We start from the raw sequence: 114,536 nt of genomic DNA, 5'->3' as shown, positions 1-114,536 counted from the left end.
CGCCGCCAGGTGGTCAACGACGTCGTGGAACTGCCGCACGCGGAGCTGTACGTCTGGTACGAGAACGACGCTCACAGCATTGAACCGGTGAACGGCGTCTTCCACGGGACCATGGATCTCTCGGCGGTCGACCTGCCGGACAACGCGATCTACTACCTCTGCGGTCCGCTGCCTTTCATGCGCGCTCTGCGAGCGGAGCTCCTGGCGCGGGATTTCGCACCCGGCGACATCCACTACGAGGTCTTCGGCCCTGACCTCTGGCAGACCGACCTGGATTAGCCCCGTTACACAGATGAGTGATCGTCGCGTTTGTCATTATGCGGCGAGCTCGAAATGCGGGCCTCCGCGTCACTCGACTCTAGTTAGAACGATGGTCCAATCCGGGCTGCCGGGATTTTCGACACGGTCAAGCTTCCACGTCTGATCTCTCACAGGGAAGGTGTCGCCGGGGTGGAGGTTGTACCGATGCTCCTCGTCGTCGACTACCCCAAGTCGGACCACGAGGGGATGACCTTCGCGTGCATCAACGTTGATTATGGCGAAACTGCCGATACTGACGTTAGCTTGAAGGCCATTGCGAAGAGTAATGCTGTCTGAACTCATAATTACTCCAAAGTGCTGTAGCTGGGCCGGATGTTTTCTCTAAATTCCTTGATGGTGAGCGGTTCTGGCTGGAAGTTGTTCCAAGGGTTTCGTAGATGAACTCGATTGCTATCGTCGATTTTGGTGACCTCGTAGGCATGCCCGTCTTTGAGGTCCTTAATTAGCTCGCCCTCGTTTCTGTGCTTGCTTCTGGTGCCTACGAGGATCGGTTTGTTGTCGGCAAGTATATTTCGGAATTCTTCCAGTATTTGTCGGCCGGGGCTGCGGCCGTTGCGGTCATATTCGGTGGGAAATTCCCAAGTCTTTGCGGGCGTCCCGGTGAGCTGGGTGAGTAGTTCTGCTCGTTCGCTCGCGTTACTGCCTTGATGAAGTCGCACGTAGCCGCTGGGGGCACCGTCCCGACCGCTCTGCACCCTCCAACGTTGTTCCCACTTGTCACGACGCTCATCGCTCCAAGTGCGATCGCTGCCAGCGATCGCTTTTTCGAGCACAGGGCACCAAGCGGCCTCGGTGTCGCCCGAATCAGCGAAGGCGGGCTTGGTCGGCTCATCGTTGAAAACGGGCAGGTCGGGAGTAACGGTCAGTGTGATCGTTCGCCCTGTCGGCTCGTATCGTAGGCGAGAAGCCGAAAACTTCGCTTCATGGAGCTGGACTTCATAGTTGCCGTCGCTGGTTTCACTTACACAGTTGCGGATCGCCTCTGGTCGGTGACCGGCGACAGCGCCGAGAACTGAAATGATGCCACAATCCTGAAGCCGGCCCTGCTTAGTCTGTTCACGGCTTGGATCACCGTCGAACAGTGGCCTTCGAGTACCGTCCGAACGATCCAGTGGCTGACCGTAGCGATCCGGTACCGTATCGGGATGCTCTCCGGGATCCTGAAAGTCGGGTCGGTCAACGATGCCAGATATCTCTTGAGGGCTGTCGCTCCTGTCGAGCTTCGCAGCCGCCTGTTTAAGGCGGTCAAGTAGACTTCTTTCGACCGCAGGATCTGTCAGATCAGCCGCACAAGCAGTGTCATCGGACACTCCCTCGCCGGAGATAGCGGTGAAGCCCCCGTCTTCGATCCGTCTCTCGGCACGAGACTCGGCTAGTGCTGGCGAATCGGTTTCAGTCTCTCCGGTGCTGGGCGAATCCACCTCGGTTGCTGCCCCATCAGCTTCCGACTGTGCTTCTCCCGCGTCGTCGTGCTTGTCTGCGGGGTCGGAAGGCTCGATAGTGTCGCCCGCAGAGGCGGAATCTGCCTCGTCCCTAATAGGAGCTTGGTCGGAGTTCTGTGTAACGTCTTTGTTGGCTGCCGCAGCGGCGGCCCTGCTTTCCGCTCGTGACGGATAGCCTTCAGCGCCTGGTCGATCGGGTGGCGGACGCCGATCCTCACCGCGCTGCTCTATGTCCGTCTCGACGGAATCATCTGTGGAATCGCCGATGCGATCAACAGGCATAGCTCACCGGCTTCTCATAACACGACCAGTGGTTTCTCGCCGCCTCGTTTGCGCGTAGATCACCGTGGCGGCGGCGTTTCACCGCGAACCCCGTGCAGCTCGATGTCCCCGAGCGCGCGAGGGTCAGCCGGTTTAGAAGGATCCATCGCCACCGTCCGTTGCCCCGAGTGCAGAGATGCCCGTTCAGGCTATTGTGTCGCGTACGGCTACGAGGTTGTCACCGTTCAAATCCGGCCGCGAAGCCGCTCGACACAGCCCACGATGCGCGTTGAGGCTCAGTTCTCGGCGGAGGCACGCTCGACGAGACGCTGGCGTTCAGCGGCCACGACCTGGCGGACGAGCTCGGCCTCGGACAGGTCCACCGCTTCGGGCGTGGAGTCGGCCATGTCGCTGACCCGGGCGAAGTCGTCGAACAGCCGCTTCTTCCCGGCCAGCAACTCGACGATCCGCTGGTCGACGCCGTCTTCGGACAACAGCCGGTGGACCTGCACCGACTGCACCTGTCCCATCCGGTGTGCGCGGGCGACGGCTTGGGCCTCGGCGGTGGGCTTGAGCTGAGGCTCACAGATGACGACGACCGATGCGGACTGGATGTTGAGCCCGACGCCGCCGGCCATGATCTGGGAGACCAGAACGGCTCCGTGTTCGGCCGACGAGAACTCGTCCACCATCTGCTGCCGTTGGTTCGCCGGCACCGATCCCGTCAGAGGCCCGAACACCGGCCCCGGCAGCGACCGGGCGACCAGGTCCAGTACCTCCCTGAAATAGGAGAACACGATGACCCGCCGCGCGTTAGCCTCAGCCTCGCGGACGATCTCAATGAGCCGTCGCATCTTCTCGGACCGGAGTCCTCGGAGCATGGCCGCCTGTCGCATCTCCATGAAGTTCGAACGCTCGACGGCGGCACGGTAGTGAGAAGCGTCCGCCGCGGACATGGGCAGCCATTCCTCGACCTCGATGAGCTCGGGCAGCTCGGTCAGCACGTCCTCCTGGTTCCTGCGAAGGTACGCGGGCGCGATCTGCCGCCGGAACGTCCTCGGCGACAGATCCGTGGCGTCGACGACGAGGTCGGGACGGACGTACGACGCCAGGTTGCGGAACTCGTCGACTCTGTTCTCCAGCGGCGTGCCGGTGAGGAGAATCGCGCGGTCGCAGTGCGCGATGACGTTGTTGGTCCTGATCGTCCGCTGGGCCTCCGGATTCTTGATGTAGTGCGCCTCGTCGACCACGACGCATGCCAGATCGCGGACCTTCGGCAGGGCCGACTCCCACCACGCCAAGGTCTCGTACGTCGTGACGGCGACCCCGCCATCGCGTACCCAGGCCCGAGCCGCGCGGTCACGCTCCGGCCCGTGGACCCGGTGCCCCCGAAGCTTCGACTTGTCGCCCACCTCGCGGATCCAGTTGGTCACCACCGCGGCCGGGCAGACGACGAGGAAGTGCGTCTCACCTCGGCTGCGCAGATGGGCGAGTACGGCCAGGGCCTCCACGGACTTACCCAAGCCCATCTCGTCCCCGATGATCACCTTGCGCTGGACGAGGGCGAAGCGTGCCGCGAAGCTCTGGTACCCGCGCAGTGAGGCGGTCAGGTGCTCCCCGCTGAGCGCCTGGTCGCGTACGGCCTTGATGATCTCCTCTGGGAGATCGCCGTGGACCGCGTCCTCGTCCTCGGCGATGAAACCGAGCTCGGAGAGCATGGCGAAGTAGTCGGCGGGCCGGGCGAGGAAGTCCTCCCACGGATCCACGGAGACGCTCTTGCCGCGGCGGGATACGGAGGAGGCGCCGAGCAGTTCGGCGCGCCGCTCGACGATCTGGATGCTCTCGCGCAGGCCTGCGGCCGCGAGCGTTCTCGTCGGGATCACCAGGAGATGACTCGTCTTGCGGCCGATCGCCGTACGCAACGGCGCGAGCTCGGCCGCACGCTCAAGGTCGGCCGCCGCACCACGTGTCTGCCGGCACGCGTCCCATTCGGTGAGGCGGCGCAGCAGCTCGGTCGTCTCCGGATGCCGGTTGTCGACGTCGATGCGGACGGGCATCTCGTCGTACGTCGTCCGCCAGAGCGTCTGCGCGGCTCCGAGCATGCGCCGTGCCGAGGTCTCCCCGATACCCGGGAGCGTCTGCAGGGAGGCATCCCAGATCAGCACCTCCTGCACCGTACGGATGCCCACCTCGGTGAGCGCGCCCAGCCGGAGGCGTTCGCGGGTGACGGCCTTCAACGCCTCGACCGGCATCTCCGTCAGGATCCGCTGGACCTCGGCGACTCGGACCTGCTGGGCCGCATCGCGCGAGGCCGAGCGGTACGAGGCTTCACCCGCGACGACGCGGTCGATGGTGTCCAGTGCCTCGGCCAGGCCGTCGACGGCGGACCGGTCGAGGAGCTCGGGCGCCGGAGCACTCGGCCTCGGGAGGAGGTCGAAGCGAAGGGCCGGATCGAGCAGTGCGCCGAATCCGGGTTCCGCCCCGTCGACGGGCGCGATGAAGACACCGAGCTGCTCCAGACGCCGCGGTCCGTCGTTCCCGATGACCATCGGATGCCGACGGCGCAGGAACTCAGCCGCCTCCTCGGCCGTGCCTTTCTTCGCCGACCCGGTGAAGAAGCGACGTACGCCGAGCGCGGGGGCCACGTCGGCGAGGGCGTGGGATACCTCGTTGGTGAGCAGCCGCAGCAGGGCCTGGTCACCGGCTGTCGTCACCGGCAGGTGCGCGCGCTCCCGAAGGCGCCGGACGACCCCGAGGTCCTCCTTGCCGAGGGGCACCACCCGCCAGGCGGACTCGCCCGCCCGATCGATCAGGAGGCTGCGTGCGTGCAGATTCTGCTCGTCGCTGTCGGCGGCGTTCCGGACGGCGTGGTGCCAGGCCCGTACGTCCGAGGCTCGCTTACTCCATCGCTGGAAATCCGCTACGAGGTGACGAATCTGTTCGCGCTCTGTTTTGTTCATGCCTCGCCACGGAGAAGGTCGACGGGTCATCGTGAATGATGGTAAAGCAGAAACCAACGACGGGGAATGCGACCTTCAAGGCTACGACCAGCGCCGATACCGTACTTTCCAGAAATGTCGTGCTCGGGAGGTAGCGGGTGAGGATCGAGGATCTCCTGTCCAGTGTACGGGTGTGGCCGGGGTCGTACCCGGCGAGACGGTCTCGGTGATCGCGGCGCAGTGGCAAGGTTCCGACGCTCTGGAGCTGACCTACAAGACCATCGATGGAGGCCTGGCCTGGGAGAGGTCGGGGTCGCACCGCCACGCTAATGGAGAGGCCGCACTCTGCGGCTCAGCTTAGAATGCATGGCCGGAGCGGCACGAACATGTAGGTCACCAGCCACCGGCGTACCCCGACGCCAGTGGGGCCCGGCCCGGATCACCGCCTTGTCGCGGCTGAACCCCGCCACCGTGCACCGGGTCCTGGTCCGCTACCGCCTCAACCGGCTGAGCTGGATGGACCGCGCGACCGGACGGGTGATCCGACGGCATGAACGCGCCGTACCCGGTGAGCTGGTGCACATGAACATCAAGAAGCTCGGCAACATCCCCGACGGCAGCGGACACAAGACCCTGGGCCGTCCGAAGGGACGCAAGACCCGTTGGGGGCCGGCTACAGCTACATCCACACCGTCGTCAATGACCACTCCCGCCTGGCCTACAGCGAGATCCTCCCCGACGAACGCAAACACACCGTCGCCGCCTTCTGGATCCGCACCCAAGACTTCTTCACCTTAGCCGGCATCACCGTCACCCGTGTACTCACTGATAACGGCGCCTGCTGCAAATTCCACCCCTGGCGCGACGCCCTGGCCGCGACCGGCATCACCCAGAAACGTGCCCGCCCCTGCCTGCAACAAACCAACGGCAAGGTCGAGCGCTTCAACCGAACCCTGCTCGAAGAATGGGCCTACACCCGCCCCTGCCGATCAGAGACCGAACGACGCCAAGCCTTCCCCATTGGCTGCATACCTACAATCACCACCGCGCACACACCGCGCTAGGAGGCCGACCACCCGCCAGCCGCGTCCCCAACCTGACGGGACAGAACACCTAGGGCGTGGTAGGCACGCCCGACCGCGCTTTCCCATATCGGCCAGAATCAGTCACACCGGTGACCGAACTCAGCCGACCGCGACCATCCGGATGCGGTCGGGAAGACCTTCGATCAGGCCGCGTCCGGCCAGGCCGGTGAGGTCGTCGGTGAATGCCGCCCTGATGTCGCCGCCCATGCGTCGCCAGCCGAACACCCGGGCCACCTCCTTGCGCAGCTGTTCTTCGGTGATTCCGGGAGACTCCTCGATGGTACGGAGCAGCGCCGTCTCCCGTTCGATTACGGGGACATCGCTGATACGCCGGGAAACGTCCTCGGTGTTGAATCGGGGGACGATCTTACGGCCCCGAAGAGTGATCACATGGCCGGCCGGCTTCTGGGCGATCTGGTCGACATCGGCGTTCTGCCGAAGGAAGGTCTTCAGCGCGGTGAGCATCAAACCCCTGATCTGTGTCCCGACCCGACCGATGCCCCATGCGTCGGCGACGCGGCGGAAAAGGAGATCCTGCGTGATCGGAGCCTCGACCTCGATCACCCTGCGGAACATCTGCATCAACATTGGCCTCGCCTGCGGGTGGTGGATGGAGAACCCGCCCGCCACGATGTCGAGGTGAGCTCGCCGATAAGGGACGGCCCACGGTGCGTCGGTGTCGCTGTCCACCGCTACCATCCGCACCCGCGATGCCGGAGGGGCCAAGCGTTCGTCGACGCCGGCAAGTGCGTCAGACGGGAGGGGCGTCGACTCGACGACTCCACTCGGTGAAGTCGATGAGGTCGTCTCCGCTCGCATGCGGTCGATCGCCTCGTCGATGGCGGTACGCAGCCGCCGCTCGGCCTGGGGGCGCTCGCGGTACCAGTCGGTGCCCCAAATGCGGTGCAGTGTCCACCCGAGGCCGCGCAGGACTTCTTCGCGGAGCCGGTCGCGGTCACGGGCGGCGCGCGAGGAGTGGTACATGGCGCCATCGCACTCGATGCCTATCGCATACCGGCCTGGCTGGTCCGGGTGCCGTACGGCGAGATCGATCCGGTAGCCGGCGACTCCCACCTGCGGCTGGACGTCGTATCCCCACTCTTCGAGCGTGTCGAGGACCGACTCCTCGAAGGGGCTCTCCGGGCCAGTCTCCGCAGAGGTGGGGGCCGTGGCCAGGACGGCAGGGCCGCGTTCGGCGTAGTCCAGGTAACGCCTGAAATGGTTACGGCTCGCGTTATCGCTCTCCGGGATGGCGCCCCCGGAAATGGAGGAGATGACCTCCATGCGTTGCCGGGCGCGGGTGACGGCGACGTTGAGTCGGCGCCAGCCGTCCTGGCGGTTGAGGGGGCCGAACGTCATCGCCGTCCTGCCCGTCTGATCGGGACCGTAGCCGACCGACAGCAGGATGACGTCGCGTTCGTCACCCTGCACTGTCTCGAGGTTCTTCACGAAGAAACCGTTAAGCCGGTCCTGGTCGTCGGGGAAGAGGCGGTCGAGATCGGGACGGTCACGCCGGGCTTGGTCGACGGCCTCCTCGATCGCGCGTGCCTGCGCCTCGGACATCGCGATCACGCCGAGGCTGAGTTGCGGCCGGGTGGCGTAGTGGTGCAGCACGCGTTCGGCGACGACCGTCGCCTCGGTCGCGTTGGTGCGGCTACCGCCACGGTCGTAGACACCGTCGACCTTCGTGAAGGTGACGCCGAAATCGTCACCGGTGTCCCACGCGCTGGGGAAGGACACCAACTTGTCGTCGTAAAACTCGCTGTTGCTGAAGGCGATCAGCGACTCGTGTCTGCTGCGGTAATGCCAGCGCAGCGAGAGAGAGAGGGCAGGACGCCGACGCCTTTGCACATGTCCAGCAGCGACTCGAAGGAGTCCGGAGCCTCTTCCTCGTACTCGTCGTCCTCCTCCTCAGTATGGGCGAAGAAGTTGGTGGGCGGCAGCTGTTTCTCGTCGCCGGCGACGATGAGGGAGCCGGCCCGGTAGACGCAGTTGATCGCGTCTTGGGGCAGCACCTGCGACGCCTCGTCGAAGATGACGACGTCGAAATGGAACGACGGCGGCAGGAACTGGCTGACCGTCAGCGGGCTCATCATGAAGCAGGGTTTGATCCGCTGTACGACGTCCGAGGTGCGTTCCAGCAGCGCACGCACTGACAAGTGCCGACTTTTCTTTTTCGCCTCGTTCGTGAGGATCGTCGCCTGGCCGACGTTGGGACGGGGACGGCGGGCATTGCAGGCCGCGATGACGTCCGCATGGGCGTTGGAGACCAGTGTCCTGTCGAGGTCACGGAACTCCTGGACGAGGCGGTCTCTTCCCACGGCCCGGATCGAGCCGAACCGGGTGTCCTGCGCCAAATGGTGTTCGAGCCAGGCGTCCAGCACCGAGCGCCGCACCACATCGGGGAAGTGCCCGGCGTCCAGGCCGAGCGCGGACGCCCGGTCGACCAGTTCCTCCAGACCGTACGCGCGTAGCGCCTCCCGTGCCTTGCGGACCGCTTGCCACTCTTCCGGCCCCGAGCCGTCCGCGCGCACTGCGCTGATCGCCGTGCGTACGTCCGGGAACGCTCCGGTCATCGTGCGCCGGAGATCCGGTCGTGCCTCGAAGAGATCGCAGAAGCCGTCGAGCGCTTCCCGCCACGAGGCATGGAGCCGGGTTAGGGTCTGGTCGGGCTGGGAGTCGAGGAAGACGCGGGCCGTATCCGACGACATCGGCCGGTCCTCCCGGCGGACGGACGCGGTCCAATCGATGGCACGCCGCAGGCCGTCCAGATCCGTCGTCCGGCCGGTGTATAGGTCGCCGAGCACCATCCGGTCGTCGGCGGCGGACTGCTCGAACTCGGTGACCCTCGCACGGTGGGCCTGGATCCGCGCGATCACCTCACGCGCCCGGGAGACCGTCGGCTCGGTCTCGTGGTCGCAGATCCCCTGCACCAGGGAGGCCGTCCGCGCGGCGGCACTGAACACCTTGACGTGCGCGGCGTACCAGCGCGCGGCGTCCACGAGGCTGCCCTGCGCAAGCCGGGGCCTGCCGCCGGGGCGAGGTGCGGGCACGAGCCGGGCGTACCACTCCGCGAGCTCGCTCCGGACCGCATCGGCGGCCTCGGCGGTCTCCCGCTTCAGGCGTCCTCCAGCCGTGACCTGGCTCGCCAGCATCGTACGGTCGATGGCGTTAGGCGTCAGCTCGACGACGCGGGCGGCGGCGCTGAGCGCCTGCCTGATCGCCGCGAAGTCCGTCTGGCGACCGGCCCAGTAGCTCCCGAGCACGGTGCTGTGCGTCGCGACGGACCGGCGGAGGCGGGCGGTGGCCTCCTGCCATGCGACCGCCTGCGGAAGGCGGGAGATCACCGTCTTGTCGCATTCGCCGGAGACGGTCAGCTCAGCGACGAGACGCTTGTCGGCGCGATACGCGGCCGTGAGCCGGTGGACGCCGCGGTGGTCGTCGGCGAATCGCCGCGCCAGATCGGGTAGGCCGGCGGCGGTCGGCACCTTGTCGGTGAATACGTCGGAGGCTGCGGCCTCGGCTGCCGCAAGGGCGGTCAGGTCGCGTTCGAGCTCGTCGGCGGCATGCTGCCCGGCCGCCCGGCCGTCAGGCCGCAGCCACCACTCCTCGGGGCGGGCGGCGCGGGCAATGGTTGTCAGCTCGTGCAGCGCGAACGCCTCCGACAGTGTCGTCGGCGCAGGCATCCCGAAGTCCGCGGCGATGTCGGCGAGCGTCCCGACGTGGTGGGTGAGCCTGCGTGCCGTCGCCTCGAACTCGTCGGCCAACTGTCGCAGCCGCGACGCGGTGAACGGCTCCGGATCGATGCCTTCGGGTGCCAGCGTGGCCAGCGCGCTCTCCGCCGACGGCACGCCCGGCTCGAGGTCTCGCGGCAGCAGATCCCACCGGTCGCCGAGGTCGGCGGCCAGTGCTGCCTCGTCGGTCCGGACGGCGCCGAGGCGTTGCGTGAAGTCGCTGACGGCCGTACGAAATGGATCGAGCGCCTGGGCGGTCAGCCAGGAGACGGGTATCGACCGCCGATCCTCGGTCGCGGCCAGCAGGTCGATCAGCTCGGTCGTGTCGACGAGCCTCTCGATCCGCAGATACTCGATCAGCCCGCGGTACGCCTCCAGCCGGCGGCCGAGCGCGTCGGTGCTTTCGGCGAGAAGGTCCAACGCGGACCGCGGTGAGCCAGCTTCGCGAAGGCCTCGCCAGGCGAAGCGCTCGCCCTCTGCGACGGGCCGCCAGGATTCGGCAATGCTCTCCGCCGCCGCCACGATCGCGTACAGCGACTCGCCGTTCAGCGCCTCCGGCAGCCGTACGGGCATGGAGGGCACGTTCCGCAGTACGTCGATCATGCCGATGACGTCGTGCACCGACCGGTTGAGCGGCTGCCGCACTTCGTTCATGGCCGCGGCGTACGCCGACAGTTGCTCCCGCACTCCGCGCAGGCGGCTTCTGCCGCTGTCCTCCATCCGGCCGACCGCGACAGGCCGCTCGCGCGCGAAGTCGCCCAGCGCGGTCGCGACCTGTTTGCGAGTCGCTTTGTGACTGTGCAGCGGCAGGATAAACGACCCGAATCCGACATCTTCGAGCCGGTTCTGTACGACGTCCAGGGCGGCGGCCTTCTCGCTTACGAACAGGACGCTGCGCCCCGCGTGCATCAGCACCGCGATGATGTTGGCGATCGTCTGACTCTTTCCGGTGCCCGGTGGTCCGTCCATGACGAACGAACGTCCGTCGAGCGCGGCGGCGACGCACTGGCGCTGTGAGGTGTCCGCGTCGAGGACCAGCGGAATACGCTCCGGCGGCTGCACTTCGTCGATCCGCTCGGGGTCCACCGGATCGAAGTCGAGCGCGTCGCCAGGGGTCTCCGCCCTCGGTCCAAGGGCGATCACCTGGACCATCGGGTGGTCCAGCACCTGGTCCTCGTGATCGAGGAGGTCGCGGTACATCGCCTCCTTGTGTGACTGGAAGGTCGCCAGGACGACGCGGTCGGACGTCTCCCAGCCGTCGCGGCTGCCAACCGCGGCTCGTACGGCGTTCAGCGTCCCCGGCAGGTCCTTCATCTCGTCGGGATCGGGCCACGCGAAACCGAGTTGGCCCATCTTCACGGCCAGCGCCGGGTTCGGGACCGGATCCTCGTCCTCCGCCGCCCGGAGCAGATAGTCGCCATCGTCGTCACGTTCCAGAGCGACCGGATAGAGGAGTAGTGGTGCCCTGTTCACCACGTCGGACCCCGGCTCGCGCCAGTCGAGGAAGCCGGCGCCCAGCTGGAGGACCCACAGTCCCGTGTCGTTGAACGCCTGCGTGGCGGTGCTCCTCAACCGGTGCAACGCCGAGCGCAGGGACCGATCGGTCGTCTTCTGGGTGACGATGCCGAAGTCGATGAGGTCCAGATCGAAGTCCTCCTCGTCTTCGGGAAGCGCCGCGAATTTCCAGCCTGTCCCCAGCCGGTCCAGAAGAGTCGCCGCATCGGGTCGCTTAATCTCGAGAGTGGCGGTCCGTGTGTGACGAAAGCTGAGCAATCGATTGCGTCCGCTGATATCGATCAGACTGTCACGCCAGGCCTTCAGAGTCCTCTGCAGCTGAATACGCTGAGACTCGTTCGCCATTCACTACCCCAAGATCAATTATTCGGCTGTCCGCCTGAGCTCGAGCGATCTCCCGTGCGTCCGACCTGTCGGAGAAAGCAAGCGCCGACAGCAGCCATCTTGACATAAGGGCATGGCGGGAACGAGGGGAAGATGCCGGATCGTGACGTCCTAGCCGTGTTGTGCTTGACCGATGTCCCGATTGAACTTACGCCGCGGTCCCTTCCGGCCGTCGCTTCCGTTACTTCAATATCGCTTTGTAGACCTGGTATTCCGGATCGTTGGGCTGGTAGCTCCAGATCGCGGTGCCGGATCCTTTCAGAACCGTCACCATCATTTCCCGATTGTTCGCGTATAGAACACACCATGCTTGATATAAAAGGGGTGCCCTTGCTGGGGCGTATATCGGTCCTCCGCGTTGGGGGCGGCGTTCGGTGCGGCCGGCGGTCACAGATCATCGATGATGCTTGCACGGAGAAGACGCCTGTCCCAAGCGCTCGGTTGTCCGGCGTCTCATGTCGCGGACGAGATCCACCGGTCGTGTAGATCGCGTGCCGTCTGCGCCAGCACCGGGATGAGCCGCTGGCGACTCCGCCCGTACGTCTTCACCCGGTGGCAGTTCGGGCACAGAGCGATCATCTGGAAGGGCTGATCTCGGCCACCGTCGCTCAGCTGGTCGATGTGGTCGATTTCGAGTAGGGGCTCGCCGCGGTCGTTCACGTCGGGGGCCGGCTGGGCGCACTGGGGGTTCTCGCAGCGGCCTTCGCTGCGGACAAGAACCGCGCGGCGGGCGAGGCTGAGGCGGATCGGGTCCTTGGCGATCCGGGTGCGGCGCCGGCCGTACGTGGCGGCCTCGCGGCGGGCGATCGTGTCGCACCAACGGGCGTAGTCGGCTTTGGGATCGATGGGTTCGTGTCCAACGATGCCCTCATCCGTGGCGACGTCTTGGTCGTACAAGCCGACGGCGGTGAGGAGTCCGCTCACCTCGAAATCGTCGAAGAACCGTGCCGCGATGGCCTCGACCATCTGGACTCGTGCGTGTCCGGACTCCCGGGCGAGAACGTAGACCGACTGCGGCAGACCCCCATCGGGCGCATGCTCGGCGAACCAAGCCTTCACCCCGGTGTCCCCGTGGGCACGCGGGACGTCTGTCCGACCAGGTAGGTCCCAGAGTCCCGCGCGGTGGAGGGCGGCGATCGGGTAGTCGGGCCGGCCATGGCGGCGTTCGCCGTCTCGGCGATGTGTCTCCAGCAATGGGGCCAGGGCGGTGACGGTGTCGGCCCAACCGAGAAGGCGGTCCTCTCCGGCGCGGGCGCGGCCGATCGCCCACAGGAGGACGACGGCCTGCTTCAGCATCGGCTTGCCGTCGACCAAGGCGGGACGCAGGTCGCCAATGACCGAGGCGATCTCGTTTGCGGTCCGATGACCGATCGGGGCAGGGCCGGGTTCGCTGATCACTTCGAAGCCGAGGCGCCGCAGGACGGTCACCGCGTGGCCGATACCGCCGGAGAAGTCCTTTGCTGCCAGGGGAGACCTGTCAGGCAGGTGGCCATGTGCGGCTCCCGCGATGGCCTTGGAGTCGTAGCGCCCTCCGTCGTACCGGAGCCAGTACCACCGGGATGAGTCGAACCCGTACTTCTTCAGGAAGGCGTCCCGGCCCAGGCGGTCGAATTCGGCGATTGCGGCCAGGACCGCTTCGCCTGTGATGTCGGTAAGCGACATGATCGCACCGTACGCCCGCTACATGACGGATGTGATGTCGACGGGAGCTCATGAAGCGGGCCGCGTGCATCTCCTTCCCACCCTGCGGCTGATGGAGGCCCGGAGGTGGGCCGACGACTGAACGTTTAGCCTCCGGTACGGCACTTGTCGGACGGCTGGCTTGCCGCGGTCTCGCTTGCGGACTCCGGTGCAGGTGTATTGATGTCCGTCCATCGGCTGTGATGGGCCATGCCCCGGGTGCGGACTGAGAAGCACTCCGCCGGTACGCCGCCGATCGTCCACCCCGCGAGGCGTGCATGCTTCTCGCGCGTCCGGATCCGGCCACCGTCGTACCGGGCACGGACCGACGGGTGGTGTTCCCCTGCACGCCGACCAGGCTCCCGCCGTACGGGCGCAGGCTAACGCTGTACAGGCGTTCGTCTATACAGGCTGGGATGGCGATACCGGCGTTGTCGTCGCCGAGGTCGAGGCGGGCCGGCCGTGAGCTACAGGCGGCGGCCCCGGACCTCATTCCGTGCCGCGCCTACGGGAAGGGCACGTGCGCTTTCGCGTGTACGGTTGCCGGCGGCCAGCGAAGCCGTCCGGCCGTACGACGCCGCATGTACGCTGGGCGGGGTCGGATGCGGGACCTCGCCCGGTCAGTACAAGTCTGCGGCTGGGCAGCGGCCGCCCATCATGCCGAGTCGGCCCTCATATCGGCGGTGATCCCTAGTCGGTCTCTGCCTTCTTCACCTGGTTGGCGAACCAGTCGAGGGCCGCTATCACGACATCCCAAACGGCTTCGTTGGCGAGCAGCGTGACAGGGAAGCTCGGATACAGCTCCAGCTTCGAGGCCGGCAAGTCGACACCGGGCGCCGTGTTGAGGCGCCGTCGCAGCTCTTCCCGGAGGGCGGGATCGTCGAATGGGGGGCGGCCTTTGAGGAACGCGAACGGCACCTCGGCGACGTCGGCGTAGATGTTGAGCATCTTGATGACGCCACGTCCCCGGCGGAGGATCGGGCTGCATCGTGCGTTGGTGGCGGTGCCGTACTGGAATTCGCCGCCTGTCGCATGCCAGTGATCCAAGAGGCGCGCGACGCCTCCGGCGGCCTTGGGGCCGCTCCGCTCTCCAATCTGGCGCTGGAAGCGCTGCTCCTTGTCACTCAAATCCTGGCTGGTGTCCTCCGACAGCTCCGCCTCGCCCAGGTCTTCCGCTCCCGGTAGGCCGAGCAGCTCTGCCAGCTCTCGGGCGGTGACCCGCTGGCCAGGGTCGGCCCGGCCGGACTCGTCGAACTTGATGCCTTCCGTAGCGAGGACCTCACGGACGTCACGGTCATCGTCCTCGTCAGGCCAACGGAAGCTGTCTGAAGGCCGCCGATCCGCCGTGAGGACTCGATGCGCGTTGAGCGCCCGCGCGTTGGCCAGGTGCACTCCTACCGGGACCGCGTGGGAGCCGATCACCTCCGCGAGGTCACCGTACGTTGTCCAGGTGGCCGGCGGCAGCACGGCGAGCGCGTTGTGCAGGAGCGTCCAGTCTCGGCCCGGAGCGGTGTCGCGGTCCGACTCGTCGGGGCCGGGCCAGATTCTGATCGCGCGGTCGGCCAGGTCGTCCGCGCGGGCATGGATCTCGGGTTTGCCCCACCGCTCCTTGTCGGCGATGGCCTGGTTCATGGCGATGCTGGTGCGCCGTAGTTGTTCCCTTTTGCTGGCGAACGGCAGGTCACCGAGGGACGGGTTGTACCCGGTCAGCGTGAGGTTCCCGAGAGTGTGCACTAGCTCTCGATGCAGCATCGCCGGCTCTTCGCTGTCACGGGACAGCTCCCTGCGCCACTCGTCGGTCAAGTGCTGCGGGAGGATGTGCTCAATGGTGATGTTCGTGTGTGCGAGATCCACCATTTCCGGGCTGCGGTACGTATCGGCCAACCGGCGCAGAACGAGCTTCTTCTGAGGCCCGCGCCCTTGCCAGTAGAACTGCTTGGTCCGGATGGCCTCGCGGAGTTCGCGGTCGGTGGGCCAGTAGAGCCGAGCGGGGGAGAGCTTGGATCGTACGGTCTCGGCGATCGGATCATCTCTATTGAGCTGGCTGGGCAGGCGCTGGAAGACGCGGTTGAGATTGTTCGTAGGTACGCCGGTGATGAGTCGGCGTACCAGGAAGCTCTCGATATAGCGCAGGGACTCAGTGAGATCGTCGTCGGTGGCGTCCCCGCCATCGCGTAGCTCGAGAAGCCTCATGATCGCAGGGTAGGCGGTCGACGCCTGCCATTCGTTGAGGAACCGGAGGCTTGCGGAGATTCGCCGGTCGGCCTCGGTCTCCGGATTGAGGATGACGTGCAGATGGCGGCCTCGGCGTGCGAGTTCGGCGACGTAGCGTTCGATCTCGGCCTCGTCGCCGGCCGCCTCGTGCAGCAACTCCTGATGGCCCCGGTAGATGTCGTTGTAGGCAGCGTCCTCGCCGCGCTGGAGCACGAGCACCAGGTACATCAGTTGCTCCATCGCCTTTGTGTCGTTGTCGAGAAGGCGTTGGAGGGGCAGCCAGTAGGTCTCGTAAACGTGTTCGCCCGTGGTCGGCAACATCATGAAGACGTAGTTGCGGATCAGGTCGACCTGGCTCAACCGCATCCCGGTGTTGTTGAGCGACTCGAAGATGCGAAAGGCGTTGTCGTCGCGTTCGACGATGATCTCTACGAGGGAAAGGCGGTCGAGCACCGCTGACTCGATGCGCTCGATGTCGTGGGGGTCGGCGGGATCATCTGCCGTCACCAACTTGCTGCGGAAGAACTGGTAGGCACTCCCGATGGCACCGCTGACCCGATCGTCGATCACGCCGTCCACGCACGCCTTGAACGCGTCGCGATTGACCTGCGTGGGTAGCAGCCGGTAGCGAGTGTCGCCCTGCTTCCACTTGTTGATCAGGTGGAGCTCGTTGATACGGTCCCGGTGGCTGGCATCCTCCGCCGTCTGGTGATCGCGGATCGCGCACAGCAACAAGAGCAAAGTGGTAAGGCGCTGCTGCCCATCGACGACGATCCACTGCCCCAGCGAGGAGGTCATCTGGGGGCTGGGAGCCAGTACGACGGAGCCGAGGAAGTGGGCGCGCGCATGACCGTGGGCCAAGGCGTCCGCCTGCGTTACAACGTCCGACCATAGTGGCTCGAATTGCTTGCTTGTCCACGCGTACGGGCGTTGAAACAACGGGACCAAGAACTGCTTCTCGCCGCCAACGAGCTTGCGCAACGTAGTCTCGCTTGCCTTCACCGCTGAACCACCTTGACCTGTCTCGCGGAATGCCGGATGAACGTCAACCTTCTCAAGGTGAGTGCCGATCGTCGATCGCTCTGTGTCACATTGTGACAACAGTCGACGACTTATATAGAGGCCGGAATTCCTGTATCGGACATTCCGGGCTCGATGCTGTTGATCAACGAAACGGGGCGAGGCGGTCGCGGGCGCGTCGCCGGTCCTCATCCGTGAACAACTCGGCGAACTCCTCTTTCAGTACGTGTGCCCCAACGGACAGGTCGAGGCGGCCGTGCTGCCGGAGTGTCTCGAAGCCGTCCGAGATCTGGTCGCTCCACAGCAGCTGCCGTGCGGTGGCGAGGCCGCCCTGATCGGACACCATTTGGATGAAGCGCTTCGCGTTGTAGCCGAGCTCGCGCTTGGCCGTCTGATAGATCTCGACCATCGCGAGGTGGAAGCGGCGTTCGGTCTCATTCGTCATTTCGCCTCCGTCGTTTGCGAGCCGGATGCCCAGCTCGTCCAGCAGGGGCCGCAGGCACACCATTGCGCCTTCCGCGTTTCGGTGCATCCGAGGACGGAAATCCCGGTCGCCTGCCTGGACCGCTACCTGTTGAAGAAACACTGTCACTACAACCAGGACTCGGCCATCGGCACACTGCGCCACCTCGACATGAGGCTCCATGACCCACGGCCAGCGGTTTCTCATCCCGAGCGAGAGCGTGGCGGATTCGGGCGGGTCGTTGCGCCGTATGGTCAGCTCGCCCGGCTCGTCAGTACCAAACGCAAGGGACGAAGACGTCCGCGTTCATCCAACGTCTGCCGGTATGGAAGTCGTCCTCGGCCGGAGTGCCCGGATGGGTGCGACCGGGGGCGACGATCAGTGCTGCTCATCGCACGGCCGGCGCGCCACAAGCGGGCCGGCCGTGCCATGGGTCACGTGGTCGGGTTCATGCCCGGTGTGGTCACGGGCATTGTGTCGCGTCGCCTGCCGGGTGCCTGGTGGGTGTCTGGAGCGTCTTGCCGGGCGTGACCTTGCGTACGTTGCCGTCCGCGGTTCGTACCGGGAGTGGCGGGCCGGATCGCAGGGTCAGCTTGGTCGCCTGCTGCCCCACCGAAAGGTCGAACGTGCGCCCCTGCCACTTCACTCCCGTGATGTCCACGCCCGGCAGTTGCGGAGGCAGGAAGGGGTTGATGGTGATCGAGTCGGTTCCCCAGCGCAGCCCGGTGAATCCGTACAGGAACTCCTGCAGGTAGCCGCCCTCACCGGTGGTGAAGGTGAACGCTCCGCCGTTGCGGGTCTCGTACCACTGGTTGAACGGTGCGGCCAGGAACGGGTCCGCGCTGTCGCGCAGGTAGGTGTAGACCGTGCAGCCGGGCGATCCGAGGGCGGCGCTGTTGATGGCGGCGATCGCGTCGGTCATCGACGGGCCGTTCGGGTCGGTGTGCTGCTTGTAGTAGTCGAGGTCGTTCTGCGCCAGGCCGGACGACATCGGTACACCCCACGGGTACTGCAGCAGGGTGACGTCGGCCTGCTTGACGGTCTGCCCGTTGTATCCCGAGAACTCCGGATGAATATTGGCCGTTGCGTCCACCGGGATCTTCAGGCCGTCCGCGACCTTGCTCCATGCCGGATCGGCGGTCCGGCCGAGGATGCCGGCGGCGCGGATGGCGATACGCAGGGACGCCTGCGCGCCGGCGTTGGTCGTCGCGCTGTTGTTCACGTTGTCGTGGTACTCATCCGGGCCCATGACGTCGTTGATGTCGTATCCGCCGGTCGGGTCGGGCACGGCACGCGTGGCCCAGTAGTCGGCGATGTCCCTCAGCACCGGCCAGGCGTTGTCCCGCAGCCACGTTCTGTCGCCGCTCGCCTCGTAGTACTGCCACTGCGCCAGAGCGACGTCGGAGTTGATGTGGATCTCGCTCTTGCCCGTGGTGCAGCACGGCGGGGTCTGCTCCGTGCCGCTCTGCGCGCTCTCCCACGGGAACTTCGCGCCCTTGATCGGCTGGGTGGGGGTGGACAGCTTCGCGGCGTCGGCCTCGGCGCCGGGCAGGAGTTTCTGCCGGTAGGTGTTCGCGCCGACCGCGATGTCGGGGAACTGGGCGAGCAGCGCCGGGTACATCCAGGTCTCCATGTCCCAGAACACGTGGCCGGCGTAGCCGTCCGAGGACAGCCCGCCCGGGCTGGCGCTCCAGGTGACACCGGCGCGCATGCTCGCGAGCAGGTAGAACATCGACGCGTGGATCCGTGCGGTCGTGGTCGTGTCACCCGGGATCGAGATGCCGGACCGCCACAGGCGTGCCCAGGCGCCGTCGTTGCGGGCGAGCGCCTGCTGGTAGCCGCCCTTGGCGGCGCGGGACGCGGTGTCCGCGGCGGCCCGCTGCGGGCTCGCGGCCTTGAGCGACCGGTCGGTGTCGGCGCTGGAGGCCACGCCGACGTACTTGGTGATCCGGTACGTCCGACCGGCGTGGACGGGGAAGGCCGCGCTCTGCCCGGCGCTGCCGTCGCCGGACGCGGCGATCGTCTCCGTGGGCATGGTCTTGTCATTGATGCGCAGCACCGAGTTCAGCCCGGCGGTGACCAGCTTCCCGTCGCTCACGACGGTCTGTGACAGCGTCGCGGTCCTGCCGTCCACGTGTGGGTCCGAGGTGGAGGCGTGGTTCAGTCCCCGGCCGTCGAACTCGTCCACGACGGTGGCCGTTCCGCTCCAGTGCGGCACGGCCTTCACGCTCACCGTGCCCAGATGACCGTCGGCGCGGTTGGCGTTGACCTCGTAGGTGAACCTGGTCGTGTCACCCGCGGGCGAGGTCCAGTCGAACGACGTGCTCAGCACCCCGGTGCGCAGGTCGAGTGACTGTTCGTACTCATTGGTGGTGCCGATCGCGTCGGTGGCGACCTGGGTCGGTCGTTGCCCGCCGTCCGGATACAGCGCGAGGTAGTCGACGTTCACCCGCGCCTCGTCACCCTGGGCGACGGTGACCTCGAGCGTGTTCGCGCCCGCGTTCAGCGTCACCGGCACGGTCACCACCCCCCAGTCGTCCCAACTGGACAGGCTGGGCACGGTCAGCTGCTGGAGCGTGCCATTCACGCCGAGGTGGATGGACTGCGGGCCGCCGCTCGCGTTGCCGTACCGCACCGCCAGGGTCGCCGTGCCGGCCGGCGCGTCGCGGATCTCGATGACGTCGGTGCCGCCGACCGTCGGTTGGCCGTTGGTGTTCAGGCCGGCCAGGTAGCCGCCGACGGTCGAGCCGGAGTGGGAGCTCTCGACGAACGCGCCGCCGGAGATCTTCCCGTACGCCGCCGGGCACAGCTGGTCGAACGCGCAGGACCAGTTCCCCGTCCCGTAGACGCCGCCGCTGCGGCCGAAGCCGAGCGTGGTCCAGCTCGGCAGGCTGGCTCGCTGCTCGTTCTGGCCGGCGGGACGGGCGTAGAAGCCGGCGAGCTCGGACTGGGTGACGATGGGCTTGCTGCTGTACCCCTCGCCCGCCGCCGGCACCCGCGCGGCCAGGTAACCATTGCCGACGAACGTCGGGGAATAGTTCTTCGAGGCGTCGGTCGTGCTCAGCACCCAGCCTTCGCCGGTGAGCCGGCCCGGCGGCGGCGCGGCCGAGGCCGGCACCGCCACCGCGCCCAGCACCACGCAGGCGAGCGCCGACAGGACGGACGCCGCGCTCTGTACGAGGCGGCGGGGTCGATCACGATGGAAACGCGATCTCGTCATTCGACGCACATCCTTGCCCGGTTGATTCGGTGGATATGTCCAGGTGGAGGGCCCGGGTCAACGTACGGTCCGGCCGAATATGCCGTCAAGAGTGCATAAAGGGCAGTTTTCACTCTTTTCGGGCGCCCCGAACCTCGTGCGGCTGGGGCGCCGTGGACGGGCGCAGATGGAGGGTGACCGCCGCCGTTCCGAGCGCGGGCACGTCGACCGGGATGGCGCCGTCCGGTTCCGGGCCCAGCTCGCTCGCGGCAAGGCCGAGAAGGTTGGTACGGAGCGCCCGGGTGACGGTGAACGGGGTGCTCAGGCGGCAGGTGATCGGGGTGTCGGTCAGGGACTGCAGGCGGATCAGGAGGATGTCCTCGCCCGGGGAGGTCAGGCCCACGAGACGAACGCGAGGATCGTCCACGGTCAGGAACCGGGTCTGCGACGGTGGCCGTGCCTGGGCTTCGGCACGGGCACGGACCGGCACGAGCGGGTGGCCGGTGACGGCCGCGACGCGAACGGCCGCCTGCTCGCCGAGTCCCGCGGAGGCGTCCGCGGCGGTGAAACCGACGCTGTAGCGGAAGACGTGGTCGAACGCCTGCTGGGACGGGAAGTTCGTGTCCCAGATGTTGTTGTGCACCCAGGAGAAGACGGTGGCCGGCTCCTCCTGCGGCAACGACCGCGGGTAGGGAACGTACGGGATCGCGATTCCGCCGAGCTGGACGAGGGGAGCGTCGGTCGTGGCCAGCGCGGCATGGTGAGTGCCGTCGCTCAGGCTGATCCAACGCCGGACGGCCCGCATGTGGGTGGCGGACCCCGGCACGGTCGCCAGCCCGGTGCCGGTGACGCCCCCGGTGGCCTCCATGCGCACCGCGGGCTCGTCCAGGGCGAAGGGGAAGGCGAAGAACGCGCTCTCCTTGGTCAGCGTCGCGGTCTTGTCGATGCGGTTCTCGATGTCGATGCGAGCCGCGTCGTGAGGCAGGTGCACCTTCACGCGGAGCCGGCGGGTGCCGGCCGGAGCGCATTCGTAGACGATCGTCTGGCCGGTGGCGTCCGAGGTGCGGTCGACGAGTGCCGCAGGGGGCGCGGTCCGGCGTGAGGCGAGCAGATGCATCGAGTCGTCGGCGACGGTCTTGCTCGACTGGTGGTTGAACGCGCCGGCCGTGGCGTACTCGTCGTACACGTAGCCGTTGAAGCCGATGACGGCGTCCTGCCGCACGAGCTCGCGCCCGGTGCGCTTGTCGAGGATGGAGCCGATGCAGGCCTGCCTCAGGTCGACCGTGACGCGCAGGTGGTCGTTCTCCAGGACGGCCGGGTCCGCGGGTACGCCGGTGCCGTCACCGTCGGTCGCGGGAGAGGAGGCGCCGGGCACGATGTCCAGGCGCACGGTGCCGCAGGCCGGCACGTCGGTGAGGGGAACGCGCAGGAACCGGCCGGCCGCACGGTGGCGTTCGTTGCTCTGTGCCTCCTCCGCGAACGGCAGGGAGGCGCCGGTGCGCGCGTCGAGGACCTGGACGGCGTCGCCCGGCGCCACGGTGCTCTCGGGCAGGAAGATCCGTGCCGTTTCGGTACGCGGCCAGCTGCAGGTGTTCACGACGTAGTAGGAGGCCAGAGCGCCGGTGAGGGGCGCGAAGGCTTCGCCGAGCAGCGCGGCGGCGGAGTCCAGCATCGCCTCCGCGTCGTCGTGGGCGCGCAGGGCCTGGGAGTACTTCCAGTGCCACTGCTTCTCGCCGGAGCCGTGACCGTGTTCGCCATGGGTCCAGGGATCGCCGCCGCCCCAGGTGTGTTCGTTGAACAGCGAGGCCGCGCGGTAGACGGCCGGCGCCGTCGCGGCGACGGCCGTGCTGCCGGGCACGCCCATCAGCTGGGCGTAGCCGGCCACGGTCTGGGCTTCGGCGAGGGCGGCCTGGCCACGGCGCGTGGCGGCGAGCGGGACGGCTCCGGCGCCGATTCCGTCGACCCACCAGTCGCTCCAGTCTCCCTGGAAGGTCTCCAGCCGGTCACCGATCCGCTTCTCGGCGTCCTCGAAGAAGTCCTGGTTGCGGGAGGCGCGCAGTCGCGGGAAGGCCCACTGCTCGTTCCAGCGGCGCACCGTGTCGGAGATGATCCGGCGGGGCGGGCCGTTGTCCGCGAACTTGCCCAGCACACGCAGGTGCAGCACGTCCCATGGATAGGGCTCGGAGGTGACGGTGTGGTCGAGGATGGGGAAGCCGGGGATCCCGCGGCCCTCGTGCGGATAGGCGAACTCGGCCAGCGCGCTGAGATAGGCGGGCAGAAGGTCGTCGACGTGGTCGTAGGACTCGTCGAAACCGAGGACGGAGCCTTCCATGTAGGCCAGGCCGTGCGGCGTGTCCGTACGCCAGACCAGGACGCTGTTGCCGCTGGGCGCCTGCCAGCGGAACAGCCGTGGCAGGTGTTCCCCGCCCACGAGGTGCGGTACGGCACGCCCGGCCCAGTTGTGCGCCACGGAGAGGTACCGGACGCCGTTGGTGGCCAGGACGTCGGGCAGGCCGACGACCTGGCCGGGCACGTCGGTCTGCATGGCGGTGCGGATGTCGATGCCGTGCCGCTCGCGTAGGTCCGCCACGGGGCGGATGAGCTCGTGCAGTTCGTCCGTGGAGCAGGTCTCGGTATGGAGGTTGAACGGCAGCGCCGTGAGCTCGATGCGGCCTTCGCGTACCCGGTCGAGGAAGTGCTCGACCCGGCGGCGGGGTCGGTGCGCCTGCCAGTCCTGGAAGGAGTGGAAGCCCTCGACGGCCCAGCGGAACCGGGCGGGTTCCGGGCGGTCGTCGGTGTCGCGGCACAGCTCGAGCAGCGAGTCGAGATAGGCGCGGTGCTCGGCCATGACCCGCCCCTGCGGGTCGGTGTAGCCGATGTCGAGATGGGAGTGCTGCACCAGGTGCAACGTCCAGTGACGCTGCGGGCGCGCCTCGAACGCGAACCGGCGGCCTTCTTCCAGGTCGGGAAGCTCGATCAGCAGGGGCGTCGGCTCGTCCACCTCCGGCACCAGGATGCGGGTGTCGGCCCCGGGGCCGGAAAGGACCTCGCAGTGGACGGGCGTGCCCCCACTGGTGGTGACCCGGGCCCGGGTGATGCGCGGCGGAGTGTCGTGCGCGGGGCGCACACGTAGCCGGATCGACTGGAGCAGCCCATCGCCGCCGTCGCGGCGGCGCAGCAGGGGCTCGCCGGACAGCCGCACCTCCGTGTCGCCGATGCCGGCGGTGGTGGTGACCACACGGTCACGCAGGATGTCGCGCGCGATGTCGGAGTCCCACCAGGAAGGCCGGGTCAGCGGTGGCTTGGACATGGTGCCTTGGTGTCCTTCGCGTTGCGGAATGGTGATGGGTGCCGGATCAGGAGCCCGGCTAGGGGCGCTGGGACCCGTGGGTGCGAGCCAGGATGGCGAAGATCTGGACCATGGCGGACTGCTCGAGGGTTTCGGCCGGAGCCGCGGGGTCGTAGTCGCCGCCGCCCGACGGCTGGAAGCGGAACAGTCCGGTGGCGGCGTCCCGGTTGGTGTCGTAGGTGTCGTCCGCGTAGGTGCTCACGGCCTTCCGGTACGCCGGGTCGGGACGGAGGGCGTCGAGGGCGAGCAGGTCCTTGAAGTAGAAGGCGTTGAAGATGGCCGGCTGATCGTGCAGACGGGTGCCCTGCGTCCAGTACGCCAGGGAGGCGTGGGCGTCGTCGACGGCCTTCTTCAGGTAGCCGGCGTCGCCGGTGCCGCGGTAGAGAGCGGTGGCCGTGCCGATCATCGCGCCCGAGTTGTAGGTCCACAGGGTCGGGTTGGTGCTGCCGTCGTCCGCACGGTCGTTGGCGTACAGGCCCGGCGCCGTGCGCATGCATGAGTACACCCATCCGTACCACCGCTCGGCCTTGTCGAGGTAGGCGCGGTCGTGCGTGTGCTCGTAGAGCCTGGCGGCGAGCTGGGCGGACAGGGCGGTGACGTTGGTGGCACGGATGTTGTTGCCGGGCGCGTCGAACCAGTCCATGCCGCCGGGGCAGGTCTTGGTGGTGTCGCCGTCCCAGGCGCGGGCGACGATGGGCACGACCTGCTCGGCCCGGTTCAGGAACCCGCGGTCACCGGTGCGCTCGTACTGGTCGAGCTCGCTCAGGCCGACCACGGCGTTGTCGTCGTAGTACACGTCACCGCCTGATCCCAGCGGGGCGGGCAGGTAGGAGTGGTAGCCCGGCCGATCGCCGGACGCGAAGTACAGCTCCAGGGTGTCGAAGCGTTCGGCCGCGTCCGGGCGGTAGGCCGAGCCCGTGCGGGGGAGTCGCTCCATGTCCACGGCCGCCGCGGCGGCCTCGCGCATCGGCCACAGGTAGGAGTGTTCCGGGTCCGTGGACTGCCGGGGCGTGCGTTCCAGGTACAGGCCGTGGTCACCGGGGCCTTGGTACAGATGTGCCTGCAAAGCGTCGTAGGCGTTGGTGGCGCGGTCCGCCCACAGGGCGGCGGAGGTGGGACGTACGGGGTGACCGGCTCGGGCGTACGCGGGGGCGGCGCCGCAGAGCAGGCCCGCGCAGGCGGCGGTGACGATGGCATGGCGGAGCAGCGATCGCGGCATGGTCGATCCTTCGGGGCGAGGAGGGGGCGTGCGGGAGTCAGCGGTGGATCTTGAGGCCGCTGACGAAGAAACGTTGTGCGGAGAAGAACAGCACCAGGGTCGGCAGGGACACGAGAAGGGCTCCGGCCAGTACGACCGGGGGCCCGACGTTGGAGTAGTTGCCCTGCAGGTCGGCGAGCGCGGCCATGATGGGCCGGATGTTGCGGCTCGTGGTCAGCGTGATGCCGAACATCAGGTCATTCCAGACCGCCACGAACTGGAACACGAAGACGGCGATCATGGCGGACCTGGTCAGCGGGACGTGAATCCGCCAGAACAGCCGCCACCACGACGCACCGTCCATGCGCGCGGCCTCGACGACCTCCCGCGGCAGCGTCAGGGCGTAGTTGCGCATGACGAAGAACGCGAAGGGAATCGCGATGGCCGCGTAGATCAGAACGAGACCGATCTGGGTGTCGTACAGGGACGACTTCGCGTAGGAGAGGAACAGCGGCCGGATGAAGACCTGCAGGGGCAGCAGCGTGCCGGAATAGATCACCCAGAACCACAGCACCCGCCGCCTCACGGGCATGACGACGGTGGCGAAGGCGGCGAACGAGGCCACCACCACGGCGGCCAGCGCGCTCACGACGGCGTACAGCAGGCTGTTGGCGAGTGCCGGCCCGACGTGGGCCTGGTCCCAGGCCTGGGACATGTTGTCGAACAGCCCGAAGCCCTCGGGCAGCCAGTGCGGGCCGCCGGAGTAACTCTCGCTCGGCACCAGCGCGTTGACCACGAGGAGCCAGGTCGGGATCAGCCACAGCACGGCGAGCACCGCGACGGTGCCGTTGCGCAGGACTCGGCCAAGGGACATAGGTCATTCGCCTTTCACGTCGAGCTGACGGCGCAGATAGAGCCAGGAGGCCGCCAGCACGATCACGGTGAGGACGACCGCGATCGCCGCTCCGGCGCCGGGCCGCAGCTCCAGGAAGGTCTCGTTGTACATGGACACCGCAAGGGTCTCCGTGGCCCGTCCGGGGCCTCCCTGGGTGAGCACCCAGATCAGGTCGAACGATTTGAGGCCGTTGACGAGGCTCATGCCGATCACGATGATCGAGATGGGCCGGAGCTGGGGCAGGACGATATGACGGAACTGCTGCCAGCTTCCCGCGCCGTCCAGGGCGCCGGCCTCGAGCGTCTCCGGCGGGATGGACTGCAGGCCGACCAGAAAGAGGATGACGGCCACGCCGGTGGCCTGCCAGGCGTTGGCGAGGATCATCACCAGGGTGTTGCCCGGCCAGGTCAGCAGCCACCCGTGAGCCAGTGAGCCCAGACCCAGGGTGGTCAGGACCTGGTTGACGGCGCCGTCGGTGGTGAGCATGAAGTTCCAGACCACCGCCACCGCGGAACCCGAGAGCGCGTAGGGGAGCACCACGCACAGCCGCGCGAGACGCGACCAGCGGGTGGCGTTGGTCATGCAGGCGATGGCCAGCCCGAGCACCAGGGGGAGCAGGACCGTGCCCACCACCCACATCGCGGTGTTCACGATGGAGCGGGACAGCGCCGGGTCGGAGACGAACCTCGTGTAGTTGCCGAACCAGCTGAACCCTGAGGTCCGGCTGTCGCTGAAGAAGCTGCGGTAGATGGTCCACACGAACGGAACGAGCAGGAAGACGGTGACCAGGAGCACGGCCGGAGCCATGAATCCCCCGGCGGTCAGGCGCTCACGCCTCCTGCGCCAGGCGTTCGCCGGCGGCGTACGCCGTGCGCCGCCGGAGGGCGCTGCCGGCCTTCCGCCGCCGGCGGCAGGGGTGGGCAGGTCGGTCGTCGATGTACTCATGCCTCGTCACGCCTCCAGGCCGCCCATTCGTCTTGCGCACGCTCCTGCATCCGGCGCAGCGTCGTGGCCGGAGAGGTCTGCCCGGCCATGAATCCGCCCAGGTCATCGGCGTTGCCCTGGATGAGGCTCGGCGGACTGGCCTCCCAGTAGCGGACCAGCGGGATCCGCTGCTCCCGGGCGATGTCCAGCTGGAGCCGGGCCACGACCGGGTTGCTCGACCGCACCGTCGGATTGGCGGAGCTGTCCTCCAGGAAATCGCTCCACACCCGCTGGACGGACGGGTCGAGCCACGCCCCGACATTCGCCATGGCGGCCTCGTGCGAGGAGGCACGGCTGGGCACCGTGAAGACACCCGACTCGGCGATCACGCTCTTCGGGGTGGACGGCCGCACCGTGGGAAGGATGAAGGCGCCGTAGTCGACGTCCGCCTTCATGCCCGCGGCGGTCATCCCCTGCGCCTGCCATGTGCCGTGCAGGAACATGCCCACCGTGCCGGCCTTCAGCGCGCCGGGGCCACGTGCCTGGTCGAAGTCGGGGGACGTCATCCAGCCCTTGCGCATGAAGTCGTACCAGATGTTCATCGCCTGGCGCGCCGCGTCGTCCGTGTAGGACGCCTGGCCCGCCACCAGTCGCTGGTAGAAGCGCGGGTCGACCTTGGTGACCAGCTCCTGGAACCACTCGATCGCGGGCCAACCGCCGACCTGGCTGGCGAGGAACGGCGTGATCTTGTTGCCCTTGAGCACCTCCGCGCAGTGCAGCAGTTCGGCCCAGCTGCCCGGGGCGGACAGTCCCAGCCTCTGGAACACCGGCTTGCTGTAGAACAGCACGTAGTACGACTCGTACAGCGGGACGCCGTAGACCTTCCCGTGATACGACATCGCCTCGCGTGCGCTGCCGCGCACCCACCCCTTGGCCGCGTAGTTCCCCCAGACCTTCGTCAGATCCGTCAGCCCGCCCGCACGCGCCAGGCGCTTGAGCTGGTAGCCGGAAGCCCATTTGACCAGGTCGGTGGCCTTCGAGGTCTGCAGGGTCATCTGAACGACCTGCTGATAGGAGGTCACCGAGGGATTCGACAACGGCCGCAGCGCATAGCCGGTGATCTTCTTCAGCTCACGTCCGGCCGAGCGGTACCCCTCGTCCCAGGTGGCGTTGTCGTTGGAGATGCTGGTGGTCCCCGGCTGCGCCGACGTGCTGTCTCCGCGAGCGCACCCCTCCACCGCGAGCGTGGCCGCGCCTGCGGCCATCCCGGCGAGGAAGCGACGCCGGGCGAGCGGCACGGCCGCGCGGCGGGTCCTGCCCGATGCTGACATTGATCACCTTTATCGAATCGGCCCACGCGCATGACGTGAACCACTGGGCACACACGGGACCCCAAAGCACCTGGAGTCGCCGGATGCGTGTTGCGTGGATGTTAACGACACCATTCCAACGTGGCAAGAGTCACGACGCAGATGGCGTCGAGCTCTTGTTATCGTTAACGAAGTCATGGAGTCCAGTGAGGAGCAGATGTGCAGTCCGCGCCGCGTTCGTACGAGCCCCACCCCAGCTACCGGCCGGTCGACGGGCCGGTGATCACGGGCTGGCCCGCTGCCGTCGCCGAACTGCCGGCCGGCCCGCTGGTCCTCTCGGTCGACGGTCCCGCCGCCCTGGACTGGGAGGCGCTGGCCGACGGGCTGGCGGCGGCCGTGCGCTCGGCGGGGCGCGCGGTGGAGTTGCTGGACGTGCGCGGCCACCATGCACCGTCGGCCGCGGAGCGCGTCGTCGCTCGGCCCGTCCCCGCCGACGACCCGTTCTTCACCCCGCTGTCCGAGGCGCGGATCGCGGACCTGTTCGACTCCGTTCCCCGGCCCGGCCGGCCCGTGGACGACGGCATCGTGGTGGCGTTCGGGCCGGGCGCGGCGCTGTGTGAGCCGGACGTGTTGTGGTACGCGGACCTGCCGAAACGGTACGCCGAGGCCGCCGTCGCGCAGGGCGAGCCGCCGGTGGGCGTCAACCTGGGCCGCCCCGGCGAACCCGGTGACCTGGTGCGCCTGTTCTACACCGACTGGCCCATCTTGGACCGGCACCGCGACGCGATCGCGGGACGGATCGATCGGTGGTTCGACATGCAGGATGCCGCTTCGCCCACCTCGCTGGCCGGCGCCACGTTGCGCGGCACCCTGGCCCACCTCGTCCAGGGCCCGGTGCGCACCCGCCCGTACTTCAACTCCACCCCGTGGGGAGGCCAGTGGGCCGCGAGCGAACTGGGCTTCACGCCGCAGGCCGGCAACACGGCCCTGGGCTACGAACTGATCGCCCCTGAGGCGGGGATCCTCGTCGAAGACGAGAGCGGGGCGCGGGTCGAAGTCCCGTTCCAGCTGCTGTGCGTCCGCCACCCGAGGGACCTGCTCGGCGAGGAGGTGCACCGCCGTTTCGGCACCTCCTTCCCCATCCGGTTCGACTACCTCGACACGATGGGAGGCGGCAACCTGTCCCTGCACTGCCACCCGCGGGAGCAGTACATGCGGGAGGTGTTCGGCTGGCCGTACACCCAGCACGAGACGTACTACGTCACGGCCAGCGAAGCGGGCGCCCAGGTGCTGCTCGGCCTCACCGAGCACGCGGACGTCGACCTCATGCGGCGCCAGGTGGAAGACGCCATCGCGAACGGCACCCCCATGCCCGTCGAGGACCACGTCCAGACCCACCCGGCCACGGTGGGCCGGCTGTTCATGATCCCTGCGGGCACCCCGCACGCCTCCGGGGCGGGCAACCTGGTGCTGGAGGTCAGCGCGACGCCGTACCTGTACTCCCTGCGCTTCTACGACTGGCTCCGCAGGGACGCCGCCGGAGCCTCCCGGCCCTTGCCCTACGAGCACGGGTTCGCCAATCTGGACACCTCTCGGCGCGGGGAGGACGTGACGAAGGACCTGATCCAGCAACCGCGTACGCTGCGCGCGGGCGAGGGCTGGCGCGAAGAGGTCGTCGGTGCCCTGCCGGAGATGTTCTACGCCGTGCACCGCCTGGTCGTGTCCCCGGACGCCGACATCGCCGACGACACCGCCGGCCGCTTCCACATTCTCAACCTCGCCGCGGGTCAGGGCGCGGTCATCGAGACCCGCGACGGCCGCACCCACTCTCTGGCCTTCGCGGAGACCATCACGGTGCCCGCCGCGGTCGGCCCCTACCGCGTCCGCTCTGTGGGCACCGAGGAGGTGCACCTCGTGAAGGCCCTGGTGGTCGAGCCGTGACCGTGTCGCCGATCCCCGTTCTCGACGTCGGAGGTACGCACGTCACCGCCGCTCTCGTCGATCCCGCGACCGGCCGCCCCATCCCGTCCTCGGTGACGCGCAGGCCGCTGGGCTCCAACGCCGCGGCCGCCCGCATCCTCGACGCCATCGCTCTGGCGGCTCTGGAACTGCCCGCCGACCACCGGCCGTGCTGGGGCGTGGCCATGCCGGGCCCCTTCGACTACGACACCGGGATCGGCCGCTTCGCGGGCATCGGGAAGTTCGAGTCCCTGTCCGGCGTCGATGTCGGGGCCGGTCTGCGGCGGCGGCTGGATCACCGGGCCGAGCGCCTGCGCTTCCTCAACGACGCCGACGCCTTCGCCATCGGCGAATACCACGCCGGTGCCGCCGCCGGGCACGACCGCGTGGTGTGCCTGACGCTGGGCACGGGCGTGGGCTCCTCGTTCCTGCGCACCGGCCGGCCCGTGCACGACGGCGCCACGGTGCCACCCGCCGGGCACGTCCACCGGCTGACCGTGCACCACCGGCCGCTGGAGGACACGGTGTCGCGCCGGGCCATCCGCGCCCACTACGCCCGTCTCGAGGCACTCCCCGCTGACCGCGCCCTCCCGGACGTCCACGAGATCGCCGTACGGGCCGAGGAAGGCAACGCCGCCGCGGCGGAGGCTTTCCGCTACGCTTTCGACACCCTTGGCCAGGCCCTGGCTCCGTGGATCGACCGTTTCGAAGCCACCGCCGTGGTCGTCGGCGGTTCCATGGCCCAGTCGTGGGGCTTGATCCATCCTGCGCTCTCGGCGGGGCTGGCCGTGGCCGGCGGGACGGCGGTGCGGGTCCTGCCCGCCCGGCGGCCCGCGGAGGCACCGTTGATCGGGGCCGCCCATTGGGCACAGGACGCACCGAGCGCTCCATGAGGTCCGGGACGCCGCCGCAGGCAGGAGGAAGGAGAAGGGGCATGACCGCTCGCCGAGGCGGCGGGCCGACCATGCACGACGTCGGGAAACTCGCCCAGGTCAGTGCCATGACCGTCTCGCGGGTACTCAAGAACGACCCCGGCGTGTCCGAGGAGACGCGCGAACGCGTCTTTGCCGCGGTGGACCGTCTCGGCTACCGCCGCAACGAGACCGCGCGCAGCCTGCGGCTCGGCGGCAGCGGGATGATCGGTCTCGTCGTCACCAACCTCGCCAACCCGTTCTATTCGCGTCTCGCGCTCGGCGTCCAGGAAGTCGCGACCGAACACGGCTTTCGGATGCTGCTCAGCAACTCCGCCGAACAGGCCGGACGCGAGCCCGGCATCATCGACGGCCTCATCGATCATCAGGTCGAGGGGTTGATCGTCGTTCCCGCCGGAAGCCGGCAGCAGCACCTGGCCGCCGCCATGCGCCATGTCCCGGTCGTCCTCGCGGCCCGGCCGCCCGCCGGACTCGACACCGACTGCGTGCTGGTCGAAGACTTCCACGGGGCCTTCGAGGCCACCGCGTGCCTTCTGGCCGAAGGGCACTCCCGTATCGCCTTCCTCGGCAACCCGCCGGCGCTCTACACCGGCGCCGAACGCCTGCGCGGATTCTGGGCGGCACACGAGGAGGCCGGCATCGAGCCCGACAACGCCCTCATCCACCAGGGCCTCGTCGACGCCGCGACGGCCGAACGAGCAGCCCACGAACTTCTCGACCGGCCCGAGGGGCCCACGGCACTGTTCTGCACCAACAACCGCATCAGCCAAGGCGCGATCCGGGCCCTCTACAAAAGGGGGACCGCTCTTCCCCTGGCGGGATTCGACGACTTCGACCTCTCCGACGTCCTCGGCCTGCCCCTGACGCTCGTCTCCTACGACGCCGACGAGATCGGCCGGCAGGCCGCACGCCTGCTGATCGACCGCCTCCACCACCAGGACGCCGAGCCACCCGCCTCCCGACGCGTCACTGTTCCGACCCGCGTCATCCGCCACGGCACCCGCTCCGGCGATCACCCGAGCAGCGCCCCGCCCCCCGGTGCATGACGCCCGTCAGGTGCTCCCGACAGCCCCCGGCTCCCACAGCGGCGGATGCCGGTCCGTGCGACCCGGTCGCCGACGCCGCCGTTCGAGGACGACCGACGCCGCCATCACGCACCCGGCGCGGTCGGCTGCTGGGGCGGCAGGACGCCGAAACCGAGCCATCGATCTGGCGCCGTGAGGCAGCCGTACGGAGAGCCGGATGCGTACGGTCAGCGCGGGAGTAGAACGAACTCGAGCGGAATCGCCGGCCGGTCGGCTGTCCGTCGCAGGAAAACGCCGTTGCCGTCCGGCGCTCCGTTTCATGTCGGCATCGACTTCGCGTAGGCGGCCAGATCCTGTTGCAGATCTTCGTCCGTCGCCTTGACGACCGGAAGGCCGAGTTGGGCTCGCTGCAACAGGACGAGCGAGGTCAGGAGCCAGCCGCGGAGCTGGCCTCGGTAGACATGGTGGTCGGTCGAGGAGAAGTTCGCGTAGACGGCGTCGACGAGCGACCGGAACTCATCTGGGTCCAACGCGTACATGTCCTCGGCGTTCGCGACCAGGCCCGACGGGCGACCTTCGAGATCCGCGATGCAGCTGGTCAGCCCTACATAGAGACGCCCTGTGCGCAGAGACGGACTCCAGACCGTCTCATCGCCTATGTCGAATATGTAGCTCATTGTGGCCACTCCAGGCGGATCGTTACGTCAGGATGCGATTTCTGAAGTTCTTCGATGGCGTTCTCGACGGCGGATCTGAACTCGGGATCGGCGCTCGGCTCAGAGAAACTGAAACCGATCGGCGCATTTTCGTATCCCTTCAGATGTCGTCGAGCCTCAAGGTAGGAGTCGAACTTCTTGTCTATATGCTTCGACACCCATTTGTCGATGTCCACCGCGCTGGACGCGCTCTTCTCTTCCCAGAGAGTGCCGTCTTCGATCCGGTCGATGTCGGTGATCTGCCGGCCTGGCCGGGTGGGGTCGTCGACGACGTAGTCTCTTTTCCCGTCCAGGTCGGAGGGAGCTGAGGGTTCGGAGTCGCCTTTTTCGGACAGGTCCTTTTGGGGTCCTGGCTGTCCCTCCGGCGCGGAGGGCTCCCATAACTCGGAGCTTGTGGCGTTGGCGGTATCTGCGCCTTCGCGGCTTTCGGCGCGGGAAGGGTATCCCGGAGTGCCAGGTCGGTCGGATAATGCCGTCCGATCCACCGCGTGGTCGGCGCCGGGATCTTCGATGTCTTCCTCGACCTGGTCGTTCACGCGTTCAGTCGCCATGGTCACCTCCCGCCACATCGGCGTGCGTCGTGGGTATGGGCGCCGACGTCTGAGCATCGCAGAATGGGGTGATGCGTAAATACCTGTGACTGAGGTTTCCCAAAGAATGCGGGCGATTCTCCGAGTGGCCGATTGCGGCCAATCGGAGTCTGTGGGATCAGGGTGTCATGGCTCGTGCCTCCGGACGGTTCTCGCAGTGGCCTTCGCCGCGGAGAAGGACCGCGGGGCGGGCGAGGTTGAGGCGGATCGGGGCCTCAGTGACCCTGTTCCTGCGGCCCGCCAGCATGGACTACCGGCTCGGCGTTCACCGCCGCAGGCATCACCGTCACCCGCGTGATCACCGACATTCAAACTCGGTGGTGTCCCCAAGGTGCTCACCTCGTCCGGCCGGTGGCGTGAGGATCGGGGGTGACCGGCGCCCGCTCGTCACCATTGCTGACCGATTGGAGCCTGGTGTTCCTTGCCTGTTGATCGTGGGGCGAGCGGGGCCCACGCCGGAAGGTCGCGTGTCCTGTTAGGAACCCGGCGACCGCCCGGCAGGGCTGCGTCCGGTCGGGCGGATCCCTGTTGGTGAATGTCTGGTACTGCGCCCTCCTCGGTGTCGGCATCGCTGGTCTGTCCACCGGGCCACCAACGAGACAGGAGCCAGGGATTTGCGACTACGGCTGGGAATCGACATCGCCTGCCGGGCGGCTCACCAAGCCAGCCTGGCTGACGAACGTGGGGAGTTCGCATGGTCAGGCCACCGGTTCCGCACCACGGCCACAGATTTAGAACGGCTGTGGGCGTTGCTGCCGGCCGGGACCGACCCGGCGATGGTGACGGTGATCATGGAACCCACCCGCAACGCATGGGTGCCGCTGGCAGCGTGGTTTCGCCGCCGTGGCGCCGCGGTGGTGATGGTGCCACCCGAACGGTCCGCGGACCTGCGCGCCTACTACAGCAAACACACCAAATCCGACCGGCTGGACTCACGAATTCTGGCCCGCCTGCCGCTACTGCACCCCGAAGGACTGCACACCGAGGAAGGGCTCGGCCCCGGAGACCCGCTACGCCGGGCCGTCAAGCTCCGCTCCACACTTGTGCGCCGACGCACCGCGACTCTCGCCCGCCTGGATGCACTGCTGGAGATCCTCGGGCCGGAATGGCACGCCGCTTTGGGCGGTGACCTGGCCAACAAGACTCCGCTGAAATTCCTGGCCGCCGGTTACGCCTGCCCGCACACCGTGCAGCGCCTAGGCCGAGCCCGCCTGGCCCGCTTCCTGCATCGTCATTCCCGCGGCACCTGGACCGAAGCCAAAGCCGAGGAACCGCTGGCCGCTGCCGCGGCGACACTCCAGCTCTGGGAAACAGACCTGGAGTATCCCGACCTGGCCGATGACATCGCCATCGAAGCCCGGCTCGCGCTGGCCATCACCCAGGAGGTCAAGGAACTCGACGAGCGCATCGCCGTGTTGTTCGCTCGTGCCGACCCCGACGGCATCTTGCGGTCCGTGCCCGGTATCGGCCCGATCCTGGGCGCCCAGATCCTCGGCCGGCTCGGCGACCCCAACCGCTTCACCTCACTGGCCGGGGTCCGTGCCTTCAGCGGCCTGGTCCCGCGTCTGGACTCATCCGGCGTCAACGGCCACCACAACGGCCTGACCAAGGCCGGCGATGCCTGCCTGCGCGAAGCCTTGTTCATGGCCGCCGAACACGCCCGCCGCGCCGATCCCAGCCTCGCCGCGAAATACCACCGGCTCATGGTCACCGAAGGCAAACACCACAACTCCGCGCTCTGCCACATCGCAACCACGCTGCTCACCCGGATCGCCGCCTGCTGGCGCCGTGGCGAGCACTACACCCTGCACGACCCCGACGGCCGACCCATCGACGCGCCTCAAGCCCGCACCATCATCGCCGAGCGATACACCATCCCCGCCGACCTTCGAGCAGCCCGGCGCACCACCCACCCCCACCACTCCAAATCATCAGGAACGGGCCGGCGAAGAAAGGAGTCGCAACGCGCTCCGTCGACCGGCCCGTCCACCGCCCACGCTACGACCCCACCCGCTTGACATCCATTAGGAACTCAACGGCTCCTGCTACCGCTCCCACCTATGGCGCAACACCCTCACCGCAGCCGGCATCACACCCGAACGCACCCGCGCCCACCGGCCCCAGACAAACGGCAAGGTCGAATGCTTCAACCGCACCCTGCTCGACGAATGGGCCTACGCCCGCCCCTACCGGACCGAAACCGAACGCCGCCAAGCGCTACCGCAATGGCTCCACACCTGCAATCACCACTGCGGCCACACCGCACTCGGCGGCCTCCCACCGCCAGCCGCGTGCCCAACCTCACGGGTCAGGACGACCAGCCGTGGGTGGTCCACCAGCTCATCACCGCGCGGACCAGGGCGCCGGTGCGATTGTCGGACTCGATCGTGACCGCATAGCCCGCGTCGTGGGCGCCGTCGCGGGTCACGGGGCCGACTGTGGCCACGGCGACCGGGCCGTTCAGTGCCTCGCGTACCTCGTCGCCCATCCCCGCCGCGGACGCCAGTGTCGCCAGGCCGCGGGCGGCGCCCGGGGACATGAAGGTGACCACGTCGAGGTCACCCGCGACGATCGCCTCGGCGAGGCGGGTGCCCGGTCCCGGGTCGTCGGGTGGGGCCGAGACGTACGGGGCGAGCGTCTCCACGACCGCTCCGACCCGGGTGAGCCGTCCGTACGGGTCGCCGCCCGCGCCGTGGACCTGCACGGCGGCGACCTCGCCAGGCCGGACGCGTTCGGCCAGCCAGGCCTCGACCTGGAAGTCACGCTCGTCCGGGGCGGTCCACACCGGGGTCACGCCCAGGCGCCTCAGCCCGCCGGCGGCCTTCTGGCCGCGGGCGACGACGGTCGCGTGCTCCAGCACCTGCACCAGGGCGTCTCGGCGGCCGGTGCGGTCGGCGGCCTCACCGAGCAGGCGCATGCCCATGCCGGTCGAGGCGGCGAACCACTTCGGCCGGAGTTCGGCCAGCCGGTCGATGGCCGTGGCGATCACCTCGTCGTCGACCGGGCGGTCGCCGCCGAGTGTCTGGCCGCGCAGGACCTTCGCACCGCGGCGCTCGAACGACGTGGCCAGCTCGGCGCCTTTGCGGGCAGCGGTCACCCCGACCCGGGGCCCGAGCCTGCCCGGTTCGCCCTTCATAGGTCCTCACATCAGGTCGGAAGGTGTAGACGGCGCCTGCGAGCACCGCGCCTTCGACCAGATTACCGAGGCCGCGGTACGACCGACGGTCGAGAATCACCGCTGGCGGGGGCCGGCGACGACCGTCTGGCTGGAGGGTATCCAGGTGGTCATGTCGCCGCCGGCACGGAGGCCGTCCAGCGCTCCGGCGAGGTCGTCGGCCAGGACGCGGAGCGTCCGCGCCCGCCCGCAGCGGGGGAGCGGCGCCGGAGGCCTCCGCAGAGGCGCGTACGGCGTGTCGATCCTCAGCGTGTAGTCGCCGGTCAGCCGGCGAAGGGGCATGGTCAGCGGGGCCACCAGATCGAGGTCCGGGACCGGTTTGGGCTCCATGGCGGCAGCCGTGGCCAGGGCCTTGGCGCGTACCGTGATCGCGCTGTACGAGGCGAGCCGGCGGGCCACCGGTGCGGTGTCGATTCCGGCGAGGGCGGCGCCGCCCCAGGGGTGAGTGGCGAGGGCGAGCTGGTGCATCCGTGCGTCGAGGCGGCGGGCCGACATCAGCAGGTCCGTTCCGCAGCCTCGGCCGGCCGTCTTGTCCCGTACCTCCCTCACCAGATCCACGAGGTCGCGGACGAAGGCGTCGCGTGCGGCGGCCGTGGTGTTCCGGTTGTGCACCGGCAGGATCAGTACGGCGATGAGGGCCGCGACGCCGGCGCCGACGGCGGTCTCCTCGAGCCGGGTGAGGATCAGCGTGTCGGTGAACTCGCCCAGCGCGTTGTACAGCAGCCCCATCAGCGTGGTGATCGAGAAGGCGAGGATTCCGTACGCGACGCGGAAGAAGTACACGGCGAGGAAGACGCACACCGCCATGACCGTGACCACGAGCGTGTCGTGGCCGCGGGTGAGGTGTACGGCCACGATCGCCGCCACCGCTCCCAGCGCCGTTCCCAGCACCCGGTGGGCGCCCTTGACCAGCGTTTCGCCGGAAGTGGCGGTGCCGGTGAGGACGATCAGGCAGGCGAGCATCGCCCAGTAGAACCGTACGGGCGAGACCGGAAGCGCGCACAGCAGGGTGAGCAGGGAGGCCAGCCCGGCCTGGACGCACTGGCGGCTGTTCAGGGACAGGCGCAGCCATCGCGGACCCGCCTCCAGCGCGTCGGCGGCGGTACCGGCCGAACCCGGCAGGTTTCCGGCGATCAGCTGGACGCCCGGCTCGAAGGCCGGCGTCGGCGAATCGTCGTCCGTGGCGTGCCTGGGGCCCGTATGTGGCCGGAGAGCGTCGCAGAGCCGGTCAGCCGCGTCCGCCAGGCTGGCCAGCGGGAGGCCGTCGCTCTCGCTGAGGCCGCGTCCGTCCAGCTCACGTGCGTGTTCGCGAGCGCGGTCCAGGTCGCGTACGGCCAGGGCGTGGAGCGTGGCGGTCGAGGCCGAGAGCACCGGCTCCGGCAGTCCGCCCGAATCGGCGAGTGCGATCGTGGCCGTGGCGAGCTCTTCGACGGCGAGCTCGGTGGCCAGCAGGCCGGTACGCAGCCGGTACGCGTGATCGGCCTCGGCCGCCGCCGGGGAGGCCAGATGTCCCTCGGCGATGAGGGCGGCCTCCAGCACGTAGAACCTGCGAGCGTGCAGCTCGCGTGCGTTCTTGGCACTCGGCTCGGTGAGCAGGTCGGCGCAGGCACGGGCCACCGCCGCGATCCGCAGGTCGAACGCGCGCAGCGCCGCGCCGAGCTGGGTCCGGGGACGTTGGTACGCGACCCCGGCCATCAGAATGACGAGGATCGCCACCGCGGAAAGGAACACCAGACTCAGGGGCAGGAGCTGGTCCGGGCGGACCCGCGAGAACGTGCCGAACATGTACGCGAACCAGCCCAGGAGCCCGTAGTTCAGGCCGCGGATGCCGAAGCGACGCACGTAGACCGCGACCACGGTCAGCACGACGAAGCCCAGCCGCGATGCGAGGAGGTGACCGTCGACCAGGACGGCGAGCAGTACTCCGGCGAACGCGACGAACGGCATCCCGAGGGCCGTGAGGACGGCGTCGAGGCGTGGCCTGCCCGCCAGCAGGAACGCGCCGTTCATGGCGATCATGCCGCCCAGCAGCATCGCGACCAGGGCCGGCAGCCCGGCGGCCGACCCCACCCAGTGCTCGGCCACGGCCACGCACGCCACCGCGAGCGTGGCACGCCACGCGAGATGCCATCGTGTCAGTCCGGGATCGGCGGCGACCATTCTGTCGACGGTGGTGCGGGCTCGTTGACCGGCCCGGCCTGTCCACCCGGACGTCATCGTGTGGCTCCTTACCGCGATGGGGGATAGGTGCCAATCCTATCGACGCTCCTTACAGGAGCATCGCCGAGGTGCCCCTCCTCCTATGCGGTGGCGCTGAAGACGGGGCGAAGCCTGTCGCCGAGGGCGTGACCGTCCAGCGGCTTGAGGATGACGGTGTGGCCGGTGTCCATGACGAAGCTCGGGCAGTCGCCGTCGTCGGTGGTCGTGCCCGGCACGCTGAAGGTGGTCACCTTCTTGCCGGTACGGGCCTCCCGCACGATCACCTCGTAACGGGACTCGTAGAACGGGTACTTCCTGGTCTCGTCGACGTTGTCGAAGTGGCACCTCACCGTGCCGGACCGACGTGTGGGGTGCCCGTGGTACACGCATGCGATGAGCTGCCAGCCGTCCGGAATCCGCTCATTGGGGATCTCCATGTCGCCGGGGATCGTGGACAGGTCCTTGTCGTCCATCGCGTCCTTCGGCGCGTCGGGGTCCAGCTGGACGCGGATCGGGTAGACGTAGTGCGGACCCGGCCCGGTGTACGGGTCGTTGGACGGCCGCCACGGCTTCGGATCCTTCTTCCGGCAGGCGGCCTCCTCATCGTCCGCCTGAGGGGTCCAGGTCCGCTGTGTGGTCGGGGCCGGCGGCCCCGATGGCGAGGCGACCCGGGTCGGTCGTGGGTCCGGCGCCTCGCCGGAGCACGCGCCCGAGACGCACGACATCGCCAGCGCGGTGGCCACCAGGCCGCTTCTGCGGAAACGGCCGGAAGCCGGCTGAGCGGTCATCTTCGTCCGGCGGCGGTGTGCCACCGATCTTTCGGCCGTGTGCATTTCGCTCCGCATTCAGGTCCGGCGGGGGTGGCTCCCTCGTCGCTCACGCGGTCGGCGGCCACGGGTCCAGTCCTATCGCAACGGGCGCAGGGCCGGCAGGCTCGTCGCCGAGAACGGGCCTGCCGACCCTGGAAGCCGGAGAGGGCTAGCGGTAGCTGATCGTCGTGGCGGTTCGGACCGATCGTGCCGGGACCGTCACCGTCAACGTGCGGTGGTCCGGGTCGTACTTCCAGGTTCCGGTCGGGGCCGTGGTGCCGTTGACGCGTACGGTCGTCGGAGCGTCGGCGTCGGTGAAGACGGCGGTCCACTGGCGGCTGTCGGGCCGGCCCTCGAACGAACCCTTCGCCGCTTCGATCCGCAGCGTGTGGCTCTTGTCCGTGTAGCGCACGCGGGTCGTCGCGGACTTCGGGGACGCGGACCGGCCGTCGTCCTCGTACAGCGAGTACGTGCCGTTCGCGCCGCCCGACACCGTCAGCGTCACCTTGTTCAGCGGGTTCTGCACGTCGTTCGTCACGTTGTCCGTACGCGTCGGGACGATGCCGCCCGCCTTCACGAACACCGGCATCGAGTTCCAGTCCGACGTCACGTCCTTCACCGCCGGGCCCGTGTACGTCTTGCCGGTGAAGTAGTCCGTCCACGTGCCCGGCGGGAACCACACCGACGTCGTCGACGACGCGCCCGCCGACGTCGCCGGGGCGACCAGGACGTCCGAGCCGTAGAAGTACTCCCGCGACGCCGCGTCGTACGCGCCCGGCTGGTCCGGGTACTCCAGGTACGTCGCGCGCACCGCCGGGATGCCGGAGACCGCGGCCTCGTGGGCCAGCGTGTACGTGTACGGCACCAGGTTCTCGCGCAGGTTCAGGAACTTCTCCGCCGCCGTACGCGCCTGGTCGCCGTACTGCCACGGCAGGCGGTCGCTGTGGTTGCCGTGCAACCGCATGATCGGCTGGAACGCACCCAGCTGCATCCACCGGACGTACAGGTCCTCGGCGAGGTGGGACGGGCCGTTGAAGCCGCCGAGGTCGTGGCTGACCGCCGACAGGCCCGTGGCCGCCGACTCGCCCGGCGTGTAGCCCACCTCGAAGCGCAGTGTGTCCCAGCTCGACGTCGTGTCGCCCGTGAAGTGCACCGTCGTGCGCTTGTCCGCCCACGGGCCCGTGGGCACTCCCGCCTGACCGCTGTAGCCGCCCGCCTGCAGCGAGCCGAACGCCCGGGAGAAGGCGAATCCGCGGCCCACGTTCTTGGCCGTGTCATCGGCGTACTGCTGGTTGATCCACGCGTCCGGGGTGACGCCGGCCAGCGACGAGCGGGAGTCCTCGCAGCACCAGTCGAGCCACCAGAAGTCCGCTCCCTGCTTCTCCATCGTCTGGTGCAGGTCGAGGTAGGCCTTGAGCTGGGCCGGGTCGCCCCAGTCGAACACGTGGCAGGTCTGGCCCGTGTTGGCCGTGCAGCCGCTCGCGGCCAGCTTCCCGTCGGAAGTGGCCTGAGCCTTGGCGTACTGCGCGTCGTCACTGCCGATGCTCGGGTGGATGTTCAGCGTGTTGTGCAGCCCCTGCTGCTGAGCCCAGGAGAAGAACGCCGCCGGGTCGGGGAACTTCTTCGGGTCCATCTCCCAGCCGTTCCAGGTGGAGGGCGACTTGAAGTCCGTGTCGGTGACCAGGACGTCCAGCGGCACCCCCTCGGAGCGGAACCGGGGCAGCACGGTGTTCTCGTAGTCGGCGGCGGTGAAGTCGTAGTACTCCGAGAACCACACGCCGTACGCCCACCGCGGCAGCAGGTTCGGCGGGCCGGTCAGCGTCGCCAGGTCGGTCAGGGCGCGCTTGTAGTCCTGCCCGTACCCGAACAGGTACGAGTCCTGGTACGCCTTCTGGGCGGGCCGCTGGTGTACGGCGTGCGTCGCCGGGTCGTACAGCGCCGACGGGGTGTCGTCGAGCAGCTCCCAGCCGTCGCGGTACAGCAGGCCTGGGGTGGTGACGGCGCTGCCGTTCACGCCGTCGAGGCCGCGTCGGTACCCGCCCAGCGGGCTGTGGGCCGGCAGGACCGGCGACGTGGCCGAGGTGACGGCGACCGTGTCGAGGTTGACGTGACAGCTGTCGGCGGTCGGGCAGCCGATCGCGACGGTGTCGGAGCCCTTGGTCAACGTGACCGGGATCGTGGCCGTGGACCAGCTGTCCCAGTCGGCGGTCTGCGGGAGGCTGCTGGAGGCGGCCGCCCCGCCGTTCACCGAGGTCGAGACCGTGCGCGCGGAGCCGCTCGCGTTCGCGTACCGGATCTGCAGCGCGTACCGGCCGTCGGCGGGCACGTTCCGCAGCGCGACGGTGTCCGTGGCGCCGGCCCGCTCCAGACCGGCGACGAAGCCGCTGCCGGCGTAGCCGTTGTGGTCGGCGCCGACCTTGGCTCCTCCGGTGAGCGCGCCGTCCTCGGCCTCGCACACGGTGCCGTAGTCGCAGGGGGTCGCCGTGGCGGACGGCGACGGGTACGGCGCGCCGGGCGCGGTGACGGCGAGGCTGTCGATGTTGACGTTCCCGGAGTCCTTCGCGCCCCGTGAGACCACCAGCGTGTGCCGTCCGGCGGACAGCTGCAGCGACGTCGTGGCGAACGCCCAGGTGTTCCAGTCGGCGGTCGTCGGCAGCGTCAGCGTCGTCGCGTCGCCGTCGTCGACGGCCGCGCTCAGCGTACGGGTGGTGTTCCCGCCGTCGCCGCCCACGCTGTTGGCGTACCGGAGCCGCAGGTCGTACGTTCCGGCGGAGGGCACGTCCAGCTGGTACGTGAGCGACGCGCCCACGCTCTGGAACCCCGCGGCGAACCCGGTGCCGGTGAAGCCGGTGTGGTCCGAGGCGACGCTCACCCCGCCCGCGAGGGTGGTCTTCTCCGCCTCGCACAGCGCGCCGACGGCGCAGACGGCCGGCGCCGGCCAGGCGGGGCGCGCGGTCACGCCGGTACGGAGGTTCACCGACACGTTCTCTGAGGTGAACGGTCCGGAGCCGACCTTGTACCGCAGTGTCAGCCGGTCGGTGGCGATGGTCAGCCAGCCGTCCTTCACCTGGTGCGTGAAGTGCGTCCGCGCGAAGTCGTCCCGGCCGATCGCGTTGAAGGTCGCGGCGTCGGTGAACTTCTCGTCGCCGGCGTACTCCATCCGGATGAGCGTGGGGGAGAGGACCTCGAACCGCGCGTCGCCCGAGCGGACCGCCCGCTGCCGTGCCCCGTCGCCGGGGGAGGCGGCGGCGGGTGGCGCCACCGCGATGGCGAGCACACCGGCCAGAGCGGTGCCCAGCGCGACCATTTTCGTGCGTGGCGACCGAAGCCGCCACGCTCGTCCAACCCGCCTGCGAGCCGTTCTCATCCAACGCCTCCGGTGTTTGAAAATGTTCGATTAACTTCGCAGGGGGAGATCAACTACCCGGTGCAGAGGCAAAATGGCACGCGTTCGTACAAAGATCAAGAGCTTGGAACGTGCCGGGATCGGCCAGACCCGCTACCAGTCGTGCCCGTGATCCCCGTCGTGGTGGTCATCCGAGTCGGATGCGTGGTCGTGCTGCCCGTCATCGTGTCCGGTGTCAGGAGCGGGATCGTGACCCGGCTGCGACGCGAGGCGGCGCTCCAGAACCTCCTGGAGGTAGTCCACGAGCGCGTCCGCGCGATCGTCGAAGCGGTCGATCCGCTCCTGGTCCTCGAGGAACTCGCCGATGAGGCGCGCCTGGTCCGGCTCCGCGTCATCGTCGGGCCGGGCGGCCTTCCGCCCGCCGCCTCCGGCATGCTCTCCGGCGACGAGAAGGTAGGAGGCGTGGCGTGAGGCGAACTCCGCCGCCCTCGGATCGCCGCGACGCGCGGCCTCGGCCTCGGCCCGCAGGCGGCGCAGGAAACGGCGGAGCCGGGCGCGGCGCCAGCGATCCGGGCGTCTGCGCTCCTCTCCGACGTCCGCGCGCACGGCCGCGACGGTCACCGCGGCGAACCAGAACGCGAGCGCCGTGACGCCCCATCCCCGGTATCCGACCAGCCAGAAGTGCCCGTGGACGAGCCCGACGAGCGCGAAGAAGGTCGTCAGCCCGCCGGCCCACAGCAGGCCGGGAACGACTCCGAGGTGCTCCGGCCGGCGCCTCGGACGGTCGAACGGCCGATCCCACCCGCGTTCGCGCGCCGTCCTCCGGAGCTCATCCGCGACCGCCGGCGCGATGGAGCGCAACGCGTCCGGGTCGAGCGTCGAAGCGCTGCCGCCCGTACCGAACAGCGTGTTCACCACCAGCCTTTCGTAGCCGGTGAGCGGCGCCTCCCGGGCGGCGTACGCCAGCCGCCACGAGCCGCGACCGTCATCCTCGGCGTGCACGACACGGCGGTGGACCAGATCGGCCAGGACCACCATCGGCGCCCTGTCCCGGGCATTTCCGCGGAGTCCGGTCCAGGTCAGCAGGGCGAGCCCCGGATCGACACCGCGCGGAGGCCGGCGACGGGTGCGTTCTCTCGCGTCGGAGCCCGGCCGGCGGCTCGCCCACCACAGCGCCACGAGCGCGACGAGCGTGCCGCCGGCCAGCGACCCCGCGACGACTCTCAGCACCGTGTACTCCCGCCGGTCCTGTTCAGAGGCCCTGCTGGTCGAGGATCCGCAAGAGGTTCCGCTTGCGGCGCTGGGCGGTACGGAGGCCGGTGACGTACGAGGCGAACTCGCGCTCCGTGCCCAGGCGTTCGTGGCAGTCGCGGGCCGACCGGAGCAGGCGTGCGATCTCGCGGTAGTTCCCGTCCCCGGTGAGCCGCGAGCGTGACTCGATGGCCCGCCGGTACACCGTCAGCGCGTCGGCCGGACGGTCGTCGCGGGTCAGGTCGGCGAGGGCCAGCCACTGCCGGTCGCCGGCCCCTTCCTCGGCGGCCCGCCACGCGGCGTCGGTGTCCCCGTCGTCGATCAGCGCGTCCACGAGCAGCGGCCCGTCGCCGAGGACGTCCAAAGCGGCCGTGCGTTCGCCGTCCCAGGACCCGGCCTTCCGGGCGGCGTCGCGCAGTTCCCGGTAGCCCGCGAGCGACGGCGACGCGTGGAACCGTTCCCGCCGTACGGCGACCACGTCGGCGAGGCGCCCGTCGCGGTCGTACCGCTCGGCCACGTAGTCGCCGAGCGGGTCCGCGCCGAACGGGTGGCGTGCCGTCTCGCGCAGGCCGCGTACGGCCCACTCCAGTGCCTCGGCGGCTCGCCCGGCCCGGTCGAGTTCCTGAGCGATGGTCAGGTGCGTCTGCCCGTACGGTGCGAGGTCGGCCGCGAGCGTGGCGACCAGTGTGTCCACGTCCCCGCCGAGCCGGGCGATGTCCTTGGTGACCTGCGCGACCGCCCAGCCCGACCCGCCGTGGCGCGAGGCTTCGGCGACCAGCTCGGCGAGCCGGGAACGTCCCGCGTCCCCCAGCAGTCCCCAGTAGTCGCCGAGATAGACCTCCGGGTACGACCCGTCGTCGAGCAGGTGCGCGGCGAGCCACTCGGCGGTCTTCACCGGGTCGACGTCAGAGGTGGCGCAGGCCTCCCGATGTACCTCTTCGAGTTCCGCGGCGACCTCGCCGACGGCGCCCGAAGAGTCGTCGATCTGGTCGTACACCTGACGGAGACGTTCGATCGCCTCCCTGGCCAGCGACACCCGGTGGTCGGCGGAGGGCAGCGATCGAAGGGCGTCCACCGCCCCCGCGACCTGCTCGGCATAGGCGAAGGCGTCCGCGTATTCGATGTGTCCGTAGCGGCTGAACGGTGCCGGGTCGAGCAGCGTCATGATCTGCGGTCGCAGGACGGTGATGTCCGCGCCGGCGTCGGTCGCGGCCCGTATCTCCAGGCGGTGGCGCAGCGCGTTGTCCTCGGTGAGTTGTTCGCGGAGTAGCGCGAGAAGTTCCTCGCGCGGCAGGGCCTCGAGCCACGCGTCCAGCCGCTCGCCGCGATCCCGGGCGGCGGCCCGCGCCTCCGCCAGGTCGAGACCGCGGTTCAGCACGGTCAGCCCGACCGCGACGCAGTGCTTGCAGAAGTTGCCGTCCCGCCTGTACGGGCAGCCGCATTCGCCGGACAGGCCCTCGCCGGCATCGAACGTCAGGGCGACCCCGTAGGCGTCTCCGCCGTACACCGTCGCGGTGACGCCGCCCGCCGTGACCTCCAGACCGGCGACGGCGCCGAGGTAGCCCACCCCCCGCTCGAACGACCGCTCTCCCGCCAAAGCCCGCAGATCATCCTTCGTGAATCCCGACGCGGTCGCCATACGACCATCCAAGCGAACCTGAACCGCTCCCTGGAAAAGATCCCGGGAATACCGTTCCGCACCGCTGTCGTGACAGGCGAGCACGACCCTACTCAACGATCGTCGGAGAGAGCCGTAGGCCGTTACCTGTGTGACAAATGAGGCATTCGGGCATCGCCGACGCCGCGATCATCGCCGTCATGGCGGATGAACGTTGTATGCACGACATGCTTCCCGGGCAATGCGGTCAGCGTCCGTGCCGGGACATACCGCAAGGGTTGGTCGCACGGGTGTACGTCACGGAGGGCGGTGATGTCCTCCACCGATCGCCGGATTGTCGGGCATTGCGAGAAGGCCAGCTCAAAGCCGCACGCCGTGGCCAACAACTTCACGAGCCGCGCTCCATCGATGTCATTGACGCCTTGGGCGCTGACCGAGCCGTCTGTATCCAATGTTTTCCGGACTATGTTCCGGAAGGAACCAAACTGTGCTGGGTGCGGGGGGATGACGGGCGATGGGTCCCGGGTCTGTTGACCCGGTGGAAGCATGATGCCGACCGGTGGCGAGGCTGGGTCTCTTATCTCGCGGAGACCGGACAGGTGACCACCCTGAAGGACCAGGACGACCTCAGGCCTCGTGAGGTCGGGGAGAGGCCCCCGCGCAGCGGCGACAGCGCACGGTACGCGCCTTGAGGTCACGGTACCGGCCGTCCTTTATCAGCGCAGGTGGGTGAGGAGCAGTTCCAGCGTCGTGACGCGGCGTAGGGGGACAGACTCGCCAGGGGAGGGATGGCGTCTCCCAGGGTCCTCAGCCGTTCCGGATCCTTCTCCGCTGTCCCACACCGTACGCGTGGGCGCCGTTGGAAAAGCCGCCCGGCCGCGCGTCTACGATCGCGGGCATGCGGGATGACGAATTTCTCAACCATGTCAGTGGGCGGCTCGCCGGGCTTCCGCACGTCCAGGCGGTGGCGCTCGGCGGGTCGCGGGCGGCCGGGACGCATCGGCCGGACAGTGACTGGGATCTGTCCGTCTACTACCGCGGTGACTTTCAGCCCGCCGACCTGCGGGCGCTCGGGTGGGAGGGCGAGGTCTCCGAGATCGGCGGGTGGGGCGGCGGCGTCTTCAACGGCGGCGCGTGGCTGCGGATCGACGGCCGGAAGGTCGACGTGCACTACCGCGACCTCGACGACGTCGAGCACCGTCTGGCCGAGGCGCGTGAGGGGCGCTTCGGGGTCGAGTGGCTCCTGTTCCACCTCGCCGGCGTTCCGACCTACATCGTCGTCGCCGAGCTGGCCGGCAACCGGGTGCTGCACGGCACGCTGCCGAACCCGGAGTACCCGGAGGCGCTGCGGGAGAGCGCGAAGGAACGCTGGCGCGCCGACGCGCGGCTCACCCTCGACTACGCGCGGGCGGCGCACGCCCTGAACGGGCACGTCGCCGAGACCGCCGGTGCGATCGCGACCGCCGCCTGCCAGACGGCGCACGCGGTGCTGGCGGAGCGAGGGGAGTGGGTCACCAACGAGAAGACGCTGCTCGACCGGGCCGGGCTCCGCGGCGTCGACGCGATCCTCGCCGAGGTCCCGCGAGAGCCGGTGAAGGCGGTCGACGACGCCGCGCGTCTCTTCGGCTGAATCAGCCGCAGCCCTCGAACTGCGGCACCGTGGTCGTCAGGTGCAGACCCGTCGCGCCGAACCATCGCTGCAGGAGCTTGGCCGCCGTCCCGTCCAGGTACATCTCGGTGATCGCCTTGTTGATGTCCTCGCAACCGGTGATGTCGTCCTGGCGGATGCCGACGCCGTACCGCTCGTCCGAGATGGGCGCGTTGACGAAGCGCACCGAGCGGCCCTCCTGGGCGGCGAATCCGGCGAGGATCAGGTCGTCGGTCGAGACGGCGTCGAGGCTGTTCCCGGTGAGCTTGGTCATGCAGTCCCCGTACGTCGGGGCCTTGACCACGTGGGCCGCGACACCCCGTTCGACCGTGACACGTTGCCAGGACACCGACCCGGTGACCGCGCACAGGCGCCGGCCGGCCAGGTCGCGGACGTTCTTGATCCCGGTGTCGGCGGCGCGGACCAGCGTGTCCTGGTGGGCGACGTAGTACGGCCCGGCGAAGGAGACCTTCGTCTTCCGCTCGGGCGTGATCGAGTAACTGGAGATGACCAGGTCGACCTTGCCCGTCTGGATCGAGCTCTCCCGCTGGGAGTACTGCGTGACCTTGAAGTCGACCTTCTTCGGCTTCTTCTCCATGTGCGCGGCGATGTAGCGCGCCACGTCGACGTCGAAACCCTGGAAGGTGCCGTCGGGCTGCTGCTTTCCCAGGCCCGGCTGGTCCTTCGAGACACCGATCACCAGTGTGTCCTTGTCCGCGACGGACGTGCCGCCGCCGGTGCCGCACCCGCCCACGGTGAGGAGCAGCGCCAGCGCGGCACCGACCCGACTCAGAGCTACTCGCATGACTCGCTCCCTTACCGGAACTCGGACAGCCGCGGACGTACGCCGACCAGGACGAGGATCGCGATGACGACCGCGGCGACGGGCAGGCCGACGCTCCAGCCGCTCAGGCCGTCGTCGCCGTCGCGGATGGCGCTCGCGAACGCCTTCTGGTGGATGGCGGTGAGGGACACGAGCGACTGGTCGTACGTGGCGAAGTCGCGCGAGGCCGTGCCCATGCGCAGGACGATCGCGTCGTGGCGTCCTCCGGCCGTGGTGGCCAGCGTCCGCAGGCGGGCATCGTCGTGCTGGACCGTCTGGTAGCCCTGGAGCGTCCGGTCGACGGCGGCTCGCTGGCCCGCCAGCGTGACGTGCTGCGACTCCAGACCGAGGAAGCCCGTGAACCCGCTGTGGGCCGCCACCCGCTGGTCGACCTGCTGGTAGTACTGGTGGAGGTTGCCGGCCGTGACGGAGAAGATCTCCTGCGACTTGTCCAGGTAGACCTGTTCGTACGTGTCGGCCTGCTCCGGGTCGAGCAGGTACCGCGTCTCGTCGGCGTCCGCGTTGTTGCTGATCGCCCGCGCGCGCGACAGCGACAGCACCGAGTCGAAGCCGTCCTTCTTGGCCTTGCTCAGGTGGCTCGCCTCGCTCGTCAGCAGCCCGACCGTGGCCACGACGAGCACCAGCGAGGCCAGCGTCGCCAGTGCGAGCACCGGGTTGACGAGCCGGCGGAAGCGGCGGGTCAGGTACACCTGCAGGCCGACGAGAATCGCGATGAGCACCAGGCCGGTGATCACGACCCAGGCGATGCCGTCCAGCACCGCCCCGTGCTTGGACTCGTACGTGCGCCGCACCGTCGTGCCGTTGTCGAGCGTGAGGTTGTACGCCTTGGGCAGCACGTCGAGCTTCATCAGGTCGGTCGCCTGCCGGTACAGCGCGCGGACCTGGTCGCTCGGCGGCCCGGCCGCGTGGGGCTGCTGCTGGTCGAGCTGCAGCGCCTGGCCCGCGAGCTGCTCGTACCGGCCCAGCGCGTCGAGGATCGAGCGCGCGGTCTGCTGCTCGGCCGGGTCGTCGCTCGCCAGGTTGGAGCCCTGGAGCAGGGCCCGGTGCGCCTCGGAGCGCCGCTGGTCGTACACCTGAAGGGCCTTCGCCCGGCCCGCGCCGAGGTTCTGCTCGCGGCCCATCAGGAGGACGGCGGCGAGCTGGGCGTCCATGTCGCTGAGCGCGTAGTACAGGTCGCCGGTGGCGACCACCTGCGGGCCGGCGTCGTGCCCGATGACCTTGAGGCCGTCGCGGGCGTCCTGGACGGCGAACGCCGCCACCGTGAACACCGCGGCGACGGCCAGGACGGCCAGGAGCGCGAACCCCCGGATCCGTCCGGGCAGCGTCCGGATCCGCACCACCCGTGCCACGCCGGCCAGGCGCGCCGGCGGCCGGGACGGCGGAGCTTCTGTCATGGTCACCGGGCTCAGCCCTTCCGCAGCGTGATGGTCGTCCAGACGCCGATGTGGATGCGGTCGCCGTCGCGCATCGGCACCTCGACGTTGACGGGGATCGGCTCTTCCGAGCCGTTGACGGTGGTGCCGTTGGTGGAGCCCGGGTCGACGAGCGTCACCGTGCCGTCCGGACGGCAGAGCAGGACCGCGTGCGTGTGCGACGCCCCCGGGTCCTGCGGCGGCTCGCTCAGGTCGATCTCCGGGACGGTGCCCTGGGAGGCGCTCCGCCGTCCGATGCGCACCTGCGGCCGGTCCAGCGGGATCCGGCGCTCGGGGCAGTACGGCGGGAACGTGAAGGCGCGGTTGTCCTCGTTCTGCCGCAGCACCGTCTCGTAGTAGTCACGGTCGGCGGCGACGACCGCGGTCCACGCGGCCGCGGTCGGCTGCGCGCCGGATCCGCTCGTTCCCCACCGGCCGGTCGACGGGTCCTCCGCCTCCTCCGGCGGCTCCGGAGGGACCGGGCCGGGCGGGGGACCGGTCCGCACCGGGCCCGTCGCCTCCGAGCGTCCGGCGCCGACCGCGAAGTCGTACCCGCAGCCCTCGCAGAACCGGCCCGTACGCGGCGTCCCGCAGTCCGGGCACGGCCCATCCGCGCCCGTCGCCGGGGGAGCGGCCGCCGCGGCACCGCCCCCGGTGCCGGGTCCGGTGAGGGCCGAGGACACCGTGGGCCCCGTCATGCGGGTGCCGCAGACGTCGCAGTAGTCGTCGGCGCCGGAGGAGTGTCCGGCCGGACAGGTCGGCATGGATCAGGCTCCGCCCTTCCGCGTCCGTACGGTCTTGCTCGACCGGGTGTCCAGGGACATCTCGTCGGCCTTGTCGACGTTCTTCTTCAGCCGTACGGTGCCGGTCGCGTGGTCGTCGACGTCGACGACCTTGTCCAGCAGGCCGGCGATCGCGTCGTTGCCCGACTCGTGGGCGAGCTTGACCGCACGGCCCAGCCGGGCGGTCGCGGTGTCGACGTCGCCGCTCTTGCGGGCCGCCAGGCCCTCCTGGATCGCCTCGGCGAGCTCGGCCTGCCCGGTGAAGTGGGCGACCTTGGGGTTGATGCGGGTGGACTGGGCCTCGTCGTCGGTCCACTCGGCCAGGACGTTGCCGGTGGCGAGCACCTGCTCCTCGCCGCCGGTGCCCGGCAGCACCAGCTTGACCCAGGCCGCGCGCAGCTCCTGGCCGATCATCCCGGGGGGCACCTCGACGCAGATGTGGTAGTCGCGGCTCTCCGCGCCCCACGCGCCGATCGGGTAGTCGCCGGCGCGCGGGCCGGCGTCGACGCGCTTGCCGGTGAGGTCCTCGACGGACGGCGTCACCTGTTTGACGAAGCGCAGCCGCGCGGCCTGCGGTGTCCAGACCCGCAGCGCCACGTCGGCGACGGCCTTGCCCATGGCCGCCTCGGTCATCGCGCGGAAGTCGGCGACCAGGTCGTTCGGGCTGGCGACGATGTCGACGCTGCCGAGCATGGCCGAGGCCACCTTGCGCAGCTCGGCGACCTCCCAGTCGGTGCCGACGCCGCGGCAGTCGCACACGAAGTGGCCGACGCACGACTGGAGCACGGCGTCGAGCTGCTCCGGGCTCTCGTGCTGGTTCTTGCCGTCGGTGAGGAGGATGGCGTGCCGGATGCCCTCCTGGTGGGCGGCGAACAGCCGGTCGGCCAGCCCCAGCCACGCGCCGATCGCGGTGCCGCCGGCCGGGCGCACGCGCTCCAGCGCGGCCTTGGCCTCCTGCCGGGTCTGCGGGTTCGCGGGAACGAGCTGCTCACCGGCCGGGTAGACCATCCGGGCCCGTGCGGAGCCGGAGACCACCGCGAAGGCGACGCCGTCGCGGAGCGAGTCCACCGCGGTCTGCGCGGCCCGGATCGCCGCGGACATCTTGGTGCGCGGGTAGTCCATCGAACCGGAGGTGTCGATGATGATCACCTCGGCGGCGGACGTCGACCGCACGGCCCCGGCGGCGGGCACGCCGCTCGCCTCGACCGTCACGATCGCGTGTACCTCCTGGCCCCCTTCGGGGAGGTACTTGTTCTGGTCGATCGTGAGAGTGAAATCGGGGTTGCCCGTCATGCGCCTTCCTTCGTGGGAGGGGTGACCGGAGCGCTCATCGGGACGGCTCCTGAGTCGGTGGTGCGGGAGGCGGGGTGTGCGGCCGGAGGGGGATGACGACGACGGTGATGTTGTCGCGTCCGCCGGCCTCGTTCGCCAGGCGGGTCAGCGTCCGCGCCGCCTCCAGGGGCTCCGACGCCGCGGCGGGGGCGGCCGCGGCGAGCCGGGCGGGGTCGGGGAAGTAGTTCCACAGCCCGTCGCTGCACACGAGGAGCACTCCCGGCGTGTCCGGGGTGAGGGTGCGCACGTGCGGCTCCACGTCGGTGGCGTCCGCGCCGAGCCAGGCGGTGATCACGTGCGCGTTCGGGTGCCGCTCGGCCTCCTCCTCGGTGAGCGCCCCGGAGGCGATCATCTGGCCGGCCCACGAGTCGTCCTCCGTCAGCTGCGCGCCCTCGCCGCTCTCCGGCAGCCAGTAGGCGCGGCTGTCGCCGATCCAGCCGACGGTCACCGAGTCGCCGTGCACCAGCGCCGAGACGTAGGTGCACGACGGCGGCTCGGTCGGCTGGGTGTCGTCCCCGTCTCCGCCGCCCAGGCGGGCCACGGCCTCGGCCGCCCGTGCGGCGGCCGTACGGGTGGCGGACTCGGGGTCCTGCCCGGCGGCGCGCAGCTCGGCGAGCGCGGCGGCCCCGGTGTCGGCGGCGACGCGGGAGGCGTCCTCGGGGCGGGTGGAGGAGGAGACTCCGTCGCACACCACCCCGGCGACGCCGTCGGTGGTGGCGGCCAGCGCCATCGCGTCCTCGTTGCGGCTGTGCCGCAGGCCGCGGTCGCTCACCCCGGCCGCCCCGGGAATCTCCAGCTCGACGTGGTCGGTGCCGTCGGGCTGGCGCAGCCCGCACTGCTCGCAGTAGCCGTCGCTGATCGCGGTGCCGCCGCATCCCGGGCAGCGGGGGACGGGCGCGTCGAGGCGGTGGCCGCACGCCTCGCAGTAGTCCTCGTCCGGGTACACCGGCAGATCGCAGACGGGGCAGGCCCGCTCTTCGGTCGTCGCGGCCATCAGACCAGCGTCCTCGGGCGCGCGGCGTTGGCGCGGATGACGAGCGCGTGGCGTTCGGCCGGGGTGTCGGCGAGACGGGCCAGCGCGCGGTAGGTCTCCTCCAGCCGGCCGCGCAGGGCGCGTTCGGTCAGGGCCGCGTCGAACAGGGTGCCCTGCCGTGGCGCCTCCCCGGTCGCGTGCGCCCAGGTGAGGGCGGTCTCCAGGACCTCGGCCACGAGCCGGCCGCGCTGCTCGCCGTCGAGCTTGAGCGTGGCCAGCCGGCCGCCCGCGCCGATGAGCTCGGGCTCGGTCAGCTCGGCCGGGTTGCGGCCGCGGATCGCGGTCGCCACCGCGGCGACCTGCGCGGCGACGTGGTGGCTGGAGATGCTCGGCACGGAGTCGAGCACGGCCACGGCGGCGGCGCGGTCGCCGGCCGCCAGCCGCGCGCGGGCCAGCCCGAACGCGGCGCTGATGTAGCCGTTGTCGGTGCGCCAGACCCGCTCGTACAGGTCGGCCGCCCCGGCGTGGTCGCCGCGGTGCGCCCGGCAGTAGGCGAGCGCCAGCTTGGGCGGCGCCTCCCCGGGCAGCAGGGAGTACATCTCGTCGAACAGCCCTTCGGCCCGCGCGACGTCGCCGGCCGCCAGCACGGCCACCGCCTCGTACCACGGGATCCGCCAGTCACCGGGGCGTTCGGCGGCCAGCTCGCCCAGGAGCCGGTGCGCCTCGGCGATGTCACCGAGCTCGATCCGCACGCGCGCCAGCGTCAGGCGCACCTCCGGTGAGGGGCTCTGCGCGGCGGACAGCGCGGCCACGAGCTGCTCCGGCTCGGCGCTGGTGAGGCCGGCCAGGAACCCCGCGGCCGGGTCGGTGCCGTCCACCAGCGGAGTCGGCAGCGCGGCCGCCACCTCCGCCGGGGTGGGCGGGTCGAGCACCGAGCCGGAGCCGTCGGCCAGCTCGGTGCCGATGGTCCGCAGCTCCATGCCGAACAGCGACGAGGGGCCGGGGCGTGGCTGCCCGTCCTCGGCCGACAGGACCTCCCGCAGCACGCCGGTGAGCTGGTCGGCCATGTCCGTGGCGTCGGCGAACCGCGCCTCGGGGTCGGCGTGGGTGGCCCGCCGCAGCAGCCGGTCGTAGGACTCGAACCGCTGGAGCAGCGGGATCTCCGCCCGGTCCGGCAGGCGGGTCGCGTAGGTGGTGGTGAAGTGCTTGAACGGGAAGCTGAGCACCGCGAGCGTACGGCCGACGGTGTACAGGTCGGAGCTGACCGAGGGCCCCTGCTCGGCGATCTCCGGCGCCTGGTAGCCGACCGTGCCGTAGATCGCGCTGTCCATGTCGTCGACGCGGCGGACCCCGCCCAGGTCGATGAGCTTGAGCTGCTCGTCGGACTGGATGGCGTTGTCCGGCTTGAGGTCGCAGTAGAGGAGGCCGACGCCGTGCAGGTAGCCGAGCGCGCGCAGCAGCTCCAGCCCGTACGCGATGGACTGCCCGAGCGGCAGCGCGTCCTCGCCGGCCTTGCGGCGTTCGAGCAGCACGTCCTTCAGCGGCTTGCCGCCGACGTACTCCATGACGATGTAACCGGAGCCGCCGTGCTGGACGAAGTTGTAGATCTTGACGATGTTCGGGTGCTCGACCTCGGCGAGAAACGAGCGCTCCGCGGCGGCCGCCGCGAGGGCGTCCGCGTCACCGGTGTCGAGCAGGCCCTTGAGCACGACCCAGCGGTCGTTGACGTTGCGGTCGCGGGCGAGGTAGATCCAGCCGAGGCCGCCGTGCGCGAGGCAGCCGAGCACCTCGTACTGCCCGCCGACCAGGTCGCCCGGCTTGAGCTTGGGGGTGAAGGAGTACCCGGCGCCGCAGTTCGGGCAGAAGCCCTCCGTACGGCCGGGCCGGCCGCCGCGCGCCCGCCCGACCGGCTCGCCGCAGCCGCCGCAGAACCGCTTGTGCTCGGCGACCTCGGGGTTCTCCTTGATCGCCGAGGCCGGGTCGCGGTAGGGGACGCGGGGCACCTCGACCAGCCCGGCGCCCAGCATGCCGCGCCCCGACGCCCGCGAGCGCGTTGACCCGGTCCGGACACTGCGAGTGGACCGCACGCTGCCGGTGATCGAGCTGCCGGTGGTGACGCTCGGCGTGCTCCCGCTCGTGACCGGACGCGACGCGGGAGGCGACCCGCAGGTGGAGCAGTAGCCGTCCTCGATGACTCCGCCGCAGCCCGGCTGCCCGCACCTTCCGTCGGGCACGGCGGGGGGAACGGGAGCCGCCGCCTTCGGCGTGGAGACGGGGGGCTGCGGCGCGGACGCGGCGGGAGCGGGCGCCATGCCGCAGGTCGTGCAGTAGCCGTCCTCGATGGTGCCGCCGCACCCGGGCTGGGCGCAGCGGCCCGCCGGGGCGCTCGCGGGTGACGCGCTCGGTGCCGCTGGTCCAGGTGCCATACCGCATTGGACGCAGTAACCGTCCTCCACCGTTCCCGTGCATCCCGGTTGGGTGCACCGAATCATCGACTCGTCCCCTCCGCGCGCGATGCGATCGCCCGCTGGTAGTCCGCCAGCGCCTTGGTGGCCCCGCGCAGGTCGCACGGTGAGGTCCACAGCAGGTCATGCGCCCGCTGGTGCAGGCCGGTCAGCTCGGTGTCCTCGGCCAGCCCGAGCCGGCCCGCCTTGGCCTTGTACGCGTCGAGCCGTCCGCGCAGTTCGTCGCGGCGGTCCAGCACGCCGGTGATGAGCGCGGTCGTCTGGCGCGCCTGGTCGAGCGCGGTGGCGGCGGCCTGCTCGACCTCGGCGGCGCGCGACGCCAGCTCGACCCACCGGCCCTCGCCGCGCAGCCCCTCCAGGGCCGCGAGCCGGTCGCGGAGCGCGACCGAGGTCACCGGGATGTCGGGCAGCTGCGGTGAGTCGATCTTGGCGAGGACCCGGTCGCGGGCGTCGGCGGCCTCGTGTTCGGCCGTCTCGACCAGGCCGATCGTGGCCTCGATGCCACGGGCCCGCGCGTCGTGCTCGTCGCGGATCCGCAGGGCGTCCTCCAGCCGGCCGCGCAGGGCCGTCAGGTCGGTCCCGATCGCGTCGATCCGCGCGGTGTCGGCCTGCCCGCCGGACGTGAGCGACATCGGGTCGGACCGTACGGTCTCGCGCACCGCCGCGAGGAGCCGGGACAGCTCGTCGAACGCCGGCTCGTGCGCGCCGAGGGCGCCGTGCAGGGCCGCCACGGCGCGCGCCGTCTCCTCCACCTCGCCCAGCCGGGTGAGCAGGGCCGACCAGATCTCGTTCACCGAGGCGACCAGGCCGGCGGTCTCCTCGTACAGGGGCGTCATCCGCTCGATCACGCCGTCGAGCGTCAGCCACTCGCCGGTCGGGCCGAGCAGGGTCCGCTCCTCGAGGGGGATCTCCTCGCTCACCAGCTCGACGGAGGTGCCGGTGAGTAGGCGTGTCAGCTCGGCGAGCTGGGCCTGACCGGGCTTGGAATGCCGCTCGCGGAGTTCTTCGGCCTCACCGAGCACCTTCCCGTGGGCGTCGAACAGTTTCCACAGCGTGGCCATCCGGCCGTTGATGCCGACCCAGGACCGCTCGGTCTCGCCGGTCAGCCGGGTGCCCTTCAGCATCTGGTAGCCCTGGTGGGCCTCAAGCTCCAGCAGGCCCTGGGTGATGCGTTCGCGCTCGCCCTTCAGGCGTGTCAGCGTACGGTCGATCTCGTCCCGGCTCATCGACCGGCCGACTCCCGCGTCCCCCAGCAAACCGACCCTCGTCCGTGCTCGACCCCGTGTGCACCCGTAGAGAAAGGCGGCTCGACGCATTGTTCCGATGCCGCGCTTATCGGTGGATCAGTTTCCACCAAGAACCCTGGTCATCACAAGCGATCTGCACATTCCGGGAGCAAAGCGCGGTTACGGAGTGGTCGGCGAATGCCACGTGGGACGCTTGGACCGTCGTTCTGGGGAGCCTGGGGTAGGGGAACATGCCGATCACTGATGAGGCGATCGAAAAGATCAAGGGGATGATCGTTTCGGGTGAGCTCCGGCCCGGCGACCGGCTGCCGAAAGAGGCCGACCTCGCCGCCCAGCTGGGGTTGTCCCGCAACTCACTGCGCGAGGCCGTGCGCGCGCTGTCGCTCGTGCGCATCCTCGACGTGCGCCAGGGCGACGGCACGTACGTCACGAGCCTGGAGCCCAAGGCCCTTCTCGACGGGCTGAGCTTCATCGTCGACCTGCACCACGACGCCACGGTCCTGGAGTTCTTCGAGGTCCGCCGCATCCTCGAACCCGCCGCGACGGCCCTCGCCGCGCAGCAGATCAGCCTGGAGACGGTGGACTCGCTGCGCGACCACCTCGGCCGCGTCACCGGCGAGTCCTCCGTGGAGGACCTCGTCGAGAACGACCTGGAGTTCCACCGCCGCATCGCCGAGGCGGCCGGCAACTCGGTGCTCTACTCCCTGGTCGACACGCTGTGCGGGCCGACCATCCGGGCGCGGGTGTGGCGCGGGCTCACCCAGGAGGGCGCGCTCAGGCGCACGCTGGACGAACACCACGCGATCCTCGACGCGCTCGCCGCCCGGCAGGCGGACGTCGCACGCGCCCTGGCGACCGTGCACATCGCCGGCGTGGAGCAGTGGCTGCGCAAGGCCCTCTGAGCGCGCGGAGACGGGGCGTCCGGCGGTCGCTGGCGCGACGCCGGGAGGCGTTCTAGAGTCGATCTTCAGCCTCCCTGCCCGGAGAACCCCCGCCATGGCATTTCCCGGATTCCGCGGCAAGACGCAGCGCGCGCGGGCCGACGACGACGAACGCGCCATCGCGGCGCTCTACCGTGAGTACCACCGGCCGCTGTTCACCCTCGTCATGCGGGCGACCGGCGGTGACCGCCAGTGGGCCGAGGACGTCGTCCAGGAGACGATGATCCGGGCCTGGCGCAGCATCGACCGGCTCGACCCGGACGGAGGAAGCCTGCTGCCCTGGCTGGCGACGGTCGCCCGCCGGATCGTGATCGACGACCGGCGCCGCAGGAACGCCCGGCCGCCCGAGACCGGCGAGGCCGAGCTGGAGGCGCTGCCGGACCTGGAAGACGGCCTGGAGGACCTCCTGCGCACCATCCTCGTGACCGAGGCGCTGAAGGAGCTGTCTCCGGCGCACCGGGAGATCCTGAACGAGACGATCCTGCGCGACCGTACGGTCAACCAGGCCGCCGAGACCCTCGGCATTCCCGTGGGCACGGTCAAGTCACGCGTCTACTACGCCGTACGGGCGCTGCGCGTCGTCCTGGAGGAGAAGGGGGTGACGACATGAGCGAGCGCGTCGACGCCACGGCCGCGCACACCGACGTCGGGGCGTACGCCCTGGGCCTGCTGGAAGAGGACGACCGGCGGGCCTTCGAGGCCCACCTGACCGGCTGTGACCGGTGCGCGCGCGAACTCGGGGAGTTCGCGGGCATGCGGGAGCTCCTCTCCGGCGTCGCGCCGCCGGAGGATGACGACAGGGACCCACCGTCGGCCGGTCGCGCGGGCGGGCCGGGCGAGCTGTCCCGGCTGCTCCGCCGCCGCGGGATCGACGAGCGTCGTCGCCGCCGCGGTACGACGATCATCGGTCTGGTGGCCGGCGCCGCGCTCCTCGCCGGCGGGGCCGCCGTGGGCGCGTCGGTCACCGGCTCCGGGGACGACCACGGCGACGTGCCGGCGGACCTGCTGGCCTGGGGTGAGATCCGGCGCGCCACCGATCCGAGGACCGGCGTCGCCGGCGTCGTCGCGATGGAGGACAAGGGCTGGGGCACCCACATCGCCCTGGACCTCACCCACGTCACCGGCCCGCGGACCTGCGAGCTGATCGCGGTCTCCACCACGGGGGCGCGGCACGTCATGACCGAGTGGGTCGTCCCCCGGGCCGGATACGGCACACCCGGCGCGCCGGATCACCTCCAGGTGCACGGCGGCACGGCGCTGCGGCGCTCGGACCTGCGGCGGTTCGAGGTGCGCGACCAGAACGACGGAATCCTCCTCGTCATCCCGGTACAGAAGGGGCCGGGGTGGACTGGATCACCGGGCGCGCCCACGCCAGACTAGGGGTGTGTACGACTTCGACGTACTTGTCCTGGGATCCGGGCCCGGAGGGCAGAAAGCGGCGATCGCCGCGGCGAAGCTCGGCCGCCGGGTGGCGGTCGTCGAACGCCGGAACATGATCGGCGGCGTCTGCATCAACACCGGCACCATCCCCTCCAAGACGCTCCGCGAGGCGGTGCTCTACCTGACCGGCCTCAACCAGCGCGAGCTGTACGGCCAGAGCTACCGGGTCAAGGAGGAGATCACCGTCGCCGACCTCGCGGCGCGCACCCAGCACGTGGTGGGCCGCGAGATCGACGTGATCCGGAGCCAGCTCTCCCGTAACCACGTCGCCCTCCTGGACGGCACCGCGCACTTCACCGACCCGCACACCGTCGAGGTGAGCGATCCGCTGACGGGGCGCGAGAACAAGTTCACCGCCGACAAGATCATCATCGCCACCGGCACGCGTCCGGCGCGCCCCGACACGGTCGAGTTCGACGACAGCACGATCATCGACTCGGACGGCATCATCCGCCTCGATCACCTGCCGCAGACCATGGTCGTCGTCGGCGCCGGAGTGATCGGCATCGAGTACGCCTCGATGTTCGCCGCCCTCGGCACCAAGGTCACCGTGGTCGAACGCCGGGAACGCATGCTCGAGTTCTGCGACCTGGAGATCGTCGAGGCGCTCAAGTACCACCTGCGCGACCTCGCGGTGACGTTCCGGTTCGGCGAGACCGTCGCCGCGGTGGAGCGCCGGTCCTTCGGCGGGACGCGGAACGGCGCGATGACCATCCTGGAGAGCGGCAAGAAGATCCCGGCGGACACGGTCATGTACTCCGCGGGCCGCCAGGGCGCCACCGACGAACTCGACCTGGACCGGGCCGGCCTGACCGCGGACGCCCGCGGGCGCATCGAGGTCGACGAGTACTTCCGCACCGCCGTCCCGCACATCTACGCGGTCGGCGACGTGATCGGCTTCCCGGCCCTCGCGGCGACGTCCATGGAACAGGGCCGCCTGGCCGGCCACCACGCGTGCGGCGAGCCGGCCCGCGAGATGCACCAGCTGCAGCCGATCGGCATCTACACGATCCCCGAGATCAGCTTCGTCGGCCGCACGGAGGACCAGCTGACCGCCGAGCGCATCCCGTTCGAGGTCGGCGTCTCCCGCTACCGCGAGCTGGCGCGAGGGCAGATCATCGGCGACTCGTACGGCATGTTGAAACTCCTGGTGTCCCCGGAGGACCGCCGCCTGCTGGGCGTGCACGTCTTCGGCACGGGCGCGACCGAGCTCGTGCACATCGGCCAGACCGTGATGGGCTGCGGAGGGACCATCGACTACCTGGTCGACGCCGTCTTCAACTACCCGACCCTGGCGGAGTCCTACAAGGTCGCCGCGCTGGACACCATCAACAAGATGCGCCAGGTCGCCGCGCTGTCCGAGTAGGACCCGCACCGACGTCGGCCGGGAGGCACGCGCGTGGACGTGGAAGACCTGTCGGAGGCGGAGCGAGCCCTCTGGGACGCCTTCCCGCGTGCGCAGACGGTCGATCTGGGCGGCACCGGTGAGGTGCGCGCGGAGGTCGTCGCCGCGCTGCTGCTGGCCGCCCAGCCGGCCGAGGCGTGGCGGGTGCCCGCCGTGCGCCTGACCGGCGCGCGGATCACCGGCACGCTCGACCTGTCCTTCGCCGAGGTGCGGCACGCGGCGCTGCTGCGCGGATGCGTGTTCGCCGAGCCGGTGGACCTGTACGGCGCGCGGTTACGGCAGGTCAACCTGGCCCGCTCGCGCCTGCCCGGCCTGCGCGCCTCGGACGCGCAGGTCGACGGGCTGCTCTGGCTGGAGGAGTGCCGGTTCGACGGCCCGCTGCAACTCGTCGGCACCCTCATCGACGGCGCGCTGTCACTGCGGTCGGCGCGGCTCACGGGCGCGCTGCGGGCGGACGCCCTGACCGTGGCCCGTACGCTCGACGCCACGGACCTGCGGGTCACGGGTGAGGTCATGCTGCGCGGCGCCCGCGTCGGCGGCGCGCTCACGCTCGACCGCGCCCGCCTGGCCAACCCCGGAGCCGTGGCGGTCAACGCGGACGGCATCGTCCTGGACGACGGCCTGTTCGGCCATGAGCTCGTGGCCGAGGGCGAGGTGAGCCTCCCCGACGCCCGCGTCGCCCGGCAGCTCGTCCTGTCCGGGGCGCGCCTGGCCAACCCCGGCGGCAAGGCGCTGAACGCGGACCGGCTGCGCGTGGACGGCGCCGCCACCCTCGACGGCGGATTCCGCGCCGAGGGCCAGGTCTCGCTGCGGTCGGCGGCGATCGCCGGCACCCTCATGATGCGCGGCGCGCGGCTGGACGACTCCGGCGGCATGGCGTTGAACGCCCACCTGATCACCATCGGGAGCAGCCTGCGGGCGTCGAGCGGTTTCCACGCACGAGGGCGGGTCTCCTTCGACGCCGCGCAGATCCACGGATCGGCCGATTTCCACGGCGCGCGGCTCGTCAACCCCGGAGAGCAGGCGCTCAGCGCCTGCCGGGCGACGGTGACCGGCGGGCTCTTCTGCGACCGGGGATTCCGCGCCGAGGGCCAGATCCGGCTGATCGACTCCACGGTCGGGGCGAGTGCGGAGTTCACCGGCGCGCGCCTGTCCAACCCCGGCGGGCGGTCGCTCACCGCGTACGGCCTGTCCGTCGGCAGCGTGCTGGACTGCTGCGGCGGGTTCCACGCGGAGGGCCGGATGTCGTTCGCCGGCGCGAGGATCGGCGGCGAGATGTGCTTCGACGACGCGCGGATCAGCGCGCCGGGAGAGATCGCGCTGGGCTGCCGGCAGGTCCGCGCGGCGGTGCTGCGGCTGACCACCCGCGACCCCGTCGACGGCACGATCGACCTGCGGCACACCCGGATCGAGGTGCTCCGCGACGACCCCGCGCGCTGGCCCGCGCACACCCGGCTCGACGGCTTCACGTACGAGACGATCGAGACGCCCGGCTCCGTCGGAGCGCGGCTCGGCTGGCTGGAGGACACCGAGGGATACCACCCGCAGCCGTACGAGCAGCTCGCCGCGGCCTACCGCGCCGTAGGCCGCGACGCGGAGGCGCGGACGGTCCAGCTCGCGCGGCAGCGGCGCCGGCGGCGTACGCTCCCGCCGCTCGCCCGCGCCTGGGGGTTCGTACAGGAGTGGACGGTCGGCTACGGCTACCGGCCGCTGCGCGCCGCGCTGTGGCTGGTCGCGCTGCTGGTCGTCGGGACGGCGGTGTTCGGCGCGCACCATCCGGCTCCGCTGCACCGTGACGAGGTGCCGGACTTCAACCCGCCGCTGTACACGCTGGACCTGCTGCTGCCCGTCATCAGCCTCGGCCAGGAGGGCGCCTTCAACCCGCGCGGCGGTGAGCAGTGGCTGGCCGCCCTGCTGATCGCGGCCGGCTGGGTCCTGGCGACCACGATCGTGGCCGGCGCCGGCCGGGTGCTGTCCCGTCAGTGATCGGCGCGTCCGGTGGCGCGCAGCGCGGGCACGGCGAGAAGGAGCGACGCGCCGGCCGCGCCGAAGGCGCGGGACGGCGCCGCGTGGTAGAGCGGCAGCCACGCCACGGGCGCCAGGGCGGCGCCCGCGAAGCGGAACGCCGACACCGCCGACAGCGCGCCGCCGCGGTTGCCGGGGACGGCGCGCATCGTCAGGTTCTGCAGGGCCACGGTGAGCATCGACGCGCCCGCGCCCGCCGCCGTCCAGCACACGATCAGGGCCGGCACCGATCCGGTGCGGCCGATGGCCGCGACGAACGCCGCGGTGGCGACGGTGGCGAGGACGCCGCACACGCGTGGGCCGAAGCGGTCGGTCACGCTGCCCCAGACCGAGCCCAGCAGCAGGCCCGCGACGCCGAAGCCGACCAGCGCGAGCCCGGTCAGGTCCGGCCGCAGGCTCAGCGCGTCACCGGCGTACAGGGCCACGAGGAACGGCAGCGCCGACGCGCAGATGTAGGACAGGAAGGCGCCCGCGGACAGCAGGCCTATGCGGCCGCTGAGCAGCGGACGCCACTCGGGGGCCTCGGCGCCCGGACGCGCGTCACCCGGCGGCGGCGCGAACGCCAGCAGCACGGCCGTCGCGGCCACGACGACGAACCCCAGCCGCCACGACCACACCGCGGCGACCCCGCCGAGGAGCGGCGCGAACGACTGCCCGGCGGCCTGGAAGCTGGAGTAGATCCCGACGGACCGGCTGAGCCGTCCGGGCGGCACCGCCGCGCCGAGCCCGGCGAGCAGGAGCGGCGAGGTGAAGGCGTTGGCGCCTCCCATGAGCGCCCGCCCGGCGAGGAAGGCCGGCAGCGTGGGCGCCAGCGCGCAGCCCGCCGAGGCGAGCGCGTACACCAGGTAGGCGACCTGGACGGTGCGGCGGACGCCCCAGCGCTCGCCGAGCGTGCCGGACGCCAGCTGGAGCACCGCGAACGGCACGAAGTAGGCGGTCAGCGAGGTGGCGACGGCGGAGCTGGAGGCGTGCACGGACCCGCCGATCTGCGGCAGCATCGGCGCCACCACGCCGCCGCCCAGCGGCCCCAGCAGGCCGCCGGCGTACAGCGCCGCGATCTTGAATCGCCGCCGCACCCCGGTCAGCCGGCTCGCGTCGCGGTGAAGGTCAGCCGCACGTAGTCCACGACCGGCTCGTCCAGCCGCGCCGCCACCGCCTCCACGAATGCGCGGTGCTCGGCCGGCGGGATCCGGTCCAGGTGCGCGCCGAGCACGACGATCGCCAGGTAGCCGTGGAACTGCTCGCCCGGCTCCAGCCGCGCCGGATCCTCCACCAGGGCGACCTCGACGTCGGTGAAACCGGCGCGTTCGAGGCGTTCGCGCGTCTCGTCGGTACCGGCGAAGTTCCACATGTCGGTGCGCTCGCCGAGCACGTCCTCGATGGCGGCCCGTACGCGGGCGACGTTGCCCTCGCCGCCGCAGTCGACGGCGAACCGGGCGCCCGGCCGGAGCGCGCGGGCGATGTTCGCGAACAGCGTGTCGTGGTCGTGGATCCAGTGGAAGGTCGCCACGCTGAACGCCGCGTCGGCCGGTTCGGCGACGGGCAGCGGCGCGAGAAGGTCGGCCTGGATCGCCTCGACCCGGTCGAGCCGGTTCGCGAGCCGCTCGCGCAGCCGTTCGAGCATCCGGGCCGATCCGTCGACGGCGACGACGCGGCCGCGGGGGAGCCGGTCGAGCAGCGCCTCGGTGTCGCGGCCGGTGCCGCAGCCCGCCTCAAGGACCGTCTCGTCACCGGCGAACGACAGCCGTTCGAGCGTGCGCCGTCCCCACCGAAGATGCGGCAGCGGAAGCGAGTCGTACGCGGCGGCGTCCCATTCTCGGAGCATCGTTTTCACCTTACCTTTCGGTGATGACCGTACTCCGAGTCTCGCTGGATGAGAGAATTCGTCTCGTCATATGGGATTCATGGCGTCGCTCAGCCGGGCCAGGCCCGCCTCGATCCGGGCCGCCGGGATGGCGCCGTAACCCAGGACGAGGCCCGGCCGGGCGGCCGGGTCCATGGCCACCTCGGCGAGCGTGTGCACCTGGGCGCCGGCCGCCCGTGCGCGCTCCGCCGCAGCCTCGGGGTCGGCGGTCGTGAAGGCGCTGATGTGCAGGCCCGCCGTCGAGGGGACCGGATCGAGCCGGCCGGCGAACTCGCGCCGCAGCGTGCTCATCAGCAGCGCGTGGCGGCCCTCGTACTCGTGCCGCATCCGGCGGACGTGCCGGGCGAGCGCCCCCTCGTCGATGAAGCGGGCCAGGGCGGCCTGCGCCGGCAGCGGGGAGTGCCAGTCGGTGACGAACTTGGCCGCGACCAGCGCCGCCCGCAGCGCCGCCGGCGCCACGAGGAAGCCGATGCGCGTCCGTGGCACCAGCACCTTGGAGAACGAGCCGGTGTAGAGCACCAGCCCGCCCCGGTCGAGGTTCTGCAGGGGCTCGATCGGGCGGCCGCCGAAGCGGAACTCGCTGTCGTAGTCGTCCTCGATCACCGCGGCGCCGTGGCGCCCGGCCCACGCGAGCAGCGCCGTACGGCGGGCCAGAGACATCGGCATGCCGAGCGGGAACTGGTGGGACGGTGTGACGTAGACGGCGCGCGCGTCGTCGGGCAGGGCGTCCACCCGCAGCCCCTCCGCGTCCACCGGTACGCCGGCCACGCGCAGGCCGAGCGACCGGAACAGCATGCGCGCCGGCGGGTATCCGGGCCGCTCCACCGCCACGAGGTCGCCGGGTTCGAGCAGGACCCGCCCGACCAGGTCGAGCGCCTGCTGGATGCCGCCGGTCACGATGACGTCGTCGGCCGACGCGCGCACGCCGCGGGACACCCCGACGTGCCGGGCGATCGCCGCGCGCAGCGCCGGGAGCCCGGCCGGGTCCGCGGACGCCGAGGCCGGTTCCCGCAGCTCGCGCGCCATCATCCGCCGCCACGTCTCGTACGGGAACAGGCGGGGGTCCGGCAGGCCGACACGGAAGTCGAACGCGGGCCGCGCGCCCAGCCAGCCCGGCCACGGCGCGACCGACTCCCACCGGGCACGCGGGCGCAGCGGCGACGCGGCGGGCGCGCCGCGCGGCGCGGAACCGGTCTCCTGGACGAACGTGCCCGCGCCGACCCGGCCGGCGACGAACCCCTCCGCGGCGAGCCGGTCGTAGGCGACGCCGACCGTGTTGCGGGCGACGTCGAGCCGCCGGGCCAGCTCGCGGGTCGCCGGCAGCGCGTCACCCGGACGCAGCCGGCCGTCGAGGATGGCCTCCCGCAGCCGCCGGTAGATCTGCCCGGAGAGGTCGCCGCGCCCGTCGAGGCCGATGTGGAAGTCCATAATGGCTCAACGATATTGCGCGGTTTTGGACCTGGCGCTGAGCCTTTGCGCCTTCCTACGCTCCCGTCCATGGACATCCGCGAACTGAACCGGCGCGCCCTCGCGTACGCCGGGCACGTCATCGAGGGCGCCGGAGAGGCGCGGCCGACCCTGCCGACTCCCTGCGCCGACTGGACCCTGCACGGGCTGCTCCGGCACATCGTCAGTCAGAACGAGGGCTTCGCCGCCGCCGCGCGCGGCAGGGGAGCGGCCCTGTCCGTGTGGCGCGACGGGCGGCTGGGCGCGGACCCGTACGGCGCCTTCGCGGCGTCGGCGAAGCTCGTCACCGAGGCGTTCGGCGAGGAGGGCGTGCTCGACCGGCCGTTCGACCTGCCCGAGGTCCGCGACGGTCTGACGATTCCCGGTGCGGTCGCGATCGGCTTCCACTTCCTGGACACCCTGGTGCACGCCTGGGACGTCGCCGCCACGGTCGGCGCCGTGTGGGAACCCGACGGCGAGCTCGTCACGGCGGCCCTCCCCATCGCCGCCCGGGTACCGCGCGATCCGGAGTCGCGCGGCCCCGGCCTCGCCTTCGAGCCGGTCGTCCCGGTGCCCGACGGCGCGCCGGACCGCGACCGGCTGCTCGCCCTGCTCGGCCGCTCGCCCGGCTGGGAAATCCGTTGACCTCCGCGCGAAGGGTCGGCACCGTGGCCGGATGCTGATCCGACGAGAGACGCCGGCCGACGTCGCGGCGGTCCACGCGGTGACCTCCGCGGCGTTCGCCCGGCCCGGGACGGCGGGCGAGGTGACCGAGGCCCGCCTGCTGAGCGAGCTGCGCGCCTGCGACGCGTGGCTCCCCGCCCTGACCCTCGTCGCCGAGGGCCGGGGCGGGGAGGTGCTCGGCCACGTCGTCTGCACCCGCGGGCGGGTGGTCGCGGTGCCCGTCCTCGCGCTCGGCCCGCTGAGCGTCCGGCCGGAGGACCAGCGGCGCGGCGTCGGGACGGCGCTCGTCCACGCCGTCCTGGGCGCGGCGGACGCCCTCGGCGAGCCGCTGGTCGCCCTGCTCGGCAGCCCCGCCTACTACGCGCGGTTCGGCTTCCGCCCGTCGGCGGAGTACCGGATCACCCCGCCCGTCCCCGAGTGGGACGCCCACTTCCAGGTGCGCGCCCTGTCGGCCCACGACACCGGGATCCACGGCACGTTCGCCTACCCCGAGCCGTTCGACCGGGTCTGAGCGCACACTCCGTTCACTCGGCGACCGCGCGCAGGATGTCCATCCGGCCGGCCCGGCGTGCCGGGCGGAGCGCGGCCAGCACACCGGCGAGCGCGCCGATGACGGCGATCACCACGAGCCGGCCGGCGGGCACGGCGAACGTGCCGCCGGTCGCCGCGCGGGCCAGCGCCCAGCCGGGCAGCAGCCCGATCCCGAGGCCGCCGGCCGTGCCGAACACCGCGACGATGAGCGACTCTCCGCGGATCATCGATCGGATCTGGCCGCGGGTCGCGCCGACCGCGCGGAGCAGTCCCAGCTCGCGGGCCCGCTCGTGGACCGACAGCGACAGCGTGTTGGCGATGCCGAGCAGCGCGATGACGATGGCGAGTGCCAGCATGACGTACACCAGGGTCAGCAGGGAGTTCACCCCGGACGCCTGGGCCTCGACGTAGTCCGCCCGCGTCCGCACGTCGGGGGCCGCGTACGGCCGGGCGGCCGTGGTGACCGCGCGTTCGCCCTCCGTCGTGCCGACGCCCGGCCGCAGGGCGATCAGCACGGTCGTGTCCTGCGGCTGCGGGTCGTGCGCGAGCCAGTCCGCGCGGGGCATCAGGTAGTCGCCCGCCGGACCGCCCGGCTCGTACGTGCCGCCGACCGTGAGCGTGCGGCGGGCGCCGTCGGCGAACAGGACCGTCAGCGGGGTCCCGGTGCGCCAGCCGTGCGCGCGGGCGACCGTGCGGGAGACCGCCAGCCGTCCCGGTGCCAGGCTCGCGGCCGAGCCCAGGTCGAGCATGCGGGCCAGCGCGGCCGGGTCGGCGTAGGCGACGCGCACCGCCCGGCCGTCGATCCGCGCACCGCCGGTGCCCAGGCCGGCGGCCGCCCGGACCTGCGGCAGCCGGGCCACGTCTCCGGCGAGCCGCGGGTCGAACCCGCCGCCGATGCTCGAACCCGTCGTGATCACCAGGTCGCCGCCGAACGACCGCGCGACCGTGTCCCGCACCGACGTGCGCGCGGACGCGGCGAGCACGGTGAGCAGCGTCACCACGCCGATGCCGACCATGAGCGCGGTCGCGGCGCCCGCCACGCGGCGCGGCTCACGCGCCGTGCTCCGCCGCGCCAGCGCGCCGGTCACGCCCCGCAGCGGCACGCCGAGCAGCGCCCCCGCGGGCCGTGCGGCGACCGGGCCGAGCACGACCATGCCCGCGACGCAGGCGACCGCGCCGGCGCCGGCCGCCGCCATCGAGTCGCCGGCGGCCACCGAGCCGGCGAGCAGCGCCACGCCGGCGGCGGTCAGCGCCCCACCGCCGACGGCGCGGCCACGGGACACGCCGGGCCGCTCCGCCTCGGTCTCGCGCAGCGCGGCGACCGGCGGCGTACGGGAGGCGCGGACCGCCGGGAGCAGGCACGACAGGAGCGTGACCACGACCCCGGCCGCGACGGCGACGGCCACCGTCACCGTCGTGACGACCAGCCCGCCGACCGGCAGGGCGGCGCCCATCGCGGTGAACACCTCCTCCAGCAATGCCGCGAAGCCGAGCCCGCCGAACACACCGGCCACGGACGCGGTCAGCCCGAGCACGAGCGCCTCGGTGATCACCGAGGCCAGCACCTGCCGCCGGGACGCCCCGACCGCCCGCAGCAGCGCGGACTCCCGGCTCCGCTGCGCCACGGTGATCGCGAAGGTGTTGTGGATGCCGAGCGTGCCCACCAGCAGCGCGATCCCGGCGAACGCCAGCAGGAACGCGCGGAACATGGTGAGAAAGCCCTTCGTCACCGCGTTCATGCCCTCCCGGCTGAGCGCCCGGCCGGTGACCGCCTCGGTCCCCGCGGGCAGCACGCCCCGCAGCCGGCGCACCAGCTCGCCCTGCGAAACCCCGCTCGCGGCCCGGACCGACACGCCGCTGACGCGGTCCGGCGTCCGCGCGACGTACCGCCGCGCGCCCGCCAGCGTGAACGCCGTGAACGACGTCCCGCCGAAGCCGTCCTCGTCACCGAACCTCGCGATGCCCACGACGCGCACCGGCACCCGCTGCGGCGTGAGCACCGCCGTGAGGTCGCCCACGCGCAGCCGTCCCTTAATCGCGGTCGCGCGGTTGACCACGACCTCGTCGTCGGCGCGCGGCGCACGGCCCTGGACCACGTGGTACGGGTTGAGCCGCGGGTCGGTGAGCCAGTTGCCGGCCGTCCTCGGCCCGAGCACGGCGATCGCCCGGCCGTCGCGGCCGAGCAGCTGACCGGAGCCGCTGATCACCGGCTCTGCGGTGGCCACGCCCGGCACCCGGCGTACCCGGTCCACGACGCCCGCGTCGATCGTGCCCCGTTCGCCGGTCGGCGCGTCGCTGACGTTCGTCGCGCCGCGCACGGAGGCGTCCGTCCCGGCGTACGCCTGGCCGAAGAACCGCCCGATGCTCGCGTTCATCGTGTCGCCGAGCACGAGTGCCCCGGCGAGGAACGCCACCCCGAGGAAGACGGCGGCGAACGAGCCCACGAGACGGCGCCGGCGGGCCCACAGACCCTTGAGCGCGATGCGCGTCACCGCGACCTCCCCATGGTCTCGGCCTCGAAGGCGCTCATGCGGTCGAGCACGGTACGGGCGGTCGGGCCCTCGACGCGGTCGCGGACCCGGCCGTCGGCGAGGAAGACCGCGGCGTCGGCGTACGCGGCCGCGACCGGGTCGTGCGTGACCATGACGATCGTCTGGCCGAGCTCGTCCACGGCCTCGCGCAGGAAGGTCAGGATCTCCGCGCCGGTGCGCGAGTCCAGGTTGCCGGTCGGTTCGTCGGCGAAGATGATCTGCGGTCGCGAGGCGAGCGCCCGGGCGACCGCCACCCGCTGCCGCTGGCCCCCGGACAGCTCGGCGGGGCGGTGCGAAAGCCGGTCGCCGAGCCCGACCGTGGTGACCACGGCGTCGATCCAGGCGCGGTCGGGCCGCGTGCCGGCGAGCGTCAGCGGCAGGGTGATGTTCTCCTCCGCGTCTAGGGCGGGCAGCAGGTTGAACGACTGGAAGACGAACCCGATCCGCTCGCGCCGCAGCACGGTCAGCTGCCGGTCCGACAGGGACCCCAGCTCGACGTCGCCGACGAACACCTGCCCGGAGGACAACGTGTCCAGCCCGGCGACGCAGTGCATCAGCGTCGACTTCCCGGCGCCGGACGGCCCCATGATCGCGGTGAACCGCCCGGCGTCGAACGCGATCGTCACGTCGTCGATCGCCCGTACCTCGGCCGCGCCCGACCCGTACACCTTGGTGGCGCCCACCGCTCGCGCCGCGGCGCTCCGTTCGCCCGTCATCTCGTCTCTTCTCCTCGGGAGTTTCCCCGAGGGTCCCGGCGCGGCACCGCCGGTGTCGTCGCACGGACAGCGGCACCACGGCTGCGTCCGGCAGGGTAGGGGCGCCCGCGCCGGGCTACGCCACGGGGCGTACTCGCGGCGAGCGGCCCGGGGAACCGGCGGAACGGTCCGGTTCCGCGCGCCGTGGACGGGGCATGCTCGCGGCGACACGGGAAAAGTTGCCGTGATCACGGGGTCCGGTTCGGCGTTTCTTCGCTGGACCGCCGCTCACCCGGATGTGTGTACTGACAGGCACCCGAACATCGTGAGGAGGACGCGGTGCGGTTCGACGGCCTGTCCCGCGCGGACGCCGAGGCGGAGCTCCTGACGTGCTGCGCGTCACGGCGCTGGGCGGCGGCCATGGCGGACGGACGGCCGTACGGCTCGGCGGAGCGGCTGCTCGCCGCGGCGGGCCGTGCGGTGCGCGACCTGGACTGGCCGGACGTCGAGGAGGCACTCCACGCCCACCCGAGGATCGGCGAGCGCGCCGCCTCGGCCCTTTCGCGCGCGGAACAGTCGGGCGTCGGCGACGGCGACCGGGCCGCGTTCGCCGCGGCCAACGCCGAGTACGAAGAGCGGTTCGGCCACGTTTTCCTCATCCGCGCCAGTGGGCGCGGCGCGGACGAGATGCTCGCCGAGCTGCGCGAACGCCTCGGCCACGACCCGGCGAAGGAGCGCGAGGTCGTACGCGCGGAGCTGGCCGAGATCACCGAGCTGAGGCTGAGGAGACTGGTGACATGAGCGAACGGAAGGAGGGTCCATGAGCCTCTCCACGCACGTTCTCGACGCCGCGAGGGGCCGTCCGGCGGCCGGCGTGCCGGTGCGGCTGGAACGCCGCGACGGTGCCGGGTGGCGGCACGTCGCAGACGCCCGTACCGACGAGGACGGCCGGGTGCGTGACCTGCCGGCGCCCGCTGAGGGCGTCCACCGGCTCGTCTTCGACACCACGGGCCAATCGGACTTCTACCCCGAGGTGGCCGTGGCCTTCACGGTCACCGACCCCGGCGAGCACTACCACGTGCCGCTGCTGCTCAGCCCGTACGCCTACTCCACCTACCGGGGGAGCTGACCATGTCACGGAGCCGGCTCGGCCCCAACCGCTACGGCAAGGCCGAGACCCACGTCGTACGCGTGACCCGGGACGGCGACGTCCACCACATCCGGGACCTCACGGTGAGCGTCGCGCTGTCCGGGGCCATGGAGGCGGTCCACCTGACCGGCGACAACTCCGCGGTCCTCACCACGGACACGCAGAAGAACACCGTCTTCGCGTTCGCCCGCAAGCACGGCGTCGACTCGCCCGAGGCGTTCGGGCTGCTGCTCGCCCGGCACTTCGTCGGCTCGCAGCCGAGCGTCGACCACGCGCGCGTGTCGGTCGAGGAGCACCTCTGGGACCGGATCGGCGCGAGACCGCACTCCTTCGTACGCCGGGGCGGCGAGACCCGCACCGCGCTCATCCACCACGACGCCACGGCCACTCACGTCGTCTCCGGCATCAGGGACCTCGTCGTGCTCAACTCGACGGACTCGGAGTTCTGGGGGTACGTCAAGGACGAGTACACGACGCTGCCGGAGACCCGGGACCGGATCCTGGCCACCGAGGTGACCGCCCAGTGGCGGCACACGTCGGCCGAGGCAGACTGGGAGGGTACCTACCCCGAGGCGCGGCGGCACCTGCTGGAGGCCTTCGCCGGCACCTACAGCCTGTCCCTGCAACAGACCCTGTACGCCATGGGCGACCGGCTCCTCGACGGGCTGCCGGAGGTCTGCGAGGTGCGCCTGTCGCTGCCGAACCGGCACCACTTCACCGTCGACCTCGAACCGTTCGGCCTGGACAACGACAACGAGGTCTTCTACGCGGCGGACCGGCCGTACGGGCTGATCGAGGGCGCCGTCGTCCGTGACGGCGCGCCCGACGCCGGCGCCGCCTGGACCTGACCCGGAGCCCGCCATGGAATTCCTGCAGCCCACGACCTGGGACGAGGCGCTCGCCGCGAAGGCCGAGCACCCGGAGGCCGTCCCGATCCAGGGCGGCACCGACGTCATGGTCGAGCTGAACTTCGACGTCCGCCGCCCGGAGCACCTGCTCGACCTGGGCCGGGTCGCCGGGCTGGACCGCTGGGAGCAGAACGGCGACCGGTTGCGGATCGGCGCCGGCGTGACGTACGCGCGGATCATCGGCGAGCTCGGCGACCGGCTGCCCGGCCTGGCCCAGGCGGCCCGTACGGTCGGGTCGCCCCAGATCCGCAACCGCGGCACCGTCGGCGGCAACCTGGGCGCGGCGTCCCCGGCCGGCGACGGCCATCCGCCGCTGCTCGCCGCCGACGCCGTGGTCGAGGTCGAGTCCCGGCGCGGCATCCGCATGATCGCGGCGACCGACTTCTACCAGGGCGTCAAGCGGAGCGCGCTGGAGCCCGACGAGCTGATCCGCGCGTTCTGGCTGGCTCCCGCCACCGGCCCGCAGTACTTCTCCAAGATCGGCACGCGGAACGCCATGGTGATCGCGGTCTGCTCGTTCGCCGTCGCGCTGCACCCGGGGGAGCGCCGGGTCGGCACCGGCATCGGCTCCGCCGCGCCAACACCGATCCGGGCGGTCGCCGCCGAGGACTTCCTGGCCCGCGAACTCGACTGGGACGCGCCGCTGGACGAGGCCGTGGCGCGGGAGTTCGGCGCTCTCGTCGGGGCCGCGGCCACGCCGATCGACGACGTGCGCGGCACCGCCGCGTACCGCCGGCACGCCCTCGCGGTGATGGCGCGCCGCACGCTGACCTGGGCGTGGCGCGACCATCGCGGGCCGGGCGACGCCGAGAATCCGGGAAGGGGGGCCGCCTGATGCGGGTGAGCTTCACCGTCAACGGCTCGCGGGAGACCGTCGACGGCGTGTGGGAGGGCGAGAGCCTGCTGTACGTCCTGCGTGAGCGGATGGGACTGCCCGGCTCGAAGAACGCCTGTGAACAGGGCGAATGCGGCTCGTGCACGGTCTACCTCGACGGCACGCCGGTGTGCGCGTGCCTCGTCGCGGCCGGCCAGGCGGAGGGCCGCCGCGTCCGTACGGTCGAGGGCCTCGCCGAGGGGGACCGGCTCGCACCGATCCAGCAGGCGTTCGTGGACGCGGGCGCGGTCCAGTGCGGGTTCTGCACGCCGGGCCTGCTGGTCCAGGCGCACGACCTGCTCGAACACCGGCCGGACCCGTCGGACGCGGAGATCCGCGAGGCGCTCGCCGGCAACCTGTGCCGTTGCACCGGTTATGAGAAGATTCTCGACGCCGTACGGCTCGCTGCGGCGCGGAAGGCGGGAACATGACGGACGGCCCGATCGTCATCGAGAACGCCCACGTCGCGCCGGTGCGCGGTCCGGAGATCGCCGGCGGCCACGTGGTCGTCGAGGGCGACCGGATCACCGCCGTCGGCGCCGGCCCGGCGCCCGTGACCGGCGCCGGGCGCCGGATCGACGCGAGCGGCTGCCTGGTGACGCCCGGCCTGGTCAACACGCATCACCACCTCTACCAGTGGGCCACACAGGGGCTGTTCCAGGACGCCACGCTGTTCGACTGGCTCACCGGCCTGTACGACACGTGGGCCGGGATCGACGCGGAGGTCGTGTACGACGCGGCCACCGCCGGGCTCGGCTGGCTGGCGCTCGGCGGCTGCACGACCACCACCGACCACCACTATGTGTTCCCCCGGGGCCGGGGCGACCTGTTCGACGCCGAGGTACGCGCGGCGCGGGAGCTGCACGTCCGGTTCCACCCGACCCGGGGTTCGATGGACCGGGGACGCTCGGCGGGCGGCCTGCCGCCGGATGAGATCGTCGAGGAGCGCGAGGAGATCCTCGTGGCCACCGAGGCGGCCATCGACGCCCACCACGACCCGTCGTTCTCCTCCATGCTGCGGGTGGCCGTCGCCCCCTGCTCGCCGTTCTCGGTGAGCGAGGAGCTGATGAGCGAGGCCGCCGCCCTCGCCCGCCGCAAGGGTGTACGCCTGCACACCCACCTCGCCGAGACGCTCGACGAGGAGGAGCACTGCCGCGAGCAGTTCGGGTGCACGCCCGGCGAGTACATGGAGAAGCTCGGCTGGCTGGGTCCCGACGTCTGGTTCGCGCACTGCGTGCACCTGCACGACGCCGACATCCGGCGGTTCGCGGCCACCGGCACCGGCACCGCGCACTGCCCGACCTCCAACGGACGGCTCGGCTCGGGCGTCGCCCGGGTGAGCGAGCTGCTGGCGGCGGGCGCGCCGGTCGGCCTCGGCGTGGACGGCACCGCCTCCAGCGAGCTGACCTCCCTGGCCGGGGAGATGCACCAGGCCCTGCTGTTCCAGCGCGTGGTGCGCGGACCCGCGGCGCTCACCGCCCAGCAGGCGCTGGAGCTGGGCACCCTCGGCGGCGCGGCGTGCCTCGGCCGCCAGGACGAGATCGGCTCCCTCGAACCCGGCAAGCTCGCCGACCTCGCCGTGTGGCGCGTCGACGGCTACCGCGCGGCCGTCGAGGACCCGGTCTGCGCCCTCGTCTTCGGCCCGACCCCGCCGCTCGACCTGCTGCTCGTCGGCGGCCGTACGGTGGTCGAGCGCGGCGAACTGCGCACCACCACGGCGGACCCCGCACAGGCGGGCGTACGGGCCCGCCGCCGGCTGATCGGAGACCGTACTTGACCACTCCTCGTCCCGGCGACGGTCACGTGGTGATCGCACCGGACAAGTTCAAGGGGTCGCTCGACGCCCCGGAGGTGGCCCGGCGCATCGGCGCCGGGCTGCGGCGCGCCCGCCCCGAGGTGCGCCTGCTGGAGCTGCCCGTGGCCGACGGCGGGGACGGCACGGTGGACGCGGCGGTCGCGGCCGGCTTCACGCGCGTGCGCGCGGAGGTGAGCGGTCCGACCGGTGAGCCGGTCCCGGCCTCCTACGCCGTCCGCGGCGACGTCGCGGTGGTGGAGCTGGCCGAGGCCTCCGGGCTGCGGCGGCTGCCCGGCGGCCGGCTCGCGCCGCTGACCGCGTCCAGCCGGGGCACCGGCGAGCTGATCGACGACGCCGTGCGCCGCGGCGCACGGCGCGTCGTGCTCGGCCTGGGCGGCAGCGCCTGCACGGACGGCGGCGCGGGCATGGCCGCCGCGCTCGGCGCCCGCCTGCTCGACGCGGACGGGCGAGAACTGCCGCCGGGCGGCGCCGCGCTGCGCGACCTCGACCGCGTCGACGCCGCCGCCCTGCGCGAGCGGATGCGGGGGGTCACCGTCGTGGTCGCGAGCGACGTGGACAGCCCGCTCCTCGGACCGGACGGCGCCGCGCACGTGTTCGGGCCGCAGAAGGGGGCCGGGCCCCATGACGTCGACCTGCTGGAGGAGGCCCTGACCCGGCTCGACGCCGTGGTCCGCCGCGACCTCGGCGTGAGCGCGGCGGAGCGGCCGGGCGCCGGCGCGGCGGGCGGCGCCGGGTTCGGCGCGATGGCCTTCTGCTCCGCGACCGTCGAGCCCGGCATCACCTACCTCCTCGACCTCCTGGGCTTCTCCTCCCACCTCGCCGGCGCGCGTCTCGTCATCACCGGCGAGGGCGCGCTGGACCGCCAGACGCTGCGCGGCAAGGCCCCTGCGGGCGTCGCGCGGGCGGCCGGCGGCGCCGGCGTGCCGGTGCTGGCCGTGGCCGGACGCAGCACGCTGTCGGAGGACGAACTGCGGGCCGCGGGTTTCCTCGGCGCGTACGCCCTCACCGACCTCGAGCCCGACCCCGCCCGGTGCATGCGGGAGGCGGGTCCCCTGCTCGAACGCCTCTCCGAACAGGTCGGCCAGGCCTGGCTGGACGACACACGGGACGACCCCGCAGTGATCCCATGACGTACGACCTGGTCGTGCGCTCCCGCCGTACGGTGCTGCCGGACGGGGAACGGCCGGCGGCGGTCGCGGTGCGCGACGGCCGGATCGCCGCGGTCGCCGCGTACGACGCGCCGCTCACCGCACGCGAGGACGTCGAGCTGGCCGACCGCGCGCTGCTGCCCGGCCTGGTCGACAGCCACGTGCACGTCAACGAGCCGGGCCGTACGGAGTGGGAGGGGTTCGCCACCGCCACCCGGGCCGCGGCGGCCGGCGGGGTGACCACGATCGTCGACATGCCGCTGAACTCGCTGCCGCCGACCGTCACCGCCGACGCCCTCGCGGTCAAACGCGCCGCGGCCGAGGGACGCTGCGCGGTCGACGTCGGATTCTGGGGCGGGGCGGTTCCCGGCAACCGGGCGGAACTGCGCGCTCTGCACGACGCGGGCGTGTACGGCTTCAAGTGCTTCCTGTCGCCGTCGGGCGTGGAGGAGTTCCCCGAGCTGGACGAGGTGGGGCTGCGGGAGGCCATGACGGAGATCGCGGGCTTCGGCGGGCTGCTGATCGCGCACGCCGAGGATCCGGGGCACCTGTCGGAGCCGGACGGGCCCGGGTACGCGGAGTTCCTGGCGTCCCGGCCGCCGGGCGCGGAGGCGGCGGCGATCGCGCGGGTCGCCCGGCTCGCCGCCGAGACGGGCTGCCGCGCGCACATCGTGCACCTGTCCGACGCGGAGTCGCTGCCGCTGCTCGCCGAGTGGAGGGTTCGCGGCGCGCGGATCAGCGCCGAGACCTGCCCGCACTACCTCACGCTCACCGCGGAGCAGGTGCCCGACGGCGGCACCGCGTTCAAGTGCTGCCCGCCGATCCGCGACGCGGAGAACCGCGAGGGGCTGTGGCGCGGCCTGGCGGACGGGTCGATCGGCTGCGTCGTCTCCGACCACTCGCCGTGTGCGCCGGAGCTGAAGAAGGGCGGCTTCGACACGGCCTGGGGCGGGATCTCCTCGCTGCAGCTCGGCCTGCCGGTGATCTGGACCGCGGCGCGCGCCCGCGGCCACGACCTCTGCGACGTCGCGCGCTGGATGGCCTCCGGCCCGGCGGAGCTGACCGGGCTCACCGGCAAGGGACGCGTCGAGGAGGGGTACGACGCCGACCTCGTCGCCTTCGCCCCCGACCGGGGGTTCGTCGTCGACCCCGGCGCGCTGCGCCAGCGGCACCCCGTCACGCCGTACGCCGGGATGAGCCTGACCGGCGTGGTGGAACGAGTGTGGCTGCGCGGCGAGCCGGCCGGCCACGGCCGGCTGCTCAGGAGGAGAGCATGACCTTCACCGCTCTGCCCGACCTGGCTCTGCGCACGCTCGGCGGCACGGTGATGGCGGCGAGCGACGAGTCGTTCGCCGCCAAGGAGAACCTCCTCAATCCCGGCCCGGCGGGCTTCCGCGAGCAGACGTTCGGCGTCAAGGGCCAGGAGTACGACGGCTGGGAGACCCGGCGGCGCCGCTCGCCGGGTCACGACTGGGCGGTCGTCCGGCTCGGCCTGCCGGGCGTGATCCGCGGCGTGGTCGTCGACACCGCCTGGTTCAAGGGCAACTACCCGCCGCAGGCGATGGTGGAGGCGTGCGCGGCCGAGGGGTACCCGTCCGCCGGCGAGCTGACGGGCTGGACCGAGATCGTGCCGAAAAGCCCGCTGACCGGCGACGCGGCGCGGGAGTTCGCGGTCGTGGACGAGCGGCGTTTCACCCACGTGCGCCTGAACATCTTCCCCGACGGCGGCGTGGCCCGGCTGCGCGTGCACGGCGAGGTCGTGCCGGACCCGTGGCTGCTCACCGGGCTGACCGTCGACCTCGCCGCGCTCGCCAACGGCGCCACCGTCGTCGGCTGCTCCGACATGTTCTACTCCTCGCCGGCGAACCTCATCATGCCCGGCCTCGCGCGGCATCAGGCCGAGGGCTGGGAGACGGCGCGCCGCCGCGACGGGGGCAACGACTGGGTGATCCTGCGCCTGGCCGGGCCGGGCGTCGTCGAACTGGCCGAACTGGACACCGCCAACCTGCGGTTCAACGCGCCGGGGGAGGCGCGGATCCGCGGCGCGGACGCGCGCACGGCCTCGCTGGAGGACGACGCGGCCTGGTTCGACGTGCTGCCGCGCACCCGGCTGCAACCCGACACCGCGCACCGTTTCCGCCTCGACGCCGGCCGTCCGATGACGCACGCCCGCGTCGACATCTACCCCGACGGCGGCCTGGCCCGTGTACGGCTGCACGGCTCGCTGACCGCCGACGGCGAACGCGAACTGCTCAGCCGCTGGCGGGCCCGGCGCTGACCGAGGGCCGGTCTCACGGCCACCGGTCCTCGGCGACCAGCGCGCCGAGCCGTCCGGTGGCGGCGGCGAAGGCCACGTGGTCGGCGTAGTCGCGGGACTCGACGATCAGCCCGTCGCGTACGCGGAGCACGAAGACGTTCGGCACGGTGAACCGCCGGCCGGTCGCGGTGACCGTTCCCTCGTACGCGAACTCGCCGATGACCACCTCCGGGTCGCCCGTCTCGTGCACGACGACGTCGCGCACGGTCATCGTGACGCCCAGGCCGGCGCCCGCCGCGAAGTGCCGCCGGAGCGCCTCGCGTCCGGTCAGCGGCTCGCCCGCGGGGGCGAAGGGATGGATCACGAAGGCGTCCTCGGCGTACAGCGCGGGCAGTTCGTCCCACCGGCCGTGCGTCACCCCGTCGATGACGCGCTCGAAGACCTCCCGGGGTGTCACGCGCCGGCCGCCGCGAGCAGGGCGGGCAGCCCGCCGGTCATGCGGGCGATCGCCAGGTGGTCGTGGTAGTCGCGGGTGGCGGTGATCAGGCCGTCGCGGACGCGGAGCACCTGGATGTTCGCGGCGATCGTGGTGCCCTCGCGGCCGGTGATCTCGTAGTCGAACTCCGCCACGACCACCTCGGGGTCGGCCGTCTCGTGGATCACCGTGTTCCGCGCGACGAGGCTCAGCCCCATGGCGGCGGCACCGGCGAAGTGCGCGCGGATGGTCTCGCGGCCCTCGATCCGGCCGGGCGCGGCGGACACGAAGGGCTGCTCGACCACGGCGTCCTCGGCGTACAGGTCGGCGAGGTCGTGCCAGCGCCCCTCGGAAATGCCGCGGCTGAGGCGTTCGAACACCGCACGTGGAGTGGTTTCGGACATGGGAAACTCCTTGAAGCACGAAGAGAACGTAGAATCGGAGTGATGGCTCCGATTAATCAGGAACATACGGAGCGGAGACTCCACTTGTCAATGAAAGAGTCGCGGTGACCCAGTCGCGGGCCGGCCGGCCGCTGCGCGCCGACGCGATGCGCAACCGGCTCAAGGTCCTCGAGGCGGCCGAGGCGGTGTTCGACGCACGGGGTACGACCGCGTCCACCGAGGAGGTCGCGCGCGCCGCGGGCGTGGGGATTGGAACGGTCTTCCGGCACTTCCCGACCAAGGAGGCGCTGCTCGAGGCGGTGTACGTGTCCGGCCTGCGCAAACTGGCCGAAGAGGCCGAGGCGCTGGCCTCCGCCGACGATCCGGGCGCGGCCTTCTTCACCTTCTTCACCCGCGTGGTCGGCCACGCCGCGACCAAGAACGCCCTCTCGGCCGCGTTGACGGAGGCGGGCGTGGATGTGCCCGAGACCGGCCAGGGCCTGAAACAGGCCCTGGCCGCGCTGCTGTCCCGCGCCCAGGACGCCGGGGCGGTCCGCGGCGACGTGGGGCCGCCGGAGGTGATGGCGCTGCTGGTCGGCGTCTCACGGGCCGCCGAGCGCGCCCAGGGTGAGGTCCGCGACCGTGCCCTGAACGTCGTCTTCGACGGCCTTCGCGGGAGCCACCGGACCTGAGTCCGCCGGGCGACGAGCCGGCCTCAGCGGGTCACGCGGGCCACTTGGAGTTCAGGATGGTCTCGACGAAGTCGCCGCGGGTGAAGCCCGGCAGGCAGTGGGCCAGGACGTCGGCGTTCACGGTGCCGAACGTGCTGTCCGGGCGGTGCGCCATTCCCTCGGTGAAGGCCTTGAGGATCTCTCGTTTGAAGTCGGGTCGTGGGTGCGCCGCCGTCACCTCGGCCCGCTCGTCCTCGGTGATCTCGTCGTAGCCGAGGCCGAGCACGTCCAGTTCGACGCCGGCGGTGACGAGGGCGACCTCGGGTGCCATGCGCCAGGGGATCTCCGGCGTGGTGTGCAGCGCGATGCCCTGCCACACCAGGTCGGCGCGCTCCGGCGGCACACCGTGGTCGAGCAGGACGCGGCGTGCCTCGTCGGCGCCGTCGAGCTCGAAGCGCTGCCGGGACTCGGCGAACCGGCCGGTCAGCCCGAGGTCGTGGCAGACCGCTCCGGCGTAGAGCAGCTCCGGGTCGTACGTCAGGCCGCGCCGGCGTCCGCGCAGCGAACCCCAGAAGAACACCCGGCGGGAGTGGTGGTAGATCAGGTCGGTCGCGGAGTCCCGTAGCAGCGCGGTCAGGTCGCGGGCCAGCGGCGAGCCGGGCACCTCGACCCCGGCGAGGACGGTCGCGGACATCGGTCTCCTTCCCCGTGCACGAGGCGTCGCCGCCCCCGGACGGCCGGCGCGCCCGTCCACGGGGCGCGGTCAGCCGCTCAGGGCCATCGTGGCGAGGTGGCGGTTGATCCCGTTGACGTCGGTGGTCTGGACGTTGCTGAGCACGACGACCGCGATGTCGTCGTCGGGCAGGTAGCCGTTGCTCGTGTGATACCCCTGCAGCAGGCCCGGGTGGTAGACGTAGCGGTGGCCCTTCAGCTTGTCGATGAGCCAGCCGAAGCCGTACGCGCTGGAGGGGGAGTCGAGGCAGCCTCCGGACGGGCAGGGCGCCTGCGGGCTCAGCGCCTCCTTGACCGTCGAGGCGGGCGCGACTTTGGCGGTGCCGAACGCCCGGTCCCAGCGGCTGAGGTCGTCCACGGTGGAGTACACCCCGCCCGCGGCGTTCGCCTGGGAGCCGTTGATCGGCGGCGCCGGCGTGCCGGGCTTGAGGTAGCCCTTGGCGTACGGGGAGGGCGGGTAACCGTTGGTGTAGCCGGTGCGGCCGAGCCCGAGCGGACCGGCGATGTCGTCGTGCAGGACGGTGCCGAACGGCTTCTTGGCGACCTTCTCGACGATCGCGCCCGCGAGGATGTAGCCGGAGTTGCTGTACTTCCAGTTCGTGCCGGGCTTGAAGTCGAGCGGCTTGTTCACGAACCGCTGGATGATCTCCTGGGTGTTCGTGGGCTTCGACAACTTGGGGAAGAAGTCCGGCATCTCAGAGATATCCGGGATCCCGGACGTGTGGTCGAGGATCTCCTTGATCGTGATGGCGCCCCAGGCCTTCGGACACGACTTGACGTATGTGGGCACGAGGTACGGGCAGATCTTGTCGCTCAGCCGCAGGTGTCCCTGATCGCGCTGCTTGAGCACCAGCATCGCGGTGAACTGCTTGCTCACCGAGGCGAGACGGAAGATCGTGTCCGGGCGGTTCGGGACGTTCTTGGCCGCGTCGGCCTTCCCGGCGGCGAAACGCGTCAGCACCTGCCCGTGGCGGACCACGATCGCCGCGCCGGTGAACTTCTTGTCGGCCGCCAGACCCTGCAGGTAGGACGTCATCGCCGCCCCCGTCTTGTCACCCGGGGGCGCGGGGGAGGTCGCCAGCGGGTCCGGGGGGTGCGCCCGCCGGGCGGCGGGCGGGGTGGCCGTGCCGCCCCCGCCGCCGGAACCACTGCAGGCCACGCCCGCGGTGAGGACCGCGCACACCGCGACAGCGGATCGACCGACACGCATATTCACCATGGTTCCCCCGCCACCTGTTCCCCGCACCGTCCGATCGGGCCAAGAATCCTCCACCGCCACGTCCGGCAGGCTACCCGCGGACGCGGAAAGTGGGATCATGGTCCGGCCCCGGGGGATGGGCCTCGACGGCCAGGGGTAGGGACCGTCCGCGTTGACGATTCGGGGGGATGCATGCGCGCTGTCACCGTGACCGGCTTCGGAGCCGAACCCGAGGTGACCGACCAGCCGGTGCCCGAGCCCGGCCCCGGCGAGGTGCTGGTGCGGCTGACCGCCGCCGGGCTGAACCCGTTCGACTGGAAGGTCGTCGACGGCGCCATCCCGAGCGTGCGGTTCCCGCTCACCATCGGCACCGACGGCGCCGGCACCGTCGAGCGGGTCGGCGCCGACGTCACCGGCTTCCAGCCGGGCGACGCGGTCTTCGGCCAGTTCAGCAACGCGAAGGAGGGGCGCGGATCGTACGCCGAGCTGGCCGTCGCGCGGCAGGACGCGATCGCCGCGGCCCCGCGTACGGTCGCGCTGAGCGAGGCCGCCGCCGTGCCCACCGCGGGCATGACCGCCCTCAACCTCGTCGACCGCGTGGCCGAAGCCGGCGCCGGACGGCTGCTGGTGGTCGGCGCCACCGGAGGCGTCGGCACCTTCGCGACGCAGCTGGCGGCCGCCCGCGGCATCGCCGTCGTCGCCACCGCCGGGCCGGACAAGGCCGACCTGATGCACGCCCTGGGCGCCACCGAGGTGGTCGACCACACCGCGGGCCCGATCGCCGACCAGGTCGAAGCACCGGTGGACGCCATCATCGACCTGGCGAGCGACACCGAGCGGCTGCGCGCGCTGCTGCCGGCGATCCGTCCCGGCGGCACGATCCTCAGCCCGGTCTTCGCCGTGCCGGACGAGGGCCTGCCGGGGGTCGAGGCGGCCAACTTCAGCAACGCGTCAAGCGCCGATCTCCTCGAACGCCTCGCCCGCGAGATCGACGCCGGGCACGTCAGGGTGGTCATCGGCGACACGGTGACACTCTCCCAGGCACCCGATGCCCTGGCGCGCAGCCGCGCCGGGCGGGCGCGGGGCAAGACCGTCATCGTGATCTGAGCCCGCGATAATCATGGCCCATGGACGACGTCACCGAGATCCGCGAAGGCGTGCATCTCGCCCGCGGAAGCGACACCAACTGGGTCATCCTCACCGAGGGTGACGCGGTCACGCTCGTGGACACCGGCTATCCCGGCGACCGCGAGCGGGTCATCGCCTCCCTGGCGGCGGTGGGGCGTCGCCCCGAGGACCTCGCGGCCATCCTCATCACCCACGCCCACTCCGACCACCTCGGCTCCGCGGAGCACCTCCGCGCGACGTACGGCGTGCCCGTGCTGATGCACGAGGAGGAGGTCCCGCACGCCCGCCGGGAGTTCCTCCACCAGGTCTCCGCCGGTCAGATCGCGCGGAACGCCTGGCGTCCGGGCGTGCTGCCGTGGGCGGTGCGCGCGGTCCGCTCGGGCGGCCTGACGGACGTACGCGTCGCGTCGCCGGAGGCGTTCCCGGCCCCGCTGGACGTGCCCGGCCGCCCGGTGCCGGTGCACACGCCCGGCCACACGGCGGGCCACTGCGCCTACCACCTGCCGGAGGCCGGCGTCCTGATCACCGGCGACGCGCTCGTGACCGGCCACCCCACCTCACGCGCACAAGGCCCGCAGCTGCTGCCGGACTACTTCCACCACGACCGTGAGGAGGCGCTGGCGAGCCTGCGGGCGCTGGGACGGCTGGAGGCGGACGTCCTGCTGCCCGGCCACGGCCCGGCCCACGACGGCCCCGCCGCCGCGGCCGCCGAGCACGCCCGCGGCCTCGCCACCCCGTGACCGCGGGAGGCGGGTCCACCGAATCCGCCGGGTAGAGCTCATTTCACGGAGTACCGAGCCCGGACTCGGTAGGTTGACCGCATGGATCATGATCAACTCGGTTCCCCGTTAACCGGCACGCCGCTCGCCAGTGTCCTCGTCGGACCGCCGGTGGGCGGCCACATCGCGCTGTGGGACGAGGATGACGTCAGCTTCTGGCGGCTGTCCGGCGCTCCGCCCAGCATGCTGGGGACGGGCGCGATGCTACGGGTGGACGACGAGACCGGCCGTTACCGCGAAGTCGGCCTCCTCGACCGGGAGACCGGTCTGCTGGTGCTGCGTGACCGTGAGCCGGGCCCGGGGGAAACGCCCGTGTCCCAGCTCGTCCAACTCTCACCGGTCGGGACGGATGAGGCGAAAGCCGAGTCCATGCGGGGCGACGTCACCGCGGCGGAATGGCTCGGGGACGTGGCCTTCGCCGCCGCCGCCCGCGGCGAGTGGCTGGCGATCCACCTGGGGAGCTGGGCGGGGCCCTTCACGCCGGTCGTGGTGATCGAGCTGCTGCGGGACCCCGGCGGCGCATGGCTGTCCGCCGTGCGCGCGACACCGGTTCCGGCCGGCGCACAGTTCTGGAGCGACCACGCGGTCGCGCCGGGGGCGGAGCGTCAGCAGGTCACGGCGCCGGCGAGCCACAAGGCGTTGACCCTCGGTGGGGCCCTGGCCCTCTCGGCGTTCCTCGAGTGGGGCATTCACCCGCTCATGCTCGGGATGACGTTCGGCCCGAATCCGCTCGGACCGTGGTCGGAGTCGGCTCACTGACCGTCAGGCCGGGGGACCCGGCCGGGTCCGCGCCCACGGGCCGATGCGGGCAGACTGGGGCGCATGCGCGCGAGCCGGCTGGTGTCCCTTCTCCTGCTTCTGCAGGCGCGTGGGCGGATGACCGCGCAGCAGCTCGCCGACGAGCTGGAGGTCTCGCTGCGGACGATCTACCGGGACGTCGAGTCGCTGTCCGCCGCGGGCGTGCCGGTCTACGCCGACCGGGGGCCGGCCGGCGGTTACCAGCTGCTCGACGGCTACCGCACCCGCCTCACCGGGCTGACCGCGGCGGAGGCCGAGTCGCTGTTCTTCGCCGGCATGCCGGGGCCCGCCGCCGAGCTGGGCCTGGGCACCGTCCTCGCCGCCGCCGAGCTGAAGCTCATGGCGGCGCTGCCCAAGGGCCTGGCCGAACGCGCCGGCCGCGTACGCGAGCGTTTCCACCTGGACGTGCCCGGCTGGTTCCACGGCGGGGAGCCGACGCCGTACCTGGCCGCCGTCGCGGACGCCGTGTGGAACCAGCACCGCGTCCGGATGCTCTACCGGCGCTGGAAGGCCCCGACGCCGATCACCCGTACGATCGAGCCGCTCGGGCTGGTCCTCAAGGCGGGCAACTGGTACCTCATCGCCCGGTCCGACGGAGGCGACCGTACGTACCGCGTCGACCGGGTGCGGGAGCTGGAGACGCTCGACGAGATCTTCGAACGCCCCGCCGACTTCGACCTCGCCGCGTTCTGGCGTGCCTATCTCGACCGCTTCCAGCGTGAGATGTTCTCCGGCGAGGCCGTCGTCCGCTTCTCGCCCGAGGGGATGCGCCGTCTCCTGCACCTGCTCACCCCGGCGGTGATCCAGGCGGCGCGGGAGAACGCCGGCGAGCCCGACGAGGCGGGCTGGGTGCGCACCGTGATCCCCATCGAGTCCGTCCGGCACGCCCACGCGGAGCTGCTGCGGTTCGGCGGCGAGGTGGAGGTGCTGGAACCCGCCGAGCTGCGCGAGTGCGTGATCGCCTCCGCGCGGACCCTGCTGGACCTGTACGGCGGCTGAGCCCGGACGTCCCACGGCCCCCGTCCGCCTGGGGGAAGCGGACGGGGGCCGTGGAAACGGGGGTCAGACGCCGGGGCCCGGCCGTTCGGCTCCGCGAGCCGCGTCGGTCCGGCCGGCCACCTTCACGTCGGTCGGGCCCATGGTCTGCGGCGCGGTCGGCTGAGGCGCCGTGCCCGGGACCCGCTCGGGCAGCGGTCCGCGCGGCGGCGGGACGGTGGCGTCCTCCGGTCGCGACGGACGATGCCCCAGCGGCGGACGCGGGCCGGGGGAGGCCTCGCCCACCGGCCGCTCCTCGGTCACCGGCGACGGCCGGTCGGCCTGCTCGGCCAGCGCGGCGTCCCGTACGCCGACCACCGCGAGGCGGCCGAGGGCGACGGCGGCGAGGAAGACGGAGACCACACCGAGGCCGTACAGCAGCGTGACCTGCTCGGCGACCTGGCGCGTCGTGCCGCCGAGCGCCGGGCCGAGGGTCGTACGGCCCTGGTCGGCCCACAGGCCGCTGAGCGGAACGCCGACGGCGAACCACGCGCCGCCGACCGCGGCGAGCCAGGCGCCGAACGCCGCGAAGGCACGGTTGGCGCTGGCCAGCGCGATCAGGCCGCCGAGGAAGACGGCGGCACCGGGCACGACCTGCAGCCACATCCGGCCGGACGTGAGGTGCCAGGCCTTGTCGGGGGCGAAGGCGAAGTGGAAGTACGGCCCGATGAGAGGCATGAGCGCCCCCCACAGGCCGAGCAACACCAGCAGCAACCCGCTGAGGGCGCCGCGGGTGCGCGGGACTCGTAGCGTTGCGGACATTTTGGCGATCAACTCCCTGGACGGCTGAAGCGCCTACGGGGTACCCGGTGAAAAACCGTTCATGCACCCCGATACAGAGACATCACCGGTAATGGCCGTCCGGTATAACAGCCGAATGGTCGTTACTAGGGGATTCGGTGGCTGAGCCGGAAGAAACCGTTCCGTACGAGTCCGACCTCGAGCTGCTGCGCAGGTACGAACCGGTCCTGTCCTACACCGACGGTGAGCGCTTCTTCCCGGTCGCCGTGGAGGACTACCTGGCCTGCTGCGGCCTCTGGCGGGGGGAGGAACAGCTCGTCCCGGCGGGTGAGCTGACCGCCGAGGTGCTGGTCGCGACGGCCGAGCGGTATCCGCAGTCGCAGCTGTCGCTCCTGCTCGTCCAGGAGCCGTTCCACCGCAAGGAGGTCCGCCGGTACACGCGCGCCAAGCCGCCCATCGCCAAGTCCGGGCGGCTCGCCGCGGTCGGGCTGTTCGGCCGGGTCTTCGACGTGCTGCTCCGCGCGTCGCTGTTCCTGCGCGGCTCGGTGCCCGGCGGCGTCGCCGCGGCCGCCGCGGACCTGTACGAGCGCCGCATGAACCCGGCCCGCTGCACCTATTACGGCCGGGTCGTGCGCGAGGGCGGCTACGTGGCCCTCCAGTACTACTTCCTGTACGCGATGAACGACTGGCGTACGACCTTCAGCGGGGTCAACGACCACGAGGCGGACTGGGAGGCCGTCACGATCTACCTCGCCGAGTCCCCCGCCGGGCCGCGGCCGGCGTGGGTGGCGGTGTCCGCGCACGACGAGTCGGGCGACGATCTGCGCCGCCGCTGGGACGACCCCGACCTGCGGCTGGCCGGCGAGCATCCGGTGATCTACGTCGGCGCGGGCTCGCACTCGGGCGCGTTCGTCCGCGGCCGGTACCTGGTCACCGTCAACCCCGCGCGGCTGCGCCCGATCCTCCGCGGCACGCGGCGGGTCACGGCCTTCGCCTTCCCGTGGACGCGGGAGGGGCGCCGGCACTCCGGCGTCGGCATCCCCTTCATCGACTACGCCCTGGGCGACGGGGAGGAGGTCGGCCCCTCCCGTGCCCGCGGCTGGCATCCGGTCGTCATCTCCGACGAGACGCCGTGGGTGAGCGGCTTCCACGGGCTGTGGGGCCGCGACACGCGTGACTGGGTCGGCGGCGAGCGCGCCCCGGCGGGCCCGCGCTATGACCGCGACGGCCGGGTGCGCACTCTCTGGGCGGACCCGCTCGGATGGGCCGGGCTGCAGAAGGTGCCGCCCGAGCCCGAGGACGACGTCCGGGCGCTGCGCGACCGGATCGCGATCCTGGACAAGGAGATCGCGGACGCCGACGCCACGATCGAGCACGACCGCGAGGAACTCCGGCGGCTGCGCGCGGCCGCGGTCTCCCTCGGCCGTCACGAGAACGCCCGTGGCCTCGCGCGGCAGCGGTCGGCGGAGGTGGTCAAGGCCGAGAACGCCCTCCGCGCGCTGGTCCGCACGCGTACGGACCTGGCGGAGGAGCGCGCCGCGCACGACGCGACACTCGCACGGCCGCCGGCCGTCGGGAGACCACAGGAGCACCTGCGCGAGCCGAACGTGCCGTACACGCCGACGCGTGGCTCGCGCACCCGCTTCCTCAACGTCTGGGCCGCGCTGAGCACACCCCTGTTCATCCTCGCCGTCGTCGGCGTCTTCGTCGTGCCGCACGAGCCCGTGTCGATCCTTCTCGCCGGGGTGGTCTTCCTCTTCCTGACGATGGAGGCCTGGGCCCGCCGCCGGATGCTCGCCCTCGCGACGGGTCTGCTGATGCTGGCCGGGGCGGTGGCCGTCGTGGTGGGACTGAGCTTCGCGGTCGTGTACGGGGGCCGGTACGTGCTGCTCGGCCCGATGGTCGTGGTCGCCGCCGTGCTTCTCGTGGTCAACCTGCGGGAGCTGTTCCGAAGTTGACGCGTCGCCGCCCGATCAAAAGAACGCTCTTGTCTTTTCGACGTTGGGGTCCGTAGCGTGTGACCGGCGCGAAGGGAGCATGCCGCATGATCAGGACCATCTCGCGTGGGCTCGTCGCCGGGCTCGCGGCGCTGGCGCTCACCGCGGCACCGGCGCAGGCGGCGAGGCGTTATCCGGTCGGTGACCTGAAGACGGCCGTGGCGAACTTCTTCGTCAGCCCGGATGCCGTCGCGGGCGCCAACGACTGGTCGTGTCGGCCCTCCCGCGCGCATCCGTACCCGGTCGTGCTGGTCCACGGCACCACGTCCAACCTCGGCTCGGCCTGGGTCGCGCTCGCCCCGACACTGGCCGACGCCGGATTCTGCGTGTACGCCTTCAACTACGGCGAGACCTACTCCTCGCTGTTCGGCCACCTGTACGGCCTGGGGGAGATCTCGCGGTCGGCCGCGACCATGAGCGCCTTCGTCGACCGGGTGCTGGCCGCCACCGGCGCCGCCAGGGTGGACGTGGTCGGCCACTCACAGGGCGGGATGATGCCCAACTACTACATCAAACGGCTGGGCGGCGCGGCCAAGGTGCACACCATGATCGGCCTGGCGCCCACGAACCACGGCACGACGCTCGGCGGGCTCGTCGACCTCGGCCGTACGTTCCACGTGCTGGGACTGGTCAACGGCGCCTACACGCTCATCGGCGCGCCCGCCGAGTCCGAACAGGAGGAGGGCTCGCCCTTCCAGACGGCGCTGTTCGCCGACGGCGACACCGTGCCCGGCCCGCGCTACGTGGTGATCGCCAGCTCCCGTGACGGCACGGTCACGCCGTACACCAACTCCTTCCTCAAGGGCGCCGACGTCACCGACATCCTGCTGCAGGACCAGTGCCCCGGCGATGCCGTCGGCCACGTCGGGCTCTCCCTCGACGGCCCCGCCATCCAGAACGTGCTCAACGCCCTCGGCCCCGCCACCCCGCACTTCCAGGCCGACTGCACCGGCTACGGCCCGGAGTTCTGACCTCAGGTCGCGGATTCACCAGAGCAGTTCGTCGAGCTGGTCGGCGAGCGGCCGGGCCGTCGCGCGGTTGTCCAGCGCGATGTGGGGGACCGGCGGCGGCTCACCGGCGCGGATCGCGGCGGCGAACTCCTCGAAGCGCTCCAGCTTGCGCTGGTCGCGCTCCAGGCCACGGCTCTTGAGCCGCTCGCGCAGCGTCTCGCGGTCCGCGCGTATCCAGACCAGGTGCACCGGCGAGCCGCCCAGCTCCTCGGTCCACGCGCGCCACCGCCGAGGGTCGTGGATCTGCCCGGTGAACGGGCCGCTGAGCAGCACCGGGCATCCGTGCGAGCGGATCTCGCGGGCGGTGGCGGTCATCCCGGCGTACTCATGGACCTTGATGTGCTCGTCGTACCAGGGACCCTCGCGCTCGCCCTCCGGGCGGCCGTTCGCGCGGAGCATCGCCGAGACGAAGGAGCCGTAGAGCGTGTCCTTGTCGATCAGCGCGGGAACGGGCCGCAGCCGGCTCAGGAGCAGGTCGGCCACTGTCGACTTCCCGCTGCCCGGTGGCCCGGCCACGATCCACACCGCACTCGGAAGGGGTTCCATGCGTCGCATCATCTCCCGCTGAGTGCCAGGTCAGGTGCCCGACGCTCCGAAACCTTCGGCGTGCGGAAGCATTATGCGCGGGAAATCGCCTTCTGTGGCGCTTCTCCGGCCCGGCCGTATGCGGCCGCCGCCTCGTCGTAACGGCGCAGAATCAGGGCCGCGAGCGCGTCGTGGACGCCGATCGGCGGGCTGACCGCGTTCGCGCCGCAGTCGAGGATGCGCCGGTGGAAGAACCCGGGCGCGAGCAGGTACGAGGCGACGACGACCCGCCGGGCGCCGCGCCTTCGCAGGGTGCCGACGACCTCCGGGAGCGACGGCTCCGCCGACGCGGCGAACCCGTGCGCCACCGGACGCCCCAGATACCGGCCGAGCATCCGCGCCGCGGCGCGCACGTCGGCCACCCCGGACGGATCGGACGTGCCGGCGGCGCCGAGCACCACGGCGTCCGCCGGCGGCGTCGCCCGCAGCCGGTCGACGAGCGCGCGGGCCAGCAGCGCATGGGGGCCGAGCGGCCGGGTGACCACGGCGCCGGGGCCGGTGCGTCCGGGGATGTCCACCAGGGAGTGGTAGCCGCGGCCCAGCATCAGCGGCACGGCCACCGCGGGCCCGGTCAGGCCCGCCACGGCGTCCTCGAGGGAGGGCGCGCAGATCTCGGCGAAGCACTCCGCCACGTGCAGCCACGGCCGCCGCGCGCGCACCCGGTCCAGCAGGGCGCGGATCGTGGCGACTCCCGCCGGGTCGCGCGTGCCGTGGCCCACGGCCAGGAGTACCGGAGTCGCGCTCACGAATCCTCCTTCGTCGGTGGGGTGACCGGGGCGCGTGTTCGTTGGTTCACTCGCTTCGCTCGCTCGCGGGGCCCTCCTTCGTCGGTGGGGTGACCGGGGCGCGTGTTTGCCGGTTCACTCGCTTCGCTCGCTCACGGGGCCCTCCTTCGTCGGTGGGGTGACCGGGGCGCGTGTTTGCCGGTTCACTCGCTCACGGGCCGGCGCTCTCCGCGGCGGGTTCGCAGGCGAGCCGGTAGCCGCGCTTGACCACCGTCTCGATCAGGCCCGGCCGCCCGAGGACGCGCCGCAGCCGCGCCACCGCCATCTCGACCGCGTGCTCGTCGGGCTGGAGGCGCGCCTGCCACGGCCCGCCCGGCCCGGTGCCGCTCGGCAGCACACCGCACAGCTCCGTGCGGGAGACGACGTGCCCGGGCCGCTCCGCCAGCGCACGCAGCACCGCCATCGGCGCCCGCGTCACCGGCCGCAGCCGCCCGTCGACGAGCACGGCGTGCCCGCGCAGTTCGAGCGTGTGGCCGCGCACCACGATCCGGTCCGAGCGCCGTACCGGCAGGTCGGCGGCGAGGGCACGGACGAGCGCGCCGATCCGCGCGCGGTCGGGCCGTACGGTGGGCACGCGCCGGCGCTCCAGCGGCGCGGCGGTCACCGCGCCGACGCAGGCGGCGACCACCCGTGTGCGCAGCGCGTCGAGCAGCGGTTCGCCGCTGCCGCGCTCGTCGGCGACGGCCAGCGTCGCGGCGACCGCGGGCGCGCTCGTGAAGGTGATCGCGTCCAGCGTGCCCGCCACCGCCTGCTCGACGAGGCGCCGGAGCGGTTCGGGATCCTCCGCCGGCGCCCACTGGTACACCGGGACCTCCAGCACCGTGGCGCCGGCCCGCCGCAACCCGTCGGTGAGGTCCGGGCAGGGCTCGCCGTAGAGCTGCACCGCGATCCGGCGGCCGGTGAGGTCCTCCCGCAGCAGGTGGCGCAGGACCTCCTCACAGCTCTCCGACTCCGGCGACCACGCCTCGGCCATCCCGGCCGCGCGGACCGCGCCGCGCGCCTTGGGGCCGCGGGCGAGGATCCGGGCGTCGTTCAGTCTCTTGATCAGGTCGTCGCGCAGCCCCCAGCCGTCGGCCGTCTCCAGCCACGTACGGAATCCGATGCCGGTGGTGACGACGACGTCGTCGACCGGGCTCGCCAGCATCTGCCGCGTCGCGGACAGGAGCAGGGCGTCGTCGGACAGCGACACCAGCCGGATCGCGGGGGCGTAGACCACCCGGGCGCCTCGCCGCTCCAGCAGCGCCGAGAGCTCCTCGTGCCGGCGCGCCGCCGTCACGCCCACCGTGAAGCCGGCCAGGGGCTCGGCGTTCACGTCCGGGCCACCTCCACCCGCGTGCCGCTGACGCGCACGCGGTACACCGGCACCCGGACCGCCGGGTCGTCCAGGCAGCGGCCCGTCGTCAGGTCGAAGACCTGCTTGTACATCGGGGAGGCGACGGTCGGCACGCCGCCGCGGGAGCCCACGATGCCGCGCGCGAGCACGTACGCGCCGCTGAACGGGTCGAGGTTCGACAGCGCGTGCACCCGTCCGTCGTGGGTGCGGAAGAGCGCCACCTGCTCTCCGCCGACGAGCGCGCACACGCCGTCCTCCGGCGGCAGGTCGTCGTAGTCGCAGACGTCCTGCCAGCGCACGGACACAGGCGCGAGGTCGAGTACCTGAGTCATGAGTCCTCCTGCGTCGGAAAGTGTGACCACTGGGGCACGCCTGTGACTCCCTCGCTTCGCGAGGTCATCGGGACACCACCTCCGGGATGACGGGTTTGATCTGGTCGCGTTCGGGCTCGAAGACGATGCTCGGGTCGGGTGTGCCGGGCGCGTTGACGAAGGACACGAAGCGGCGCAGCCGCTCGGGGTCCTCCAGCGTCGCCCGCCATTCGTCGGTGTAGTCCTCCACGTGCCGGGCCATCGCGGCGTCGAGCGAGTCGCAGATGCCGAGCCGGTCCGCGACGATGACGTCCCGCAGGTACTCGATGCCGCCGTCGAGGCTCTCCAGCCACGACGCGGTGCGCTGGAGCCGGTCCGCGGTGCGGATGTAGAACATCAGGAACCGGTCGATGTAGCGGATCAGGGTGTCGGTGTCCAGATCGGTGGCGAACAGGTCGGCGTGCCGCGGTCGCATCCCGCCGTTCCCGGCGACGTAGAGGTTCCAGCCCTTCTCGGTGGCGATGACGCCGAAGTCCTTGCTCTGCGCCTCCGCGCACTCCCGCGCGCATCCGGACACCGCCGACTTGATCTTGTGCGGGGCGCGCAGGCCCCGGTAGCGCAGCTCCAACCGGATCGCCAGCCCGACCGAGTCCTGCACGCCGTAGCGGCACCAGGTGGAGCCCACACAGGACTTGACCGTGCGCAGCGCCTTGCCGTACGCGTGCCCGGACTCGAATCCGGCCTCGGTCAGCCGCTTCCAGATCTGGGGGAGCTGTTCGACGCGGGCCCCGAACATGTCGATCCGCTGGCCCCCGGTGATCTTGGTGTAGAGGCCGAAGTCGCGCGCCACCTCGCCGATGACGATCAGCTTCTCCGGCGTGATCTCCCCGCCGGGCACGCGTGGCACCACCGAGTAGGTGCCGTTCTTCTGCATGTTCGCGAGAAACTGGTCGTTGGTGTCCTGCAGGCCGGCCCGTTCGCCGTCGAGGATGTGCCCGGTGCCGAGGCTGGCCAGGATGGAGGCGACCACCGGCTTGCAGATGTCGCAGCCGCGGCCCCGGCCGCATTCGGCGATGAGCCCGCTGAACGTCGTGATGCCCCGCACCCGGACGATGTCGAACAGCTCCGCGCGGGTGTGGTCGAAGTGCTCGCACAGCGCCCGGCTCACCGGGATGCCCGCGGAGGTGAGCTCCTCGTCGAGGATCCGTTTCACCAGCGGGACGCAGCTGCCGCAGCCGGTGCCCGCGCGGGTGCACGCCTTCACCGTGGGCAGGTCGGTGAGGCCTCCGTCGGCGATCGCGGACCGGATGGTGCCGGCGCTGACGCCGTTGCAGCTGCACACCATCGTCTCTTCGGTCATCGCGCCGGCCACGGCCTCGGTGCCGCCGAACAGGAGCCGGTCGGGCGCCGCGGGCAGGCTCGCGCCGACGCAGGCGCGCAGCGTGGGATAGGCCGACGCGTCCCCGACGAGCACGCCGCCGAGCAGCGTCCCCGCGTCGTCGCTGACGACGAGCCGCTTGTACGTCCCGGCGACCGGGTCGGTGTAGCTGACGTTCAGCGCGTCGGCCGAGGGGTCGCCGAAGCTCGCGACGTCGACGCCCATGAGCTTGAGCTGCGTCGAGGTGTCGGCGCCCGCGAACCGGGCCGCCCCGCCGAACAGCGCGTCCGCCACCACCTCGGCCATCGACAGGCAAGGGCCGACCAGCCCGTACACCTGCCCGCCGACGAGCGCGCACTCGCCGATCGCGTAGATCCGCGGGTCGCCGGTGCGGCAGGCGTCGTCGACCACGACGCCGCCGCGCTCGCCGACCTCCAGCCCGGCGGCGCGGGCCAGCTCGTCGCGGGGGCGGATGCCGGCGGAGAAGACGACGACGTCGGCCGGCAGGACCGTGTCGCCGGCGAGACGGACGGCGTCAGCCTCGACGCGGTCCAGCATGACGCCCGTGTGCACGCGCAGGCCGAGTGCCTCGATGTGGCGCCGCAGCATCGCCCCGCCGCCCTCGTCGAGCTGGCGGGCCATCAGCCAGGGCGCCATCTCCACGATGTGCGTCTCCAGGCCGAGTCCCTGCAATGCGCGGGCCGCCTCCAGGCCCAGGAGCCCGCCGCCGACGACGACGCCGCTCGCGCGGCCCGCGGCCCGCGCCCGCAGGGCGTCCAGGTCGTCGATGGTGCGGTACACGAAGGCGGTGCCGGCCCCGGGCACGGGCGGGACGAACGGCACCGATCCCGTGGCGAGCACCAGGGTGTCGTACCCGAGCGTCTCTCCGGCGTCCGTCGTGACCGTGCGGCCGGCACGGTCGATCGCGGTGACCCGCTCTCCCGTACGGACGCGCACGGCGTCGTCGTGGGCGGGGTACCCCAGGTCGGCGCCGTCGGTAAGGTAGGAGGTCAGCGCGACCCGGTCGTAGGCCGGACGCGGTTCCTCGCCCACGACGGTGATCTGCCAGTAATCCTCGGTGTCCCGCTCGCGGACCGCCTCGATCAGGCGGTGCGCGGCCGGACCATGGCCGATGACGACAAGGTGACCGGTCTTCGTAGGAGTCGGCGGCATGGTGCCGATCCTGAGTTCGGAGCGTTTCACCATCGAGTCCGCTGTATTACCGTGAGGTCACAAGCGCTTCACCCGGGGTCTGGCGGGCCGGTGCGCGACCTCACGGCACCGCGCCGCGCGGCGTGCACGGAACGTAGCACCGCCGACTCCTGCGCCACATCCACGGGAAACGTCGGGTTCCTACCGTCCGGGACGGCCCTACGGACCCGCAGGAGGCTCCCATGACCACCGTCGAGCGACGTGCGCCGGCGACCGCGCCAGGCCGGATCACGGACTGGCGTCCCGAGGACGCGACGTTCTGGACGGCGACCGGGGCGAGAGTCGCCCGGCGCAACCTCGTCCTGTCCATCTTCAGCGAGCACATCGGCTTCTCGGTCTGGAGCCTGTGGTCGGTCCTCGTGCTGTTCCTCGGCCCGGCGTACCACATCGACCCGGCGGGCAAGTTCGTCCTCACCACGGTCCCCACGGCGATCGGCGCGGCGCTGCGCCTGCCGTACACCTTCGCGGTGGCCCGGTTCGGCGGCCGCAACTGGACGGTGATCAGCGCCAGTCTGCTGCTGGTGCCCGCCGTGGCCGCCGCCGTCGTCATCCGGCCCGGTGTGTCGTACGGCACCCTGCTGATCATCGCCGCCGTCGCGGGCGTCGGCGGCGGCAACTTCGCCTCCTCGATGGCGAACATCAACGCCTTCTTTCCCCAGCGGCTCAAGGGCTGGGCGCTCGGCGTCAACGCCGGCGGCGGCAACCTCGGGGTGGCCGTGGTGCAGCTCGTGGGTCTGGCCGTCCTGGCCACGGCGGGCGCCGGCCACCCGCGACTGGTGGCGGGCATCTACATTCCGCTCATCGTCCTGGCCGCCCTCGGCGCGGCGCTGTGGATGGACAACCTGCCCGGGCTGCGCAACGACGGGCGGGCCATGCGCGACGTCTCGCGGGACGCGCACACCTGGATCGTCTCGCTGCTCTACATCGGCACGTTCGGGTCGTTCATCGGCTTCGGCTTCGCCTTCGGCCAGGTGCTCCAGGTGCAGTTCGCCGCCGACTTCACCACCCCGGTCAAGGCCGCGTACCTGACGTTCCTCGGCCCGCTGCTCGGTTCCCTCGTCCGCCCGGTGGGCGGCCGGCTGGCGGACCGGCTCGGCGGCGCGCGGGTGACGTTCTGGAACTTCACCGCCATGGCGCTGGGCGCCGCCGTCGTCCTGCTCGCCTCGGCGCAACGGTCGCTGCCGTTGTTCATCGTGGGGTTCGTGCTGCTGTTCGTGCTCAGCGGCGTCGGAAACGGCTCGACGTACAAGATGATCCCGGCGATCTTCCGCGCGAAGTGCGCGGAGGAGACGGAGGCCCGGCGCCTGTCCGGCGCGCTGATCGGCCTCGCCGGCGCCATCGGCGCGTTCGGCGGCGTCCTGGTGAACCTGGCCTTCCGGCAGTCGTTCCTCGCGTACGGGTCCGGCACCGGCGCCTACGTCGCCTTCATCGGTTTCTACGTGCTCTGCGCCGTCGTGACCTGGATCGTGTACCTGCGGCGCTCCGCCCGGCTCGCCGGAGTCTGAGGCGCGGCCCGGGCGGGATCACGCCGGGATGCGCAGGCTCTGGCGTGCGAGGCGGGCGACCATCGCCTCGTCGATGTCGTGGCCGAGGCCCGGCTGGGTGAGGGGGACGGCGACGACGCCGCCGTTCACGCTCACCGGCGGGGACACCACCGCCGTGGCGGTCGGGGTCTCGGTCACGTCGCTCGGCAGGTCGCACCCCGGCAGGCTGGCCACCGCGACCGCCGCCGCCTGGCCGACGCCGAACCCGTCCGCGCCGCCGCACCACGCCTCCCAGCCGGCCGCGAGGGCGCGGTCGTGGGCGCCGCGGGCCGCGGTCAGGCCGCCCAGCCGGGCGATGCGCAGGCCCAGCATGCGGCCGGCGCCCATGGCGAGGGCGCTGTCGACGGTGTCCAGGTCGGCCGGATCGAGGCACACCGCCGTGGCGATCCGCCGCTGCAGCCGTGCGTACGCGGGCAGGTCGTCGCCGGCGAACGGCCGCTCGATCGCCACGAGGCCGTACGCGTCCAGGGCGTCCAGCGCGTCGAGGTGGGCCTTCGCCTCGGTGTACGCCTCTCCGGCGTCGGCCTGGAGGGCGAGCGCGGGGAACGCCCGGCGTACGGTGCGGACGGGCTCGACGTCCCAGCCGGGGCGCACCGCGAGGGTGACCCGTGTGTAGCCGGCGCCGACGAGGCGGTTGACGCGGGTGAGCAGCACGTCGAGCGTGGGCTCGGCGCCGAGCCGGGCGCCCGCCATCACCGAGGTGCGGGTGCCGCCGAGGGAATAGGACAGCGGGCTGCCCTGGCGGCGGCACCACAGGTCCCAGCAGGCGATGTCGGTCGCCGAGGCCGCCGCGCTCCCGCCGAGCCCGCCGACGCCGCCGACCTCCTCGGGCAGCTCCCAGTCGAGGCCGAGCAGGGCGGGGCCGACGCGCTCCTCGATGTCGGCCCAGCAGACGTCGGAGGCGGCCACCTCGCCCCAGCCCGCGAGGCCGTCGTCGTCCGTCACCCGGACGAGAATGCTCTCCGGGCGCCGGCCGCGCGGCATCGCCATGCGGTAAGCCTCGAACCCCTGGATACGGGGCATGTCACCGTCCTCGCCTCGACGTCCCTTCTATGATCCACCCATCCCGGACATGCTCCGGGCGGTGGCCCGTCACCAGCTGACGTGCAGCGGCTCGCCCTCCGCGTAGCCCGAGGAGCTCTGCACCCCGACCAGCGCCCGCTCGTGGAACTCCTCCAGCGTCCGCGCGCCCGCGTACGTGCAGGCGCTCCGCAGCCCCGCGATGATCGTGTCGAGCAGGTCCTCGACGCCGGGCGACTGCGGATCGACGTACATCCGCGAGGTGGAGATCCCCTCCTCGAACAGCGCCTTGCGGGCGCGTTCGAACGGCGAGTCGTCGGCCGTGCGCAGGCGCACCGCACGCGCCGAGGCCATCCCGAAGCTCTCCTTGTACAGCCGCCCGTCGGTGGCGCGCTGCAGATCGCCCGGAGACTCCAGGGTCCCGGCGAACCACGAGCCGATCATGACGTTCGCCGCGCCGGCCGCGAGGGCCAGGGCCACGTCGCGCGGGTGGCGTACGCCGCCGTCCGCCCAGATGTGGCGGCCCAGCCGGCGGGCCTCCGCCGCGCACTCGAGGACCGCGGAGAACTGCGGCCTGCCCACGCCGGTCATCATGCGGGTCGTGCACATCGCGCCCGGCCCGACCCCGACCTTGACGACGTCGGCGCCCGCCTCGACGAGGTCGCGCACGCCGTCGGCGGTCACGACGTTGCCGGCGACGACGGGCACCTGCGGGCGGAGCGCGCGTACGCGCCGCAGTGCGCCGAGCATCTTCTCCTGGTGCCCGTGCGCGGTGTCGATGACCAGCACGTCCGCGCCGGCCGCCAGCAGCGCCTCGGCCTTCTCCTCCACCTCGCCGTTCACGCCGATCGCGGCGGCCACACGCAGCCGCCCGCCCGCGTCCACCGCCGGCTCGTACAGCGTGGCGCGCAGCGCGCCCGTACGCGTCAGGACGCCGGTCAGCCGGCCCTCGCCGTCGACCACGGGCGCGAGCCGGTGTCCGCGCCCGTGCAGCGTCTCGAAGGCCTTCTGCGGGTCGACGGTGTCCGGGAGCGTGAGCAGATCGCGGGACATCACCTCGCTGAGCTGGGTGAACCGGTCGACGCTCAGGCAGTCGGCCTCGGTGACCACGCCGACGGGACGATGGTCCTCGACGACGATGACGGCGCCGTGCGCGCGCTTGGACAGCAGGCCGAGCGCCTCGCCGACCGTGCCGCCGGGACCGAGCCGGATCGCGGTGTCGACGATGAGGTGACGTGTCTTGACCCAGCCGATGACGTCGGCGACGACGTCCACCGGGATGTCCTGGGGGATCACCGCGAGGCCGCCGCGGCGGGCGATCGTCTCGGCCATCCGGCGGCCCGAGACGGCGGTCATGTTGGCGACGACGATGGGGATCGTCGTGCCGCTGCCGTCACTGGTCGACAGGTCGACCGCGAGCCGGGAGCCGACGTCGGACCGGCGCGGCACCATGAACACGTCGTTGTAGGTCAGGTCGTGAACCGGTTGCTCACCGTTCAGCAGGCGCACGTTCGTCAACACCGTCCGTCATCTGGGCGAATGGCCGGAAAGGCCACCCTCCATTGTGATGGATACCCGCCGGTGCCCGGTTCAATGGGCCTTGAGCAGCTCCGACACCTTGACCAGGCGCAGCCCGCGCGCCCGCAGGCCGGTGATGATCCCGGGCAGCGCCGCGTGGGTCTCCGGTGCGGTGGGCGCACCGTTGAGGTGCATGACCACGATCGAGCCGCCCTTCGCCTCCTTCAGGACCGTACGCGTGATCGCGTGGGGGTCGTGGCCGAACGCGTCGCCGCTGATGACGTCCCACTGCACCGGTGTCACCCCGGCGGCGAGCACCGCCCGTACCGCCCCCTGGTCGTGGCATCCGCCGGGGAAGCGGAAGTAGGGCGTGGGCGCCGGAACGTGGTCGCGCAGGATCCGCGCGGCGTGCCGCACGTCCTCCGTACGGTCGTGGGCGGGCAGGACCGGCAGGCCGTAACACGGGGCCGTGAAGGCGCTGTGCTCGTAGGAATGGTTGGCGAACTCCAGCAGCGGGTCGGCCGCGAGCGTTTTCGTCACCGCCGGATAACGCCGGATCCACATGCCGGTGGCGAATATGGTCGCCGGGGTGTGCGTGGCGTCGAGCGTGCCGATGATGCGGCGGTCATAGGAGGACTTGATCCGTCCCGCGTCGAGCGATCGCCACATGCCGGGCGTCATGTCGGCGTCGAACGTGAGCGCCACCATGCCGGAGTCGCGCGCCCCGTGGAAGACCATGTGCCGGGGGCTCGGCGGCGCGGGCGTGGCCGCTACCGCCGGGCCGGTGCGCCGCGGGGCCGGGGCCCGGCCGCGGGGCGGGCGGGCGACCGTGTGCTCGTGCCCCGCCGAGCAGGCCGAGGCGGAGAGCAGGAGCACCGCGATCAGGTGTCGCAATCGCATCCGGACAGTGTGCCCCGCGCACCGCCGAAAGTCCCTTTCCCGGGTGCCGAGTCGGTGTCGTGGCGGGCCGCCGAAACGGCGATATGGAATCTTTCCTGCCATCCATGTTGACCATGAGTGATTTATTCATGCGACACTTACGTTCTGAGCTGAGCTATGGAGCTTGCCGGCGCCCTCGCACGGCGCATCCTCCGGTGCCGTGCGTGTCGGTCGGAACCCCTCGCTGAGAGGCATGCATGCAGGTCAGGCTCTTGGGTCCGGTGGAGCTGTGGGACGGCGCCGTCTCCGCTCCGCTCGGTCCCCGCGCGCGTGCCGTGCTGGCCGCGCTCGCGCTGGACCCTGGACGCGTGCGCAGCGTGGACCGCCTGATCGAGGCCGTCTGGGGGGAGCGCGCGCCCACGACCGCGACGGCGCAGATCCAGGCGTGCGTCTCCGCGCTCCGGCGGGCGTGGCGGCTCGCCGACCCCGACGGCGAGCCGGTCCGCGACGTCATCGTGACCGTTCCGCCGGGTTACGTCCTGCGCACGGACCAGGTCGACCTCCTGGAGTTCGAGCGCCGCATCGGCGCCGCGCGGGGCATGGATCCGGCGCGCGCCGCGGAGGAGCTGCGGGCCGCCCTCGCGCTGTGGCGCGGGCCCGCCCTCGGTGGCCTGCCGAGTCTCGCGGCCGAGGCGGAGCGCCTGGAGGAGCGGCGGCTGACCGCGATCGAGGAGCGCATCGACGCCGACCTGGCCGTCGGCCGGGCCGGTGATCTCATCCCGGAGGTCGTCTCCCTCGTCGCGGCCCACCCGCTGCGCGAGCGTTTCCGCGGCCAGCTGATGCGCGCCCTCCACCGCGCGGGACGCCGTTCGGAGGCGCTCGACGCCTACCAGGAGGCACGCGAGACACTGGTCGCCGAGCTCGGCCTGGAGCCGGGACCCGACCTGCGCCGCATCCAGCAGGCGATCCTCGCCGACGACACCGGCCCGGCCGGGCCGGTGGGCGAGCCGGCGCCGTCCGCCGGGCCTTCGCCGCTGCCGCCCGACATCGCCGACTTCACCGGCCGCGCGAAGCAGGTCGCCGAGATCGCCGCCGCGCTGACCTGGCGCCCCGAGCCGTACGCCGCCGTGCCGATCATCGCGATCAGCGGGCGCGGCGGCGTCGGCAAGACCACGCTCGCCGTGCACGTCGCGCACCGGCTGCGCCAGGAGTTCCCCGACGGGCGCCTCTACGTCGGGCTGCACGGCAGCGAGGCCACGCCGGCCGACCCCGGCGACGTCCTCGGCCGCCTGCTGCGGGCGCTCGGCGTCGACGGCGCGGCCATCCCCGCCGACCCGGACGAGCGCGCGGACCTGTACCGGGCCCGCCTCGACGGGCGGCGTGCCCTCATCGTCCTGGACAACGCCGCCGACGAACGACAGGTGCGCCCGCTGCTGCCGGGCAGCCCGCTGTGCGCGGTCCTGGTCACCTCGCGGCGGCGCCTGACCGGGCTGGCCGGCGCCACGCGCATCGAACTGGACGCCTTCGACCCGGTCCAGGCGGCCGAACTGCTCACCCGAGTGGCCGGCCCCGAGCGCGTCGCCGCGGAGCCGGAGGCCGCCGACCGCGTGACCGCGCTGTGCGACCGGCTGCCGCTGGCCCTGCGGATCGCGGCGGCGCGGCTGGCCGCCAAGCCGCACTGGACCCTCGACCGCCTCGCGCGGCGGCTCGCCGACGAGCACCGGCGGCTCGACGAGCTGGTCCACGCCGACCTGGAGGTGCGCGGCAGCCTCGCGCTGGGCCACCGGGGCCTGTCCGCGGCGGCCCAGCGGGCGTTCCGGCTGCTCGGTGTGCTGGAGGTGGCCGACTTCGCGGCCTGGACGGCCGCCGCGCTGGTCGACGTGCCGATGCAGGAGGGCGAGGACCTGGTCGAGGAGCTGGTGGACGCCCGCCTGCTGGAGGTGGCCGGCCGCGACGCGACCGACCAGCCGCGCTACCGCTTCCACGACCTGCTGCGGGTGTACGCGCGCGAGCGCGCCGTCGCCGAGGAGACCCCGTCCGAGCGCGGGGCCGCGCTGGCCCGTGTGGCCGGGGCGTGGCTGGCGCTGGTCGACGAGGCCGAACGCCGGCTGCCCAACTGCTACTACGCGCCGCTGTCCGGCGACGCGCCGCGCATGCCGCTCGACCCGGAGAGCACCGACGTCCTGCTGCGCGACCCGCTCGCGTGGTTCGAGAGCGAACGGTCCGCGATCACCGCGATGGTGGAGCAGGCGCACGCGGCCGGGATGCCCGGCCCGTGCTGGGAGCTCGCCAGCGCCAGCCTCCCGTTGTTCGAGTTCTGCGGCGACCTGGTCGAGTGGCGCCGCTGCTGCGACCACGCGCTGGCCGCCGCGCGAGAGTCCGGTGACCTGCGCGGCGAGGCGGCCTCGGAGATCAACCTCGGCGCGATGCTGTACGTCCAGAGCGAGTTCGGCGAGGCGCGAGGCCACTTCGAGCGCGCGGCGACGCTCTGCGAGCGGATCGGCGAGCGCTACGGCCGGGCCGGCGCGCTGTGCGGCGTGGCCGGGACGGTCCGGATCAACGGCGACCCGGAGGGGTCCCGGCCGCTGTGGGCCGACGCGCTGCGGCTGTTCGGCGAGATGGGCGACCGGCGCGCCGAGGCGTACGCCGTGGAGGGACTCGGCCTGTGCGACCTCGACCAGGGCCGGGCCGAGCCGGCGCGGGCGCGGTTCGAGGAGATGTTGCGGCTCTACCGGAGCGCGGGCAACGGCATGGGCGAGGCGCACGCGCTGCGCCGCATCGCGGGCGTCGAGCTCGAACTCGGCCGGTACGCCGAGGCGCTGCGGCTGCTGGAGGAGGCGCTGCCGACGTTCCGCGCGATCGGTGACCGGCTGAGTGAGGCGGTGGTGCAGATGCGGATGGGGGAGTGTCTCGTCCGGCAGAAGCGCCACGACGACGCGAGGCCGGTCCTGGACCGGGTCATGACGACCTTTCGCGATGTCGGCTGGCGCACGTGTGAGGGACACGTGCTGCGGCTCACCGGAGAGATGCTCCTCGCCGACGGCGACCCGGACGCCGCGGCCGCACAGCTGGGGGAGTCTCTGCGGATCTTCCGCGACCTCCAGGAGTCGCTCGACGTGGCCGAGACCCTGCGCTGCCTGGCCGAGACGCACGTGGCGAAGGGGAACGAGGAGGCGGCCGCGGCCGCGCGGGACGAGGCTCGCGGAATCCTCGTCGAATTGGGACGCGAGCTTTAGCCGATGATGCCCGGACGTTGCCACGCCGGCGGCCGACGAAACGCGCCGCTTTCGGCACCGACGCCGCGCCTCACCGACAGATCGGTGGTCCTTTGGCGGACGAACACGAACAACGCTCCGTTTTCGCGACGAAGACGTCAGTAATGAAATGATCATGCAAGCCAATGCAGGAACATACAGGCTCTGAGGAGGACCCCCGTGCTGGATGCGGTCGACGCTGTGCTCGTACGCGAGCTGCAGCGGGATGGAAGGGCGACCTTCCAGGCGCTGGCCGACCGTGTGGGCCTGTCGCGTACGGCCGTGCGCACGCGCGTGCAGCATCTTCTGGATTCAGGGATCGTGCGCGTGGTCGGCATCGTGCACGCATCCGTGATCGGAACCGGCGCCATCGGGCATATCTTCATCGACGTCGACGGTCCGGCGCGTCATGTGGTCGACGCCGTGGCCAGAAAGTCGGCGGCCTGGTTCGCCGCCCTGGCCACGGGGGCGCACGCCGTCGTCGCCGAGGTGCGCGTCCGTGACGACGCCAAGCTCGCCCAGGAGGTCGACGGTGTGCGCTCGCTGCCCGGCGTGCGCGGAGTCGAGGTCTTCCGCGTCATCTCCGTGGTGAAGGACGCGCACTCCGTCGTCACCGAACTGCCCGACGTGTCGCTCGACGAGATCGACTGGCGGCTGCTGCGGGAGCTGACGCGCGACGGCCGCACCCCGTACACCCGGCTGGCCGAAGTGGTCGGCCTGTCCCAGGCGGCGACCCGCGCGCGTGCCGTACGGCTCATGCGCACCGGAGTGATCCACGTGAGCGGGATCGTCGACTCGCGCGCCCTCGGCTCCGGCGAACTCGCCGGGGTGGGCGTCCGCGTCTCGTCGGATGTCGACACGGCGGCCGGCCGCATCGCCCGGCTCTCCGGGATCAACTATGTGGTCACCGGCTTCGGCCGGTACGACCTCGTGTGTGGGATCGACGCCACCTCCCGCGACGTGCTGCTGAGCACGCTCGAAGCGGTTCGCGCCGTGCCGGGCGTCTGGGTCGGGGAGTCGTGGCATCACCTCGACGTGGTGAAACAGACGTACGGCGCCGACCTCGACTGATCACACCTTTTCCGTCGATTCCGGGGCGTGTCACCGCGCCCCGTGAATGTCCGGGCCCATTCCGGCTATGTCCAGGACTGGGCACGGCGCCTTGCCCTACCGTCGTGCCATGAATCTGCGGCAGCTGCGCTATGTCGTGGCGACCGCCGACCACGGCACGATGACCGCGGCGGCTCAGGCCCTGTTCGTCGCACAGCCGGCGTTGTCGCGGGCGATCAGGGAGCTCGAACGCGAGCTGGGCGTCGAGCTGTTCGCCCGAGCCGGTCGCGGTGTCGCGCTCACCGACTCCGGGGAGCAGATCGTCCGGTACGCGCGCGATGCCCTGAGGGCGGTCGACGCCATCGAGGCGTTCTCCGCCGCGCCCGCCGGCGGGCGGCCTGGCGAACTGCGGGTCGCCTCGACGTCCTCCCTGGAGCCCGAGCTCACCGCACGGCTGCTGCCGGGGTTCGCCCGCGAACAGCCCGCCGCTCGCATCCGAGTGGTCCGGTGTGACGGCCGTGAGTCGGTGGGCGCCGCCGTACGCGAAGGGCGCGCCGACCTCGCCCTGACCGACCTGCCGGTGCCCGGCGACCTAGCGGCGCATCCGCTCGAACAGCGGGAGATCGTCCTGATCTCCCCGCCCGGCCTGAACCTGCGCGAGCCGGTTCCGCAGTCGGCACTGGACGGCCTGCGCCTGGTCATGCCGGCCCGGGGCAGCGCCCGGCGAACCGAGCTGGACGGCGTGCTGGCCCGCATCGGCGTCACCCCGATCCCGGCGGTGGAGTCGAACGAGCGGGGGGCGTGGCTCACGTGGGTACGCGCCGGGGTCGGGTCGTTAATGTGGTACCGAAACCAGGTGGAGGCCGTCGACGGCCTCGCGGTCCGCTCCTTCATGCCCCCGATCACCACGACGATCGGCCTGGTCCACATGCGCCGCCCCCTGCCTCCGGTCGCCCGCGACTTCCTCGCCTTCGCCAAGAGCCGCGGCTGAGCCGACCCCTTCGGCGTCCGAGCTCGGGTGGGCGTCTCCGGCGATCCCGCGGCGGCGGGTCGCCTAGCAATCGGGCGCGCCCCCGGCCGATCATCGACGCCGATAATCGGCAGGTCGCAGACACGGAAGGCCGACGCGCCGGCATGGGCTCGCTCGGAGCGGAGTGTCGGTCTGGCGCTGTCCTGCCGGTTATCAACGTCGACGACCTGTCCGGGGCGCGTCCGGACTCCCGCGCGCCTGCCTGATGGTGTTCGGCCAGGAAGCCCCATGTCTTTCCGCGAAGGCCGTCGCGTACCACCGGCGCCGGGCCGCTTACCGGGCTGTCCCCGCGCCGGTTTTTCCACAGCCCCCCGCCGTCCTTCCCTGCTCAGACCGCGGCGCTGGACAATGGAAGTGGGATGGCGCCCCTGGGCGGGAGGGGTCTGCGACCCGGCGGTGGGTTAGTTCTCCTGTTTGTCCGAGGTCTTTCGGGTGCTGGAGGAGCGCTTCGTGCCGGAGGACGAGCCCTTGCTCGATGAGCCGCCGGAGGACGAGCTGCTGGAGGACGAACTGCTGGAGGAGCGCTTCGTGTTCGACGAGCGGCCGGTGCTCGACGACTTCCGGGAGCGGGTGGAGCCGCTCGACTTGCCGGTGTCGCCGGCGCCGCCGGACTTGTCGTTGTTCTGCTGCTTCTTCTCCTCGGCCACGGCGGTCTCGTGGCTCTTGACGACCTCGCTGTCGCGGATCTCGCCGCGCCAGCCCTCGGTGTCGTCCTCCTTGGCCAGCACCGCGTGGGCCATCACGTGCCGCTGGAAGTGCTTGAGTTCCAGCCGGACCCGGCGGCCCTGCGCTCTCCACAGGTTGCCGGTCCTCTCGAACAGGCCCTTCGGGTGGTACTCCAGGACGAGCAGGACGCGGGTGAGGTCCGGGGTCAGCTCGTGGAAGGTCACCGCGCCGTCCACGTGTCCCTTGGCGCCCGTCGAGCGCCAGACGACCCGTTCGTCGGGGATCTGCTCGATGATGGTGGACTCCCATGAGCGGGACGACCAGAAGATCTTCGCCTTCCACCGGAGCTTCTCGTCCGAGACCTGCTCGGTGCCCTCGACCTTCTTCGTGAACCCCGGGAAGTCCTGGAATCGGGTCCACTGGTCGTAGACGAGCCGGCGCGGTGCCCCGACGTCGATCTCCTCGAGGATGTTGGTGATCTTGGAGGGGTTCTCGCTCGTCTGACCGCTCTTCTTGCCGAGTACCTTCTCGCCGGCCTTCTTCAGCGTGTCGAGGCCGCCGGAAACGGCGTGCTTCGCGGTCGAGCCGCCGGATCCCAGTGATTTGGCCGCGCTTATCGCGGCTTTCGGGGCTGCCTTTCCACGGTTGACCGCGTTGGTGGCCGCCTTCACGGTTTTCGTCGCAGTCTCCACGGTGCCCTTCAGCTCCTTCAGACGAGTGAGATTGGTGTGTTCAGTGGGTTTCTTCGTGTCTTTCTTGGAGGCCGATCGCGTCGCCATCTCAGTGTCCTTCCTCGTAGGACCCCGGCTTCGGCGCCGGGGGCCGCCGGTCGTGGGGTACCCGCTCATGCGGAGAACAATCACCGGTTAAGAAGGTCGCAGCAGAATGTCACTCCGGGTGTTTTCTCGGCCACCAAACGTTGGTCATGATGGATGCGAGGCGCTTCTCATGAATGGTTCTCGCCTCTCGGGTATGACGGCTGAAGAGGCGGAACCCCTGAATAAGGAGATGGCATATGGCTGAGAAATCGACGCCGGTCGGCAAGGTGACGGAAACGGCTTCGCCGGAGCGCGTCAAGGGTTCGATGGGCAAGGTGCGACAGGTGCCCTCCCCGAAGAAGGCGCTGCAGGGCTCGGTGATGGGCGCGCTCAAGCTGCCGGGTCTGCGCAAGGTCCTGCACACTCTGGCGTTCGCCCGGCTCATGAAGGTTCTACGCGCGATCGTGGGATTCGTCGGGATACGCGCCCTGCCCGTCGTCGCGCTGATCCTCGGTGGCTGGCTCTTCCGGCGCTCCCGCAGAAGAAGATGACACACGGTCCCGGGCGGGATCCGGCCCTCGCGCCGGATCCCGCCCGGGCTTCGTTCGTATCCCCAGGACGTGAAGAGGCCCGCCGCCATGGGCGACGGGCGAGCCGGCGGGCGTTCAGTGCTCCGGCAGCAGCGGTCCGAGGGGGCCGAGGTCGAGGTTGAGGTCGTGGTCGTCCAGGCCGAAGTGGTCCTTCAGCCGGCCCATCGCCTCGTCCAGGCGCATCAGCGCGAGGCCGAGCTGCTCGACCTGGTCCTCGGACAGCCCGCCGCCCTCGACACGGCGTATCGCCTGGCGTTCCATGAGCTGCCGGATCAGCTCAACCAGCGTGAGGACGAGTTTGACCAGGTCACGCTCTACGGTGTCGGGGTCGGTGTGCAGCCGCTGCATCGTGCGGGACGTGCCGGAGCCGGTGCGGGCCGGCGTCTCCTCTGGCGGCGTGCGGCCGTGGAGGATGGCGTCGGTGACGGGGTCGCCGGTCGTCAGGTCCGTCGCCGTGACGTTCCCGGTCACCGGGGCGCGGTCGTCGGAACGGCTCACGGCTCATCTCCCTCCGACATGCCGTCGCCGTCGCGTACGGCCATGATCAGTGCGCGTAGCGAGACGTGGACGAGGTCGACCTCGGCGATGGAGATCACCAGGTCGCCGGTCAGGACGGCCCCGCCGGCCAGCAGCCGGTCGAGCAGGTCGACGAGCGCGACGCGCTCGGTTCCGTTGCCGGCCGGGCCGACGTCGAGAGGGACCGTCATCGCTCACCCCCCGTCCGTCTCGATGAAGGAGTACGGCGGCCAGGGCCCCGTCGCCTCGATCTCGATGCCGGGCGACCGCTCGCCGATCTCGCGCACCAGCGCCTGGAACTCCGGCACCCGCGCGTCGTCCAGCAGGTACGCCATGTTGAGGATCGGCGTGCCGGGGTGCCCGGACAGCTTCGGATCCTGCGGGGGATGCCTCCGCACCGCCACCGCGTGGACCCGGAGTTCGGCGTCGATGGCCTGGGCGCGCTCGGTGAGCCGACGCCCCGCCTCGTTCTGGCGGCGCCGCTGCTCCTGGCGTCGCCGCAGGTACGCGGTGCCGACCCCGGTACCCGCGGCCGGCGTCATCGCCTCCTCCTCGGGCCGTTCGTCCTCCGGGTGGGCGTACGCCTTGACCCCCCACTCCGAGCGGCCCGTGATCCGGTCCAGCGCCGCGCCGAACCGTTCGCGTCCCTCGTGGAGGACCTGCGCCACGCGCTCGTCGTCGTGGTAGACGGTGGCGATCCGCACGGGCGCCGTCGGGGCCAGGCGGGCGGCACGGTCGACCACGGCGTGGTGCGCGCGTGCGGTCGCCTCGATCCACCCCAGGTCCTCCAGGTTGGCGCGCAGGGCGTCCTCGCCGTACTCGTCCAGCCGTACGGTGCTGACCAGGGCGGTGAGGTCGCCGGCGACGACGTCGCGCACCGCGGCGCCCGCCACGCCGGGCGAGCCGCCCAGCGCCGCGAGATCCAGCCCCCGGGTGACGCCGTACAGGTAGACGGCGTTTTCGGAAGAGTCAGTCACTGTTCTTACGCTTCCTCGTGCTCGCCGATCGCGCGGACGTCGTGCGCTTTCCGTCTCCGGCGGCGCCGTCCGCGGGCGTGTCGCCGTCGTGGGGGTGTTCCTCGATCGCGGCCAGGCGTTCCCGCAGCCGCCGGTTCTCCTCCTCCAGCGCCTCGCGGGAGGAGTCCTGGCCGTCGCTCACCTCACCGCGCGAGGCGCGGGAGGACAGCGAGGGATCGTGCTCCCACCAGTCGATGCCCATCTCCTTGGCGCGGTCGACCGAGGCGACGAGCAGCCGCAGCTTGATGGTCAGCAGCTCGATGTCGAGGAGGTTCACCCGGATGTCCCCGACGATCACGATTCCCTTGTCGAGGATGCGCTCGAGAAGGTCGGCGAGATTGGCGCTCGGCTGCTCGCCCGCCATCGGACGAGCGGCCGAACGCGATCCCGTCCATGACATCTCCGACAATGTGCTCAGCCTCTTTCACTTCCGCTCGACTTGCCCGCGCAGGTAGCGTCCGACGCGCCGATAGGACACCAGCTCGCCGTCCGCGTCGACCTCGACCTCATAGGTGGCGAGGATGTCGGCGGAGTCGGGGATTCTCTGGGTCTCGACGACCTCGACGGTCACGCTCCACCCGTCGTCGGAGCGCTTGATCCCGACGACTCCCTCGGTGGACCGTCCGGTCATCTCGGTGACGTGGTGCGCCGCCACTTCGGCGGCGTCGGACGCGCTGAGCATCGCTAGCCTCTCTGATAACCGAGTCTGTGGCCTTCGTGCAGGCGGTGGATCAGATCCTCCTCCCGCTCGGCCGCCTCCTCTTCGGTGATCGCTCCGCTGGCGACGTCATCGGCGACCTGCTGCATCTCCGCGGCGATCCGGCCGGGGTCGTACAGCTGTGCCTCGGCCTGCTCCTTGAGCACCCCGGCGAGCCACATCACCCCCCGCGCGGGTGCCAGGGGGAACGTCACCAGCCCTGTGAACAGTCCCATTCATTCCTCCGGGACGAAGCTGTAGGGCGGTAGCGGTCCGACGAGGCGCAGGGTCAACCGGCCCTCGGTGTCACCGGCGAGCGCGTCCACGGCCCGCTGGAAGTCCGCCAGCTTGCCCCGCTCCACCAGGAACGACGCGTCGAGCACGTCCTCCTCGCGTACGGGCGGGTGGGCGGCGACCGCCGAGGCGGCGGGGGCCAGGCCGTCCAGCAGCCGGGCGCCCTCCTCGTCGCGGCGGCGCTTGACACTCTGCGCGACGAGTTCGCCGAGCCGGACGCGGTCGTAGTAGACGGCGTCCGACGCGTCCTCGGGCACGTTGCGCACGCGTTCGTTGAGCTCGGCCACCTCCGGCTCTTCCGTCATGACCTCGCGCAGGATCGCCTCCTGGACGTAGGTGGCCTTGACGCGGAGCTCCTGCCGGCCCTTCAGCCCGTCCAGGACCTGTGACAGGCGCTCACCGTTCTCGGTCAGCAGTTCCTTCTCCACGGCCTCCCGGCTGCCCAGGGCGGCTCCGAACCGGAAGGGCAGGATGTCCACGCCGGCCGAGACGAACACGTCCAGCACGCGCTGGTGCGCGAGCAGGTCGGCGCGTTCGCCCAGGGGACGCTGCTGCGCCAGGTCGCTGACGAGGGCCGCGCACGGACCGTGCGCGACCACCGACACGGGCTGGTCGTCCACGCCGGTGAGGTCGTCGGGTATCGAGGCGTCGGCACGGATGATGCCGTAGACGTACTGGGTCGCCCCGGATGTCTGCGGGGTGGTCACTCGTCATCCTCCTCGTTCTTCTTCGATGAGCGACGCCGCGCGGGCTGCTTCTTCTCGTCGTCCTCGTCGTCCGAGGGGGCGAAGGTCTCTTCGAGCCGTTCCCGCGCTCCTTCCAGAGCGCCACGGGTCTTCTTCTTGGCGCCCGACTCCTGCATGCCGCCGACGAACTGCGGCAGGCCCTGCGACGTTCCGTCATGGGCGATGTCGAGCCGGTTGCAGGCCGCGGCGAACCGCAGGTAGGTGTCCACACTCGCGACGACGATCCGCACGTCGACCGTGAGGATCTCGATTCCGACCAGCGAGACTCGGGCGTAAAGGTCGATGACCAGACCCTTTTCCAGGATCAGGTCCACCACATCGGCCAAACTGCTGGAGCCGCCCCCTGCTCTGCTGGGCGAACCGCCGGAGGTCTGCTGGGCGATGGGCCCAGTCATGGCATCCACTCCCTTGGTGTGTCTGGTTCAGGTGTGAACCTCACGTACCCCGATAAATCTCGCTAAACGGGATGGATGGCTTTATGTGGGAGGCATCGTCCAAATGCCACATTCTGATGGTTGTGGCTGGTCACGGGAAGTTCCTAGCTGGTTTCTGAGCGTTGATGAGCGCCTGCGTGCTTTTTCGAGGGGCGTTCTCCGGACGGCGCGTCCGGAGAACACCCCTACGACCTCGGGCCCGATACGGGCGACCGGTCACTGTTCGACTTCGGGGGACTGCCGGTCCGCGATCGCGTCGGCGAACCGCCGCGCGGTCTCGACCGGCAGAGGCGCTGGAGTCTCTCGCAGCCGGCGGAGGGTGATCATGGCGGCGCAACCGGCGCCGCCGCCGTACGCGACCGTCGCCGTCAGCGCGGCGGCCTCCGACGGCATCACCTTCTCCAGCAGGAGGACGCTCAGGCGGTAGGACGCCGCGGCGGCGAGTACGCCGAGGGTGCCGGCGACCGCGCCCATCCTCAGCGCGGGCACGCTCTTCCGTGCCTTGTCCGCCACCTCTTGATGGGCGGAATCAATAACATACTGCGTAAGTGGCTGCAAATCGGTCATGGCTCCGGGGTACCCACGAGAAGCCGATGCACGCAGCCTCTGTTCCGGTCGTCCCGAGGCGTCCGAGGTCGGATCGGGTTCGAGAGCGGCGTCATTGCCGATAGATCGATCATCGGTATATAAAGATCGATATGAGCAGGCAGATGCAGGAGCCCACGTTCTTGATCCTCACGGCTCTGGCCGCTCGGCCCCAGCACGGCTACGGGATCATGTGCGACGCGGAACAGATCTCCGACGGCCGGGTGCGGCTGCGCGCCGGCACGCTGTACGCCGCGCTGGACCGGCTGCAGGCCGACGGCCTGGTCGACGCCGACCGGGAGGAGGTCGTCGACGGCCGGCTGCGCCGTTACTACCGCCTGACCGACGACGGCGCCGCCGCGCTCGCGACGGAGGTCGAACGCCTGCGGAGGCGGGCCGAGGCCGCTGCCGCGCGGCTGGGGCCGGCCCGGCTGCGCGGGGCGCAGGCGACCGTCCCCGCCGTGTGACGCGCCGCCAGTGCACGACGACCGCCCTGCTCGGTGGTTCCCTCTTGCCCGACAAGCCCGAGGAAGGTCTGCCCATATGACTGCTCTCGAAGACCGTTATCGCAGGTGGCTCCGCTGGTATCCGGCGGAGCACCGCCGGGCGCACGAGGAGGAGATGCTGGGCGTGCTCCTCGCGGCGGCCGGTCCGGACCAGACGCGTCCGGCCGTACGCGACGTGCTCGATCTGGCGCGGGGCGGACTCGGGATCCGGATCCGCCGGGCGCCGGGCGCACTCGCGCGCGGCGGCTGGCGTGACGCGACCGCGCTGCTCGGCGTCATCGCCCCGCTCCTCCTGCTCGCCGGCACCGCCAGGTACGCCGCGCAGGCGATCCTGTCGCTGCCGGACGCGACCTTCGCCGCCACGCACGGTTCGAGCTGGTGGATCATGTACTACTCGGCGCCGTCCCACCTCGCGTGGGGGATCGCCGCCGTCGTCGCGTTGTGCGGCGCCCCGCGGGCGACCGCGGCCGCCGTGCTCGCCGCCCTCGTCCTGAGCGTCGCCGTGCTCGCGGCGAACGACGACTACGCCGGAGCAGCGGCGGCCGCGCCGCTCCTGCTCGGCCTCATCACGGCCGGCGCGCTCCTCGCCGGGCCCGGTGCCGCCCGTGGGCGGGAGGTACTCGGCCGTCCGCGCCTCATCGGCATCGTCGTCCTCCTGGCCGTGGCGGTCTTCTTCGAGACGGCGATGGTGCGGGAGGCACTGGGCATCACGTGGGGAGCCGGACTCGCGGGCCTGGCGGGCGCGGCGCTGGTCGCCACCGCCTGGCTGGCGCGCGGCGCCGCCGGGCGGCGGGCGCTGGTCGCCCTGGCCGTGCCGTTGCTCCCGATCATGACTGTGCCCTACTACCCGGGCTACGTGGAGGACCCGCTCGCTCGATGCCTCATCACCATGGTCGCCGTTCCGGCGGTGACCGGTCTGGTGTCCCTCGCCGCGCTCGCCGCATTGGAGCTGCTGGTCATCCGGCCGGTGACGGCTCGCCGGAGACGGCCGGCCGGGTGAGCATCGACGGCCGTCAGGCGTTCGCGGCCGTGCCGGGTTCGAGGGGCGGGGCGCCGACCGGGCAGTTGTACTCGCACTCCGGGCTGGCCGTGGCCTGGTCGGGGCTGAGCACGTCGTCGTGGACGATGAGGAACGTCAGCACCGCCCCGACGAGGAGCAGTACGGCCGCGATCGCCATCGCCGTGTGAAAGCCGTGGCCGAACACCGCCGGGTCGTTGTACGCGGTGCCCCTGAGCCCGACCGCGGGCGGGATGCCGGCCACCGCCAGCAGACCGGCCGCGCGGGCCACGGCGTTGTTCACCCCGCTGGCCACGCCCGCGTGCCGCAGGTCGGCCGTCGCGAGCACCGTGGCGGTCAGCGGCGCGACCACACCCGACAGGCCGAGGCCGAAGACCACCGTGGCCGGCAGCACGTCGGCGACGTACGAGGCATGCGGGCCGATGCGGAGCGTCAGCGTCATTCCCGCCGCCGCGACGATCAGCCCGCCGGTCATCAGGTACCGCGGCCCGAACCGCTGGGCCAGCGCGCCCGCGCGGGCGGACAGCAGGAGCATCAGGATCGTCACCGGGAGCAGCGCGGTGCCCGCGACGATGGGGGAATAGCCCGCCACGACCTGTAGGTCGACCACGAGCAGGAAGAACTGCACGCCCATGCCGCCGTACACGATGAACGTCACGATGTTGACGGCGGTGAACTGGCGGGAGCCGAAGACGCCGAGCGGCAGCATGGGGCTCGGACCGTGCCCGGCCGACCGCCGCCGTTCGACCAGCACGAAGGCCACCCCGGAGGCGACTCCCAGCACCGCCGCGACCACCACGGCGGCGGCCGGGCCCGAGGGCGCCTCGGTGAGGGCGTAGGTCACACCGGCGAGCGCGGCGGCCGCGAGGACGGCGCCGAGCACGTCGAAGCCGTGGTGCTCGGACTCGTCACGGCTCTCCGGCACGTGCCGCGCCGCGACGGCCACGACGAGGGCGGCGAGCGGGAGGTTGAGCAGGAACGCCCAGCGCCAGCCCGCCGCGGCGATGAGCCAGCCGCCGAGGAACGGGCCGATCGCGCCCGCGACGCCGCCGAGGCCCGACCAGGCGCCGATCGCCCGTGACCGGTCCGCGGGATCGAAGGACGACTGGATGATGGCCAGCGCGCCGGGTGTCAGCAGGGCGCCGCCGATGCCCTGCAGGGCGCGTGCCGTGACCAGCACGCCGATGTCCGACGCGCCGCCGCACAGCGCGGACGCGAGGGCGAACCAGATCACGCCGATCTGGAACACCCGCCGGCGCCCGAACCGGTCGCCGAGCGAGCCGCCGAGCAGGATCAGCCCGGCGAGCGTGAGTGTGTAGGCGTTGACGGTCCACTGCAGGCCGGCCAGCGAGGCGCCGAAATCCCGCCCGATGCGGGGCAGTGCGACATTGACGATGGTGGCGTCGAGCATCGCCAGGCTGGAGCCCAGCACCGTCGCGGTGAGGACCCAGCGGCCGGGCGCCGTGGAGAGCGTGAGCCGGCCGGTGGCGGTGTCGACCTGATCGGAGGGCACCTGGTCATCGTCGCACGCGTGGGAGGCCCCGCTCACCAGTGGTCGAAGCTGAGCGGCTCGTCCGCCGGCCGGTCGGAGCGGGACAGCAGGGCCAGGTCCGACTCGACCATCATCGTGACGAGTTCTTCGAACGTGACACCCGGTTCCCAGCCGAGCTGGTCACGGGCCTTCTTCGGGTCGCCGCACAGCAGGTCGACCTCGGCGGGCCGGGTCAGCGCGGAGTCGGTGATCACATGGTGGCGCCAGTCGAGCCCGGCCGTCGCGAACGCCAGCTCGACCAGCTCCCGTACGGACTGGGTGCGGCCGGTGCCGATCACGTAGTCCTCCGGCGTCGCGGCGGCGAGCATGAGCCGCATCGCCCGGACGTAGTCGCCGGCGTA

99 protein-coding genes and 2 pseudogenes (2 of these 101 cut by a window edge) are annotated in these 114,536 nt (G+C 71.4%); 42 read left to right on the top strand and 59 right to left on the bottom strand.

The genetic code is table 11. The features are described from left to right. Positions 1-279, top strand: partial view of a ferredoxin reductase domain-containing protein gene (locus QSK37_RS51440; RefSeq protein WP_349497958.1) — the 3' portion only. The gene continues 225 nt to the left of window position 1, outside the view; the window shows 279 of its 504 coding nt (coding positions 226-504); its start codon lies off the left edge, out of view; its stop codon occupies positions 277-279. A 69-nt stretch (positions 280-348) separates the two neighbouring features. Here the strand turns inward: QSK37_RS51440 and QSK37_RS51705 are convergent, their stop codons facing one another. From QSK37_RS51705 to QSK37_RS11845, 3 genes are all read right to left on the bottom strand, one after another. Beyond that, entirely contained in the window at positions 349-603 is a 255-nt protein-coding gene (locus QSK37_RS51705) for a DUF6406 domain-containing protein (RefSeq protein WP_432705558.1), read from the bottom strand. Positions 604-605: 2 nt separating this feature from the next. Continuing rightward, complete coding sequence (locus QSK37_RS11850) at positions 606-2,045, bottom strand: calpain family cysteine peptidase (RefSeq protein ID WP_285619781.1); 1,440 nt, start codon at positions 2,043-2,045, stop codon at positions 606-608. A gap of 275 nt (positions 2,046-2,320) precedes the next feature. Continuing rightward, positions 2,321-4,984 (bottom strand): DEAD/DEAH box helicase, encoded by a 2,664-nt coding sequence (locus tag QSK37_RS11845; RefSeq protein WP_285619779.1) that lies wholly within the window; start codon positions 4,982-4,984, stop codon positions 2,321-2,323. On the opposite strand from QSK37_RS11845, the gene QSK37_RS52055 reads away from it, so the two are divergent. Together QSK37_RS52055 and QSK37_RS11840 are read left to right on the top strand one after the other, a co-directional pair. Then, complete coding sequence (locus QSK37_RS52055) at positions 4,983-5,324, top strand: DUF8742 domain-containing protein (protein WP_490246499.1); 342 nt, start codon at positions 4,983-4,985, stop codon at positions 5,322-5,324. The genes QSK37_RS11845 and QSK37_RS52055 overlap by 2 nt on opposite strands. Positions 5,325-5,380: 56 nt before the next feature. Further along, a pseudogene (locus QSK37_RS11840) lies at positions 5,381-6,080 on the top strand (integrase core domain-containing protein); the annotation flags it as partial. Positions 6,081-6,147: 67 nt separating this feature from the next. Here the strand turns inward: QSK37_RS11840 and QSK37_RS11835 are convergent. The 5 genes from QSK37_RS11835 to QSK37_RS11815 all read right to left on the bottom strand — a co-directional run bounded on the left by QSK37_RS11835 (position 6,148) and on the right by QSK37_RS11815 (position 17,127). Further along, on the bottom strand, positions 6,148-7,899 hold the full coding sequence (locus tag QSK37_RS11835) for a DUF3320 domain-containing protein (RefSeq protein ID WP_285619777.1): 1,752 nt from the start codon (positions 7,897-7,899) through the stop codon (positions 6,148-6,150). Beyond that, positions 7,827-11,642 (bottom strand): DUF4011 domain-containing protein, encoded by a 3,816-nt coding sequence (locus QSK37_RS11830; RefSeq protein ID WP_285619775.1) that lies wholly within the window; start codon positions 11,640-11,642, stop codon positions 7,827-7,829. Before QSK37_RS11830 ends, QSK37_RS11835 begins: the two co-directional genes overlap by 73 nt. A 492-nt stretch (positions 11,643-12,134) precedes the next feature. Next, positions 12,135-13,343, bottom strand: a complete 1,209-nt coding sequence (locus QSK37_RS11825) for an HNH endonuclease signature motif containing protein (RefSeq protein WP_285619774.1) — start codon at positions 13,341-13,343, stop codon at positions 12,135-12,137. Positions 13,344-14,051: 708 nt separating this feature from the next. Further along, positions 14,052-16,577 (bottom strand): DUF262 domain-containing protein, encoded by a 2,526-nt coding sequence (locus QSK37_RS11820; RefSeq protein WP_285619772.1) that lies wholly within the window; start codon positions 16,575-16,577, stop codon positions 14,052-14,054. A 163-nt stretch (positions 16,578-16,740) separates the two neighbouring features. Beyond that, positions 16,741-17,127: a hypothetical protein gene (locus QSK37_RS11815; RefSeq protein ID WP_285619770.1), complete on the bottom strand. Its 387-nt coding sequence runs from the start codon at positions 17,125-17,127 to the stop codon at positions 16,741-16,743. On the opposite strand from QSK37_RS11815, the gene QSK37_RS51700 reads away from it, so the two are divergent. After that, a complete protein-coding gene (locus QSK37_RS51700) occupies positions 17,011-17,589 on the top strand; it encodes a DUF6000 family protein (RefSeq protein ID WP_432705557.1) in 579 nt (192 codons plus the stop codon). The two genes, QSK37_RS11815 and QSK37_RS51700, sit on opposite strands and share 117 nt — an antisense overlap. Here QSK37_RS51700 and QSK37_RS11810 read toward each other — a convergent pair. The 6 genes from QSK37_RS11810 to QSK37_RS11785 form a co-directional block, all read right to left on the bottom strand. Continuing rightward, entirely contained in the window at positions 17,522-20,278 is a 2,757-nt protein-coding gene (locus QSK37_RS11810; RefSeq protein WP_285619768.1) for a glycosyl hydrolase family 65 domain-containing protein, read from the bottom strand. The genes QSK37_RS51700 and QSK37_RS11810 overlap by 68 nt on opposite strands. Positions 20,279-20,387: 109 nt before the next feature. Next, positions 20,388-23,567, bottom strand: a complete 3,180-nt coding sequence (locus QSK37_RS11805; protein ID WP_285619766.1) for a glycoside hydrolase family 38 N-terminal domain-containing protein — start codon at positions 23,565-23,567, stop codon at positions 20,388-20,390. 58 nt (positions 23,568-23,625) lie between these two features. Then, entirely contained in the window at positions 23,626-24,825 is a 1,200-nt protein-coding gene (locus QSK37_RS11800; RefSeq protein WP_285619764.1) for a glycoside hydrolase family 76 protein, read from the bottom strand. Between the two features lie 37 nt (positions 24,826-24,862). Further along, on the bottom strand, positions 24,863-25,678 hold the full coding sequence (locus QSK37_RS11795) for a carbohydrate ABC transporter permease (protein WP_285619762.1): 816 nt from the start codon (positions 25,676-25,678) through the stop codon (positions 24,863-24,865). A gap of 3 nt (positions 25,679-25,681) precedes the next feature. After that, positions 25,682-26,644, bottom strand: coding sequence for a carbohydrate ABC transporter permease (locus tag QSK37_RS11790; RefSeq protein WP_285619761.1), 963 nt, complete (start codon positions 26,642-26,644; stop codon positions 25,682-25,684). Continuing rightward, positions 26,641-27,954: an ABC transporter substrate-binding protein gene (locus QSK37_RS11785; RefSeq protein WP_285619759.1), complete on the bottom strand. Its 1,314-nt coding sequence runs from the start codon at positions 27,952-27,954 to the stop codon at positions 26,641-26,643. Before QSK37_RS11785 ends, QSK37_RS11790 begins: the two co-directional genes overlap by 4 nt. A gap of 198 nt (positions 27,955-28,152) precedes the next feature. Here QSK37_RS11785 and QSK37_RS11780 point away from each other — a divergent pair, with 198 nt between their 5' ends. The 3 genes from QSK37_RS11780 to QSK37_RS11770 are packed head-to-tail and all read left to right on the top strand — an operon-like array spanning position 28,153 to position 31,870. Continuing rightward, on the top strand, positions 28,153-29,874 hold the full coding sequence (locus QSK37_RS11780; protein ID WP_285619757.1) for a class I mannose-6-phosphate isomerase: 1,722 nt from the start codon (positions 28,153-28,155) through the stop codon (positions 29,872-29,874). Continuing rightward, a complete protein-coding gene (locus tag QSK37_RS11775) occupies positions 29,871-30,785 on the top strand; it encodes an ROK family protein (protein ID WP_285619755.1) in 915 nt (304 codons plus the stop codon). The genes QSK37_RS11780 and QSK37_RS11775 overlap by 4 nt, the downstream gene beginning before the upstream one ends. Before the next feature lie 41 nt (positions 30,786-30,826). Beyond that, the gene (locus QSK37_RS11770; protein WP_285619754.1) at positions 30,827-31,870 is read left to right on the top strand and encodes a LacI family DNA-binding transcriptional regulator; all 1,044 of its coding nucleotides are present in this window, start codon (positions 30,827-30,829) and stop codon (positions 31,868-31,870) included. A 296-nt stretch (positions 31,871-32,166) separates the two neighbouring features. Here QSK37_RS11770 and QSK37_RS11765 read toward each other — a convergent pair whose 3' ends face one another. Further along, complete coding sequence (locus QSK37_RS11765; protein ID WP_285619752.1) at positions 32,167-32,526, bottom strand: DUF6086 family protein; 360 nt, start codon at positions 32,524-32,526, stop codon at positions 32,167-32,169. Further along, positions 32,523-33,116 (bottom strand): hypothetical protein, encoded by a 594-nt coding sequence (locus tag QSK37_RS11760; RefSeq protein ID WP_285619750.1) that lies wholly within the window; start codon positions 33,114-33,116, stop codon positions 32,523-32,525. The genes QSK37_RS11765 and QSK37_RS11760 overlap by 4 nt, the downstream gene beginning before the upstream one ends. Positions 33,117-33,769: 653 nt before the next feature. Here QSK37_RS11760 and QSK37_RS11755 point away from each other — a divergent pair. Next, entirely contained in the window at positions 33,770-35,173 is a 1,404-nt protein-coding gene (locus QSK37_RS11755; RefSeq protein ID WP_285619748.1) for an IS110 family RNA-guided transposase, read from the top strand. A 16-nt stretch (positions 35,174-35,189) separates the two neighbouring features. Beyond that, a pseudogene (locus QSK37_RS11750) lies at positions 35,190-35,467 on the top strand (integrase core domain-containing protein); the annotation flags it as partial. Here the strand turns inward: QSK37_RS11750 and QSK37_RS11745 are convergent. The 6 genes from QSK37_RS11745 to QSK37_RS11720 form a co-directional block, all read right to left on the bottom strand. Further along, on the bottom strand, positions 35,464-36,291 hold the full coding sequence (locus QSK37_RS11745) for a uroporphyrinogen-III synthase (RefSeq protein ID WP_285619746.1): 828 nt from the start codon (positions 36,289-36,291) through the stop codon (positions 35,464-35,466). The pseudogene QSK37_RS11750 and the gene QSK37_RS11745 overlap by 4 nt on opposite strands. A 96-nt stretch (positions 36,292-36,387) precedes the next feature. Then, a complete protein-coding gene (locus QSK37_RS11740; protein ID WP_285619744.1) occupies positions 36,388-38,547 on the bottom strand; it encodes an FUSC family protein in 2,160 nt (719 codons plus the stop codon). A gap of 83 nt (positions 38,548-38,630) precedes the next feature. Continuing rightward, positions 38,631-39,272, bottom strand: coding sequence for a hypothetical protein (locus QSK37_RS11735; protein WP_285619743.1), 642 nt, complete (start codon positions 39,270-39,272; stop codon positions 38,631-38,633). A 235-nt stretch (positions 39,273-39,507) separates the two neighbouring features. After that, positions 39,508-42,645 (bottom strand): TIM-barrel domain-containing protein, encoded by a 3,138-nt coding sequence (locus QSK37_RS11730; RefSeq protein WP_285619741.1) that lies wholly within the window; start codon positions 42,643-42,645, stop codon positions 39,508-39,510. A gap of 192 nt (positions 42,646-42,837) precedes the next feature. Further along, the gene (locus QSK37_RS11725; RefSeq protein WP_285619739.1) at positions 42,838-43,914 is read right to left on the bottom strand and encodes a DUF2207 domain-containing protein; all 1,077 of its coding nucleotides are present in this window, start codon (positions 43,912-43,914) and stop codon (positions 42,838-42,840) included. 22 nt (positions 43,915-43,936) lie between these two features. Then, entirely contained in the window at positions 43,937-45,574 is a 1,638-nt protein-coding gene (locus QSK37_RS11720) for an SWIM zinc finger family protein (RefSeq protein ID WP_285619737.1), read from the bottom strand. Between the two features lie 877 nt (positions 45,575-46,451). On the opposite strand from QSK37_RS11720, the gene QSK37_RS11715 reads away from it, so the two are divergent. Continuing rightward, positions 46,452-47,183 carry a nucleotidyltransferase domain-containing protein gene (locus QSK37_RS11715; protein ID WP_285619736.1) on the top strand — a complete coding sequence of 244 codons (732 nt, stop codon included), beginning with the start codon at positions 46,452-46,454 and terminating at the stop codon, positions 47,181-47,183. 1 nt (position 47,184) lies between these two features. On the opposite strand, the gene QSK37_RS11710 is transcribed toward QSK37_RS11715, so the two are convergent. From QSK37_RS11710 to QSK37_RS11685, 6 genes are read right to left on the bottom strand one after another with little or no spacing between them, the layout of a single operon-like run. After that, positions 47,185-48,006 (bottom strand): glutamate ABC transporter substrate-binding protein, encoded by an 822-nt coding sequence (locus QSK37_RS11710; protein ID WP_285619734.1) that lies wholly within the window; start codon positions 48,004-48,006, stop codon positions 47,185-47,187. Positions 48,007-48,017: 11 nt separating this feature from the next. Beyond that, entirely contained in the window at positions 48,018-49,439 is a 1,422-nt protein-coding gene (locus QSK37_RS11705) for a GlnX family signal transduction membrane protein (protein ID WP_285619733.1), read from the bottom strand. A gap of 11 nt (positions 49,440-49,450) precedes the next feature. After that, on the bottom strand, positions 49,451-50,221 hold the full coding sequence (locus QSK37_RS11700) for an FHA domain-containing protein (RefSeq protein ID WP_285619731.1): 771 nt from the start codon (positions 50,219-50,221) through the stop codon (positions 49,451-49,453). Positions 50,222-50,224: 3 nt separating this feature from the next. Continuing rightward, positions 50,225-51,532: a vWA domain-containing protein gene (locus QSK37_RS11695; protein WP_285619729.1), complete on the bottom strand. Its 1,308-nt coding sequence runs from the start codon at positions 51,530-51,532 to the stop codon at positions 50,225-50,227. 34 nt (positions 51,533-51,566) lie between these two features. Further along, positions 51,567-52,565, bottom strand: coding sequence for a PP2C family protein-serine/threonine phosphatase (locus QSK37_RS11690; RefSeq protein WP_285619727.1), 999 nt, complete (start codon positions 52,563-52,565; stop codon positions 51,567-51,569). Beyond that, positions 52,565-54,571, bottom strand: coding sequence for a serine/threonine-protein kinase (locus tag QSK37_RS11685; protein WP_432705556.1), 2,007 nt, complete (start codon positions 54,569-54,571; stop codon positions 52,565-52,567). The genes QSK37_RS11690 and QSK37_RS11685 overlap by 1 nt, the downstream gene beginning before the upstream one ends. Here QSK37_RS11685 and QSK37_RS51695 point away from each other — a divergent pair. Then, complete coding sequence (locus tag QSK37_RS51695) at positions 54,570-54,725, top strand: hypothetical protein (protein ID WP_432705555.1); 156 nt, start codon at positions 54,570-54,572, stop codon at positions 54,723-54,725. The two genes, QSK37_RS11685 and QSK37_RS51695, sit on opposite strands and share 2 nt — an antisense overlap. Positions 54,726-54,734: 9 nt before the next feature. Then, entirely contained in the window at positions 54,735-54,875 is a 141-nt protein-coding gene (locus QSK37_RS11680; protein WP_285620102.1) for a hypothetical protein, read from the top strand. 157 nt (positions 54,876-55,032) lie between these two features. Here the strand turns inward: QSK37_RS11680 and QSK37_RS11675 are convergent, their stop codons facing one another. Further along, complete coding sequence (locus QSK37_RS11675; RefSeq protein ID WP_285619726.1) at positions 55,033-56,235, bottom strand: hypothetical protein; 1,203 nt, start codon at positions 56,233-56,235, stop codon at positions 55,033-55,035. A 251-nt stretch (positions 56,236-56,486) separates the two neighbouring features. Between QSK37_RS11675 and QSK37_RS11670 the strand changes: the two genes are divergently transcribed. The 5 genes from QSK37_RS11670 to QSK37_RS11650 all read left to right on the top strand — a co-directional run bounded on the left by QSK37_RS11670 (position 56,487) and on the right by QSK37_RS11650 (position 62,028). After that, the gene (locus QSK37_RS11670; RefSeq protein WP_285565885.1) at positions 56,487-57,158 is read left to right on the top strand and encodes a FadR/GntR family transcriptional regulator; all 672 of its coding nucleotides are present in this window, start codon (positions 56,487-56,489) and stop codon (positions 57,156-57,158) included. A 94-nt stretch (positions 57,159-57,252) separates the two neighbouring features. Further along, positions 57,253-57,807: a sigma-70 family RNA polymerase sigma factor gene (locus QSK37_RS11665; protein WP_432705554.1), complete on the top strand. Its 555-nt coding sequence runs from the start codon at positions 57,253-57,255 to the stop codon at positions 57,805-57,807. Next, positions 57,804-58,577, top strand: a complete 774-nt coding sequence (locus tag QSK37_RS11660) for an anti-sigma factor family protein (protein WP_285619725.1) — start codon at positions 57,804-57,806, stop codon at positions 58,575-58,577. The genes QSK37_RS11665 and QSK37_RS11660 overlap by 4 nt, the downstream gene beginning before the upstream one ends. A gap of 4 nt (positions 58,578-58,581) precedes the next feature. Beyond that, on the top strand, positions 58,582-60,003 hold the full coding sequence (sthA, locus tag QSK37_RS11655; protein WP_285619724.1) for a Si-specific NAD(P)(+) transhydrogenase: 1,422 nt from the start codon (positions 58,582-58,584) through the stop codon (positions 60,001-60,003). Positions 60,004-60,036: 33 nt separating this feature from the next. Further along, positions 60,037-62,028 (top strand): pentapeptide repeat-containing protein, encoded by a 1,992-nt coding sequence (locus QSK37_RS11650; protein ID WP_285619723.1) that lies wholly within the window; start codon positions 60,037-60,039, stop codon positions 62,026-62,028. Here QSK37_RS11650 and QSK37_RS11645 read toward each other — a convergent pair. From QSK37_RS11645 to pdxR, 3 genes are all read right to left on the bottom strand, one after another. After that, positions 62,022-63,143 (bottom strand): MFS transporter, encoded by a 1,122-nt coding sequence (locus QSK37_RS11645; protein ID WP_285619722.1) that lies wholly within the window; start codon positions 63,141-63,143, stop codon positions 62,022-62,024. The two genes, QSK37_RS11650 and QSK37_RS11645, sit on opposite strands and share 7 nt — an antisense overlap. Positions 63,144-63,148: 5 nt before the next feature. After that, a complete protein-coding gene (locus tag QSK37_RS11640) occupies positions 63,149-63,892 on the bottom strand; it encodes a class I SAM-dependent methyltransferase (RefSeq protein WP_285619721.1) in 744 nt (247 codons plus the stop codon). A gap of 66 nt (positions 63,893-63,958) precedes the next feature. After that, entirely contained in the window at positions 63,959-65,359 is a 1,401-nt protein-coding gene (gene pdxR / locus QSK37_RS11635) for a MocR-like pyridoxine biosynthesis transcription factor PdxR (protein ID WP_285619720.1), read from the bottom strand. A gap of 69 nt (positions 65,360-65,428) precedes the next feature. On the opposite strand from pdxR, the gene QSK37_RS11630 reads away from it, so the two are divergent. Together QSK37_RS11630 and QSK37_RS11625 are read left to right on the top strand one after the other, a co-directional pair. Continuing rightward, positions 65,429-66,022, top strand: coding sequence for a TIGR03086 family metal-binding protein (locus QSK37_RS11630; RefSeq protein ID WP_285619719.1), 594 nt, complete (start codon positions 65,429-65,431; stop codon positions 66,020-66,022). Between the two features lie 31 nt (positions 66,023-66,053). Beyond that, complete coding sequence (locus QSK37_RS11625; RefSeq protein WP_285619718.1) at positions 66,054-66,572, top strand: GNAT family N-acetyltransferase; 519 nt, start codon at positions 66,054-66,056, stop codon at positions 66,570-66,572. A 13-nt stretch (positions 66,573-66,585) separates the two neighbouring features. Here QSK37_RS11625 and QSK37_RS11620 read toward each other — a convergent pair whose 3' ends face one another. After that, positions 66,586-69,084 (bottom strand): ABC transporter permease, encoded by a 2,499-nt coding sequence (locus QSK37_RS11620; RefSeq protein ID WP_285619715.1) that lies wholly within the window; start codon positions 69,082-69,084, stop codon positions 66,586-66,588. Beyond that, entirely contained in the window at positions 69,081-69,839 is a 759-nt protein-coding gene (locus QSK37_RS11615) for an ABC transporter ATP-binding protein (protein WP_285619714.1), read from the bottom strand. Before QSK37_RS11615 ends, QSK37_RS11620 begins: the two co-directional genes overlap by 4 nt. A gap of 318 nt (positions 69,840-70,157) precedes the next feature. On the opposite strand from QSK37_RS11615, the gene uraD reads away from it, so the two are divergent. The 9 genes from uraD to alc are packed head-to-tail and all read left to right on the top strand — an operon-like array spanning position 70,158 to position 77,992. After that, positions 70,158-70,619, top strand: coding sequence for a 2-oxo-4-hydroxy-4-carboxy-5-ureidoimidazoline decarboxylase (gene uraD / locus QSK37_RS11610; RefSeq protein ID WP_285619712.1), 462 nt, complete (start codon positions 70,158-70,160; stop codon positions 70,617-70,619). Between the two features lie 19 nt (positions 70,620-70,638). Beyond that, the gene (gene uraH, locus QSK37_RS11605) at positions 70,639-70,947 is read left to right on the top strand and encodes a hydroxyisourate hydrolase (RefSeq protein WP_285619711.1); all 309 of its coding nucleotides are present in this window, start codon (positions 70,639-70,641) and stop codon (positions 70,945-70,947) included. A 2-nt stretch (positions 70,948-70,949) separates the two neighbouring features. After that, entirely contained in the window at positions 70,950-71,816 is an 867-nt protein-coding gene (gene pucL / locus QSK37_RS11600; RefSeq protein ID WP_285619710.1) for a factor-independent urate hydroxylase, read from the top strand. Between the two features lie 13 nt (positions 71,817-71,829). Beyond that, positions 71,830-72,711, top strand: coding sequence for an FAD binding domain-containing protein (locus QSK37_RS11595; RefSeq protein WP_285619708.1), 882 nt, complete (start codon positions 71,830-71,832; stop codon positions 72,709-72,711). Continuing rightward, positions 72,711-73,181 carry a (2Fe-2S)-binding protein gene (locus QSK37_RS11590; RefSeq protein WP_285565860.1) on the top strand — a complete coding sequence of 157 codons (471 nt, stop codon included), beginning with the start codon at positions 72,711-72,713 and terminating at the stop codon, positions 73,179-73,181. Before QSK37_RS11595 ends, QSK37_RS11590 begins: the two co-directional genes overlap by 1 nt. Then, complete coding sequence (locus QSK37_RS11585; RefSeq protein WP_285619707.1) at positions 73,178-74,527, top strand: 8-oxoguanine deaminase; 1,350 nt, start codon at positions 73,178-73,180, stop codon at positions 74,525-74,527. Before QSK37_RS11590 ends, QSK37_RS11585 begins: the two co-directional genes overlap by 4 nt. Further along, on the top strand, positions 74,524-75,696 hold the full coding sequence (locus QSK37_RS11580; RefSeq protein ID WP_285619705.1) for a glycerate kinase: 1,173 nt from the start codon (positions 74,524-74,526) through the stop codon (positions 75,694-75,696). The genes QSK37_RS11585 and QSK37_RS11580 overlap by 4 nt, the downstream gene beginning before the upstream one ends. After that, positions 75,693-76,991 (top strand): allantoinase AllB, encoded by a 1,299-nt coding sequence (gene allB / locus QSK37_RS11575; protein ID WP_285619704.1) that lies wholly within the window; start codon positions 75,693-75,695, stop codon positions 76,989-76,991. The genes QSK37_RS11580 and allB overlap by 4 nt, the downstream gene beginning before the upstream one ends. Next, positions 76,988-77,992 (top strand): allantoicase, encoded by a 1,005-nt coding sequence (gene alc, locus QSK37_RS11570; RefSeq protein WP_285619703.1) that lies wholly within the window; start codon positions 76,988-76,990, stop codon positions 77,990-77,992. Before allB ends, alc begins: the two co-directional genes overlap by 4 nt. A 13-nt stretch (positions 77,993-78,005) precedes the next feature. On the opposite strand, the gene QSK37_RS11565 is transcribed toward alc, so the two are convergent. Then, positions 78,006-78,428, bottom strand: coding sequence for a nuclear transport factor 2 family protein (locus tag QSK37_RS11565; RefSeq protein ID WP_285619702.1), 423 nt, complete (start codon positions 78,426-78,428; stop codon positions 78,006-78,008). Continuing rightward, positions 78,425-78,850 (bottom strand): nuclear transport factor 2 family protein, encoded by a 426-nt coding sequence (locus tag QSK37_RS11560; RefSeq protein WP_285619700.1) that lies wholly within the window; start codon positions 78,848-78,850, stop codon positions 78,425-78,427. The genes QSK37_RS11565 and QSK37_RS11560 overlap by 4 nt, the downstream gene beginning before the upstream one ends. A gap of 104 nt (positions 78,851-78,954) precedes the next feature. Here QSK37_RS11560 and QSK37_RS11555 point away from each other — a divergent pair, with 104 nt between their 5' ends. Next, positions 78,955-79,521: a TetR/AcrR family transcriptional regulator gene (locus tag QSK37_RS11555; protein ID WP_285619699.1), complete on the top strand. Its 567-nt coding sequence runs from the start codon at positions 78,955-78,957 to the stop codon at positions 79,519-79,521. A 31-nt stretch (positions 79,522-79,552) separates the two neighbouring features. Here the strand turns inward: QSK37_RS11555 and QSK37_RS11550 are convergent, their stop codons facing one another. Together QSK37_RS11550 and QSK37_RS11545 are read right to left on the bottom strand one after the other, a co-directional pair. Next, positions 79,553-80,194: an HD domain-containing protein gene (locus QSK37_RS11550; protein ID WP_285619698.1), complete on the bottom strand. Its 642-nt coding sequence runs from the start codon at positions 80,192-80,194 to the stop codon at positions 79,553-79,555. 69 nt (positions 80,195-80,263) lie between these two features. Further along, complete coding sequence (locus tag QSK37_RS11545; RefSeq protein WP_285619697.1) at positions 80,264-81,442, bottom strand: serine hydrolase domain-containing protein; 1,179 nt, start codon at positions 81,440-81,442, stop codon at positions 80,264-80,266. A 180-nt stretch (positions 81,443-81,622) separates the two neighbouring features. Between QSK37_RS11545 and QSK37_RS11540 the strand changes: the two genes are divergently transcribed. From QSK37_RS11540 to QSK37_RS11525, 4 genes are all read left to right on the top strand, one after another. Next, positions 81,623-82,537, top strand: coding sequence for an NADP-dependent oxidoreductase (locus tag QSK37_RS11540; RefSeq protein WP_285619696.1), 915 nt, complete (start codon positions 81,623-81,625; stop codon positions 82,535-82,537). A 20-nt stretch (positions 82,538-82,557) separates the two neighbouring features. Then, the gene (locus QSK37_RS11535) at positions 82,558-83,298 is read left to right on the top strand and encodes an MBL fold metallo-hydrolase (protein ID WP_285619694.1); all 741 of its coding nucleotides are present in this window, start codon (positions 82,558-82,560) and stop codon (positions 83,296-83,298) included. Between the two features lie 81 nt (positions 83,299-83,379). Beyond that, positions 83,380-84,096: a hypothetical protein gene (locus QSK37_RS11530; RefSeq protein WP_285619692.1), complete on the top strand. Its 717-nt coding sequence runs from the start codon at positions 83,380-83,382 to the stop codon at positions 84,094-84,096. A gap of 63 nt (positions 84,097-84,159) precedes the next feature. Then, on the top strand, positions 84,160-85,134 hold the full coding sequence (locus tag QSK37_RS11525; RefSeq protein ID WP_285619690.1) for a helix-turn-helix transcriptional regulator: 975 nt from the start codon (positions 84,160-84,162) through the stop codon (positions 85,132-85,134). A gap of 63 nt (positions 85,135-85,197) precedes the next feature. On the opposite strand, the gene QSK37_RS11520 is transcribed toward QSK37_RS11525, so the two are convergent. Beyond that, on the bottom strand, positions 85,198-85,932 hold the full coding sequence (locus tag QSK37_RS11520) for a hypothetical protein (RefSeq protein ID WP_285619687.1): 735 nt from the start codon (positions 85,930-85,932) through the stop codon (positions 85,198-85,200). Positions 85,933-86,069: 137 nt separating this feature from the next. On the opposite strand from QSK37_RS11520, the gene QSK37_RS11515 reads away from it, so the two are divergent. Then, entirely contained in the window at positions 86,070-87,869 is a 1,800-nt protein-coding gene (locus QSK37_RS11515; RefSeq protein ID WP_285619686.1) for a hypothetical protein, read from the top strand. 86 nt (positions 87,870-87,955) lie between these two features. Continuing rightward, complete coding sequence (locus QSK37_RS11510) at positions 87,956-88,879, top strand: esterase/lipase family protein (protein WP_285619685.1); 924 nt, start codon at positions 87,956-87,958, stop codon at positions 88,877-88,879. Between the two features lie 15 nt (positions 88,880-88,894). Here the strand turns inward: QSK37_RS11510 and QSK37_RS11505 are convergent, their stop codons facing one another. The 5 genes from QSK37_RS11505 to nirB form a co-directional block, all read right to left on the bottom strand. Further along, a complete protein-coding gene (locus QSK37_RS11505; RefSeq protein ID WP_285619683.1) occupies positions 88,895-89,464 on the bottom strand; it encodes a P-loop nucleotide/nucleoside kinase family protein in 570 nt (189 codons plus the stop codon). Positions 89,465-89,535: 71 nt separating this feature from the next. Further along, complete coding sequence (locus QSK37_RS11500; protein ID WP_285619682.1) at positions 89,536-90,249, bottom strand: sirohydrochlorin chelatase; 714 nt, start codon at positions 90,247-90,249, stop codon at positions 89,536-89,538. 190 nt (positions 90,250-90,439) lie between these two features. Further along, positions 90,440-91,600 carry a uroporphyrinogen-III synthase gene (locus tag QSK37_RS11495; protein ID WP_285619681.1) on the bottom strand — a complete coding sequence of 387 codons (1,161 nt, stop codon included), beginning with the start codon at positions 91,598-91,600 and terminating at the stop codon, positions 90,440-90,442. Continuing rightward, positions 91,597-91,953 (bottom strand): nitrite reductase small subunit NirD, encoded by a 357-nt coding sequence (nirD, locus tag QSK37_RS11490; RefSeq protein ID WP_285619679.1) that lies wholly within the window; start codon positions 91,951-91,953, stop codon positions 91,597-91,599. The genes QSK37_RS11495 and nirD overlap by 4 nt, the downstream gene beginning before the upstream one ends. 64 nt (positions 91,954-92,017) lie before the next feature. Beyond that, a complete protein-coding gene (gene nirB / locus QSK37_RS11485; protein WP_285619678.1) occupies positions 92,018-94,483 on the bottom strand; it encodes a nitrite reductase large subunit NirB in 2,466 nt (821 codons plus the stop codon). A gap of 221 nt (positions 94,484-94,704) precedes the next feature. Here nirB and QSK37_RS11480 point away from each other — a divergent pair, with 221 nt between their 5' ends. After that, the gene (locus tag QSK37_RS11480) at positions 94,705-96,027 is read left to right on the top strand and encodes a nitrate/nitrite transporter (protein ID WP_285619677.1); all 1,323 of its coding nucleotides are present in this window, start codon (positions 94,705-94,707) and stop codon (positions 96,025-96,027) included. 18 nt (positions 96,028-96,045) lie between these two features. On the opposite strand, the gene QSK37_RS11475 is transcribed toward QSK37_RS11480, so the two are convergent. From QSK37_RS11475 to QSK37_RS11465, 3 genes are all read right to left on the bottom strand, one after another. Next, on the bottom strand, positions 96,046-97,089 hold the full coding sequence (locus QSK37_RS11475; RefSeq protein WP_285619676.1) for an enolase C-terminal domain-like protein: 1,044 nt from the start codon (positions 97,087-97,089) through the stop codon (positions 96,046-96,048). 69 nt (positions 97,090-97,158) lie between these two features. Continuing rightward, positions 97,159-98,595 carry a GuaB1 family IMP dehydrogenase-related protein gene (locus QSK37_RS11470; protein ID WP_285567150.1) on the bottom strand — a complete coding sequence of 479 codons (1,437 nt, stop codon included), beginning with the start codon at positions 98,593-98,595 and terminating at the stop codon, positions 97,159-97,161. 81 nt (positions 98,596-98,676) lie between these two features. Beyond that, the gene (locus QSK37_RS11465; RefSeq protein ID WP_285619674.1) at positions 98,677-99,504 is read right to left on the bottom strand and encodes a polysaccharide deacetylase family protein; all 828 of its coding nucleotides are present in this window, start codon (positions 99,502-99,504) and stop codon (positions 98,677-98,679) included. A gap of 236 nt (positions 99,505-99,740) precedes the next feature. On the opposite strand from QSK37_RS11465, the gene QSK37_RS11460 reads away from it, so the two are divergent. The 3 genes from QSK37_RS11460 (at position 99,741) to QSK37_RS11450 (ending at position 104,778) form a co-directional block, all read left to right on the top strand. Then, positions 99,741-102,719 carry an AfsR/SARP family transcriptional regulator gene (locus QSK37_RS11460; RefSeq protein ID WP_285619673.1) on the top strand — a complete coding sequence of 993 codons (2,979 nt, stop codon included), beginning with the start codon at positions 99,741-99,743 and terminating at the stop codon, positions 102,717-102,719. Positions 102,720-102,917: 198 nt separating this feature from the next. Beyond that, positions 102,918-103,808 carry an Lrp/AsnC family transcriptional regulator gene (locus tag QSK37_RS11455; protein ID WP_285565813.1) on the top strand — a complete coding sequence of 297 codons (891 nt, stop codon included), beginning with the start codon at positions 102,918-102,920 and terminating at the stop codon, positions 103,806-103,808. Between the two features lie 109 nt (positions 103,809-103,917). Further along, positions 103,918-104,778: a LysR family transcriptional regulator gene (locus QSK37_RS11450; protein ID WP_285619671.1), complete on the top strand. Its 861-nt coding sequence runs from the start codon at positions 103,918-103,920 to the stop codon at positions 104,776-104,778. A gap of 440 nt (positions 104,779-105,218) precedes the next feature. Here QSK37_RS11450 and QSK37_RS11445 read toward each other — a convergent pair whose 3' ends face one another. Beyond that, entirely contained in the window at positions 105,219-106,175 is a 957-nt protein-coding gene (locus QSK37_RS11445; RefSeq protein ID WP_285619669.1) for an SRPBCC family protein, read from the bottom strand. Positions 106,176-106,498: 323 nt separating this feature from the next. Between QSK37_RS11445 and QSK37_RS11440 the strand changes: the two genes are divergently transcribed. Further along, positions 106,499-106,792: a hypothetical protein gene (locus tag QSK37_RS11440; protein ID WP_285619667.1), complete on the top strand. Its 294-nt coding sequence runs from the start codon at positions 106,499-106,501 to the stop codon at positions 106,790-106,792. A gap of 114 nt (positions 106,793-106,906) precedes the next feature. On the opposite strand, the gene QSK37_RS11435 is transcribed toward QSK37_RS11440, so the two are convergent. The 9 genes from QSK37_RS11435 to QSK37_RS11395 form a co-directional block, all read right to left on the bottom strand. Continuing rightward, complete coding sequence (locus tag QSK37_RS11435; protein WP_285619665.1) at positions 106,907-107,329, bottom strand: gas vesicle protein K; 423 nt, start codon at positions 107,327-107,329, stop codon at positions 106,907-106,909. Further along, complete coding sequence (locus QSK37_RS11430; RefSeq protein WP_285619663.1) at positions 107,326-107,538, bottom strand: gas vesicle protein; 213 nt, start codon at positions 107,536-107,538, stop codon at positions 107,326-107,328. Before QSK37_RS11430 ends, QSK37_RS11435 begins: the two co-directional genes overlap by 4 nt. Positions 107,539-107,541: 3 nt before the next feature. Next, positions 107,542-108,324, bottom strand: a complete 783-nt coding sequence (locus tag QSK37_RS11425) for a GvpL/GvpF family gas vesicle protein (protein WP_285619661.1) — start codon at positions 108,322-108,324, stop codon at positions 107,542-107,544. Continuing rightward, positions 108,317-108,763 (bottom strand): gas vesicle protein, encoded by a 447-nt coding sequence (locus QSK37_RS11420; RefSeq protein ID WP_285619659.1) that lies wholly within the window; start codon positions 108,761-108,763, stop codon positions 108,317-108,319. The genes QSK37_RS11425 and QSK37_RS11420 overlap by 8 nt, the downstream gene beginning before the upstream one ends. A gap of 24 nt (positions 108,764-108,787) precedes the next feature. Then, complete coding sequence (locus QSK37_RS11415) at positions 108,788-109,045, bottom strand: gas vesicle protein GvpO (protein WP_285565800.1); 258 nt, start codon at positions 109,043-109,045, stop codon at positions 108,788-108,790. Between the two features lie 2 nt (positions 109,046-109,047). After that, complete coding sequence (locus QSK37_RS11410) at positions 109,048-109,296, bottom strand: gas vesicle protein GvpG (protein ID WP_285565798.1); 249 nt, start codon at positions 109,294-109,296, stop codon at positions 109,048-109,050. Next, positions 109,297-110,061, bottom strand: coding sequence for a GvpL/GvpF family gas vesicle protein (locus QSK37_RS11405; RefSeq protein WP_285619657.1), 765 nt, complete (start codon positions 110,059-110,061; stop codon positions 109,297-109,299). It lies immediately after the preceding gene. Continuing rightward, positions 110,058-110,495 carry a gas vesicle protein GvpJ gene (gene gvpJ, locus QSK37_RS11400; protein WP_285619655.1) on the bottom strand — a complete coding sequence of 146 codons (438 nt, stop codon included), beginning with the start codon at positions 110,493-110,495 and terminating at the stop codon, positions 110,058-110,060. The genes QSK37_RS11405 and gvpJ overlap by 4 nt, the downstream gene beginning before the upstream one ends. 255 nt (positions 110,496-110,750) lie before the next feature. After that, positions 110,751-111,101 carry a phage holin family protein gene (locus tag QSK37_RS11395; protein WP_285565793.1) on the bottom strand — a complete coding sequence of 117 codons (351 nt, stop codon included), beginning with the start codon at positions 111,099-111,101 and terminating at the stop codon, positions 110,751-110,753. Between the two features lie 131 nt (positions 111,102-111,232). Between QSK37_RS11395 and QSK37_RS11390 the strand changes: the two genes are divergently transcribed. Both QSK37_RS11390 and QSK37_RS11385 read left to right on the top strand, forming a co-directional pair. After that, complete coding sequence (locus QSK37_RS11390; protein ID WP_285619653.1) at positions 111,233-111,586, top strand: PadR family transcriptional regulator; 354 nt, start codon at positions 111,233-111,235, stop codon at positions 111,584-111,586. A gap of 76 nt (positions 111,587-111,662) precedes the next feature. Then, positions 111,663-112,625 (top strand): hypothetical protein, encoded by a 963-nt coding sequence (locus QSK37_RS11385; protein WP_285619652.1) that lies wholly within the window; start codon positions 111,663-111,665, stop codon positions 112,623-112,625. A 13-nt stretch (positions 112,626-112,638) separates the two neighbouring features. On the opposite strand, the gene QSK37_RS11380 is transcribed toward QSK37_RS11385, so the two are convergent. Together QSK37_RS11380 and QSK37_RS11375 are read right to left on the bottom strand one after the other, a co-directional pair. Next, positions 112,639-114,156 carry an MFS transporter gene (locus QSK37_RS11380; RefSeq protein ID WP_285619651.1) on the bottom strand — a complete coding sequence of 506 codons (1,518 nt, stop codon included), beginning with the start codon at positions 114,154-114,156 and terminating at the stop codon, positions 112,639-112,641. A gap of 32 nt (positions 114,157-114,188) precedes the next feature. Continuing rightward, positions 114,189-114,536, bottom strand: the 3' portion of a protein-coding gene (locus tag QSK37_RS11375; protein ID WP_285620090.1) for a GDP-mannose 4,6-dehydratase. Its footprint extends 687 nt past the window's final position; the window shows 348 of its 1,035 coding nt (coding positions 688-1,035); its start codon lies beyond the right edge, outside the window — the gene reads right to left on this strand; it ends in the stop codon at positions 114,189-114,191.

The sequence above is a fragment of the Actinoallomurus iriomotensis genome, from assembly GCF_030269445.1.
GTDB classification, from domain to species: domain Bacteria; phylum Actinomycetota; class Actinomycetes; order Streptosporangiales; family Streptosporangiaceae; genus Actinoallomurus; species Actinoallomurus iriomotensis.
This window is presented reverse-complemented; position numbering and strand designations above follow the sequence as displayed.

Bases quoted from the DNA above. Each gene is read 5' to 3' on its own strand.
- QSK37_RS51705 (WP_432705558.1), bottom strand. From the start codon at position 603: ATGAGTTCAGACAGCATTACTCTTCGCAATGGCCTTCAAGCTAACGTC.
- QSK37_RS11850 (WP_285619781.1), bottom strand. From the start codon at position 2,045: ATGCCTGTTGATCGCATCGGCGATTCCACAGATGATTCCGTCGAGACG.
- QSK37_RS52055 (WP_490246499.1), top strand. From the start codon at position 4,983: ATGCCTCGCCACGGAGAAGGTCGACGGGTCATCGTGAATGATGGTAAA.
- QSK37_RS11845 (WP_285619779.1), bottom strand. From the start codon at position 4,984: ATGAACAAAACAGAGCGCGAACAGATTCGTCACCTCGTAGCGGATTTC.
- QSK37_RS11830 (WP_285619775.1), bottom strand. From the start codon at position 11,642: ATGGCGAACGAGTCTCAGCGTATTCAGCTGCAGAGGACTCTGAAGGCC.
- QSK37_RS11825 (WP_285619774.1), bottom strand. From the start codon at position 13,343: ATGTCGCTTACCGACATCACAGGCGAAGCGGTCCTGGCCGCAATCGCC.
- QSK37_RS11815 (WP_285619770.1), bottom strand. From the start codon at position 17,127: ATGCACCGAAACGCGGAAGGCGCAATGGTGTGCCTGCGGCCCCTGCTG.
- QSK37_RS11810 (WP_285619768.1), bottom strand. From the start codon at position 20,278: ATGACGAGATCGCGTTTCCATCGTGATCGACCCCGCCGCCTCGTACAG.
- QSK37_RS11805 (WP_285619766.1), bottom strand. From the start codon at position 23,567: ATGTCCAAGCCACCGCTGACCCGGCCTTCCTGGTGGGACTCCGACATC.
- QSK37_RS11800 (WP_285619764.1), bottom strand. From the start codon at position 24,825: ATGCCGCGATCGCTGCTCCGCCATGCCATCGTCACCGCCGCCTGCGCG.
- QSK37_RS11795 (WP_285619762.1), bottom strand. From the start codon at position 25,678: ATGTCCCTTGGCCGAGTCCTGCGCAACGGCACCGTCGCGGTGCTCGCC.
- QSK37_RS11790 (WP_285619761.1), bottom strand. From the start codon at position 26,644: ATGAGTACATCGACGACCGACCTGCCCACCCCTGCCGCCGGCGGCGGA.
- QSK37_RS11785 (WP_285619759.1), bottom strand. From the start codon at position 27,954: ATGTCAGCATCGGGCAGGACCCGCCGCGCGGCCGTGCCGCTCGCCCGG.
- QSK37_RS11770 (WP_285619754.1), top strand. From the start codon at position 30,827: ATGACCGCTCGCCGAGGCGGCGGGCCGACCATGCACGACGTCGGGAAA.
- QSK37_RS11765 (WP_285619752.1), bottom strand. From the start codon at position 32,526: ATGAGCTACATATTCGACATAGGCGATGAGACGGTCTGGAGTCCGTCT.
- QSK37_RS11760 (WP_285619750.1), bottom strand. From the start codon at position 33,116: ATGGCGACTGAACGCGTGAACGACCAGGTCGAGGAAGACATCGAAGAT.
- QSK37_RS11745 (WP_285619746.1), bottom strand. From the start codon at position 36,291: ATGAAGGGCGAACCGGGCAGGCTCGGGCCCCGGGTCGGGGTGACCGCT.
- QSK37_RS11740 (WP_285619744.1), bottom strand. From the start codon at position 38,547: ATGACGTCCGGGTGGACAGGCCGGGCCGGTCAACGAGCCCGCACCACC.
- QSK37_RS11730 (WP_285619741.1), bottom strand. From the start codon at position 42,645: ATGGTCGCGCTGGGCACCGCTCTGGCCGGTGTGCTCGCCATCGCGGTG.
- QSK37_RS11720 (WP_285619737.1), bottom strand. From the start codon at position 45,574: ATGGCGACCGCGTCGGGATTCACGAAGGATGATCTGCGGGCTTTGGCG.
- QSK37_RS11715 (WP_285619736.1), top strand. From the start codon at position 46,452: ATGCGGGATGACGAATTTCTCAACCATGTCAGTGGGCGGCTCGCCGGG.
- QSK37_RS11710 (WP_285619734.1), bottom strand. From the start codon at position 48,006: ATGCGAGTAGCTCTGAGTCGGGTCGGTGCCGCGCTGGCGCTGCTCCTC.
- QSK37_RS11705 (WP_285619733.1), bottom strand. From the start codon at position 49,439: ATGACAGAAGCTCCGCCGTCCCGGCCGCCGGCGCGCCTGGCCGGCGTG.
- QSK37_RS11700 (WP_285619731.1), bottom strand. From the start codon at position 50,221: ATGCCGACCTGTCCGGCCGGACACTCCTCCGGCGCCGACGACTACTGC.
- QSK37_RS11695 (WP_285619729.1), bottom strand. From the start codon at position 51,532: ATGACGGGCAACCCCGATTTCACTCTCACGATCGACCAGAACAAGTAC.
- QSK37_RS11690 (WP_285619727.1), bottom strand. From the start codon at position 52,565: ATGGCCGCGACGACCGAAGAGCGGGCCTGCCCCGTCTGCGATCTGCCG.
- QSK37_RS51695 (WP_432705555.1), top strand. From the start codon at position 54,570: ATGCCGCGCCCCGACGCCCGCGAGCGCGTTGACCCGGTCCGGACACTG.
- QSK37_RS11685 (WP_432705556.1), bottom strand. From the start codon at position 54,571: ATGCTGGGCGCCGGGCTGGTCGAGGTGCCCCGCGTCCCCTACCGCGAC.
- QSK37_RS11680 (WP_285620102.1), top strand. From the start codon at position 54,735: ATGACTCCGCCGCAGCCCGGCTGCCCGCACCTTCCGTCGGGCACGGCG.
- QSK37_RS11675 (WP_285619726.1), bottom strand. From the start codon at position 56,235: ATGAGCCGGGACGAGATCGACCGTACGCTGACACGCCTGAAGGGCGAG.
- QSK37_RS11670 (WP_285565885.1), top strand. From the start codon at position 56,487: ATGCCGATCACTGATGAGGCGATCGAAAAGATCAAGGGGATGATCGTT.
- QSK37_RS11665 (WP_432705554.1), top strand. From the start codon at position 57,253: ATGGCATTTCCCGGATTCCGCGGCAAGACGCAGCGCGCGCGGGCCGAC.
- QSK37_RS11660 (WP_285619725.1), top strand. From the start codon at position 57,804: ATGAGCGAGCGCGTCGACGCCACGGCCGCGCACACCGACGTCGGGGCG.
- QSK37_RS11640 (WP_285619721.1), bottom strand. From the start codon at position 63,892: ATGCTCCGAGAATGGGACGCCGCCGCGTACGACTCGCTTCCGCTGCCG.
- pdxR (WP_285619720.1), bottom strand. From the start codon at position 65,359: ATGGACTTCCACATCGGCCTCGACGGGCGCGGCGACCTCTCCGGGCAG.
- QSK37_RS11630 (WP_285619719.1), top strand. From the start codon at position 65,429: ATGGACATCCGCGAACTGAACCGGCGCGCCCTCGCGTACGCCGGGCAC.
- QSK37_RS11625 (WP_285619718.1), top strand. From the start codon at position 66,054: ATGCTGATCCGACGAGAGACGCCGGCCGACGTCGCGGCGGTCCACGCG.
- QSK37_RS11615 (WP_285619714.1), bottom strand. From the start codon at position 69,839: ATGACGGGCGAACGGAGCGCCGCGGCGCGAGCGGTGGGCGCCACCAAG.
- uraH (WP_285619711.1), top strand. From the start codon at position 70,639: ATGAGCCTCTCCACGCACGTTCTCGACGCCGCGAGGGGCCGTCCGGCG.
- pucL (WP_285619710.1), top strand. From the start codon at position 70,950: ATGTCACGGAGCCGGCTCGGCCCCAACCGCTACGGCAAGGCCGAGACC.
- QSK37_RS11595 (WP_285619708.1), top strand. From the start codon at position 71,830: ATGGAATTCCTGCAGCCCACGACCTGGGACGAGGCGCTCGCCGCGAAG.
- QSK37_RS11590 (WP_285565860.1), top strand. From the start codon at position 72,711: ATGCGGGTGAGCTTCACCGTCAACGGCTCGCGGGAGACCGTCGACGGC.
- QSK37_RS11585 (WP_285619707.1), top strand. From the start codon at position 73,178: ATGACGGACGGCCCGATCGTCATCGAGAACGCCCACGTCGCGCCGGTG.
- allB (WP_285619704.1), top strand. From the start codon at position 75,693: ATGACGTACGACCTGGTCGTGCGCTCCCGCCGTACGGTGCTGCCGGAC.
- alc (WP_285619703.1), top strand. From the start codon at position 76,988: ATGACCTTCACCGCTCTGCCCGACCTGGCTCTGCGCACGCTCGGCGGC.
- QSK37_RS11560 (WP_285619700.1), bottom strand. From the start codon at position 78,850: ATGTCCGAAACCACTCCACGTGCGGTGTTCGAACGCCTCAGCCGCGGC.
- QSK37_RS11550 (WP_285619698.1), bottom strand. From the start codon at position 80,194: ATGTCCGCGACCGTCCTCGCCGGGGTCGAGGTGCCCGGCTCGCCGCTG.
- QSK37_RS11545 (WP_285619697.1), bottom strand. From the start codon at position 81,442: ATGCGTGTCGGTCGATCCGCTGTCGCGGTGTGCGCGGTCCTCACCGCG.
- QSK37_RS11540 (WP_285619696.1), top strand. From the start codon at position 81,623: ATGCGCGCTGTCACCGTGACCGGCTTCGGAGCCGAACCCGAGGTGACC.
- QSK37_RS11535 (WP_285619694.1), top strand. From the start codon at position 82,558: ATGGACGACGTCACCGAGATCCGCGAAGGCGTGCATCTCGCCCGCGGA.
- QSK37_RS11530 (WP_285619692.1), top strand. From the start codon at position 83,380: ATGGATCATGATCAACTCGGTTCCCCGTTAACCGGCACGCCGCTCGCC.
- QSK37_RS11525 (WP_285619690.1), top strand. From the start codon at position 84,160: ATGCGCGCGAGCCGGCTGGTGTCCCTTCTCCTGCTTCTGCAGGCGCGT.
- QSK37_RS11520 (WP_285619687.1), bottom strand. From the start codon at position 85,932: ATGTCCGCAACGCTACGAGTCCCGCGCACCCGCGGCGCCCTCAGCGGG.
- QSK37_RS11510 (WP_285619685.1), top strand. From the start codon at position 87,956: ATGATCAGGACCATCTCGCGTGGGCTCGTCGCCGGGCTCGCGGCGCTG.
- QSK37_RS11505 (WP_285619683.1), bottom strand. From the start codon at position 89,464: ATGGAACCCCTTCCGAGTGCGGTGTGGATCGTGGCCGGGCCACCGGGC.
- nirD (WP_285619679.1), bottom strand. From the start codon at position 91,953: ATGACTCAGGTACTCGACCTCGCGCCTGTGTCCGTGCGCTGGCAGGAC.
- nirB (WP_285619678.1), bottom strand. From the start codon at position 94,483: ATGCCGCCGACTCCTACGAAGACCGGTCACCTTGTCGTCATCGGCCAT.
- QSK37_RS11480 (WP_285619677.1), top strand. From the start codon at position 94,705: ATGACCACCGTCGAGCGACGTGCGCCGGCGACCGCGCCAGGCCGGATC.
- QSK37_RS11475 (WP_285619676.1), bottom strand. From the start codon at position 97,089: ATGCCCCGTATCCAGGGGTTCGAGGCTTACCGCATGGCGATGCCGCGC.
- QSK37_RS11465 (WP_285619674.1), bottom strand. From the start codon at position 99,504: ATGCGATTGCGACACCTGATCGCGGTGCTCCTGCTCTCCGCCTCGGCC.
- QSK37_RS11460 (WP_285619673.1), top strand. From the start codon at position 99,741: ATGCAGGTCAGGCTCTTGGGTCCGGTGGAGCTGTGGGACGGCGCCGTC.
- QSK37_RS11450 (WP_285619671.1), top strand. From the start codon at position 103,918: ATGAATCTGCGGCAGCTGCGCTATGTCGTGGCGACCGCCGACCACGGC.
- QSK37_RS11440 (WP_285619667.1), top strand. From the start codon at position 106,499: ATGGCTGAGAAATCGACGCCGGTCGGCAAGGTGACGGAAACGGCTTCG.
- QSK37_RS11430 (WP_285619663.1), bottom strand. From the start codon at position 107,538: ATGACGGTCCCTCTCGACGTCGGCCCGGCCGGCAACGGAACCGAGCGC.
- QSK37_RS11420 (WP_285619659.1), bottom strand. From the start codon at position 108,763: ATGTCATGGACGGGATCGCGTTCGGCCGCTCGTCCGATGGCGGGCGAG.
- QSK37_RS11415 (WP_285565800.1), bottom strand. From the start codon at position 109,045: ATGCTCAGCGCGTCCGACGCCGCCGAAGTGGCGGCGCACCACGTCACC.
- QSK37_RS11410 (WP_285565798.1), bottom strand. From the start codon at position 109,296: ATGGGACTGTTCACAGGGCTGGTGACGTTCCCCCTGGCACCCGCGCGG.
- gvpJ (WP_285619655.1), bottom strand. From the start codon at position 110,495: ATGACTGGGCCCATCGCCCAGCAGACCTCCGGCGGTTCGCCCAGCAGA.
- QSK37_RS11395 (WP_285565793.1), bottom strand. From the start codon at position 111,101: ATGACCGATTTGCAGCCACTTACGCAGTATGTTATTGATTCCGCCCAT.
- QSK37_RS11390 (WP_285619653.1), top strand. From the start codon at position 111,233: ATGAGCAGGCAGATGCAGGAGCCCACGTTCTTGATCCTCACGGCTCTG.
- QSK37_RS11385 (WP_285619652.1), top strand. From the start codon at position 111,663: ATGACTGCTCTCGAAGACCGTTATCGCAGGTGGCTCCGCTGGTATCCG.